The following is a 115,343-nucleotide window of genomic DNA, read 5'->3' on the forward strand; positions in this document are numbered from 1 at the left end:
TGATAATGGTGATTTTACGTTCACGATAACGGCATCAAATGGTCAGCAACAGGTAACATCGACCGCTCAGATCGTTGTTGAGGATGTAAATAAAGCCCCAACGTGGACGCCTTTTGCACTTCAAACCATGACGGCTGGTAATTCGATGGATATTACAGCGACAGCAAGTGATGAAGATAACGATCCGCTGACTTACAGCCTTTCAAATGCTCCAGCATGGTTAATGATTGATAGTAAAACAGGTGTGATCACTGCCACTCCTGACATCAAGCTGGTGGGAGATTTTACCGCAACTGTAACAGCCAGTGATGGTAAGCTTTCTGCTGATACCACACTTAAAATCCATGTTAATAAAGGGCAGTTTGAGATCACAACCCATGTAAATGGCATTGGTACGATTAGCCCTGAAAAAATGACGGTTGTTGCTGGTGATAATGGTGAATTTACCATTAAGTTTGACTCGAAAAACAAGCTAAAAAGTATTACTGGCTGTGATGGCTCACTGGTTGATAATAAATACCTTGTGAGTGATGTGCATGCCGATTGCCAGATCCAAGTTAACTATGAAGATGTAGGTTATATTCCACCTCTTGCATTTAATACCAATAATTACCCAAGCGATCTTGATGGTAACTTAGAAGCGACCGTGTTATTTGCACAGAACCATGTGATCCCATCAGAAAACCATAAAGCAGATATTGTGCATCTGCATAATGAGAATGGTAGTGAGATTACTCATACACCAGCGGAGTCGACTCAGCACCTGATTGGTGAACGTAGTGCTTTAGTGATGTTTAAAGCGAAAGATGCTGATTTTGATGAAACCTTACTGGTGAAGGTGGAAGGTTATGACGCTAATGGTTCGAAGCTCGGTACATTAGTATTGGATCGCCCATATAAGATCCCGCCTATTTCGGGTGTGAATTCTCAAGCGGATTTAACTAAGGTCAATTTTAATCTTGATCCTTCAAAGCTAACGGCAATTGATACAGCAAAAGTTGCAGATGAAGGTGAAAAAGGCGATACAACATATTTAGACCAGCAACTTATTGAAAGTAAAAACGGTGTTTTACTTCATTCAGATTCTTGGTTGCGTTTGCACCAATTATTGCTTGATTTTAATCCAAAGTTTGATGGTAAATATCTGATTGTAAAAGCTGATAGCCCGTATACAACTGATGTGCGATATGCCAATAGTATTTCCAAAGGTGAGCGTAATGCTTATATGGCGATCAATATTGGTCAAACTGTTGTGTTTTATAACATCGGTGGTCAGTGGTTTACTGCTGGAGATTTAGCTATCTCTAAAGTGACCTATGGACACGGTTACTGGACGGCAAAAATTCCAGCATCATGGATGCATTACGGTTTACGCTTGGATTTTTCTCATGATGGTAAGACGGGAACGCTAGATAATATCAACGTGGGTGCGCCGACGGTGTTGTACATGAACACGATTGATATTGGTATGTTGACTCAACGTCACGACAGTATGGAATTTGCCAAAGATCTTCAGCTGCCACGTGAGTATTATCAAACATTATCGGTTAGTCGTCTTGTTGTCAGTCGTTATCAAGGTATCACCTTTGATGAAATCATGATGCCAAATGGTCAGCTTTATAAGGATTACTCACCAGGTATTGGTGGTTGGCAAGAAGGTGATATGCGAAGTGATATTGCAAAGTCACTGATTTCTATCGGTATTGATAGTGCGAACTATGGTATTAATGCTTCTGCAGGCCCAGAGCAAGATGCTCATTCAGATCTTGCACTTATGTTAACTGTACATACGTCGATTGGTCGTTATCTTAAGAAAAGAGAAGGTGACAAAATTGTTGAAGGACCATGGAATCAAGATCATGGTGGTTCAGGTGGCGGCGGTATTGTTACCTTAACGGGTACTGTCGGTAATGAAATGAGCCACGAAGCGGGTCATGGTATCGAATTAGGTCATAGCGAAGGTTTTGATATGAGTATTCATCACCCCGCAGATCAGCAAGATTCCACATGGGGATGGGATAGCGATAAGAATGTATTTATCCCTAACTTCTATAAGAATCCATCGAATAAGCCGTCGTGTATTGGTGATCCGAAGAAAAACCCCGGCGAGAAAATTATTTGTGTTCAGCCATGGCATGGTTTCCAGTTTGGTACTGATGCGATGTATGGCGGTGAAGGCAGTATGTATCCGGATAATCGCTATACCATGTATACCCCATTCTCAAGCACAAAGATGCAGCGAGTAATGGAACACCGGATGGTATTTTCTGAGAGTTCACCGACTGGCTATTTAAAGTGGAATGATGCGACTCATCAAATGGAACCATTTAGCTATAAAGTCGCAGTACGAGATATGCTAGTGATTGGTGGCAATGTCTTAGAAGGTGAAACTGATGATGCTGCTTATATTGCCAAGAAATTTGAGACTGCGAATGCGATCACAGTGGTTTCGAGAAATAATGATTGGTCAGGGGATATAACTATCCCAAATGCGGCGGATGTTCCACAAGGTCGTGTTGTTATTATTAATCATGATGCGCTGTGGAATACCAACTTCCATATTAATGGTGAAACGATTTTTAACCCGAAAAATTTGACCTATCGCTCTGATGGTAGGACTTGGGTTCGCGATGATAGTTTTTCGACGACAGTTGAAAAGAAACCTGAGAAATTCGGTGTGCCAGTTACAACATTAGTGGGTTATTACGATCCGGAGGAAAAGCTAACAAGCTATATATATCCGGCATTGCATGGCTCTCGTGGTTATACCTATACAGATGATAGCGAATATATTCAGTCGAACAGTTGTCACTTAGATGTTGAATTAGAAGGTGGGCAAATAAAGCAATATTGGCTACCTATTCATCGACTATCAAGCAGTGTTATGAATAAGTTTCATGTCAATATTGCTGAGTCTGATAACCCTGTTAATGCAACGGTAGTGTGTGGTGATAAAACATTAGCAAGTAAGCCTATATCTAAGCCTAAGGCTGGGTTAATTCAATCAGTCAGTGGCTCGCCGTTAACAGATACAATTAGTTAATATAAAAAGGGATATAAATAATATTTATATCCCTTTTTTTAGCGACTACATTTTGCTGTTATATTTCTTTTTAAAATGTTATTGGAATATAATATACTTTTATTTTATGGCAGTTTTCTTTTGATGGTTTTTTTTGAATGCTTCCGGTATTGCAGAAGCCTGCTTTTCTATCTTTTTAAGATTATAAACTCTCTTTAATTTCAATTTATTAAATTTAACCTTTGCACCCAACTGACTATTGATAATTGTATCAAGTGAGATATAGCCATATAAAGCTTTGGTATATTTAAGACGTTGAATAAATCGAGCTTCAAGTGAATATTTATTATTCATTCTTTTTTATAGTTTGTAAGTTATTTTCGATGAGCTCCCTCATATTGTATCTTTATTTTTTAATAATATAAAATTAAAAGTTAACTGCAATCAAAGTTCACACTTTTATCATAAATATAGATTTATATAATATTGCTTGATAGTGTCACTTATTTATAAATTAAATTGGATTTTTATGTTTTTAATTTTATTTATAAATTACTTAAGTTTGATTATTTCCAGCTGTTTTATCCATTATTTATTTTTTATATTGTGACGTCATGAAAATATAAAACGTGATTTTTAATAAGTTTTTTTAATTTACTCTATTTAGAGTTAAAACTCTATTAAATGATGTTTTTTAAATGATTTTATTATTAAATAATTGATTTTTAAATTTTTATTTTTTCAGTTGTTAATTTTAATTTTTCGATTAAATATTTTTGTCATAAGGATGAAAATATTTCCTAGTGTTTATCCTTATGTTTAATAAGGTTTTTTATACTCTCCTCTGTGTCAAAATATTGACGGTTTGTTTTTTTAACGTATCTTTTATGGCTCAGCTTAAGCGTATTTTCATACGTTCAATATAAAAATAAAAAGATATTTATGTTATTTAAAAAAACGCTACTTTCATCGCTCATTCTCTTAAGTCTTTCTGCTTACGCGGATACAAGTACAGATACGGATATTGCTACATCATCGTCAAATACGGAGTCGTCTGATAGCCATACTGATAATAAAAAATCTATTATTGATGTCACACCATCAACAACGTCTTCTCGTTTATCAGAAAAGAGTGATACAGCGACAGATTCTACTCCTTTAGTGAGAGTAGCCAGTGAGCTAACCACTTGTATTAATGAGCCTTTGAGTGTGCAGGTTGTTGCTAAAGATCCAAAAGGTAAAACATTACATTATGGTTTATCTAACCGTCCTGATTGGTTGCATATTGATCCTGATACCGGTGTAATTTCAGGTACCCCTACAAACGATGACGATCTTGGTAAAATGCGCGTGAATGTGCGTGTATACAACGGGACAGAAGTTGCATCCAAGTGGGTTACAGTAATAGTGGTTAATAGCAAGATGGCTCCCACGGTTACCGTTCCGACTTCGTTAACTGGCGAAGTAGGTAAAGCATTGAGCTATCAGGTATCAGCGAAAGATCCACAAGGTAAAAAATTACATTATAGTTTATCGAACCGTCCTGATTGGTTGAATATTGATTCCGATACTGGTGTGATTTCTGGTACGCCAGGGCCTAAGGATATTGGTCAAATGCGCGTGGATGTGCGTGTATATAACGGTACAGACATTGTATCCAAGTGGGTTACAGTGAAAGTGACTAAGGGCAGTATGACTCCCATCGTTACCGTTCCTGCCACGATAACTGGCGAAGTGGACAAAGCATTGAGATATCAGATATCTGCGAAAGATCCACAAGGTAAAACATTACATTACACGTTATCGAACCGACCTGATTGGTTGGAGATTGATTCCGATACCGGTTTGATCTCAGGTACGCCAGGGCCTAATGATATTGGTCAAATACGAGTGAATGTACGTGTCTTCAACGGTACAGAAGTTGTATCGAAGTGGGTAACGGTCATTATTACGGCCAACAAAAATAAAGCACCTGTTTGGATATCCTTACCAGAACAAACGTTAACTGCGGGTGATATAACTGAAATTACTGTTAAAGCTGTGGATGAAAATAAAGATGTACTCACATACAGTCTTAAAAATGCACCGAAATGGTTAACGATAGACAGCAAAACGGGTGTGATCATCGCGACGCCCGATGCGAATGTTAGAGGTGATTTTTCCGTATTGGTTGCGGTAAGCGATGGTAAGTCATCATCAGCAGCAGTACTTCACCTTCATGTCAAAGAAGATAAAATTGAGATTACCACGATTGTGAATGGTAGCGGTCAAATAACGCCTGCAAAGATGACGATGGTTGAAGGGGGGAGTGGTGCATTTACGATTAAGTTTGATTCTAAAAATAAACTGAAAAGTATTACGGGCTGTGATGGCACATTAGAGGACAACAAATACCTAGTTAATAATGTTTCTGCTGATTGCCAGATTAAAGTGAACTTTGAAAGTGTGGGTTATATTCCACCCATTGCCTTTAATACCAATGATTTCCCAAGTGATTTGGAAGGAAGTTTAGAAGCAACAGTATTGTTTGCTCAAAACCATGTGATCCCGTCAAAAAATCATAAACCAAACCTTGTGCATTTGCATCATAAAGATGGCAAAGAGGTTACTCATACACCAGAGGAGTCAACTCAGCATCTAATTGGTGAGCGTACGGCTTTAGTGATGTTTAAGGCTAAAGATAAAAAGTTTGATGAAACCTTACCTGTTAAAGTGGAAGGTTATGATGCAGATGGTAATAAATTAGGCTCCTTGGTACTTAATCGTCCTTATCAATTGCCACCAATTTCAGGTGTCGTTGATCCTAAACTCCGCAAAAAAATAAAAGTTGATCCAACACTCAAAGAAGAAGATTTAAAGACAGTTGATATAAATAAAGTTGGTGATGACGGTAGTTATCTTGCTGAGCAGTTAGCGGATGCTAAGCATGGTGTTTATATTGGTCTTTGGGATGGTCATTGGCAGCCACAAATTGTCCTTAAAAAGGATAAAGCCTTAGACGGTAAGATTGTTATGTTCAAGTCTGATGCTGGCTATCCTTCAAATGTTATTACTGGGTACAAAGTTCCGCTTAATTATGGTCAGACACGGACGTTTGTCAATCATGATGGTGCTTGGTATGACACACGAAATGTGACGGGAGAACTCACAAAAGTTACGTATGGGCATGGCTATTGGACGGCAAAAATTCCAGCATCATGGATGCATTATGGTTTACGTTTAGATTTCACTCATGGTGATCAGACTGGTACGTTAGATAACATTAATGTTGGTGCGCCAACTGTTCTATATATGAATACCATTGATCTTGGTATGTTGACTAAGCGTCCAGATAGAATGGAATTTGCGAAAGACCCTAATTTACCTCGTGAATTTTACCAAACATTGCCAGTGAGCCGCTTTGTTTTAAGTCGTTATCAAGGCATGACCCTAAATGAAGTCATGATGCCTGACGGTACGCTATATACCGATGCATCAGCAACAGATGGTGGTGTATATACTGGTGATATGCGAGGAAATATTGCTAAGTCACTTATTTCTATTGGTATTGATAGTGCTAACTTTGGTATTAATGCTACTGATGGCCCTGGACAAGATTCTCATCCAGATCTTTCTTTAATGCTAACGACACATACGGCGGTGGGTAATTACAAAAATGGTGTTCAATCTCACGGTCTTTCTGGTGGCGGCGGTATTGTTACGCTAGAAGCCACGGTTGGTAATGAAATGAGTCACGAAGCGGGTCATGGTATAGAACTTAGCTATAGTGAAGGCTATGATATGAGTATTCAGCACCCTGCCGATCAACAAGATTCGACGTGGGGATGGGATAGTGATAAAAATGTATTTATCCCTAATTTCTATAGTGATCACTCGAATAAACCGTCGTGCATTGGTAATCCAAAGGAAAATCCAGGAGAAGAGGTTATTTGTGTCAAGCCATGGCATGGCTTTCAATTTGGCTTTGATGCTATGTATGGCGGAGAAGGCAGTATGTACCCTGACAACCGTTATACCATGTATACCCCATACTCTAGTACGAAAATGCAGCGAGTAATGGAAGGTCGTATGGTGTTTTCTAAAGAATCACCAACGGGTTACTTAAAGTGGAATAATACTACCCATAAAATGGAACCATTTAGCTATGCTCACCCAATTGCGGATATTGCTAATGCAAATATTGGTTTGTTGTCTCAGATAAATGGTTTAGAGTATGTAACGAAGCTTTTTGAACATGCTGATATTGTTGACATTACAACAGATAATTCACATTGGACGAATGCTATTCCAATTCCTGTTGCCTCTAATGTACCTAGTGGTAGCGTGATTCGTTTAACCTCCTTTGCCGATCGCAATTCTTTCTATACCATAAATGGAAAGCCAATTCTGTTCCTTGGTGGCACGCATAAAATGTACCGTTCAAATGGTTCTAGCTGGGATGAAATTGATCATGTTGAGACATCTATTACAAAGAAACCAGAACAATTTGGGGTACCTGTAACAACATTAGTCGGTTATTACGATCCACAAGAGAAATTGACAAGCTATATCTATCCGGCATTACACGGTTCTAGCGGTTATACATATGCCGATGATAGTAAATATATTCAGTCGAACAGTTGTCACTTAGACGTTGAATTAGGCGATGGTAGTACGAAGAAGTTTTGGTTAACTGCTCGTCGTTTATCTGACAAGTATATGAATAAGTTTCATGTCAATATTGCTGAGTCCGATCATCCGCTGAATGCAACGGTAGTGTGTGGTGATAAAACATTAGCAAGTAAGCCTATATCTAAGCCTAAGGCTGGGTTAATTCAATTAGTCAGTGGCTCGCCGTTAACAGATACAATTAGTTAATATAAAAAGGGATATAAATATTATTTATATCCCTTTTTTTAACTAAAATTCGTGCTTTTATTTTTAGTTTGAATATTTATTTTTTTATTTGATGGTTTATTTTGAATGATTTCGGTATTCTAGAAGTCTGCTTTTCTATTTTTTTTTGATGCTATAAAATAGCTTTAATTTCACTGGATTAAGTTTAATATTGGCATCTGATTGACTGTTGATGATAGCATCAAGTGATATATAGCTGAATAAATCATTGGTATATTTAAGTCGTTGAATAAAGCGAGATTCAAGTGAATGTTTTTTATTCATTCTATTTTTATAAATGTGTAAGGTATTTATGATGAGTGCTATCATATTGTAGCTTTATTTTTAAATAATATAAATTTAAAAATCCGTTGTAATCAAAGTTCGCATTTTTATTAAAAGTGGATGCTTATATTTACTTTTAAATTTGAATTAATATTCAGGTGAAATTTTAAAATATTGATTTTATATATCATGATTGAAGCCAATATTATTCCATCTCAAATTCGTAAAAAGTGTAGTATTTATACCCAAGTAGCTTCAAGATGCTCGCTATTCCGCTTCGTTGCCTTCCTTGAATTCAACTCAGTGACCTCGCTCTGAATCAGGCATCTTGAAGTCACTTGGGTATATATAAACATGAGGAGTAAGCAATTCTGGCTGATGAGTAGCCAAACATTACCTGCTATTTATAGGTGGTGATCCAAGTTTTCGTCACTGTATGGTGTTTTAACCGAGCTCATTGATAAGTGATCGTAAATCAGTGCTGTAGCTTTTTTTTACTATCAATGTTCCGATAATCGGTATCCCAGATTAGTGCGTGGATGAGCTGATGATAAATTTTCAGCTAAAAACCAGTATCGAAGCTCGAGGTTGGTTTAATGTAAACAGTCAACAGCTCCCTGTTAACTAAATAAATTAGCTAGTAATAACAACGACAACGATAAAGTTGTTGAATTAGTGTTAAATAAAAACGGTTAATAATAATTAACGATCTTTATTGGAATCTTAGGTTTTGATTTTGAAATTTCATGGTTTTAAATATGGACCAAAAAATATCGCACTAGCACTATGATTAATAATGCTTTTTTATTCATGTTTTGTATTGTTAATTGAAATATGGCTTTTCTGAAATTTTTAACCGATCAAAGTTAATATCGCTTTTGTCTTTTTGTTTATAAAACCAAATATAACTTTATAAAATACAGAGTGTGTTTTTCAAATAATCGAATGGTGTTTTTAATAAAATGTTAATTATTATGTGTTGCTAATAATAATCTAATGTTACTTTTTTATTGCTGCTGGTCAAAATATTGACGGCTTATGTTTTTATGTTATTTTTCTGCCATCAAAAAAGTCTGCCTTGATAGAAATATAATAATGAAAGCTATAAACCTGAAAGAAAGTATCACCCTGCAAAATATCAGTGGTGAAGCCTTTGTGCTCAAAAGCGATGGGAGCCTCGCTCCACTTCACGCTGGTATGAATATTAATACGGGAACCATTATCGTACTTACTGATAATGGGACAATTTCTGCTATTGATAAAACGGGCGCGCCTGCTGAGTTGTCTTATGAATTAATTCAAAATATTCAGTTACCTACATCTTATGAGCATATCTTCTCTGTAACTGATGAAAATGCAATTGATAATGAAAGTATTCACATTGCGGAACAAACAACTGCAGCGATTGATGATCTTCAAAAAATACATGATGCAATTTTAAATGGCATCGACCCAACCAAAGTACAACAAGCGACTGCTGCGGGTAATGAAAACTCGTCTAACTGGGGTGTTGTCACTATTGATTATGATAATGACAAGATGCTGGCAGAAGCTGGCTTTGACACTGCATATCAACCAGGAACTGTCGAGTACCCTGAGGATTATAGTGGTCTCAATGAGCATCTGAGCATTGAGGCATCTATTACTATTGATTCAATTTCTCAGGATGACGTAGTAACAGCCGCTGAATCGAATGCAATGCAAACCATCACAGGTACTGTCGGTGGTGATGTTAAAGCTGGTGATATCGTCACGGTGACACTTGATGGTAAAGAGATCGGTAAAGCGACTGTTGTGAATAACAATGGCAAGCTTGAATGGTCATTAGATGTTGATGGTAAAACATTATTGCAAGCAGGTGTCGATACTGTATCTGCAACGGTTACAGCAACTGATGATGTAGGTAATAGCGCAACAGCTAACACGACGCACGATTACACTGTTGATATTCAAGCAAGCATCACTATTGATCCGATCACGGGTGATAACGTGATCACCCAGCAAGAAGGTCATGAGCCAACACTGCCAATCACAGGTACTGTCGGCAAAGATGTACTGCCTGGTGATACCGTGACTGTGACGATTAATGGTAATGAATACACCACAACGGTTCAGCCAGATATGTCATGGACAGTGAATGTCACTGGCGATGATATTTTGCATGCTGACAAAGCTACCGCATCGGTTACGACCAATTACGGTACCAACCATGAAGCGACAGCAACAGACACGGAAAGCTATGAAGTAACGATTGAAGCGAAAGTAACGATTGAAACGATTGCTGGTGATGGCGTTGTTAACCAAGAAGAAAGTGAAGGCAAAGTACCAGTAATCGGTACGGTAGGCGGTGACGTTAAAGAAGGCGACACCGTTACTATTACTGTTAATGGTAAAGATTACACCACCACAGTTGGTAAAGATGGTTCATGGACTGTTGATGTTGATGGTAGCGATCTGGTTGAAAACGGTGATAACCCAATTCACGCCACAGTAACAACGTGTGACGGTGCAGGTCACTGTGCAACTGCTGATAATGATAAAGGCTATGATATCGATACGGATATTAATGCCGCTATTACAATTACCGTTATTGCAGAAGACGATGTTATTAACGAAGCAGAAGCTGAAGGTAAAGTGTCGATCTCAGGTACTGTTGGTGGCGATGTTAAAGAGGGTGATACCGTTACTTTAACGTTGGATGGCAAAGAAATTGGTACAGCGACAGTAGAAAAAGATGCTAACGGTAAGCTTGTTTGGACTGCGACTAATATTGACGGTAAGACATTAGCAGATGCAGATCTTAACCAAGTGACGGCAAGTGTTACTGCTACAGATGATGCGGGTAATAGTAAAACAGCAACTACCACACATGATTATAAAGAAGCTGTTTTGGATGTAACGGTAGATATCACCTCTGTTGCTGAAGATAACGTACTGAACGCAGACGAATCGACGTCAACAGTAGCGATTAAAGGTACTGTGGGCGGCGATGCGAAAGCCAGTGACATGGTTACTGTTACGCTTGACGGTAAAGAGTTAGGCACTGCAACAGTTGTTGCAGGTGCAAACGGCAAACTGGAGTGGACGCTAGAGGTTGATGGTTCAACACTGGCGGGTGCAACAGTAAATGAAGTGGAAGCGACAATTACTATCTCTGATGACTATGGAAATACTGCAACCGCGGAAGATAAACAAGATTACCTAGAAAAAGATCTGACGGTATCTGTTGATATCACGTCTGTTGCTGAAGATAACGTACTGAACGCAGACGAATCGACATCAACAGTAGCGATTAAAGGTACTGTGGGCGGCGATGCGAAAGCCGGTGACATGGTTACTGTTACCCTTGACGGTAAAGAGTTAGGCTCAGCGAAAGTTGTGGTGGGTGAAAACGGTAAACTGGAATGGACGCTAGAGGTTGATGGTTCAACACTGGCAGGTGCAAAAGTAAATGAAGTTGAAGCAACCATTACTATCTCTGATGAGTTTGGTAACACCGCGTCAGATGAAGATAAGCAAGATTACCTAGAAAAAGATCTGACAGTCTCTGTTGATATCACGTCTGTTGCTGAAGATAACGTACTGAACGCAGACGAATCGACGTCAACAGTAGCGATTAAAGGTACTGTGGGCGGCGATGCGAAAGTCGGTGACATGGTTACTGTTACGCTTGACGGTAAAGAGTTAGGCACAGCAGAAGTTGTGGTGGGTGAAAACGGTAAACTGGAGTGGACGCTAGAGGTTGAGGGTTCAACATTGGCGGGCGCAACAGTGAATGAAGTTGAAGCGACCATTACTATCTCTGATGATTATGGCAATACTGCAACCGCGGAAGATAAGCAAGATTACCTAGAAAAAGATCTTAAGGCTGAGATCACCATTACTTCTATCGCTGGTGACAATGCTTTAAACGCAACCGAGGTTAAACCGGGCACCATGGTTGAGATCAAGGGTACGGTCGGCGGTGATGTGAAAGCATGCGATACTGTTGTTGTTACTGTGGATGGTGTTAAGCACGAAGTAACCGTAAATGACGACCTAGAATGGACACTTGAGATTGATGGTAGTGTGCTTGCGGGTGCTAAAAAGCCAGTAGTTACTGCTGATGTAGTTATCAAAGATAAATACGGCAATACGGCTAGTGCGACCGATAAAGATGATTACATCATTCCTACGTTAGATGTGACAATTACCATTGACTCAGTCAATGGCGGGGAGCCTATTACAGGTGAGGAGCATGATGCAAATACACCGATTAAAGTTACAGGCTCTGTCGGTGGTAATGCGAAAGAAGGCGATACTGTTACATTACATATTGGTAAAAATACAGTAGAAACTACTGTTATCGTGCTTGAGAATGGTGAACTAGGTTACATTGTTGATGTGCCTGCCGGAATGTTTGAGCCAGATAGTAACGACGGCTTTAGTGGTGATATTACAGCAGATATTACGATCAATGATAAATATGGTAATACCGCATCAGCGAATGATGAGAAGGACTTTGATACGATTGGTTCTGTGATCACGGGTGGTACATCTGGCGATAATCTTCATGGTACGGGATACAACGATTTAATCATTGGTGATGTTTATATTGAATCTAAAAACGTAAACGTCAATCTAGTGCTTGATATTTCGGGCTCTATGTCAATGAGAGAGGTAAATCCGGAAAATATCCATCTAGACAATGGTCATACATCCGGTCAATTAACTCTCGTTGATAAAGATGGTGAAGAAACTCATGTAGAATTTAATTCTATTGACCATCTTAGTTCGCTCTTAGGTTACTATTATGGCTCTCCATTAGGATTCTCTGTTTATGATCCTAAGTTCACGTTAACGTTCCCAGATGGTACAACCCAGACGATTAATGATGTTTACAAAGATATAGGTGTTGTTTCACGTATTGATAGTGCTAAAGAATCGATTAATCATATTGTTGAGAACTATGGTGAGACGTTAAATCATGAGCAACTAAGTAACCTTAAGTTCTCATTGATCACCTTTGCATCTCAAGTTGATGGCGTAAAAGAGTTCCATTGGGATTTTGGGAAGAATACGTTAGTAACAAGTGATGGACAAACTATTGCGGATTACTTGGTTGGGGTAGAGCCATTAACGGGTCCTCTAAGTCAAACAGATTACGATACGTCTCTTGTTGCGGCATTAAATGGTTTCACTAACACTGATACGTCAAACATTGTTTACTTTGTAACCGATGGTATGGATACAATCGGTACTAATGGTCAACAATTTAATAAAGACTGGGTAGTTAGCCAAACGGGTGGCAATATTGATAAATATAAGCCAACGATTGTCCCTGTTGCGATAGGTGGCACTATTAATAATACACCTGAAGCGCATGATATTTTAAACCAAATAGCTTCGCTCGGTCAGGGGTATAAGCCTGATAATAGTGGGCATAGCCAAGTCATTATTTCGACTAATACTGATCAACTTGATGATGCGATCAACAACTCGTTTGATAATATTATTAGTGGTAATGACACGATCCATGGTGGCAAAGGTAATGACTTTATTGTTGGTGATACATTAAACAATGATTGGTTAGTACAGCAATATGGTTCAGGTCATACACATATGGCTGATCTTATTGATAGCGGTGTAACCTTAAGCGAAGTCTTATTTACAGTTGCTGCTAAAGAGCAAGGTGTTGATATTGATAAACTAACCACTAAAGATGTTTATCAGTTTGTGATTAAACATCAAGATACGTTAGTGATTGAAGGTGATAACCCAAGTAACGGCTTAGATAAAATCTTTGGTGATGAAGGCCAAGATATCTTATTCGGTTCGGGTAACAACGATATTCTAACGGGTGGCACTGGTGACGACTTAATGTTTGGTCAAAATGGTAACGACATATTAGTTTCTGATTCTGGCTCAGATATTTTGTTTGGGGGTAATGGTAACGATATCTTCAAACTTGATGTATTAGCAACAGATGAGAAAACGGTCACATCTATTCAAGACTTTGAAAAAGGCGACAGCATTAACATTGAGTCTATTTTGGATGCTAACTTGTCTCTTGATGATTTACTGTCACATGTTTCATCTGCTGAAGTGGATGGTAAAGATGTGAATATTGTGTTTGATGATAAACATAAAGTTGAGCTTAAAGACATTAAAAATGTTTATAGCGAGCTTGGTACATCAACATCAGAGATTGTGACACAGCTGTTTAATAATGATGTGTTTACTAATCATCATTAATTGTTAATGTTTTGTTTGAATGTACCTTGGCGACAATAAGGTGATACTCTAAATAAAGCAGATTAAGGCTAAGTGCATTGCATTTAGCCTTTTTTGTAGATTGTGAAAATGAGCGTAATTACTACCGAAATACAGTTAGTATAAAATCATCTTTAGCATTGCTAGTTATTCTATGAATATTTTTATTTTTCTTAAAAAGATGTGATTAGATAAATATTAGTTAATGTGAAAATCATTTGAATGGAAAATAATATAATCAAGTGATAGTTAAACTCTTTATAGGTTATTTTTAATGCTATGTATCTCATGATGATAAAGATAGCATCAGTATTGATTATATAAAGATTAATTAATTCAACATCTTCAACGTGTAATGTCTTCTTTGTATCTATGCTAATAGAGAAATAGTGAGTGATAGAGGTATTCAAAAAGGAAAGAGTAATAATGAATGCCAAGGAAAATATCTGTTTTTCTGAGATTCTACGATAATTTTTATGCTTTCTTATTCTGCTTTTTAGGTCTTCGGTAGTTTTCTTCATATTAGATTAAATACCTTATTAATTAATATGAGCTGAGAAGGTGAAAGCGAAAGAGAAATAAAATAAGTGGTAAGATAAACTGACCACTGTTATTTAATTATTTATTACCGTTGTAAGCGTGTGGTGATGAGTATTTCCATAAATGGTTCCAGTATTCATTTAATAGCTCATCAACAAAATCACCTTCCATTAAGTTATTGAATTCTGAAAGGTTACCTGGGTAAAGGTTATCTGAACCGACAATACATACTTCATCATCAACAATCATGATTTTGGCATGGTTACCCGGCGCACTACCTACACGATCATAGAAGTAACCGCTGGCATTAATCGTGGCATAGAATGGGTGACCAATAATGCCATCATGTGGTGGCTCTTCTGATAATGGTGCTTGTTTTAATGTTGCAGTGCGACCTTCAGGCGGCAGCTTTGGTCATTTATACGTTTTACCTTCAATAAAATCACCATCAGGGATCTTATCTGTGAAAGTAAATGGTGCTACATATAGCCGTGTTAGTGCTTCGGCACGTTGACCGTCACTGTCATCGAATAGTTCATCAGTATCAACATCGTGAGTCATGTAATACTCTAATAAACCATATGTACGTACAGCACCTGAGCCAAAAGAGTACTGATCACCTAATGCACCAGCACCTGCATCAAGAGGTGAAACCACTAATTGCACTTCAAGCTCTTTATTTTTTAGCAGTGCTTCAATGATCCATTGCGCAACTGAGTGATCGCGCCAGTCTTTCTTCCATGCACTAATGATGTCTTGTTGTGACATACGAAGCACTTTCTTAGCGTTTAAGATCAGGTTCTTCTTCATTAGCTCAGAGCCAATTTTGAAATCTGTGCTGCGGTTCGGGCCTGTCCAGTATTTACCTACAGTCAGTATGCGGTCAGCACTTTTATATTTTTCTAGTTGCTCATAACTGTTGTAAACAATACGGTCTTCAAACACTGGTGTGTTTAGATCAGATACCGAACGCAGATCAAAATCTTTAATCGCAAAAACAGGGGGTAGTGGATCTAAGCTTGGGATCTTAGGATCAACACCCGGTTGCGTTTGAGTTTCATGCACTTGAAGTAGCTTTTCTTGCTGATCACGCATGTAATCAAGCACATTACCGTTATCTAATGGGTCTGATGGGAAGTCAGGCTCTGAATCACGATTTACCCATGTCATGGTATCGATATCAAAGGATTCTTTCGTTAATAAGAAAGTATCTGCAACCCACATCTTATTGAGATATAGGTGTGAGCCATAACTTACATCGCCATGATATACCGCTGATACATCGTGAACAGGAGGGTAACTTCTGAATAAGTCCATATTCAAGTTATGAGTACCAGACAGTGATTCTACACCGTCAACCGCAATGATTTTTGAGTGGTTCCATGTCATTTTTGTGCCGTAGCTTGATACAAGTTCAGGCGGTAGGAACTTCTTCTGTAGTGATTGCTGAGTACCTGCAACACGTTCGTAAAAACGACCAACGATAAATTCAGGCATAACCTCCCAATACTTAGAACGCTCTTCAACAAGGCGCTTTAAAGCATCTTGGAAATCAACCAAGTTTTCAGGCTTATAAACAGGATAAAGCGGTGTTTGACCAAACAGGAAGCGGAACTGCGTTGGTTCTGTGCGTCCCATTTTTGTTGATAGCGCGGTATCAATTGCACCTAAAATTGGCTTACCCCAGTCTGGATCTGGACAGTTCAGTGATGATAGATCACAGCGGTAGCGGGCTTTTTGGATGATCTCAACCACAGCACGCTCAAATTCAGCTTGGCGCTCATAAGCGCGAGGCATAATTTCTGGGCCAAAAGGTAAGCCCCATACATTCGGTGTATCTAGCAAACGAACATAGTTATTTTCACTGTCGTGATAAAACAGATCGTTTTTCACAAGTTCGTTTTTTACAGCATCAATTTTGCTCATAGTACTTCTCTAATATTTTCAATTTTTATAGTGGTCTGAGTTGCGGTATGGCTTATAAGAACTTCCAATCCACCCAGCCTTTACCTTGACGTTCTGACGTCACTGGGTAAATCAGCTTATAAGGTGGGTTACCGACAACATCTTCCATGTAATATGAGTTCATTGGGTTGTAGCCGCTGATTGATGAAATACGACGAACATATGGGCGATTTGGTAATTGACTATTACGTGTAGGGCCGCCACCCATGTAATCAAATTCACGGTGGAACATATGAATATGTTTACGTAGCGCGAGAACGTCTTCTTCAACAGCACAAGGTACTGAGAAATTTGAACCCCATTGGGTTAAATAACCGCGAGCCATCTTGTAAATAAGTTCACATACAGGTGCAACGTTAGCACTGTCTTTTTTCGGATCATAAGCGCCATCTGAGGTTGTGTTACCTGCTACAGTGCCATGTCGACCACGGCAAGCATAGAGCTCATAGCCGTGTGGTTGAGGCGTTTTATCATCAGGTGCTAATGGATCTTTTTGTTGAGCGTCGTCAGCTAATACACTCCAGACATGTTCACGTTTAATCCAATTTGCCCAAGATTGATCATGGAGTGTGATTTCGTTGCTTTCACCGCGCATACGGCCATTTGGACGAGGAACAACGGCTTGGAAAGTGTGATCGTATGATTTGACGTTGTTACACATATCCCATGCATACACACCGACATAATTTACAACATTTGGTGGTAGCTGAGTGAGCAAGCCGTACCATTCTCCGGGACCTGGTACTGGTTCGATAGCAAAGATATTAACGGGTGTATTGCGCACCTTTTCATCGCCATAAGCATATAAAAACCATGCGGCGATAATTGCTTCACATGCACCACGGCTGTGACCGATAAGGTTAATCGTATCGGCTTTACTTGCGGCAGCAATGTTTGCACCATGAAGAGCAAGCGCTGGCATTGAGCTGCCACGTGCAGCTTCTACCATTGACTTTTGGTCACCTGAAATATAGCTACTGATATCAGATAATAAAGATGCCGGAGCCTTTAAGGGACCATTAACCATGAGGCGGCTATAGTTTGAGTTTTGTGAGCCCCAATCATTTTGTCCCACTCCGCGTACACTTTTACCAAATCCATCCAGTTCTTTAATGATGCGTACTGGAATATAACCCGTAGATGGAAGATAAATATTTTTATCACTATCACTACGTGTTACTTCGCCTTCATCACGAGTACAACTGGTACCACAGAATGAAACGGTAATAGCGTTCGAGTCTTCTGACATTGAAAAGCTAGGTAATGCTGATACTGGTGAACTTAAAAACAGACCAGCAGAGCCTAGTAATCCTGACTTTATGAATTGACGTCTTTTTAATTGCATGAAATATCTTATTGAGCTTATTAGTATTTATAAGAAGCCAGTTCGGCGTAATTATTGTTATATGCCGAATCTGGCTCTTTTTTTTATAAAATGCAGTTGTTGAGCGCCTACATTTTTTTATATGACGATTGCGGGTATTGCACGTTATTGGATAGATAACATTACAACCGTCATTTTTTTGACGGATGGTATAGATGACATTTCTGATTGTAAACAAGTAAAATTATTCATATTTCATATGATTTAATGTGCGGTATATTTTTATCCATAATTTTTATGTGTGTATGTATTTGTGCTGATTATGGATTTATTGCAAAGATAAAAGGAAACTTGAAAGTGTTATTTATTGCTAAGTCTTTTAATATAAAAGATGAAATATACGGGCCAAAAGAAGTGTTTTATATACATTAATTAAAGGTGGTAATTTATCGCTTGTATATATTTTCTGTTCTATATATTTACTTCATTAATAATATAATTGTTATACAAATTAAAATTTATTGATAAAGTTATTTTGTTTTTTTATAAAATCGATTTTTTAAATTTACTTGAGTGATTATTGTGCGAATGAATTTATAAAACTTTTATTATTCGCAAAACTTTTGATAACACTTGCTATAACACAAGTTATAAAAATGAAAACAATATCGATATTTAGGTGAATGTTGATCAAAAATCATGCGGAGAATAGAGAATAGAGAATAGAGAATAGAGAATAGAGGATAGAGAATAGGCAGCTACAAATTTGGCATATCTTGTAGCTGCTAGTGTAAAAGGGGAGATTTAATACAGCTTATTGAGTTTATCTTGTAGCTTAGTCAGCTGCTTTTTAAGTCGATTCACTTCTTGTAGCTTTCTGTGTACATCATTAGGGCGATTGTTAAGCTCTTCAATTTCATCCAACTTTTCGCGGCGTTCACGAGAAGAAAGGTTGTCGTAAATCAAACTGTTTTTTAAGTCTTTTAATCTGTCTTTTTGGTGTTCAACTTCGTATTTTTCACTACGTAGTTCTTGCTCTGCTTGATTAAGTTCTTGTTTCAGCTGGTAAAGCTCCTGCCCATGGTGGTATCCCGTTAAGAAAGCGGAAGCCGTCTTTGCTGGACAAACACCTTGGTACTCCTTACCCCGAGAGCCAACGTAAAAGCCCTTACTTTTAGTACAGTAGCTGATTAGGCCTTTTTGATAACCTGCTTGATACTGAGTAAAGTCAGCGTGAACATTGTATTCCGAACATGCGGAACTGCGCTCAGTAAATTGTGATGATGCAGCACCTTGTGAACCATCAACATAACCAAGTGCATTCCAGTTGGCTGTCTCACATTCTTGTTGATTCATTACCGAACAAGCCGTCAATGTTGAGCATAGAAGGAGTGTTGCTGTTAGAGTTTTTATCGTCATGGCTAACTTGTTATCAGAAATAAAGGCAATACTTTATAGGTATCATTATTGAAAATAAAGCTGGATACCTTCTTTGATATAGAAATAAATGCAGTATGTTTTATATTGAAAGCCAGTATAGCATCGAACAATAAACGACCGATAATTTATCGTAAATGTAGAAAATGGCGCGAGCATAAGCCCTTAGCTGTTATAACAGTAAAGGCTTTTTTGTCGGAAATGGTGTGGCTACTACACCTGAGTTGATGTGTATTCTTTTGTCTAACAATCGCCAATTAACTAATAAAGAAAGATCGCGAGGAAAATGCGGTTAGTTAATGATCGTAGTTATAGACGGAAAAGTTCGATGCGTAGATGTTGCTCATCTTCATAAGCAATAACAGATTGGAAGCCTGCACTCTTTTCAATAATGGCAGAGAAGCGATCTTTTAACGCTTCATCACCAATGAATAAGATTTGAGTTGATTTGATCATCAAACCATCTTCATCAAAGCTTGAGGTTAAATCTTCATCGACGACACAGACTAATACTTTGCCAAAGCGTGCATTGAGATCAATGGCGTGAGCAAGGGAGTATTGTGCCTTGGTGTGCAGCTCTGTTTCGATTTCTTGGATCAGGGCTATGAATTGATAGAGATCCGTTGAACTGTTTTGTACTAAGCGTTCACGTTCTTGATTTAGGGTTCCTTCTAAATCAGCGTTGAGCTTACGTCCGATTTGCACCCATTGTTTGGTGTTTTTCTTTACTAATCGATATTGATTAGCTTTCACGATCGGCTTTAGATATTGAACCAGTACATTATTTTTTTCTGCGAGGCTTAGGCGTTGATCTAGCTTTTTGAACGCTAAGTGCAATAAAGCGTTCGTACTGATGTCTAATAATAGTTGGGAATGGTTCATTCGCGTACCGAGTTGGAACAGGTATTAAAAATATGATCGCACTATTACTGATGTAAAAGTGTTGCTCATGGTTATGAACAATTTTGCTAAGCGACTAATACTAACATGTTTATAGAAAGAGTGGCAGAGGCAATCAGAAAGCTTATCAATATTAGATGTTTGCTATCTATTTATTTAAGGAATATCTCACTCTTTAGTTCGTATTATTTGCGATAAAGAGCGAGATAAATCAATACTAATGCTTAGTGCACAAACGTGGTTTTTTCTGTCTGGCTGGTGGCGGTAATGTCACCAGCAGGATTTAGCAAATGCGGTAAGATTTTCGGTAGATTCAATTCAATGTCTTTATCTTCTACTGGGTTAATAACCTTATTGTACCAACCGAGTAAACCTAATACGGCATACCCAATGGCATCGTCGCTGTCACGATGTTCTAAGATGATTTGTAGAAAACGTAGGATAGCTTTATCAGTGGTTTTTGCTTGCTCTAACGTTGCGTTATATACCGCTGTTGATTCGTCGATTAATCCTTCGTATTCCGTTTCAATCGATACTTTGAAAGAGCCGCCGTCTACTGTAATTTTCATGTTCTAAACGTACCTGTTATTGCGAATGTCGGCATCTTATCTTATTCATGAGCGGCTTTTGTTACGCTATCTCAATAAATATGCGCGATAGGCAACAATACTTATCATTTATCTAGATAGGTAACATAAGCGACTTGCGCTGGGATCTGATGTTGTTCAAAAAATGCCAACCAGCGAAGTTGATGGTTTTGTAATTTATCGCCAGGGCCTTTGACTTCTACCCATTGATAACTCGTGTCGTTAAACATGATCAAATCAGGCATACCTGAGCGGTGGTGGCGTAAGTCTTTCAGTAATCGGCGAAACATAGCTACTAATTGGCTCGGTGGTATATGGCTTAACGCTAATGTAAGTGCTTGCTGACTAAATTGCTCCCAATGTACCCAGTAGTTAGTGATCCCTTGTTTCTGCTCAAAGTGTTGTTGCCAACCGTCAAAGTGACCTTGTTCAATTGTTTGTAGCCGTTCATCTATCAAGTCTTGTCGTTTGAGGTAAAACTCTTCACTAAACATATCCAGTGGCGCTAATTGATAAGGGTTAATAAAGCTGCCTTTGATGGGAGCAAAGATAATATCCCACATTGCTAGCCCAAAAAGACTGTTGAGAAATTGGTTCTCAAGATAGAACACCGTCCAGCCTTGGGATTCAAAATAACCAGCGCTACAGTGTTCCACTCGCTGTTGTTTAGGATTGGCGAGTTGGAGCAGCAATGCCTTTGGAGTAAACGTTTCGGGAGCAGTGAAAACTTGGTTAACTGATTTAGCGAGCTTTTTCTCTAGTCGGATACTGACTTCGTATTCTTCTTCATTTCGTGGATGACGCTGAATATTTTTCACTAAGTCATAGGCTGCTTGGTATTGCTGTTGCGCCATAAGAATACGTGCTTGTCGCTCGCGGCTTGGTGTACGTTCGCTTTGACGAAATAGCGCGAGTGCGGAGTTATATTGCTGGTTACGCTCTAGATCTCGCGCTATATGATTGATCAGTTTTTGGCGTTTGTTTTCTAGTGGTACCCATGCTGATTTATTAGGTAAGGATTGCGAAAGAGTCGCAATTGCAGTGTAGTCTTTTGCGTCATGGGCGTGCCAATATAAGTCAGATAATTGAGTTAGAGCTAACCATTGATCAACCTGTTCTACGGTATGAAACAGCTGAGTACTGGCATCAATGGGGTAGCTTTCAAACTTATGTAGTCCTAAATCACTTAATACAAATTGGCTGAGATCTTGATGACTATTACCAAAAAACAGCAGTAGAAATTTAGCCAGTAGTACTTGTTGTTGCACCATAACGACTGGCTCATTAATAACACTAAGTAAGTATTCGCTATCATCATATTGCTCAATTTTCATGATGATTTCATTTTTCTTATCTGTTTTGCTAACAAGTTCTGGTAATAAGGTGAGTAATTCTGGCTTGGTATAGAGACTAAAAATGTCAGTCAGGGTAATAACGTGCTGCTTATATAATTGAGAGATGTCAGCACTGATCATGCCATGCTGAATCAACTGATCTTTTGCTTGTTCAATATTTGTGATTTCAGCGTATTTCAATTTATTGAAACGAAATAATACCCCTTTACGTGATAGTAAGCGGATCAATAGCATTTGTGCATTGGTTGAAAGCAGATAAAAAGAGTGCAACCAGCGTTTTTCATCAGCACTTAATAATGACGAATGGTATTGCGATACGGTTTTAAGTAACGCGTTAAAGTTGTGAAGGTAGTAATCTTGTTCGAGTTCGATGGCTGCCATATTACCGCACTGTGTGATGGGCTATGTTTATCTGAAAACCGAGTCAGTATAAACATAGCTGTCTTTATACCCAAGTGACTTAGAGATAGGAAAGCGATTAGAATAGATTAAGTCCAAATGCACTCTTTACATCTTGTAATACAAGTTGCGTTTCTTGATTGGCTTTTTCGGTGCCTTTTTTTAGCACTTCGACTAAATATGCTTTATCACTTAAGTATTCCTCGCGACGCTGACGAATAGGTGTGATTAAGTCTTGTAAGCACGCCTCTAAGATTTTCTTGGTTGTACCGTCGCCTAAACCGCCACGTTGGTAATGCTCTTTTAGCTCTGCAACATAGTTTTGATCTGGGTGGAAAGCATCAAGGTAAGTAAACACCACATTCCCTTCAATGGTACCCGGATCTTCAACGCGTAGGTGATTTGGGTCGGTGTACATTGATTTCACCGCTTGGCTAATTTGCTTACTGTCAGCACCTAACGTGATGGCATTTCCCATGGATTTAGACATTTTATTTTTACCGTCAGTACTCGGTAGGCGTGCCACATTACTCAATAGTGCTTGGCATTCGACCAATATCTCTTTACCTGCAATATGGTTAATTTTACGAACGATTTCGTTGGTTTGCTCCAACATCGGTAATTGATCATCACCGACAGGGATCAAGTTAGCTTTAAACGCTGTTATATCGGCTGCTTGCGAGATTGGGTAAGTTAAAAAGCCAGCAGGAATCGAACGACCAAATGCTTTTGATTGGATTTCATTTTTAACGGTTGGATTACGTTCAAGACGAGAAATCGACACCAAGTTTGAGTAGTACATTGTTAGTTCGGCTAACGCTGGCAGTGATGATTGTAAACAAATCGTGGTTAAGTTGGGATCGATACCGACTGCGAGATAATCAGCGACCACGTTTAAAATATTCGATGCGACCTTCTGAGGGTTATGTCCGTTATCTGTCAGTCCCTGCATATCAGCGACAAGGATGGTTTGTTGGTACTGATGTTGTAACTGAATACGCTGTTGAAGGGAACCCACATAGTGACCAAGGTGAAGTGGCCCTGTTGCGCGATCGCCAGTAAGAATAACGTTAGTGTGTTGAGTCGATGTTGTCATAGTGCTCTCCAAAAAATAATTGTTGCTACCGGAGAGGGATGAAACGAGATCTTGTCTGTTCATGGCAAACCTTCCGGCAGCGTATGAACATAAAAATAAGGTGTGTTAGTTCAGCGCCGCTCTAGTAAGAGCGCCACCAACAAAATGAGGAGTGAGGTGTACTTAATCGTAATTTCATAATAAAAACAATATTCCTTTCATCTTTTTATATCAAGCATTTTATGCTTGATTTCGTTTATTAAAATTGAAAACTAAGCCCCGATTTATTGAACATACGTTATCGTTCAAAAGGTATAAAATGCAGCTAATAAAAATTAATTAGAGGTATAAGTCATGTCTTTTAAGTTTACATATTTCTTTTTTCTAATTTTTGCATCGGTTCTTTGGATTGGTATTCCACTACTTGCTGTGTCAGTTTAATAAGTTGATATTCACCTTATTTGTGGTTAATTATGCTTAAATTTTTGACAATTGACCGTTCATAACAATATATCTAGATAGCCAGCAATATTTCGTCGTACCTTAATAAAATCTTATGAAATCATGTTTTTATATTCAAAAGTTATGACTTTTTATTCCGTTTTGGCTTTCTAGTTTAAACGCTGTATCAGATATTCCTCTCATTTATACAGATAAAAATAGTAGTTTGTGTAAGATATAACCCATTAACACTGCTATTTTTTGTAAGAAATATGCGTTAATCCTTGTCTGTCTTTCTCCTTATTTTTCCCCTTTATATCATCTAAATGTAATAACTTGCTCCTTACTTTGTTTTTATCTGATTGTTTTAAAATGAATTTTATTGATTTAACAATTGGTGGTGATTCGTGTCTTATAGCTGTTTTAGTTATATGAAAAGCCAGTTTCATAATTATATAGTGGGGGTTTATTCATTATCAGGATGTTGTTATGTTAAAAGTGTAATCACAATGTGAAAAATAAATAATAAATTGAATGTTATGCATTCAAACAAGGATGTTGTATGAAAAAATATTTAATGACTGCTGCGATGCTAGGAGCATCAAGCAGCGCGTTTGCAAGTACGCTTGACGATAAGATCAACGAAGTCGTTGCGCCTATTGTTAATCCTTTTGTTGGGATGATTTTCTCTTCTATTCCTCTACCATTTACTGATGTACAAGCACCATGGATTGTTCTTTGGTTAGTGGTTGCTGCCGTCTTCTTTACCGCTTACATGGGCTTTATTAATATCCGTGGTTTTAAGCATGCGGTTAAAATTGTAAAAGGCGATTATGCTGATCCTAAAGACAGCGGTGATGTTACTCCGTTCCAAGCCCTTTCTACTGCGCTGTCAGGTACTGTTGGTCTAGGTAATATTGCAGGTGTGGCTGTTGCTATTACGATTGGTGGTGCAGGTGCCACATTCTGGATGATCCTTGCGGGTCTTCTAGGTATGTCGACTAAGTTCGTAGAGTGTTCACTTGCTGTTAAATACCGTACTTATAACCCTGATGGCACGGTTTCGGGTGGTCCTATGTACTACCTAAGTCAAGGTTTGGAGAAGCGTGGTAATGCCGCATTTGGTCGTACGCTTGCAGTACTATTCTCTATCTTTGCCATTGGTGGTGCGCTAGGTGGCGGTAACATGTTCCAAGCAAACCAAGCTTATAAGCAGGTTGTCGGTGTTACTGGTGGTGATCTGTCGTTCTTTGCAGATAAAGGCTGGTTGTTCGGTTTACTACTAGCGGTATTGGTTGCATTCGTTATCATTGGCGGCATTAAGTCGATTGCGAAAGTTACGGCGAAAGTTGTTCCTTTTATGGCGATTATCTACGTTGGTGCTGCGCTTGTTATTCTTGCGATGAACTACAGCTTAATTGATGATGCTTTTGCTGAAATTATCAATGGTGCATTTACTGGTGAGGGTATTACTGGTGGTGTGATTGGTGTGTTAATCCAAGGCTTTAAACGTGCTGCATTCTCGAATGAAGCGGGTGTGGGTTCGGCGGCGATTGCTCACTCAGCAGTTAAAACCAAAGAGCCAATTTCTGAAGGTTATGTATCACTACTAGAACCATTTATCGATACAGTTGTGATTTGTACCATGACTGCTCTAGTTATCATCATCACAGGTCAACTTAACTCTGGTCTTGCGGGTGTAGAGCTTACGTCAGCAGCGTTTGGTAGTTCAATCTCTTGGTTCCCACTAGTGCTTGCTGTAGCGGTTGTACTGTTTGCTTTCTCAACCATGATCTCTTGGTCTTACTACGGTCTAAAAGCATGGACATACCTATTCGGTGAGAGCAAAAAAGCGGAAATGGCGTTTAAACTGATGTTCTGTACGTTCGTCGTGATTGGTGCATCAATGAACCTAGGTCCGGTTATCGACTTCTCTGATGCGATGATCTTCTCAATGGCACTGGTTAACATTGTTGGTCTATACATCATGGCACCAGAAGTAAAACGTGATTTGAAAGATTATCTACTGCGTTTGAAAAAAGGTGAGATAAAAGAACAAGGTAAAGAGGCAGCGAAGTTAGCAAAACAATAAATAGCTAGCTGTTAGACAACAAAATGCCGAGCGATATGCTCGGCATTTTTGTTTGTGCGCCGAGCATGGTGTCAACCTAAGAGGTGAAAGTCCTTTACGCGCCTTGTCGAGCGAGAAGCGTTAGTCTATGCAAGGGTGTCCATCGTGAGGTGGAACCTGAAGGAAGCAAATGGCAAAACATAGCTTTGACGAACAGAAACCTGATAGTAGGCATAATCAACTTGGGTAACCTAGCAATAGATAGAACAGCCCAAAGTCTCGAACAGAAGTGTGATTATGTAAATCAGGCAGAGCTATGGGAAAGGGTGACATCTTACCTTGGGAGGTCTTATCGATTGTCTCCGTGACTAGGCTAGCAGTGATGCTAGACGAAGATTGATAAGAAGTCAGCAGAGGGCATAGTACCTACGCAGTAGGGAAGGCCTGAACCAAGGTTTTAGATAAAACGGTAACAAATTCTCAGTGTGTGCGGAGTTTCAGTAAAGAGTAGAGTCCCTACAGCTACGTTATGAATATGCGGTGAAGTCGGAAATGGAACTGCAACTAACGAAGAGAGACAAGACACAGTGGCGTTGAAGTTAGATAGTTCATCTAGGCCAACAAATGTTGGTATACCTTGGAACCGCCGTATGCGACCCACGCTTGTACGGTGGTGTGAGAGGACGGAGGCCGCGAGGCCTCCTCCTACTCGATTAGATGGAGTTACTTACATGGAGTGAATGTTAACTGATAGCCTGACGTAGTTGACGAAGCAGGAATATAAGTTAAGTAACAGTTATCACGATTCATTTTATAGCCAATGAATTGACCTTTGTCGTTTTTGGCTTCTTCTGCAAATTGCTTAAATGTTATGCGGTTCTCACCTGTATGATTTGTGATACGCCAATCAGTATTAAAGTTTTCAATAAGATTTTTTAATGTACCGCTATCATTTAGAGGATAGCCATAAGCAAATACACAGTCATGACCTGGTTTACTTGAACAGCCAGGAATGTTCAAATCTGCAGCATATACACCAGCTCCATCTGAACTGCCTTTGTTACGAGTTGCAACATAGGCTTCATTTTCAAGTCCAGCAACGGCAAGTTTGGAGTAGGTTGTACCAAAAGCAGATTTTAAAGAACCTTCTAATCCTTTCAATGAAGCATCTCTAGCATCATTTTGTAAATTCATAAATTTAGGCGCAGCAACAACAGCTAGAATACCTAATATCACGATCACAACGACTAATTCTATTAAGGTAAAACCATTTTTTTTCATAAGGAATAACTCATGCACTAATCGAATAAATTGGTTTTTTTGTTTGAATTTTATGTCTAATTATTATTAATGCAAGGTTATTATTGATAATTTAGTTGTTTAAGATGAGTTTTTATTCTCTTTTGGATGGCTTAGTTAATAATATAGTGAGTGATTATTTTTTAACTTGTTAGAAATACATAAGAAATAGTGCCAATATCGGTTTGAACGTATAGCTTATTATATGTGGTTGATGTAAATCTGCGGAAGTAGATTGTCAGCATGCCCATTAGCTGATAGTGTCGCACCCCTTACGCATGCTGAGAGTTCAGTATGCTGATCTTCTAAAAACATGCTACCTAGTGTGTTAGACGTATACAGGACATTATTGTGAGCCAGACTGCTTTTTCTACGTTAAACCTAAATCCTGATTTGCTCAGTAACTTAACGTCATTAGGTTATGACGCAATGACGCCAATTCAGGCGCAAAGCTTGCCTTTGATCCTTGAAGGTAAAGACGTTATCGCACAAGGTAAAACAGGTTCAGGTAAAACAGCGGCATTTGGTTTAGGATTACTGCAAAACTTACGTGTGAAGCGTTTCCGTGTGCAAACCTTAGTGCTATGTCCTACTCGTGAATTAGCAGATCAGGTAGCGAAAGAAATTCGTCGTCTTGCACGTGCTATTCATAATATCAAAGTGCTAACACTATGTGGTGGTATGCCATTTGGCCCACAAATTGGCTCACTTGAACATGGTGCCCACATTATCGTAGGTACACCGGGTCGTGTTGAAGAGCATATTCGTAAAGGCTTCTTATGTTTAGATGAGCTTAATACGCTTGTACTGGATGAAGCTGACCGCATGCTTGAAATGGGTTTCCAAGATTCATTAGATGCAATCATTGAAGGCGCACCGCGTGATCGTCAAACACTACTATTTAGTGCGACATACCCAGATCAAATCGCCTCTATTGCGAAGCGTATTATGCGCAATCCGGTACAAGTAAAAGTAGAGTCTAACCACGATAACAGCAGCATCTCTCAGCATTTCTATAAAGTAGATAATAATGAAGAGCGTATGCGTGCAGTACGTTTATTGTTAAGCCAACACCGTCCTGAATCTTGTGTTGTGTTCTGTAACACCAAGCGTGAAGCACAAGAGATCTCTGATGATTTAGAAGCTTACGGTTTTAGCTCTATTGCCCTACACGGTGATTTGGAGCAGCGTGAACGTGACCGTACTTTAGTGCTGTTTGCTAACAAGAGTCGCTCAATCTTAGTGGCAACCGATGTGGCAGCTCGTGGTTTGGATATTGATAACCTTGATGCGGTGATTAACTACCATCTTGCACGTGATACTGAAGTGCACGTTCACCGTATTGGTCGTACAGGCCGTGCAGGTAGCAAAGGGATTGCATGTTCACTGTTTAGCGATAAAGAGCATTACAAAGTCGCGTTACTTGAAGATTACCTTGATCGCCCAATTGAAGGTGAAATGCTACCGCCTGATCATTTGTTAGATCAGCCAACATTCCGTCCTGCGATGATCACACTAATGATTGATGGTGGTAAAAAGCAGAAAGTACGCCCTGGTGATATTTTAGGTGCGCTTACTGGTGAAAACGGTATTGCAGGTAGCGATGTAGGCAAGATCAACGTGTTTGATTTCTGTGCTTATGTTGCTGTGAAGCGTGAAGTTGCCCGTGCTGCATTGAAGAAGTTAGAAAATGGTCGTATTAAAGGCCGTAATTTCCGTGCTCGTCAATTACGATAACTAATTATCTATCGATCATAAAAAGAAAAGCCGATAGCGATATCGGCTTTTTTGTCTCTGCTCGTAACTGATACTGCTTACTCTGACTCTTTATAAGAAGTAGTGTTGGTAGTGAGAGTAAATATACTCACTCAAATAGTAAGACAGTTTGAATGAGTGCTCATCAATACATAAGGTGCAATCACGTTCGTCGTCATCAACAGAATTTAAGGCAATCGCAATCGTCTTCCATAATTCTAATTCGCGATTACGGGGTATATCAGCAACGAGTTTTTCATCGCTGTTTAAGTTAATAGTTAAAATAGCCATACTACATCGCACTAGAATAAAAGTGGGCGAGAATATGTATAATTATGCATTTTAATAATAACTATGCATTCCTTATTGTATTAATATCTCAAAATTACGCATTTTAATCTGTATTTTTGAATATTTATTATAAATGGGCAGATTAAGCTCATGAAGACTTTGAGCCTGCGATTAGAGCTGTTAAAGAAGATGAGATGATAGAAGAAAAGCCGATGTAATATCGGCTTTTGTAATAAAGGCTGAATAATATCATTTATGGATTCAGGAAAAGCTTATAAAAAATAATGTTGGTACTGAGCATAAATAGTTTCGCCTAGGTATTGGGGCACTTTAAAAGAGTGGTCATCAATACTTAAAAAACTGTAGATGTCATCTGCTTCATCCTCTTCTTTTAAAGAAATTGCGACCATCTTCCAAAGTTGCAGTTCATGAGTTGGAGGGATGTTAGCAATGAACTTTTCATTAGCAGTTAATGTAATATTTAATGTAGCCATACTGATATCCTTATAATTTTCTTGTGCATGAAGAATAGTGAAAAGATGCTTACAGGCAATTATTTATGCTTACAGCGTTATTGGGATCTCATTTTTTACTTTTAGTTGTTTATTTCGAAGAAACTTATTTGCGTAAAAATGACAGCAAATAGTCTCGTCTCTTTATCCTTGTCTTTGAAATCCTCATTTTTGTCATCTCTTTGTTCTAAAAATGAGCAATAAAACGATATGATTGAACTCAGGGCTTGTTTGTTAGTCTGATGGTGGCAAAGAAAAGCTTTTAACTAGATTAGGCATTATCAAATGTCGGGATCTATATTCGTATTATTTTAAGTTCACGCAATTGTGTGATTTGTATTAAGCAATAGAGTATGACTTCATGCATGAAGAAATGATTGGCTTAACCATTGCTGGCCTAGGAGTTTTAGGGCTGAGTTGTCAATGGTTAGCATGGCGAATGAAATTGCCTGCGATTTTATTATTACTAATGGCGGGATTGATCATTGGTCCTGCTACAGGGCTATTTAATCCCAATATTTTATTTGGTGATTTACTGTTTCCTTTAATTTCATTATCCGTTGCGGTCATTCTATTTGAAGGTAGTTTGACACTTAATTTTGATGAAATTAAGAATGTTCGTCGAAATGTAAAAAGCATTGTGACTGTTGGTGCGATCATCACCTGGATGATCACCAGTGCGGCCACCCACTATTTATTGGACTTTAGTTGGTCATTGGCATTGCTGTTTGGCTCGATGACAGTTGTAACAGGTCCAACGGTAATTGTGCCGTTACTACGAACGGTTAGACCACAAGCAAAGCTCGCGAATATTCTGCGCTGGGAGGGGATTCTAATTGACCCAATCGGTGCGATTTTCGTAGTGATTGTATATGAATTTATTGTTTCAAGCAGTACGGTACACAGTCTTGAAGTCTTTGGCTTGATGTTGCTGGTGGGTCTTGTTATCGGTGGTGTTGCAGGTTGGTTGCTTGCACATGTCTTACGTCGCCACTTATTGCCGGAATACTTACAGCCATTTGCGGTATTAGCTCTAGTGCTTGGCGTGTTTGCTGGCTCTAATGCGCTTGAATCTGAAGCGGGTTTATTGGCAGTAACAGTAATGGGTATGTGGTTAGCAAATGCTAAGGGTGTGAATATCCAGCATATTCTGCACTTTAAGGAAAACCTCACCATTTTATTGATATCTGGTTTGTTCTTGATTTTGGCATCGCGTATTCAAGTGGCTGATTTCCATGCTTTAGGCTGGGGCGCATTAACGCTGTTTGCTGTGATCCAACTAGTATCTCGTCCAGTGTCTATTTTCGTTTCAACCATGTTTAGTCAGTTGGAAGTTAAAGAGAAATTATTCCTCGCCTGGGTGGCGCCTAGAGGTATTGTTGCGGCAGCTATTTCTGCGTTATTTGCATTAAAACTGTCAAAAGATGGCGTGGAAGGTGCTGATCTTCTTGTGCCATTAACCTTTATGGTGATTATTGGAACGGTTGTTTTACAAAGCTTAACTGCACGCCCAATGGCGAAACTGTTAGGTGTTGCAGAGCCATCACCGAAAGGCTTCCTTGTTGTTGGTGCTAACGATGTGGCGCGTAATATTGCATTGGCACTACAGAAATATGATTGTCGTGTCGTGCTAACCGATTCTAACTGGGATTACATTCGCTCTGCACGTATGGCAGGGCTGGAAACCTATTACGGCAATGCGGTATCAAGCCATGCTGATGAATATCTCGATGTGATTGGTATTGGTCATTTGTTAGCAATCACACCTGATAAACACTTTAACGCTGTGGCTGCGATGCACTTTGAAAGTGACTTTGGTAGCCGTAATGTGTTTCGTTTAAATGGGCGTCGCCATAATAGTGGCTTAGAGAAGCACTCAGCGTCGCAAGCACATAATGGTGCAGCGTTGTTTGGTGAAGATATCAGTTATAAGAAGCTGGCAAGTTTGATTAACCAAGGTGGGGAGATTAAGCATACTAAGCTAAGTGATAACTTTACGTTAGAAGACTATTACGCTCAGTATAAATCGAGTCAATTGATCCCAATGTTTGCAGTGGATCCGAAAGGTTATATTTATACTTACACAGTAAATGATGAGTTTGTTGTGAAAGCAGGATGGACGATTGTTTCATTAATTAAAGAAGTGAAAGCGCAAGAAGACGCAAAAACAGATGCTTAGAAAGCGCTCTCACTGAGTAAAATAGAAAGGCACGTTAACCGCTGTCTCTTATACACAAATCCCTAAGCCAATGCTTGGGGATTTTTTGAACTAATTTTATGTTTCATGATCTGATCATCTAAGCAATGATAAGGATGATTATGATGACCTATATAGAACCAACGCTTTGGGCTCAAAAACAATTCGGTCAAGCCGATCTTAATGACCCAAGACGCACTCAAAGACTCGTTGCTCTAGCTACCTCTCTGGCTGAACAACCTGGTGTCCCTATCTCAAAACTCATCATCTCCCCAGCCGATATGGAAGGGGCTTATCGCTTTATTCGTAATGACCAAATCAAAGCAGAAGATATTGCAGAAGCTGGATTCTATGTCACAGCACAAGAAGCTTTAGAGCAACAAACACTGCTTGCATTGGAAGATACCACTTCTCTAAGTTACTCACATCACAGCATACAAGATACACTCGGGCATTCCAATCAAGGTAATCGACACCGAGCAATGTTCGTTCATTCAACATTGCTTTTTGCTCCCGAAACTCACACTGTGGTTGGTTTAATCGAACAACAACGCTGGACCCGAGATATTGAAAAACGTGGTCAAAGACACCAGCACGCAACTCGACCATACAAAGAAAAAGAAAGTTATAAATGGGAACAAGCATCTCGCCATGTTGCAGAGCGACTAGGCGAGAAAATGTCAGAGGTTATTTCTGTATGTGATAGAGAAGCCGATTTATTCGAGTACCTCACTTACAAGCACGAGCAACAACAACGATTTATCGTTCGCTCAATGCAAAGTCGCTGTATCGAGGAGCATGATAATCGTCTTTATGACTACGCTTCCAAGTTGTTATCAGCAGGAAGCAAAGAGCTAAAAATACCGCAAAAAGGCGGTCGTAAGTCCCGCACGGCTCATCTAGACATCAAATATGCTCCCGTGACACTTAAGTCTCCCGCCAATAAAAAAGAGTTCGATAATATCTCTCTCTACTATGTTGGATGTATAGAGCAAGGTGAGAGTGACGACAAGCTCGCATGGCATTTACTGACATCAGAGCCTGTAACGAACAAAGAGGAAGCACTTAACATCGTCAGTTATTATGAGCGTCGTTGGCTGATAGAAGATTTTCACAAGGTTTGGAAAAGTGAAGGCACGCAAGTTGAACAACTGAGAATGCAAAGTAAAGATAACTTAGAAAGGCTCAGTGTTATTTTGGCATTTATTGCTACTCGTTTACTCCAGTTAAGATTTATGAACGAATCTAAAGAGTTATCTAGTAGCTGTTGTGAACGGGTGTTAAAAGGTAAAGCGTGGAAGCTTATGTGGTTAAAATTAGAGAAGAAAAAAATGCCCAAAGAAGCACCAAATATATCGTGGGCTTACAAAAGTATTGCACGGTTAGGTGGTTGGAAAGATACCAAGCGGACGGGTCGCGCTTCTGTAAAGACATTATGGCAAGGATGGTTTAGGTTACAAACCATCCTTGAAGGATATGAACTAGCTAAGTCTCTTGAACACAATGACTTGTGATCAAGAGACAGCGTTAACCGTGCCTTTTTTTATATCTGTTGTGTTACTATCTCGCGCTTAGTTAAACAGAATATAATTGGTTTATCGTGAAACAAAAAATAAAAATGTTTATAAAAAATAAGCATTTACTCTTCGATCTCGCAATTTCCCTTTTGCTGGTTATATTAACCACCACAGCAATGGGCGCTAATCATTGTAATTATCTGTTAACCATTGTGGTCTATTTTGTTGGCTTTGTGATTGCTGCGGGATATAAGCGTGTTAAATATTGGCTGCTTGTGCCACTACTTATTATTTGCTGGCTATATTTACCTGTCGGCATGATATATGGTTCACCGAATATTGGCTCTGTTGCTTCATTATTTGATACCAATAAACAAGAAGCGTGGGAGTTTATTACTAATCTTCCATCCGATGTTATTCCATGGTCAGTGAGTTTATTTGTTTTAATTGTTATTTTTTCTTTTAAAAAGACATCTTACCAATTAAAACATGATATCCCATTACTCATTGCTGTGGCGTTGCTGTATTTCTCGCCATACCATCATTTCTTTGTTCGTGGGTATAAATCCGTCACTGATTACTTTGTTCAAGAGCAGGCATTAGAAGCCGCTTTTTCTCATAAAGTGAATGTAGATATTGAGCAAGTATCACCAAAATATCAGAACTATGTGTTAGTGATTGGCGAGAGTATGCGTCGTGATTATATGTCGCTTTATGGCTACCCAACTCAAACGACCCCATACTTAGATAAAGCTAATGGCTTGTTTGTAAATGGTTATATTTCAACGGCACCGAATACAACGACGTCATTGCCACGTACATTATCGTTAAGCCAAGGGCTGACATTTGAGCCGAACATCAACCTGATTAATTTAGCCAACAGTGCAGGTTTTAAAACCTATTGGTTATCTAACCAAGGCAAAATGGGGCGCTATGATACGCCTATTTCAGAGTTCGCAATACTAAGTAATGAAACGCATTTTTTGAAAAATGGCAGCTTTAATGGCTCGATTAATTATCAAGATTCCGACTTATTGCCCGTATTTAAACAAGCATTGTCAGAGAAAACGCCTGAACATAAATTAATAGTGGTGCACTTGATGGGATCACATGCGAAATTTTGCCACCGTATTAAACGTGATCAATTTAATTTAAAAGATAAGCAGCTATCTTGTTATTTATCGACCTACCGTGAATTTGATCAATTAATGAAAAATATGGTGGGAATACTAAATAATAGCCATCAATCGTATTCATTATTATATTTTTCTGATCATGGTTTAAGTGATAGTCATAGCAAAGGACAGCCTGTTTATTTAGTACATGGATCCGATCATAAATCTAATTATGAAGTGCCATTTTTTATCTTATCTAGTGATAACCATGAGCATAAACTGCTTAATAAACCTGTAAGTGCTTACCACTTTTTATCGCTATTTTCAGATTGGACTGGGATCTCTTCGAAAAAGGTGACACCGCTATCCATCGATCAAATTAACGATAAAAACATTAAGGTATTTAACTATAACAAGATGGTTAATTTTAATGATTTAGCCTCTGATCCTGCGGTAAAAATATCAAGCTAATTTAGTGAGATAAGTGATAACAAAAAAGGCAGAGTACGTATTGTGCTCTGCCTTTTTTATTGAGTGTTTGTTATTGAGATACTGAATATAGCGCTTATAGCGAGACAAAAAACAAGATCAGCACAGGGACTAATAAACTTAAAATAAAGCCACTAACAATGGCGACAGGCACACAACGAATACCGCCTGAGCTTTGGATCACAGGTAGGGTAAAGTCCATCGCTGTTGCGCCAGCATAACCTATTGCAGTGTTAGGATAGCGTTGAATTAACAGTGGTATTAATACTAGCGCTAACATCTCTCTCAGTAACTCATTGAGCAATGCTGCACCACCCAATATGCTGCCTAAGCTATCACCAATTAAGATGCCTGCCAGTGAATACCAGCCAAAACCTGACGCCATGGCTAAACCGTGGTTGATAGGTAAACCGAGCAGTAGTGCAGCGATAACGCCACCACAAAAAGACGTCACAATCATCACTAATGCAATGGTCGCGCCTTTCTTATTTAACACGATTTGCTTAAGTGTCATGCCACTGTTACGTAGTTGAATACCAATAAAGAACAGTAAGAGTAACAAAATAATCTCACTGGCTTGTGATACCCATGACAGATCGAAATTAAGTAACAACCCTACCAACAAACCGCCAGCCACGACCAACACTAATTTAAGTGATTCAGCCATCATATGCAGGATAGGTAATTTATGTTGCTTATGATCGGATGCGGTTGGCATTAAGCGATCGATCATTGGCAAAACGAGTAGATTACAAGTACTGATACAGCTAAAAAAGGTCAGTGTGTAGAGCAAAATTTGGTTGAGGTTTTGGCTTAGATTATCGAGCCCCGCAAGGCTTAGTCCCATCAATGCCAATATCAATAAAACTAAACGGCTGGTTTGAACATTAATAAAATGGAGGATCTTCTTACTATGAACGGGTATGAGGTAACCAATCACAAGCGGTAAAAAGATCAGTAAAAATCCTGAGAACATAGTATTCCTAGTTAATGGGGTTATTGGGTAGGAAAGGGATCATAGCGTGTTATCAATAACTTGTAGGAGCAAAAAGCACCAAGAGATCGTTACAGATTGTAAAAATCCAACAGAGTTTTACTAAATTATTGGTGCAATATTAAGCTATTTTTCATTAAACACGCAATTAAATATGATGGTGTATTAACCGCTATGGTTTGTTTGTAAACGATTTAAGCACATAGAGTCGCGTAATCACTGGGTGAGTCTTTGGGTTTTATCTTGTTGATTTTAAATGGTTATTTTATATTTTAGATTTAATTTGAATCAGATCACTAAATAAAGGCGTAATAAGCCATTATTTGCTATCACATTCACAAACTGAATTATTTGATGTGATCAACTTAAAGTTAAGGGATTTATCTGGTTTTTTTTAGTAAATCTTTAACTAATACTTTGTCACAGTTAAAGAGCAAGAAGAAATGAATAACGTGTGTTTTCTACTTCAATCAAGTAATCCACAGGGGCATTCATTGAGCAATAAACGTTTTTTATTTAGCTAAAAATGTAAACGTTTCCACTTTGAGGTTTAAAAACTTAGGTGAGAAATGCGAATAAAAAATTAAATAAATCCAATAAATCAAGGCCTTACTCTGTATCCTACACCACAAGTAAGCGCTGTAGTTGCCATTATTAACGTGCTTTATAGCGGAGATTCTTATGTCTGACTCCAAACGTAATACCATAGGTAAATTCGGCTTATTGTCGATGACCTTTGCTGCGGTCTATAGCTTTAATAACGTCATCAATAACAATATTGAAATTGGTTTATCTTCATCGCCAATGTTCTTTATTGCGACTCTGTTCTACTTTGTGCCTTTCTGTTTGATCATCGCAGAATTTGTATCTCTTAATAAAAACTCTGAAGCTGGGGTTTATGCGTGGGTGAAAAGCTCACTGGGTGGTCGCTGGGCATTTATGGCAGCGTACACATACTGGTTTGTAAACTTATTCTTCTTTACCTCTTTATTACCACGCGTTATTGCCTACGCTTCTTATGCCTTCTTAGGTTATGAGTACATTTTCACCCCAACCACAACGACGATTTTAAGTATTGGTCTGTTTGCATTTGCCACTTATGTTTCGACGAACGGCGCAAAGATGTTAGGTCCAATTACCTCTGTAACATCATCGTTCATGTTGTTCTTAACCTTGTCTTACATGTGTCTTGCTGGTGCTGCTGTGATGGGCGGTATTCAACCTACCGATCCAATCACGGTAGAAGCATTAACACCACAAATTAACTGGGCGTTCTTTGGTGTAACAGCTTGGATCTTCATGGCAGCAGGTGGTGCTGAATCAGTGTCGGTTTACGTTAATGACGTAAAAGGCGGTCATAAGTCGTTCGTGAAAGTGATTATCTTCGCAGGTCTCTTTATCGGTGTACTTTACTCAGTATCATCAATTTTGATCAACGTGTTCGTTGAGCGTGAAGCACTGAAGTTTACTGGCGGCTCAGTACAAGTATTTGAAGGTATGGCTACTTACTTTGGCTTACCTGAAATGTGGGTTAACCGTTTTGTTGGTGTGGTGTCATTCACTGCCATGTTTGGCTCTCTACTGATGTGGACTGCAACATAGGTGAAAATCTTCTTCTCTGAAATTCCAAAAGGCATTTTCGGTGAGAAAACAGTCGAGCTGAATGAAAACGGTGTACCAGCACGTGCAGCATGGGCGCAGTTCTTCATCGTTATTCCACTACTTATCGTGCCTATGCTGGGTTCTGACACAGTTCAAGATCTAATGAGTACCGTGATCAACATGACAGCAGCGGCTTCAATGTTACCACCACTGTTTATCATGCTAGCTTACCTAAACCTACGCTTGAAATTAGATCACCTTGAGCGCGACTTTAAGTTTGGCTCACGCATGACAGGTATTGCGATGGTGTCAGTACTTATTGCTATCTTCACTGTGGGTTTCTTAGCATCAACCTTCCCAACTGGTGCAGATATCATGACGATTATCTTTTACAACGTGGGTGGTATTGTGATTTTCCTTAGCTATGCATGGTGGAAATACAGTAAGTATGAAAAATCATTAACAGCTGATGAGCGTCAATTAGAAGCGAAAGCGGCAGTACAGCAAGCGTAAAATAACCAGCAATAATAAGCTTTAATAACAGCCACTGATGTTTGTCAGTGGCTGTTTTGTTTTAGGTTATTTTTAGAATAATAAAGTCTTTCTAATGTCACAAAGCCAACAAATAAAGTGTGATCAAGCAATGTAATAGCAGCATATTTGATTGTTTGTGTAAGCGTTTTCATTACACTGTTTCTATTAATTACTAATCTGTTAGATAAGAGAAAAGCAAATGGAAATAGTTTCATACGGTGACTTCGCAAAATTAGATATTCGTGTCGGTAAGATCATTGAAGTGGCACGTCATAGCAATGCTGATAAGCTTTACATCGTGCAAATTGATGTTGGTGAGAAAACGCTACAAACCGTGACCAGCCTAGTGCCTTACTACACAGAAGAGGAGCTAATGGGCAAACAAGTGGTGGTGCTATGTAATTTAGCAAAAGCGAAAATGCGTGGTGAAACCTCAGAATGTATGCTGCTTTGTGCTGAAACAGACGATGAATCAGAAAGCGTACTATTAACGCCTGAACGTTTAATGCCTGCAGGTGTGAAGATTGTTTAATGCTTGAGTGGCTACAGAAGATATACGTTGACAGCCTGTAGCCACATTTGCAAATAGAAATATCACTAATGCTTGGAAATTCATTGCGTTGTAACGGTTCACACGGTTAAATGAGCGCAGTTAAAAAAAGAGAGCAATTATGGCAACCATCAAGGATGTCGCTCGTGAAGCTGGGGTGTCGATTGCCACTGTCTCGCGGGTGATCAACAAGTCTCCAAAAGCAAGTAAACAGTCTATTGAAGCGGTGACTAACGCAATGAAACAGTTAGGTTATCGCCCCAATGCGGCAGCCAAAGCGTTAGTGCGACAAAATACCGATACCATAGGTGTATTAGTGGGGGATGTATCAGATCCTTTCTTTGGCACTTTGGTTAAAGCTGTCGATGTTGTCGCTCATCATCATGGTAAGCATATTCTGATCGGTAATGGTTATCACAATGCTGACGATGAACGACGTGCCATTGAACATTTGATCAATAGTCGTTGCGATGCGTTAGTGATCCACGCTAAAGCACTCACTGATGAAGAGCTGATTAACTATGCCAATGAAGTGAAAGGCTTAGTGATCATTAACCGCCATATCCCTTCTATTGCTGAGCGTAGTATCTCGCTTGATAACCATAAAGGTGCGTATTTAGCGACCGAATATTTGATCCGTCACGGTCATAGTCATATTGCGTGTATCGCTTCTAACCATGATATTGAAGATGCCAATGAACGTGTACAAGGCTATTTAGATGCGTTAGCGGATAATAATATTAGTTTATCAGCAAGCTATATTGAAAAAGCGACTCCAGATAGTGATGGTGGCGAAACAGCGATGATAAATCTGATCACCAAATCATTACCGATGACAGCGTTGGTGGCTTATAACGATTATATGGCTGCGGGCGCATTAGCAGTGTTACAAGAAAACGGTATTCAATCACCGCAGAAGATGTCGCTGGTGGGGTTTGATGATGGCTTAATTGCCCGTTATACCACTCCAGGGTTAACAACGGTTCGTTACCCGATTCAGATGATGGCAGAAAAGGCCGCTAATCTCGCATTAGCTTTGGCTGATGAGCAGGGTGTTGATACTGAAGCGATGCGTTTCTCACCCACTTTAGTGCGTCGAGGCTCCGTCGAGCGATTAGCATCTGAGTAGTATTGAATTGATATAACAAAGCCGACATCATGTCGGCTTTGTTGTTTTAGGTGATTATGGTTTATCACTTTTGGCGATTAGCTGACTAAAAGCCTTTAAATCCATTGGTTTATAGAACAGAAAGCCTTGGAAGTATCGGATCCCTAATATTTTTAGTATGTTTTTTTGAATATCCGTTTCGACCCCTTCAGCCACTAACTCTAAATTCAGCTTTTTAGCTAAAAAGACAATACTTTCAATAAGGTGTGTTGATTTCTCTTTGCTATCATCAAGGTTGTCAATAAAGCATTTATCTATCTTCAGGTAATCAAATTTATACTCTGTTAGATAGTGAGGTGCTGAAAACCCTGTCCCATAATCATCTATCGCAAATTCAACCCCATGTTGGCGATAAACCAGCATTTTTTCCGGTGTATCTTTGCGGATAAAAGGGGTTGATTCTGTAAATTCCAACACTAAACGGCAATGTTGAGCGAGGCGTTTACTTAATGCATAGACCTTAGGTTCAAACAGGCATAACTCAGTTAAATTAAAGCTTAGCTTGAACTCTTTAGTGTTATTGAGCACATTACTATTATGTATTTGAGCCAGTAGAGAGCAAGTTAACAAAGGTGTGAGTTTTTCTTGTTCAATGTATGGAATGAACAAATACGGCGCTACAAGTTCACCTTTGTTTGTTATCCAACGAGCCAAAATTTCAGCACCAATGATATGTCCATCGCGATCAACAATAGGTTGAAGGTAAGGCTTTATTCTATGATGACGAATTTGGTACTTTATGAACTCTTGCTTGATCTTCTTTGATAGTAAATAACATGAAATCAATAAGATAATCACGATAGCAATGATGTAACCCAATTTGTAAATCATAAACACTTTAATCGCTGCAAGGTGATTTACATCGATATTGAGTGTGATAGTTTCTGGGTTAAATTGGTTGTTAATACTACGTATATTATTTTTTATAACCTTATTGTCCGTTGCTAAAATAATACTACCGAAATCAATATACCCATCACCTATTCTATCTATCACATCTAAAGTGAGTGGCTTAAAGTAGATACGAATGTATGTCTTATCATTAAGCTGAAGTTGATAATAAATGATCGGTTTTTTGGTTAGTGCACTTTTGGGCTTTACATAAAAGCCTGGTTCTAAAGCTTTCTCTACTTTTCTATCGCGAATACCATAAGTGCTGTAGACAAAATAGCCGTCATGGATCACTGCAATGCTACTAATACTTTTATGTTTGGCGACAACTTTTGTCAGTGCTGTTTGCTGACTTTTGTTAGGTATAGCTAATGTTGAGAACTGCTTTTTAAATGCGATCTCTTTTTCTTCTATTACTCTTAACTCTTCTAATGAAATTTGTCGTTCTTCGATCAGAAAGGTGTTGATAAAGTTGTAATACATAAAGGTAAAAATAACGCCCAGAACACCAAAGCCAATGAGTGAACTAAGAGTTATTGAAATAGGTTTTATAGATTTTATATTCATTTAACAACAACCTGATTACGACCATTATTTTTGGCTGTATAAAGTGCTTTATCAGCAACTTTTATCGATTCATCTAACGTCATATTATGTGCAATCGTACAGCCGATAGAGATGGTGAAATTAATATCAAGCTCTGTTTGAGCTTCGATAGCTTTTCTTAATTGTTCTGCTTTTCTAAGTGCTGCATCAGGTTCACTAATATTTAAGATAAGTACGAACTCTTCTCCGCCCCAGCGATAAAGTTGCTCTGATTTACGAATATTACGTTTAATGATTGCTGCTGTTGCGCTGATAACTTGATCACCTACATCATGACCATAGGTATCATTAATTTTTTTAAAATGGTCAATATCAAAAATAAAAACCGACTTATTGCTAATCAGTTTATTCTTAAATTTATTTTCGCCATAATCTCGACGAAAACACTTTGTCATATTGTCTAATCGAATTAAGTTCATAACATTTGATGATAACCTGTATAATAAAAATAAAGTTACAGTCATCAAAAAGGAAATCAATAAACTAAATTTTATGACATCAATATAGTTAAGATAAATGGGTAGTATTTCGCCATTATTAAGGTATTTTAGCTTTTTATCTTTAAGCCTTTTATGATATGTGTCTTTTTCAGTACTATAGAGTGTCCATTGCGATTTATTAAACTCAGATACCCAGTTTTTCAAAATCCCACACTTTACATCTAAGATCAGTAATGCAGACATGTTATTCTTTATATAAATTGGAAGAATAATTGAGCGAATATGCTCATGAGAGAACTTTTCTTTATAGGGTAGTGTTAACTTTAATCTTGTTGATTTTAAGTACTCTTCATAAGTTTTAGGTATATTATTTCTTTTTGCGATTTCGCCTAATAGATCAAGATTATATTCATAGAGGTCTTTAATATGAGCAACACGCAAAGGTAGACAATATAGAATATCTTTGTGATCTTTATCGATAACAGCTAACGTCCAGTAGTCATCATTGACTAAGTCTTTTAATTTTATAGATAACAAATTCAGTTGCTCAGAAAATTTTCTGATCTCTTTAGGTTCTGGATTAACAATGCCTACACTATTAAAGTGATGAATGCCTTTTTCGATAAATACATTTTCACTGTTAATATAATATTGAGTAAAACTATGTAGTTCATCATAGATTAGGTTCACCTTACTACGGATGTAAAAGGAGAGCTCTTTTTGTTTAATTTCATTAAAGGTCATAATAGTATGAAATGTCGCAACAAATAGAATCATATTCATGAGGATAAGTTTCAGTGCTAATGTGTGTTTTTTTAAAAACATCATAGATACATACTCTTGTTACGTCCTTGATATTTGGACTGATACAGCGCAATGTCAGCACGGTATATAGCCTGAAAAATTGACTCTTCTCGCTTTTGTTCTGTTACACCCAGTGAAATCGTTACTCTAGAGCCATCTTGTAATGTGTAATCAAGATTAGTTCTGATTGATTCCGCTTTATTTAATAATGCTTTTTTTGACAACTTTGGTAATACAATTAAAAATTCTTCCCCCCCCCAACGGAAAACACGTGTGCTATTACTATTTAATTGATTCAGATTTTTTGCTAGGTACTTAATGACCTTATCACCTTCATCATGTCCATATTGATCGTTAATGCGTTTGAAGTGATCAATATCAAGTAGGATAAGTGACTTATTACTTTTGTTTTTGTAGTAAAAATCAAAAATATTACGGCGATAACATCCCGTCATTGAGTCTTTAATAATTAATGATAGTAATGATTTTTTAATAAAAACGGATAAATGAATAATTAACTCAATAACAAATGCTAGCGATAGCGAAATTGATAAAATCTTACTCCAGTTTAGCCCTATTACCTTATTTGATAACTTATTTTTGGTGTATGGGATGGTAATATATCGAGTGAAAAAATTATGCTGATTACGTCTTTCATATTGCGTTAAGTTTTCCGCATTGTAATTTTTAATATAGTTTTCCATATGACCAAACTTAAGATCAATCATAAGGATCGCCTGCAACTTCTTCTCAACATAGACAGGCATAATAATACTTCTTAGATGATCGTTAGAATATCTCTCTATATAATCATGAGTGATGGTAATATTGTGAACTGTAGAATATTTTTTATTTATCTTTACTTTTTCAATAGCGACATCGAAAAGGTTAAACTTTTTCGTCTAGATCTACGTATTCAGGATAAAAGGGTAGAAAGAATGAAGCTGTTGGTGTGACAACCGATAAGGTTTTTATCTTATCTTTATCTATAAAAGACGTAAGATCTTTATATAATAAATTGATATATTTATTGAGATTAGGTACGTCGCTTTTTTCAGATACTATAAATCCGCCTTGCGACAGGTCGTAATCACGATGTTTTTCACCTGATAATGTATATATACCCGGCTCTTTATTCTCGACTTCTGTGTTTAAATAGTGTTGATAAAACTCGTTACTGGCAGAAATAATTCGGTCGTAATGGTTTTTAATATCATACTCAATCATATTAATATGTACGTAGTTGTACAAGATCATGCAAAGCACAAAAATGATATTTAATGATAAGAAACGAATGATACTTTTCTTCATGGAAGTTAATACCAAATTTTACTTTCTCTAATTTATAAAATTACTTGAATTATAGGTTTGAGGCATGAATTATCAAATTATCCAATCTAGCTGGATATACAATTAAGTATCTATTTATCAATTACTTACTGTTTTGTGTTGTATTCCTTTACACTTTATTACAAAACATAGAAAGTATTAAAAAAAGATTATGTTAAGAATTGTTTATTCTATGTGGTGTTTAATTACACGTTGTTTTATTTTTGTTTCTCTAATGTTTGATTGAATAAAAAAAGACCTTAAAACAAATTTAAGGTCTTGGGGTTTTAGTTAATAACTAAATTGATATGTCGTTTTGTAGTTGTATTGCTCTTGGGGGGAGAGGTAACAACTGGGTTGTTCCCATTCAGGATGGTTAGGGGAATCGGGTAAAAACTGGGTTTCTAATGCCAATCCTGCGTAATCTTGATACGGGTTACCGTCTTTGGCTGGGGTACCTGCTAACCAATTTCCGCCATATAGTTGCACTGCAGGTTTATTGGTTTTTACCGTCATGTTGACTTTGCTATCAGGGGAAATTACTTCAGCAATAATCTCATCAGGCTTTCTTGCTGGGTTTAGCACAAAGCTATGATCGTAACCTTTAGCTTGTTGCTGCTGTTCATCTACCAGTAAGTCCTTACTTAGTGTTTTACTTGTTCGGAAATCAAAGCTGGTATTTTCAACCGATTGTGGCTTATCGAGCGGTATACCAAGGCTATTAGTCGGTAAATAGTAGTCAGCATTAATACGCACTGTATGTGAGCGATTATCACCGTCCCATGTCGCTCCTTGCAGATTAAAGTAACCGTGATTGGTTAAATTAACTGGTGTAGTTTTATCACTGTCAGCAAGGTAGTGAATGGTCACTTCGTTGTTATCGGTTAGGGTATAACGCACAGTAACATTCAGTGTACCGGGAAAGCCCTGATCGCCATCTTCAGAGACTAAGCTAAATAAAACGCTATCTTGGAGTTGCTCTACTATCTGCCAACGGCGTTGATTAAAGCCATTTTCACCACCGTGAAGACAATTACCGTTTTGATTGGTCGATACTTGGTATACCTTCCCATCAATACTAAAGCGACCATTGGCTATACGGTTAGCGTAACGACCGACAGTCACACCCATGTAGCTTTGTTGGGCATAAAAATCAGCAAGATTATCGACGCCTAGTAACACTTCACGTTGTTCGCTGTCGTTTAATGGCAGGCAACAACTTAACCAAGTAGCACCAATGTCCATTAGCACGATACGCATTCCATGGCTATTAGTGAGTTCAATGACATTCGCTGGCTTATTATCATGGGCGAGCTGCTGAGTCATAGCGTGCATGAGTGGGCTTTGCATTGGTGCTCCTTACCTGTTAATTGAATGAATTAAGCAATCTTGCCTGCGCCATTTTTAGCTTGGCAGACGTAAATTGACTCTTTTAGCCCTGTTGCTGCTTGGTATTTTGCTTCAACGGCTGCTTTTACATCATCCACTAATGTTGGTGGCACGAGTGCGACAATACAGCCACCAAAGCCGCCGACGTTGTTATAAACGATAACCAGTTATATCGTTGTAAAGAAGGACCAACCACAGCTTGGTGTTCAGGCGCTGCATGGGCGTATGAGCCGGGTAAAGGAACGGCATGGTTTGATGCTTGGAAAGCGATTTCGGAAGATGAAGTTGAACCGACCCCAAATCCGACACCAGACCCAACTCCAGATCCTGAGCCGACATCGAATCCCGATCCCACTCCAAACCCTGATGGCTATACAGTGATGCAAGCACAGCTTGACGCTAAAGAAGCAGAGCTAACTAGTGATCCGTTATTAGAACAAGTTAAGAAGTCAATTCGTACGCGTGATAATACGATTGTTGAATCTATTATGCCGGGTGCTAGTAACAACCCAGAAAACGTTAAGCGTGTAGAACACCTCATCGATGCCCATACTTGGGAATACTTATTCCCTAAACGTGCACCTGAATACACTTATCGTCATTTTCTGCAAGCGGTGGGTAAATTCCCTGCATTTTGTGGTGAGTATAACGATGGCCGAGATTCTGATGCGATCTGTCGTAAATCATTGGCAACAATTTTCGCTCACTTTGCCCAAGAGACGGGAGGACATACAGCGCACTGGGATGTACCGGAATGGCGTCAAGCCTTAGTTTATGTTCGTGAAATGGGCTGGGATGAAAACATGCGAGGGGGATATAACGGTGAATGAAATCCAGATATTTGGCAAGGTAAGCGTTGGCTTTGTGGTACGTTTGAAAATGGTGAACTCAAATCATACTTTGGCCGTGGTGCGAAACAGTTAAGTTATAACTACAACTATGGTCCGTTTTCTGAAGCTATGTTTGGTACGGTGAGAACCTTGCTTGATAAGCCTGAAATGGTGGCGGATACATGGCTAAACTTAGCTTCTGCACTATTGTTCTTTGTCTACCCTCAACCACCAAAACCTTCCATGTTGCATGTTATTGATGGTACTTGGCAGCCTAATGAGCAAGACAAAAAAGATGGTTTAGTGCCGGGCTTCGGAGTGACAACGCAGATCATCAATGGTGGTGTGGAATGTGGTGGGGCAAAGGAAATTCAGCAATCTTTAAATCGTATTGATTACTACGAAAACTTTACGCATTTCCTTCATGTACCGATTGCACCTGATGAAGTACTGGGTTGTAAAAATATGAAGCAATTCTCTGAAGCAGGGGCGACACTGACGTACTGGGAGCAAGACTGGAGTTGGTCATCAGAAACGCCAGATGGAAAATCGTATGCTTGTAAGCTGGTCGGTTACCAAACACCTTATTCAGCACTAAAACAAGGTGACTACACCTTGTGTGTAAAAGAGCATTTCCCTGATATTAATATTGTTGACTAATGGCGATAAACATTCGACAAATAATACGATAAAAAACAGGTTAAATAGCTAAATGTTAATTTTAAACGAACTCATTTTTACATTGAGTTCGTTTTTTTTAAAGGAAAATTGGCGCTTATATTCGCTCTTATAATGGCAGTAAGCAGCGATTTTTTACTTTCCAATGCTAGTTTTCAATAGGTTAAGTGTGACTCTTGTCACTCTTTTTTAAATAAATATAAGGTTAAAATGAAAACTTATTCGCATTAATTAATCTAATGCTAATTTGGTGTTTTTCTCGTTTTTAAATTAAGTCTGCCTGATTATAATTCCCCACATAGCAACAAGGTCGAAGCTTATAAAACATGACTTTGTGTGCTGTTTTAACTTTCTTAATACTTAATTTTCTGAGGAATTAACCATGTCTACAATCATGAATAAAATTATCAAACTATACGTACCTGTTTTCTCACCAATGTACAAAAGCAACAACATGGTGAAATAATTTGATAGGACTATTAGTAAATAACAATACTTAAAGGGCTTTGAAGATGAATTCAAAGCCCTTTTTATATTAATTATTTATTCAATGCGTTGGCGATGTCACGCCAGTCTGCAATTTTGAAGTTTTGATTTTGATCGTCATACGAGGCATCAACGTTATAGCCATCTTGAACAAGGAATAATCCTTTCGGGAAACGATCACTAATAGTGGCAGAAACAGCATGAATACCATCGGTTTCACTTGCACCATCTAAGCCATTATCATCATCGGCGGTGAGTGCAAAGCTGCCTTTGTATTGGTAGTTATTATCAAGATCGTAAACAGCATAAGTGTGGTTACCTTGGCTTGATACAATCAGTTCATTCACCGTACCATCGTTGTAAATTGTTAGCCCTTCTGCGTCTGCAACAATCTGTTTGCCATCTATTTCAATAATGAACTTTCCGTCAGTTGAACCTGCTTCATCTGCGGTAAATGCCCAAATCCCCGCATCTTCTTCACCGACATAGAGAGTATCGGAGGTCGGGTCAACGACACATCCTTCAGGTTGGCTACTTACTTGCAGTTTACGCACAAGTGCACCTTCAATGCCATTATCCGTAATATCTAAGCGCCATTGTTCAATGTTGCCACTCTTACCGTTAATGAACACATAGTTAGCGCCAGTAGATGATTGATAGGTACATAAACCGTACACTTCATTAAGCTCGGAGCGTAGTTGAGCCACTTCGTTGTGAGCATTATCACCAATAGCATTAAGCGCTACGATTGGTTCATTACCATCTGTAGCAGCTTGAATTTTGTATAGGGCAATAGTATTAAATTCACGGTTGCTGGCAGCCGCAAGAGAATAAGTTGCGCCACTTGGTGTCGTTACAGCTTGGATGATATCGACATTGTTTGGCTCTCCTTCATCAAGGTATTGCAGCTCTTTACCATCAAGATCGTAAGCGACCAGTCCACCTTGTTTATTGGTACCAATAATCAAGCTTTTGTTAGGTTCTGCTTCGTTTAACCAAAATGCAGGATCATCTGCCGCATCACCATCATCATCGACAGGTGCTGTTTCGCCAACGACTTTCACCAAAGCAATACCCGTTGCTGCAAGGTTAGCTGAACTAAGTGTTTCATTAATTGGAGATTGAGCAAAAGAAGGGGCACTATTTAAGGTGCTATAACTTAGTTTTTCATACACTGGCTTATCGGCTTCTGAGTTACCGACCCAAATCCCGTTATTGGCTACAGCAAGAGATTTAATCTCATCGACACCGTCTAGTTGGATGTTTGCTTTCAACGACCAGTCATCACGGTTATATAGCATCATACCTTTACCTTCATCACCCATAACGAGGTAGCCTTTACCGTCAGAAAGGTAGAGTAAATCTAATGCTTCAATTTCTTGCAAATTACCTAAAGGCGCAATGCTATCAACAATTTGACGAGAGTTTATATCTTCTGGATCGGCGCCGTATGCCCAAATACCTAAGTCTTGCTCTGCGATATACAGCGTAGACGTTTCATCATCCACAATACATGCGCTGAGTTCACCGCCTACTTCCAGTTCACGAACCGCGATAGGCAACGCATTATCGTCAGCTAAAACACTTTTGATTTCACCATCTTGGTATTTCAGCTTGTATTGCACCGCCACCCCATCATCAGTCACGCCCGTTAAGAGCAATGCACCGTTAGTGGTGTTTTTATGTAAACAGACACCTTCAGCGGCATAATCTGCTGTAAGCGTGCCAATATCATTAAGAACAACACCGTCTTTATTGCTCACGCTATAAAAACCGATGCTGTTATCTTCTGGTAAAGCAACGGCGAGTAAATCAATACTGTCACCGTTATCGGCTTTAATACCGTAGCGTATATCTGCGCCAGTGACTTCAATGTTTTCTAAGCGTTCAACTTCATCGCCTGCTGGGTTATAGACCGCCAACCCATCACCTTCTAAGGTGACAAAAAGTAAGCTCTTTGTTTCATCTTCACTATTTAGCCAGTAAGCCCCATCACCAATATCGTCATAACTTGTTTTTGCTGTTGTTGATGTAGCGAGTGATTCGGTTTCTACCACATCAGACTTTGGTATTTCTGTTTCAACATAAACGGTTTCAGTTTTATCGCTATTACATCCTGTTAGCAGTGATAAAGCGATGATTGAGCTTAATAATGAACGACGCATTTTTCCTCTCCATGTGTGTAAGTCAGGAGGGAAGCTAAGCCAGTACTATTACAAAAAAGTGACTGTTAATTTTCTTTATTGATTAATATCAATGCTTTAGGTGTATTTGTGTTAAGGCGTGAGCTGTTTGGACTAGAAGCAATATCAGGCTACTTCTCAATATTAATATCAATAGGCTGTCATATTTGTATGGGAGGATAGATCACTTGAGCTTTTCGGACTTTTCTCATTACAACAATTAAAATAGATATTGATTACTATGCATACCTTCACAATAAGATCCTTTTTTACCCGTTTTAATTATCAGTTATTTGATGTGCTTTATGGTATACGTGCGCACTATCGGTGGCTTGTTTTATTAGTTTTAGCGTTACTGAGTCTGATTGTGTTTAATATTACAAACGGCACGATTAAGAGCCATGAGCAAGTTAATTGGTTAGATGTTGTAGGGGAGGGCTCGTCGGCAATCATGGTATTCGTGTGGCTGGTGGTGATTCTATCCACTCGATCACCAGGGAAAATTACCAACTATTTTGCGATGGGGTTTACCTGTATTTTTTTAGCGTTAACCCAAGACGTTATTGATGAGTTTATTCGTTTAAAAAATTACACCATGATTGGAAATACCATGGAGTACATGATCCTTGGGCTTGCTATCGTAACTTATGCATTTTGCTTGTGGCGTAAAGAGCTTACGGTGGTAAAAAATTATTTGATGCAACGTCAACAGTTAAATGCGCGAACGCCGCTCCATCCTGAAAATTATCGCCTCCCAGAGCTGAGTTATTTACACAGAGCACTGACAGCGCAATACACAGAGTCTACCAAACAAAATGATAGTTATTTGATAGCGATTAACTTACAAAACAGTTATCAACTTTTACCTCAACTTTCACCTCAAGAAGCAGAAAGACTAAGAGTCTCGATCTCTGAATTGTTGTTAATTGCATCTCGCCATAATGATTTAGTGTGCCAAGTTGCAGGGCATCACTACCTTATTTTACTGGACGGCTTAAATAAGAAAGATGCAGTAATATATACCCGCTATGTTGAGCAGTTACTCAGCACTTACCAATTTTATTTAGATTCTAATATTAATATTGAGATGCAATGGCAAATAGCTATTGTTGAAGTAAAACAGTCCACTTACTCATTACAGTCATTATATAAACAGATAGATGAAGCGATAAACCTTTCAACTAAACCTCAAGTTTATAAAGGTAGCGCATGAAAGGGCATCATGCAGTGATGGCACCATGGTTGGAATGCCACGATAAAACAATTCCTGCAAGGCAACACATTGCGTTATTACTGGATTTACTCAGTAGCCGTGGTGTTAACATGCACTACGTATTACGGCATACAGGGATTTTTTATGATGATTTAATTGCGCGGGATTTACAGGTAAGCCCCGTACAATTCTCTCGTTTAATTAGTAATGTAGCGAAGTTAGAGCAGTTTCCTGAATTGAGCTTTCTGCTTGGTCAGCAATTGATCCCGAGTGTATTTCCTACTACTAGCCATATATTGATCCATGCCCCGACTGTAAACACCTTGATGAATAATATAGCGCTTTACTCTGAGAGCTATTTCCCTTTATCTAAACTCACCACACAATTTGATGATTCGGGCGTTTATGTTTTCGTCGAAGATCCTTATGGGATTGAGGCTTCATTGAGCTCCCGAGATCGTATTACTTATTTTCGTTGGCTAACAGAGTATGTATTTACTTCGGTTATATCCCTAGTTAATTGGCGAGCTGATACCAAATTATCTTGGTCTGTTATGGTGGATTGGTTATGCCCACAATGGCAAGAGCATTATCATATGTATTGGGGAAAGGTAAATTTTAATCAACCGATGATTGCCCTGCATTTACCCAAGCAGTATCTAGATGTAACTTTGAAAGATAGCTCTTCAACGTTGTATAAAGTGGCACGAAAGATCACACCTATCCCAAGTTGTGGTTTATTAAGTCATATTCGAAATGTGTTTCGTCAAAACCTTGTTCAAGTGCCTTCGTTAAATGAGCTATCTGAAATGATGTTAATGAGTCCTGCGACTCTAAAACGTCGATTAAAAGCACATAATCATACTTACCGTTCATTATTGGGCGAGGTTAACCAGCAGCATGCGTTATATTTACAACAGATAAAGCAATGGGATGATCACCAGATCGCTCAAGAAATGCAATTTTTTGATGTAAGCAATTATCGCCGTGCAATTCGGCGTTGGAAGACAAGTTAAACAATCAATTTATATATAATGCTTAATAATATAGATGACGGTGTATGACTTTCACGACCAAGTAAATATAAGCATTTATCAATAATCACCAATATTGGTAATTAAGATTTCATTAGCAATTGAAATAATCATTTTAAAAAGTGAGTTTGTTTTTTATAAATTAAATATCTTTTTGATATCCAATTAAAAAATAAAACAGAGAAAAGTTAGCTCTTATTTAATGCTCTTATATTTAATGATAATAAATCGTCACTAATTAATTAATACTGCTTCTCTTAGATATATTCGAACTATTAAAAATAAAGAAATGTTATAACATAACAATCCTGAGTGATTCACTCAGGATTAATAATGTCATGATTAGGAATAGATCGATGAAAAAGAAGTCTTCATTTGTAGCATTGATGACAACGCTGTGCGTCTTGTTTTCAGTATCAAAAGCAATGGCTGCAGAAGCGCCAATTGATGTAACGGTAAGTATTGCCCCACAAAAGTATTTTGTTAAAGAAATTGGCGGTAATAACGTTGATGTCAATGTAATGGTACCAGCAGGAGCTGAGCCAGATGATTACGAGCCAACACCAAACCAAGTTGTATTACTTAACAAGAGTAAGCTTTACTTTTCTATCGGTGTGCCATTTGAAAAAAGCTGGTTAAACAAATTTAAAAGCTCAGCAAAAGATCTAACGATTGTTGATACCCAGCAAGGTATTGAGCGTATGCCAATGGCTTATAATGACGATGGTGAGCGTATTCCTGCAACATCAGGCATTAAAGACCCACACATTTGGTTATCACCAGCACTTGTGCGCATTCAAGCAATGAACATTCGTGATGCATTAATTAAGGTTGATCCTCAGCATCAGCAAGAATATCGCGAAAATTACCTGAAGTTCTCTAAAAAGATCAATCAAATTGATGATGCTCTCATTGCTATTACGGCGAAGATCCCAGCAGCACACAATCAATTCATGACTTATCATCCAGCGTGGGGTTACTTCGCGACAGATTACGGCTTACGTCAGCTTCCTATCCAAGATGAAGGTAAAGAAGCCAGTGCTCAACGTCTAAAATCACTGATTGATACAGCAAAGAAACAGCACATTAAAGTTATCTTTATTGAGCCGCAATTCTCGAAAGAACAAGCAAAAGTTATTGCTAATGCAATTGGCGGCAAAGTGGTAGCAATTAACCCACTTGCAGAAGATTGGGGTAATAACTTGCTAACTGTTGCGAACGCGTTTGAATCTAACGTGAATCACTAAGAGTTAATAAATGAAAAAGATTGTAGATGTACAGAATGTCAGTTTTGCTTATAAGAACCATCAAGCATTAATTGACATAAACTTCGAGCTTTACGAAGGTCAACGTTGTGCATTACTTGGACCCAATGGCGGTGGTAAAACGACATTAGTCAAACTACTACTGGGTATATTATCGGGTTATCAGGGCAATCTAGCACTGTTTGGCGACCATCCCGGTCGCCATCCAGCGCTTATTGGGTATGTTCCTCAACAATATAAATTGAATCCAATATTACCTGTCACCGTAAAAGATGTTGTATTAATGGGGGCAAATGCTGCGCAGCTAAAAGATAAGAAATTGCTGTCAGCCTTATTAACCCAAGCATTACAACAAATGCATATCGAGCATATAGAAAATACGCTGTTTAAAGATCTTTCAGGCGGACAGCGTCAACGTGTGTTAGTAGCTAGAGCGTTAATTGCTCAACCTAAGCTATTAATACTTGATGAGCCAACCAGTAATGTTGATCCAAGCATGACGGCACAATTTTTTGCCTTGCTATCAGCGCTGCCCAAAGATGTTGCGGTATTGGTGGTAAGTCATGACATGAGTATTTTAGAGTATCAGATTGATGTGATTTTAGGGCTAAACCAAACCATGAAAGTGCAGCAGAGTAAGGCATTAACGTCTGATATGTTGCAACACTTATACGGCGTGAACAGCCATTTTATTAAAGATCTTGTTCAGTCAACCACATCCAATAACGAACCAAGTCCTGCTTTAGTATGATTGAGCTCTTACAATATAACTTTATTCAACATGCATTAATTGCAGCAGTGCTTGTTAGCATTGTTGCAAGCATTATTGGCGTATTAGTCGTAACCAATCGATTAGTCTTTCTCTCTGGTGGTATTGTTCACACGGCATACGGTGGTGTGGGGTTAGCTTTCTATGCAGGTACAGCGGTAATGCCAACAACCTTGGTATTTACTTCTATTAATGCTTTGTTATTAGGGGCGCTAAGTCAGCGTAAACTAGAGCAGTTAGATATTTTTATCGGTCTGATTTGGTCGTTAGGCATGGCAATCGGCATCATCTTAATGGCGTTAACACCGGGATATGGCGCAGACTTAAGCAGTTACCTGTTTGGTAGTATTCTCACCGTTCCAGTATCGACGCTATACCTAATGGGGGGCAGTGTTCTGATCATTGGTGCTTACACGATTTATAACTATCGTTCGCTAGTCTTGATGTCTTTTGATGCTGATTTTGCGCAGAGTAAAGGCGTAAAAGTAAAACGCATGTACTTATCATTATTAGTGCTGGTGGCAATTGCTAGCGTGATCTTAGTGAAAGTGGTGGGTATTGTATTGGTGATGGCGCTGCTAACTATGCCTGCGTATATGGCGGCTCAATATACAAAATCCATGTTATCCATGATGTGCCACAGTATTTTATGGTGTCTTGGCTTTACGTTAACGGGGTTGATTTTCTCTTACCAGATGAATCTACCGTCAGGGGCAACCATTGTTGTTACCGCGTCTATTTGTTTAGCGTTGCAACTGGGGCTTAGAGAAACCCTGAAATTCTTCAAAAAAGGCGCAGTTCAAGCTGCTTAATGGTACAGTAAGTAGAAGCACTCCTTCTGCTTGCTGCCTCTTCTATTTAGTGACTACTCTCTTCCTGTTATTCCCACGTGACCAACACTTTTTACATCCGTTGATAGGCAGGTTTTCTGCTTTATTTCACTGAAAATGCTACAAAATGTAACGACTAAGTATTTGTAATCAGTATTCAGCTGTTATTTTTAATTTCTTTTGGTTATTAGTCATCTGCTGATTTGATCTTCTTCGCGTCAAAAAAGTATCGTTGGTTATCAAAAAACAATATTTTTCTGAAAGCAGGTCTAAATTTTGAACGCTGTTCTATATTGGTGTCGCCAAAAAAATAACGAGTGAATGCCATAAATTTGAATAGGGAGGAATACTAGCTTCAGGGGAAGATAATAACTTTCTGTTACATCTCGAAAAGTTGAAATTATACAAGCTCCGTTATGCTCCACGCATCTTAGGCACTCTGATTAAAGATACACGCCTATCCAATGTCGATTTATGAGTAATAAAATGAAAAAAACATCTCTATTTGCATTGAGTGCAGTGGCACTGTCTTGCGCAATTAGCTTTACCGCTCACGCTGGCGATGAAATGGTTAACCCAGAAGGTGGCGTTGTTGTAGGTTACTGGCATAACTGGGCTGATGGACAAGGTTATAAAATGGGTAACGCACCAGCAATGACACTAAAAGACATTAACCCAATGTATAACGTGGTTGATGTGTCTTTCATGAAAGTTTATGACGTTGCTGCAGGGCGTATTCCTACTTTCCATTTAGATCCTGCTACAGGTCTAACAGAGCAACAATTCATCGAGCAAATCAAACAGCTTAACGATCAAGGTCGTGCAGTGCTGCTTGCGCTAGGTGGTGCAGACGCGCACGTTGAAATGAAAAAAGGCGACGAGCAAGCTTTTGCTGATGAAATCATTCGTCTAACGGATCTATACGGTTTCGATGGTCTAGATATCGACCTAGAACAAGCAGCGATTGATGCAGCTGATAACCAAACGGTTATTCCAGCAGCCCTACGCATGGTTAAAGATCACTACCGTGCCCAAGGTAAAAACTTCCTAATTACCATGGCACCAGAATTCCCATACCTAACGGCATCTGGTAAATACATTCCTTACATCACAGGTCTTGAAGGTTACTACGACTGGATCAACAACCAAGGTGGTGACGGCGTTTACGTTGAGGGCATTGGCTGGATTGCACAAAGTAAAGATGAGCTAAAAGAAGAGTTTATCTACTACATGTCTGATTCATTGATCAACGGTACCCGTGGCTTCACTAAGATCCCACACGACAAGCTAGTATTTGGTATTCCAACCAACATCGATGCGGCAGCAACAGGTTACGTGCAAGATCCACAAGACTTGTTTGATGCATTCAAACGCCTTGAAGCGCAATCTCAGCCACTACGTGGTGTGATGACATGGTCTATCAACTGGGATATCGGTACAAACGCTGCAGGTCAAGCGTACAACAGCAGCTTCATTAACACTTACGGCCCGTTCATTCACAGCCAAGTGCCACCTGTTGTTCAACCGGGTAAACCTGTGATCACTGGCTTAACCGATGCCCGTGTTCAACACCGTTCTAACTTTGATCCAATGGCTGGCGTAACAGCAACCGATAAAGAAGACGGCACACTAACATCGGCAATTAACGTGTCAGGCTCTGTAGATACACAACGTGTAGGCGAGTACGTACTAACTTACTCTGTATCAGATTCAGACAACAATGAAACTGTATCACCACGTAAAGTAACCGTATTCAGCGCATTACCAACTTTATCTGGTGTAGCAAATGCAGTAGTGAAAATGGGTGAAAGCTTCGATCCAATGGCTGGCGTATCAGCATCGGATGCAGAAGATGGTGATCTAACAGCAAACATTACAGTATCTGGCACAGTAAACACAGCAGTTGCTGGTCAATACGAGCTTGTTTACTCAATCACAGACAGCGCAAACCAAACAGTAACAGTGAAGCGTACTGTGGTGGTTAATGATGGCTCTATCGTGTGTACTAACCCGTGGAAAGCCGATGCAACTTATGTTGAAGGTGATGTAGTAAGCCATAACGGTAAGAACTGGCAAGCTGGCTGGTGGACACAAGGTGACGAACCAGGCACAACAGGTGAGTGGGGCGTTTGGCGTGAAGCGGGCGACAGCGACTGTGGCGGCGTTGTACCACCACAACCAGAAGCGGATTTCACAGCATCTCTAGCTGGCGTAAACAGCACGTATAAGATCACTAACGGTACAGCTACACTGAATCTGAATTACACAGCGAACAAAGCAAGCTCTGTACAGATTGATGTGATTGACGCAATGGGCTACCCAGTAAACGGCGGTAACTTCACTGCTGACTTTACAGGTAACAGCGCAATTAAACTGGTACTTGATAACGTAGCGGAAGGTAAACACTCACTACGTATGATTGCAGAATCAAAAGGTGAGCAAGTGGAATCTCGTCACCACTTCACACTAGAAGAGCAAGGTACGGTTGAGCCGCCAGTAACCGATGTTCCAGCTTATGAAGCGGGTAAAGCGTACCAAGCGGGCGATCAAGTATTAGGCACAGACGGTAACGTATACCAATGTAAACCATGGCCTTACACTGGCTGGTGTGCAAGTGCTTCATACGCACCAGGTTCAAGCCAATACTGGGCTGATGCATGGGATAAGCTATAAAGCACCATTAGCTAAATAAAAGAAAGCCAGCATGTTAAGTGCTGGCTTTTTTTTATTTGAAAGAGCTGTTTAAATAAAGGCGTATTTTAGGAATTAGCAATTATCGAATTAGGATTTAACAAATATCATTGTGCAATATGATCAGTATAAACACTGGTATCTGAAAGTGAGAATAAATGACTAACAATATTATTTACAGTAACCAGCTTTTTATTCCCTAAGTTCATTTTCTTTACATTTATCTTCATTAAATAATTTTCCTATATAATCAATATTTTGAGTGATTTTCATTGTACTTATATTAAACTCCATGGATTCTTTTTCGTTATTACACTCATTATTGAAAGAGCTCCTCCTAGCGTCAGATAAAAATTCACTTTTACCTGTTCCTTTTGGATCTATCGCTAATACATCGAAACGATCTGTAACGTATTGAGGAGTTCTATTTTCATAGATCATATTGGTAGCCGCTTCGACAGCTTCAGCGCCTGGACTACCGAAGTTGACGACTAAAAAGCCTATTCTACTTTTCTTATCTTTAGCTCTGTGGATCATAGCATTGAGTTTTATTTTCTCTGATGAAATATCGTCATAATCATTTGGAACATAAAAAGTGACTTCCTCAAAATCTTTATCTTTTTGAGTGGTTGCACAACCTGAGACTATGAATAATAAAAATAATACGCTCTTTTTCATTAGTTATATTTACCCTTGTCTACCTCACATATAACGCTACTAAAGAGTGGTATAAAAATTTTAACTTTCAAATTTAAATTATGATGTTTTTAATTATTGTAGTTTTTTATAAAAATGGAATATTTTTAATTTAATCCGATTTTATTACGTGTTCCATCTATTAAAGCTCATGTTTCAACAGCAGGATAATACAGAAAAGAGTAAAGTGAAATATTGTAAGTTTATTAAAATATTTCATCGGGTAAATAATTAGATAAAAACAAAAGCCAGCATATAATGTACTGGCTTTTAAATTAAAAAGAGTTTTAAGTAAAAGATTGATTTATGTATTTTCAATTATATAATTAGGATTTAACAAATATTTTTCTGTAATATAATCAACATAATCATCGGCATATGAAAATGAGAATCCATGACTAACAATATTATTTACGGTAATCAATTTTTTATTCCCTAAGTACATTTTGTCTACTTTTATAGCCTCTTCGTAAGGGGTTACACTATCTAATTTTCCACCGATTATTAATATAGGGACTCTGTTGTTAACTTTTGATATATAAGGTAGGGGATCTCTCTTTGCTTTCCATCCCAAACACATATTGTAATAAGCGTTATAAGCTAATGAACCAAACAAGGAAGATTTTCGCTCAAATAAAGATAGCGAATTCTCTATCTCTGAATCTAATAGAGGTTTATTTTCATCGGAACAATTTATAGTTCCTATAGATGCACGTGCAATTGCTGCTGCAAGAGATGAATCACTAGAATCGTTTGAATCACTAGATTCAATTTCTTGTATTTTTACAATGTAATCATAAAATATTTCTGTTTTCAAAAAAGATATCAAGGAAGGTTTTATATTACTCCAGTCATCATCGTTCGTTGATATAATAGTTGCAAGTAATTTGTCAAAATTATCTTGATCGATTTTATAGCCATCTTTTGTTGTATAAATCTCATGTTCTTTTATTTTGTTATTAATATTTTTGATTAACTCTATTTCTGATTTTGATAACCTGTGATACATGATTCTTTCATAGGAAAATGGCATTGTCATAGACTCCTCTATAGCATTTCCATGCTCTATTGATGTTGGTGAGTCTAATACTACCCCTCTAATATTTTGGGGATATAAAAAGGAATATAATTGTCCTATTTTTGTACCGTAGGAATATCCTAAGAAGGTTATTTTCTCTTCATTTAATGATTTTCTTATATAATCAATATCTTGAGTAAATTTCATTGTGCTTATATTAAAACCCACGGACTCTTTTTCGCTATCACATTCACTATTGAAAGAGCACCTTGTAAGGTCAGATATAAATTCACTTTTTCCTGTTCCTCTCGGATCTATCGCTAATATATCGAAACGATCTATAATGGATTGTGGAAAACTTTTTTCAGAGATCATTTTGGAAGCCGATTCGACAGCTTCACCGCCAGGCCCACCGAAGTTAAGAACTAACAAACCTATTCTATTTTTCTTATCTTTAGCTCTGTGGATCATCGCATTGAGTTTTATTTTCCCTGATGACATATTGTTATAATCTTTTGGAACATAAAAAATCATTTCCTCAAAGTCTTTGTCTTTTGGCGTGGCTGCACAATAGGTTAAGATTAATAATAAAAATACTACGATTTTATCCATTATTATGTTTACCTTCACATGAAACACCTTCATATCATGGTATGAAAATTAGTAATTACAAATTTAATTTTACTAATTTTTATTATTTATCATGAGAATAAGATAACTATAATAAACGTGCATTTTATATGATTCTTTATCGATGCATTTGTAGATTTAAGAAGATGAGTAGCGATAAAGAATATTTCAATCGTTTGAATAATAAAATAGTAGTTTGATTTGCTTTGATACAAATAATTATATTTAATTTTTATACATCATATAGTTAACATGTTTTTATCGTGATTTTATATTTACTAATAGGGAGTAATGAGATCTCTATCAATTTTTTAAAGGTATAATACTTTCGTATAATAGTTCTTTTGGCAATCATAATGTTAACTTTTAGCTGCAAATGGCGCTCTTGATTGAGCTTATTTGTGAATTATAAAAATTAGATAATTAAGGACTAAAAAATGAAAGATAAATTACAAGCAGCCATGTCAGTGAAGCTAAAAGGTTTAAAAACTGAAGAGCAATCACCACGATTAGTGCGCTCTAATGCTGATTTTGAGTCAAACTCAGATGTAGAAAGCAAAAAGAAATAACGGATTAAGATATTAAAAAAACTCATCTTTTGATGAGTGTTTTTCAAACATTAGGCACATAAAGATGAATAATATGCAATGCTTGAAAGCTTCAATGTTAATCCATCGGATGAATATAGAGAATGCATTGAGAAATATTTAACGGCGGATCTTTCTTTTACTTCTGAATTAATGGAAGGGCTAGCGAAGACAATCTTTAGAAGTAAAAAGATGATGGCTTATTGCCTGCTTCATAACTCAATTGATGAGGCAAAAGGTGCAGCAAGGCTTCGTTTAATGGCAAATCGTTATGCAGATGACGAATTGAAACAAAAAATGCTAAGGCATTATAACGATGAAATGAATCACTCCAAAATGTTTGCCAGCCTTATCCCTTTGACAGGTTATGAAGCTGAGGTTGATAACAATGGCGTCGAAGAAGAATTAACAAAAATATTAGACTTTGATGATGATATTAAAACGTTTATTTTTAGAGTTCATTCCATCGAAGTGCGTTCTTGGCGACTGTTATTACTCCATCTTAAAATCATCGAAGAAAGTAATAAACAATATATGAAAGACATGCAGCCAACCATACAAAATATCCTTGAAGATGAAATGAGGCATGTTTCTTATACCGCGCAATATGTTAGCCAATGGCTACATCAAGATCCTTATTTATCTCAATCCTTTATAAACTGTATTACTCATACGAACAGAGAAACATGGGAAGATTTATCGGCCATGTCTAATTTCATGCGTGATAACGTTTTTCAATTAATGCAAGAAGCCGAGGTATAAAATGAACGCTTGGAGGCACCATTTATTTTCACGCTCACCAATATCTATGCTCATCATTATTGGTATTGCATCGGTGATTGCCAATACTGGATGGCGAGTGGTGATGAACAACTTTGCTGTTGATACGGTGGGTATGACGGGGGCAAATATTGGTGTCCTTCAAAGTATCCGAGAAATTCCCGGTTTACTGTCATTTACTGTCATGTTCTTACTAATGTTAATGTCAGAGCAGCGAGTCGCCATTCTTTCACTTTGTTTACTGGGGATCGGGGTGGCGATAACGGGCTATTTACCCTCGATTTATGGTTTTTATTTCACGACGGTTCTAATGTCTATCGGCTTTCATTATTTAGAGGCAGTCAATCGCTCCCTTTCAACTCAAGTCTTAGAAACGGAAAGCTTCGGACAATCAATGGGAATGATACGGGAAGCTTCTTCATTCATTGGCCTAGCCACCTTTATTGCCATTATTCTTGCGATACAGTTTTTTGACGCATCAGCCAAAACCATCTTCTTTTTCTGTGGGCTAACTTGTGCAGCCTTAGCGGTATATTTACTTTCTTTTGCCCATTTTAAAGAACATAAAGTCGAGCAGAAAAATAACATCATTTTAAGAAAAGAGTATTCGGTCTATTACCTGCTAACGTTTCTTGGTGGGGCAAGAAGACAGATCTTTGTTGCCTTTGCTGGTTTATTAATGGTGCAAAAGTTTCATTATTCCATCACAATGATGGCAGTGCTATTTATGATCTCAAGTTTGGCGACAACCCTTACCGTTGCATCTATAGGGAGGTTTATTGATCGAATCGGAGAGAAAAGAGCATTGATGATTGAGTATGTGGCATTAGCAGTGGTTTTTACATCGTATGCTTTTGTTGAGAATCATTATCTCGCAGGTGGGTTATACATTCTCGATAGTATTTTATTTAGCTTCACCATTGCACTTGCAACATACTTTAAGAAAACCATTCGCAGTGATGAAATCGCCTCATCTTCCAGTGTCTCATTTACGATTAACCATATTGCAGCGGTGTTTTTACCTTTCTTATTAGGTTTATTGTGGGTATCAAATTACCAAATCGTATTTTTCTGTGGTGCTATTATTTCCTGCATGAGCTTAATGGTGGCATTCACCATTAAATCTGAGCCATTAAATAGTCAAACAATAAAACAGGTTTGAAGGGCGTTTAGCTAAGTATTAATGAACCAAAGCCAGCGTGTGCTGGCTTTGGAGATGTTATTTAGCAATAAGTCTATTTATGCGAGCTGGAAGTACTTAACTCATTATTGAACAGGAACGAGCTTAAAGTTTGCTCTATTCAATCTGGAGGTATTAGGAAAAGTTACAATGTCATGTCCAACTTTATAATATTCCGGATATGCTCCTGCTGTATAGTTAATCCTTTTAAAGAACGTATTTCTTTTCTAATTCACAGAGGATATACAAACTTTATGGACTTTTATGAGTTATAACACATTAGCCCCTACTCTATATTGGAAGCAATTTTGTTATGCAGATAACATGCGGTAAATAAACCCCACATACCAATAATACCAACGTTTTGTCATAGTACTTTTTTAACGGAGGCACTATGAATCAAGCACAAAAACGCGACCACTGGATATACATCATAGATCGACAGAAGCAAAGTCAACTATCTATCAAGCAGTAACTATAAAACCTTCTTTTACTGGTCTAAACGTTTGTGTTCCCCTAATGCCGTCCATGCCTGTATCCATCGAATTTGATGGATCCACATCATTCAACTACTGAAGCAGTTGTACTGTTCTTTACCAACGGTTTTTGGCTTTATTATCACAGTTTGGAGAAAGGGATCTTCAGGTGGCATCGCCCCGAACTTTAGGAAGTATCATTATTAGCAAACACAACTTCACTGGTTACTCTCAGGGTTAGCACTCGAGAACGACAAAGAGCATACACCTTTAAATGGCAGTAGTGTGACGCATGATGTTAGTGAATCTATGACGCTAATTACGGAGTATTCACAATCAACACGAGAAAAAACATTTGAAATAAAAGAAATATCAGCAGAATTTAAAACACAGTCTGAACTTATGGATACAGTGATAAAACAGTAATCTCCTTCAGGTAAGATAGCTCGAATCTATTTGTAACTACCGTATCTACACATATACCTTATTTATAAATTGAAATTTAATATAAATTATTAAAAATTCACATTTTTAACTTTTTTACCATTGGTTTAATTAACAAAAAAAACTGAAATTAAAGTTTAAAATATTGTTTTTAAACGTTTTTAATTGTGAAAGATGTTAAGTTTAGATTTTTTGTTAACATTATAGCTGTAGATATATTCTTAACTTTTCCAATTTCTAATAAAGTAATTTACGAAATGAATCATCAATTGATTCATTAGGTTTATAACTTAAAAAGGGAATATGTTTATGCTACCTATAGTAGATAATGTTCGTCATGAACTTGGTGTTAAAAAATTAGAGCAAATGGGTACTAATGCGAAAAATTGTATAATGAAAGATCTTGTCAATATTTCTCCAGATATGGCTCGCTACGCTGTAGAGTCAACATGCGGTGATATTTACTCTCGCCCTGGATTAACTCATAAAAATAGAGAAATGATAGCAATAGCAGCTCTAACAACTTTAGGCTTCGCTTTACCTCAACTTAAAATTCATATTGAAGCGGCACTTGAAAGTGGCTGTACACGTAATGAAATCGAAGAAATTATAATCCAAATGTCTGTGTACATTGGATGGCAAGCGGCATTTAATGCGATGGGAGCTGCTAATGAAGTTTTTGAAAATTATTTTTCTTGATGGAAGAAATTAATAAGAGCTATAAAAATGGATATCATAACAAAACAGAGCACAAAGCCGCTACACAACTTAGAACAAGATTTAGTAATTGAAGCACAAGGAATTACAGCTGAAGATCTTTATTTGTTAGCAACGAAAAAAATTGCAGCAATAAAAATAGTAAATTACTACCCTATAGATCTCTGCAATCAAATAATAACTAAAATTATGAGTGAAAATGAACCAGGACACTTTGAAAAAGCAAAACATGTTCAAAGAATTGGTATGCCTCATTTTGATATTGTTGATGCTCACTCCTTCAATAAATACCATGAAACAGCATTACAAAATATAAGAAAACTACGCAATATACACGCCCCTTACCTGTCACCAATAGATAAATTTCGCCTTGAACTGGACGAATCATAGGCAGCAGGAGCAAATATCGAAAGCCTGTACGGAAAAAAATGTTTTGTTGGTTTATGCCGCATTATAAATGGTATTTCAGGTTCAGTATTAGAGCCACATATAGACAAGTTAAGCAGAGACTCTAATGATTCATATGCGGCACATAGCCTTGAAAGCCAATTAGCTGCAAATATTTATATAGCAACACCTGATGTAGGTGGAGAGGTGGAGATTTGGCTAAAAGAACCAGAAATTGAAGTCTATGAAAAAGAATTAGAAAAAACTCAGAGTTATCATGTAAACAGAGACATACTAGGTCAACCTGATGCCGTAATCTCCCCAAAAGTAGGTGACTTACTTATTTTTAATTCACGATGTTTTCATGCTGTAAGAGAAAGCTCTGGCGGTATTCGCAGTAGTATCGCTGCTTTTGTTGGTTACCGTGGCATAAACCATTCCTTAAGTTTATGGAGTTGATAGTCTAATGAGTACTGGAAAAATAGAACAAATTTCTGTTGTTGGTGCAGGCATACTGGGGCACAGTATAGCCCAAAGATTCGCATCAGAAGGATTTAATGTTAATTTATATGACTCTTCAAAAGTAAATTTACTAAAAGCAAAAAATAATATTTTTAATAACTTAATAAGCTTATCTAAATCTAATTTACTAAAATCAACACCAACATCAATTTTTAAAAAAATTAATTTTTTTGAAGGGCTCAGTAGAGCAGTTGCAGATTCAAACCTTGTAATAGAAGCGGTTACTGAAGATTTAGAATTAAAAAAGATAGTATTACAACAAATTGAAAGTGCTGTTTGCGATGAATGTATTATTGCTAGTAATAGTTCATCTATAATTCCAAGTGAATATAACTCAGAGTTAAAAATAAAATCTAGAGTATTAGGTACACATTTTTTTAACCCACCACATCTATTGCCATTAGTCGAGCTAATTTATAGTCATTGTACAAGTAACTATGTAAAGTCAGAAATGGAATCATTATTTACAAATATGGGAATGCATCCTATCGTAGTATATAAAGAAAGTCCTGGATTTATTGGAAATCGACTACAATTTGCATTATTAAAAGAAGCAATTTCAATAGTACAAGAAGGTATATCAACGCCTCAAGATATTGATATTGTGGTGAAATATGGATTTGGTCGTCGTTTATCAATTATGGGGCCTTTCGAAGTTTTCGATTATGGCGGTTGGGACACTATAGAGGCAGTATATCCTAATATAATAGGAGATCCTGTTCCTCAAGAAATACTCGAAAAAGTATCCCAAGGAAAACTTGGTGTTAAAACGGGTGAAGGGTTCTATAAATGGGATCCGATAAATCTTAATAAGAAGCAAAAACTCATTAATGATGTATATACCTACCTTGAAAAAAAGGTAAGTAAACAATGATCATAAATAATGAAAAAAATGATAGTTCAGAAAACTTTTTTAATACAACATTACTTATATCTAATAAATCATTATTCCCTGCTGTTAAATACCTTAAAAAAAGGTTTAACATTTTGTATAACGATGAAATAGAAAAAAACAACGTATTACCAAGTGTCACTGGACTATTAAGTAGTGGATATGACCTAGTAGATAAATCATTCTTAGACAGATTACCAAACCTTAAAGTAATTTCTCATTTCGCTAGTGGATTAGATTCGATAGATGTAGATGAAGTTAAAAAAAGAAATATTGTAGTATTAAACACACCAAATGCAGTGGTTAACGATACAGCAGATCTTGCAATGGCATTCATTCTCAATTTATCTCGACGTTTTTTTATAAATCATCGATTTGTTGAAAATGGTTTATGGAGGAAGCATGTATATCCGCTAAGCCATAGTGTAACTAATAAGTGTGTTGGAATTGTTGGTTTGGGTAAGATTGGTAAGGCAATAGCCAAAAGATGTTCAGCATTCAATATGAATATTCATTATTGGGGACGAACAAACCAGAAAATTAGTAATTATACCTTTCATAATAACCTATCTGAAATGAGTAAAAAAGTTGATTTTTTAGTCATTAGCTGTGCTGGAAATGAGCAAACAAAGGGAATTATAGATGAAAATATTTTAGCTAATTTACAGTCAACAGCTTACGTTATTAATGTAGCTAGAGGTTTTATTATTAAACAAGATGCTCTAATAATAAGTTTACAAAACAATCAAATAGCAGGAGCTGGCTTAGACGTTTTCGAAGATGAACCAAATGTTCCTCATGTATTTTTTCAGATGAAAAATGTTCTCCTGCAGCCACATGCAGGATCTGCAACGGAAGAAACACGTAATATTATGTTTCACCAAGTCTCAAAACATTTAATTAATTTTTACAGTACACATTGATTATAAAAAGGTATTAGGATGGATATTTCAAATAAAGTTATCTTAATCACTGGAGGAAATGGTGGCATTGGTTGGGCTTTAGCTAAGTCACTATGTACCAAAGGAGCTAAAAAAATATATGTTACGTATTTAAATGATGGTGATATAAATATAGATTCGATAATAGGAGCAACAGTTATAGAACCATTAAAACTAGACGTCACAAAAAAAGAACAAGTTAAAAATATTGCACTAAAATGTGCAGATGCAGATATAGTAATAAATAATGCTGGTGTAGAATACGCAACGTCATTTACTGATGCTAATACACTAGAAGCCGCAGAGCTTGAAATGAAAGTAAATTACCATGGTACACACTATGTTTCGTATTACTTTTTACCCTATTTAAGACAAAAGCCTAAAGCGTTATTAATTAATATACTTTCGATTGGTGGATTCGTTTTAGTCAATAAATTAGGAACCTATTGTGCTTCTAAAGCTGCAACACACTTTTTAACTAAAGGACTTCGACAAGATTGTAAAAACTCGAATGTAACAGTTATGGGTGTTTACCCTGGTTATGTCGATACTGATATGACAACAAATTTGAATGTAGAAAAAGTAACACCTGACTCTATTGCAGAATCAATTATACTTGGCATTGAAAATGATTCAGAAATTGTTTTCCCTGATATTATGTCTAATAATTTAAAAGATACTGTTTTCTGGGACAATGCTATTTTCGAAACATTAACAAGTTAATATTTTAGTGAGTACATAGTATTTATATAAATATGTACTCACTTTAAATGTTTTTAATGCTTTGATTAAATGATATTAAATTTTATATATCTAAAAATTGCGGTTATATTTTCGCATTGATAGTAGACTTATCAGTTGACTTTCATACTTCTTTCCAATTGATATTGTATGTATAGTTCCTTTTATATCGAGCAACAATTGATGATTACTTTTATCTGTTGATAAAGAAATATCACCGAAGCTGAAAAGATGCTGTTTAACCACCATGCAAGAGCGATTGACTCGAATAAACTCTAGTTCAAAAGAGTTCTCTAACTCAGCTAAAGAACATCGAAGACGATCATTTTTCCCATCAATAAAATGAATGATAGTATAAGGATGATAATAAGAGGCTATTATTAACTTATCATTCGTTGGAAAAGAGCGTTTATTTTTTAAAACTATATTTTTAACATTGTTTATCTTTTGTATCATTATTTTATTTTGATTTTCAAGATCTTTTATTATAACCTCATTTGTTTTTTTATTGATTAAAAATAATGTTGAAGTTAATAATAACAAAATTTCTAAAAAAAATAAAAAATCAGCAAAGGATGAATTTAAATAAAATTTCGATAGTATGTTTTTTTCATTAGCAGAAATATACCACATTAAAATACCAAAATTTTTATCATTAAAAGTAATATTACTTGATCCTGATGCATTTTTAACAATAAAATTATTTCCAATATATCTAATTGAATTATATTCTGCACACGAAATTATCGAATTATCCTGTTTTTTAGAAAAACTATTAACATTAAGAGATAAGCATATGAATAGATTTGGATATATTTCGTTATAATATTTAACAATACTATCTAAACTTTCTTTTAAATCTTCAATATTATCAGTGTAAATATTATCCTGGAATTCATGTGATACGATGAGTTTAGAAATCAGGTTATTTAAATTATTTTTTTCCTCGATGAAGTTAAATTTCTTATTTTTAGAAAGGAAATAAATTGATGAATTAATTAAAATAAATAGTATTACAGAAGTAATAATAAATAAACGGTGTTGATATATATTTTTCATTATAAGAAATCACTTCCAACAAAATAAAGGTTGAACACCTGTTTCATATTGTATTAAGAATCATCTAATAGGACCTTTGCCTACCTTATTATTATTTTTAAACTACATAGGTATGAGAGACTCCACCAAGCAGAAGTTAATGACTAAGGTTAATATCTTTATCATTTACGTCTAAGTTATCTACTTATGTACATTGATCTTAACAATTGACAACGTTTAATTACATCTCTATAGGGTATATATTTGATTAGAGTCACATTTTTTGGTGAGTTAAAACTACTTAAAAAGATTATTATATTCTTAGAACACAACATAGCTAACCAGAGAACGGTTTAAGTCATCGCCATTAATTTTGATTTTTGAGTTTTCGTGATGTTAAGTGCTGACTTTTTTGTTTGATTCTTTATTGGTGCATCTGTAGTGGTTAAGAATATTAGCAGCTACAACCCTTACCGTTGCATCTATAGGGCGGTTTATTGATCGTATCGGAGAAAAAAGGGCATTGATGATTGAGTATGTGGCAGTAGCAGTGGTTTTTACATCGTATGCTTTTGTTGAGAATCATTATCTCGCAGGTGGGTTATATATTCTCGATAGCATTTTATTTAGCTTCACTATTGCACTTGCTACCTATTTTAAGAAAACCATTCGCAGTGATGAGATCGCCTCATCTTCCAGTGTCTCTTTTACGATTAAGCATATTGCGGCAGTGTTTTTATCTTTCCTATTAGGTTTATTGTGGGTATCCAATTATCAAATCGTGTTTTTCTGCGGTGTTGCTATTTCTTGCATGAGCTTAATGGTGGCATTCACCATTAAATATGAGCCTTTAAAAGGGGCAAACAATAAAACAGGTTTGAGAGGTGTTTAGATGAATATTCATGGACTAAAGCCAGCATGTGCTGGCTTTGGGGAAGGGAAAGGTAGATTAAATTTTATTAATTTCTGAATTAAGTCGTCCAAATAGAGGTGATAATTGTCTACGAATAGAAGAACTATTCATTTTTTTTGCAGCTGAATATCCATATGTTATAAAATTTCTTTTACCTAAGTGAGAATATCGACTATATAATTTACGTTTAAAAATCAATCTTTCTTCTTCTTGGTTAGCTCTTCTTATCTTGTTATATTTTATCATTGTATTTTTAGCTAATCTTACCCCTTTATGCATTCTGCTGGAATATATTGCTAAAGATGATGAGCGTATATATATTTCTTTACCATCAAAAATGAAGCCTAAATATTGTAAAGGCTTATCTGATTTTAATTTATTATCTTTAAATTGAAAATTTCTAATTTCTGTTTTCTTTTTATTTAATTCTAACTTTAGGTTCTCTATTTCAATGGATGCTGTTTGTTCAACTATATTTTTATATTCAGTAGGGATGATGAAAAGAATATCATCACAGTAACGAAAATACTTACCACCGAATTGAGTTATAAAAGAGTTCATCTTCAAATCAAAATCAAACATATAAATGTTTGATAGCATAGCACTTAAAGGCGTCCCTTGAGGTATGCCAAATGAGTCTTTATGTACCTTTATAAGTTTATATTTTCTTACGATCCCTCTGAAATCATGAGGTTCACAAATTCTACGTCTTTTTTTGTTTGGATTATTTAACGATATTCCTAGAGCCTTATATAAGTCTTCTTTTTTTACTTTAGAATATTTAGTTATTGATTTGAAAATATTGTAATGATCATTAGGAAGTCGTTTAACATCAAGTAAATTACACCATTTTAATTTAAGTGTCTCATGATCTAAAGTGTCAAAAAATTTAGTAATATCTAAGGCAACAGCACTACATTCACCTAATTTCTTAATTTCGTTAAATGCATTTAAAGAGAAATCGATATTACTTTTACCGAGTGTTCTAAAAGCAAGTATTGAGTCACTTAGCCCATTTTCTTTTATCATTTTTTCATATTTATAGTTTAAAATTTTAGAGTAGTAAGAATATATATGACTATCAATATGAGCAGGATATGAAATCGGTCTTGGTTTAGGTTCTAATACCATAATATTTTTAGTTATGGGATTTTTGGTGATCTTATTAATTACGATATCGTAATTAATAAGAGGATAAAAAGCATGTTTTGCAACAACTTCCGAGTCTGTAACTATTTTAGATGCTTTTTTGGAGTTTATAGGTAAATCGAAATGTATATATTTACGAGGTTTAAACCAATCTTTAATTAGAATTTTCATTGTTACCTTAGAGGGGCAAAACCGAAGGAGCTAGGACTGCGGCGCTCCATCTGAAAAATCAGAGCGCTCCTTCGGATATTAACAGGTGCAGAGACCGTCATTCGTAGCCTTAAAAACTACCAATAGCCGCGGTATGTTCAATATCGAATATGCTATCACTGTAACAGTAACACTGGAGGTATCTATGAAGACACTCATCTATGCATTGCTGTCATTCTGCACAACAAGCTTGTTGGACAGGTTTGACAGCTTGTTAAGCACTTTTTAATCAATTGCTTACGCAAATATTAAAAGCGATTCTAGTTTCTTTAATAACTATAATGATGTCAATAAAATTAAACATAATGGCAAGGTTTTTTATCTTCACGTTGTATAAATAGTATTAATATTTGTTATTGGTATAAATTCATCTGTAAGTTGTTACTGAATATAAGTGATTAATAAATAAATGTTTAATTTATTTGTTGAGCACTCGTTATTCTCTTTATTTCGTAAGTTACACTTTCACAGCTGCGATTTATATCACGCTCTTTTGTCTAACTTTTTAGATATTGGTTTAATTTTTAAAGCTATTTGCTTTCAAGCTACTTTGAAAGCGTCATTTAACGTATAAATTACTGTTATTAAAGTTAATATCACCTAATAACGGGTTATGAGAGAGCCTTGTATGACAGCTAAAATTTCGACCTCACAGCTTGCGAAAGCGAGAGGTCTTGCAGCAAAAGCGCTATTTAATCAATTAGCCGATGCAGGCTATATCACCCGAGATAACGATGAATGGCATTTAACAGAAGTGGGTAAAAACGCCCAAGGTGAATACAAACAATCACCTAAGTTTGGGCAATACATTGTCTGGCCTGATTCGTTAGAGATCGTTGAACAACCAGAGTTTGATGGTAAGAAGCTATCAGCGACCCAAATTAGCACTCATTTCAATTTAACATCTCAGAAAATAAACCAAATTTTAGATGAGCTAGGTTGGATCAATAAAGCGGTTAAAGGTTGGAAAGTCAGTAACTCAGGGCTTCGTCTTGGTGGGGTACAAAAAGAAGACTTTAGAACTGGCGTACCTTATGTGATGTGGGATGAAAGCGTGCTTAAAAACAGCAGCTTAATTCACTCGGTTAACGAGATCACAGGAGCAAATGCCGAAGCGAAAAGCACTGATAATTCAGTTTCGAATTTCCGTCAGAAGTTTGAAGCCAAACACCGCGCCGCAGATGGGCATTATGTTCGCTCGAAAGCTGAAATGCTGATTGATAACTGGCTGTATATGGCTGGTATCGTTCATGCCTATGAGCGTAAGTTGCCGATTGAAGAAGATCTGTACTGTGATTTCTATTTACCGACAGGCAAGGTATATATCGAATTTTGGGGCTTGGAAGATGATCCTAAATACGCCGATAGAAAAAAAGTGAAGCAAGATCTGTATGCTAAATACGGTTTTAATTTGATTGAATTAAACGATGACGATGTGCAGAACCTTGATGATGTGTTGCCTCGTATGTTGCTTAAATTCGACATTAAGGCGTATTAATCGCTTATTGTCTTGAAACACACTGCTTTGAAATAAATCCTGAAATGAAAAAGCGATAGTGCCTTAATGTGCTATCGCTTTTTTACTATTTACTACGTCACCAAATACTTTCCATTTCTCAAAAACGCGGCTTAGTCCCTTTGGCTTGGTTGTTTTATGAGCGTTTTATTTCTTGTTAATAAAAACGTCATGATCACCTTATATGTTTAAAGCGTGATTATGTTCTTACTAAGTATATCTAATTGGTTGAATATTCCATTTTTTAACACTAATTAAACCTCTATCACAGAAATTTAAATTTAAGTCCATACAATTCAGCGAGTTTCGTTTGTGAGTGAAAATGCTCGTTTTTAACAATATATGGATAACAATGAGGCTCTGATGTTTGGAATATTCAAACCGAAGGCGCATATCGCACCTTTATCAAGCGGTAAAGTTGATAGCACTTATTCTCGTCTGCGGTGGCAATTATTTTTCGGTATTTTCATAGGTTACGCAGGTTATTACCTTGTACGTAAGAACTTTAGTTTGGCGATGCCTTATTTGATTGAGGAAGGCTTCAGTCGCGGAGAGCTAGGTGTTGCTTTGGCTGCCGTTTCTATCGCGTATGGTTTATCCAAATTTTTAATGGGGAATGTGTCAGACCGCTCGAACCCAAGATACTTCTTAAGTGCTGGTCTTGTCATGTCGTCGCTCGTTATGCTCTGTTTTGGCTTTATGCCATGGGCGACAGGTAGTGTGGCAGCTATGTTTATCTTGTTGTTCTTAAATGGTTGGTTCCAAGGGATGGGGTGGCCTGCCTGTGGACGTACCATGGTGCATTGGTGGTCACGTAAAGAACGTGGCGAAATTGTCTCGGTTTGGAACGTGGCCCACAACGTGGGTGGTGGCTTAATTGGCCCACTGTTTATTCTTGGTCTTTGGGCATTTAATGACGACTGGCGTACCGCTTTTTATGTACCCGCTTTCTTTGCTTTGCTAGTTGCATTTTTTGTTTGGTTAACAGTGCGTGATACACCGCAATCATGTGGTTTGCCGCCGATTGAAGAATACAAAGATGATTACCCTGATGGGTACGATAAGTCGTTTGAAACGGAAATGACGGCGAAAGAAATCTTCTTTAAATATATTTTTAACAACAAGTTACTGTGGTCAATTGCGATTGCCAATGCCTTTGTTTATCTGATCCGTTATGGGGTTTTAGATTGGGCTCCGGTGTACTTGAAAGAAGCGAAAGATTTTTCTGTCGATAAAACATCATGGGCTTATTTCCTATACGAGTGGGCAGGTATTCCGGGCACCTTATTGTGTGGCTGGATCTCCGATAAGTTATTTAAAGGACGTCGTGCTCCTGCTGGCATTTTATTTATGGTGTTGGTAACGCTGGCGGTGTTGGTTTACTGGTTTAACCCGGCAGGTAATCCAACGATTGATATGTTAGCGCTGATCGCTATCGGCTTCTTAATTTATGGTCCAGTTATGTTAATCGGTTTGTATGCGCTAGAGCTGGCACCGAAGAAAGCAGCAGGGACAGCTGCAGGTTTAACTGGTCTATTTGGTTACCTTGGTGGCGCAGTTGCCGCCAATGCCATTCTTGGTTACACCGTTGATCTTTATGGTTGGGATGGTGGTTTCATTATCTTAGTGGGTTCATGTGTGACATCTATTGTTTGTCTCGTCTATGCACTATTAGGTGAGCGAGCTATTCATGAACGTAAAGCGAAAGAAAAGGCTGTAATAGCACAATAAGTATATAGAGGGGTTAGTTTGCCCCTCATTTTTTATCAAGGATATAGGATGAAAAAAATCTCAGTAGGCTTAACTTTTTTGGCCCTTAGTATCTCGGCAGGTGCTATCGCTAAACCGCTTGTTATTGCGCACCGTGGCGCATCGGGTTATTTACCTGAACACACGCTTGAAGCGAAAACGCTCGCATATGCTATGAAACCTGATTTTATTGAGCAGGATGTGGTGATGACGAAAGATGATCAATTAGTGGTATTGCATGATCACTATTTAGATCGCGTCACTGATGTGGCAGAACGTTTTCCTGATCGTGCGCGTAAAGATGGACGTTATTACGCTATAGATTTTACGCTTGCTGAAATTAAATCGCTTAAGGTAACGGAAGGGTTTAATGTCAATGATAAAGGCGATAAAGTCGCTGGTTTCCCGCAACGATTCCCAATGTGGAAGTCACAATTTACGGTTCCTACTTTTGCGGAAGAAATTGAATTAATCCAAGGTTTAAATAAGACGCTAGGCTACGATATTGGTATTTACCCTGAGATCAAAGCGCCTTGGTTCCATCGTCATGAAGGCAAAGACATTTCGAAAGCGGTACTGAAAGTGCTAAAACAATACGGCTATACCACTAAAAACGACAAGGTATATCTGCAATGTTTTGATGCCAATGAGTTAAAACGTATCAATGATATCTTGATGCCTGAAATGGCAATGGATTTAAAACTGATCCAATTGATGGCTTACACGGATTGGAACGAAACCATGGTATATAACGGCGATAAAGCAACACCGTATAGCTATGATTGGATGTTCAAACCTGATGGTATGGCGAAAGTTGCGCAATATGCGGAAGGGATTGGCCCTTGGAAGCCAATGTTAGTGGATGATAAATCGACCAAAACGAACATCATTATCAAACCATTAATGGCACAAGCGAAAGCGGCTGGTTTAAAAGTGCATCCTTATACTTTCCGTGCTGATGAAGGCCGTATTCCGTCATATGCAGAGAACTTCGATGGCATGTTAGATGTTTTCTATAATCAGGTAAAAGTCGATGGTGTCTTTACTGATTTTCCTGATAAAGCGGTAACGTTTCTTAACAAAGATCATAAGCACTAGTTAACTATTGAGCCCTCTCGGTGACGATAGATCACCGAGAGGGCTTGTTATTACCGCACTTCAATTCCACTCTTTTGTTATCGTATCGCCTTTACTTTTCTCTCACCATCGAAACGTTTCGCTAATTGAACTGTGAGCCACATTTCATTTTTCTTTCGATCTTTACGTTCAAAACCGATCACTCTCACATCTTGTTGAACAGGGGATAGTCAAAAAATCTTGTCGGATTATTATGCTATCGAAACGTTTCGATGGTGTTTTCTAAAACGGTAATTTTTTACCTATTAGCCGATGCCTTTAGTAAGAAAACGTATAACCGAAAGGTCAATAACATGAAAAAAAGTACCCTTATTCACTCTGAACTGTCTTACTTAGTTGCCACCTTAGGGCATACCGATGAAATCACTATTTGTGATGCAGGTTTGCCTATTCCTGCTCAGGTTCAACGTATTGATTTAGCGTTAACTCATGGCGTACCGAGCTTTTTAGATACGGTGCGTGTGATGCTCTCAGAAATGCAAATTGAAGGGGTGATCATGGCAGAGGAATTTGCCCAAGTGAGTCCTGAACATCACCAAGCGCTACTGGCTGAACTTGAGCAAGAAAAAGCGCTAACAGGTAAAACCATAAACATTGGTTATATAAGCCATGAGCAATTTAAACAGCGTACTAAGCAAAGCCGAGCTGTGGTGAGAACCGATGAATGTACCCCTTACGCCAATGTGATTTTCCAATCGGGTGTGGTGTTTTAAGCCGTTGTCGATGTTGTAAAAGCGTTATGTAAATTCCCCCTAATTTTGCAATACAGAGTATCACTCAGCGATGGGTGATCGGTTATGGAAGATAGATCAATGTTTATTAAAAATAACACCATCCAACATTCGGATGGTTACTTAAATAAAACACCGTTATTCCAGTTCTTGTTATTGTCATCGGTTTTTGCGTTGTGGTCTGCTGCCGCTGCGCTGAATGATGTGTTGATCACCCAATTTAAATCGATTTTCGATTTGTCTAATTTTGCATCAGCACTTGTTCAATCTGCATTTTATGGTGCGTACTTTTTAGTGGCTATACCAGCCTCTATGGTAGTAAAGAAAACATCGTATAAGTTAGCGATTTTATTAGGTTTAGCCCTGTATATTTTCGGTTGTTTGATGTTCTTCCCTGCATCACATGCCGGTACTTATACCATGTTCCTTGCTGCCATTTTCTGTATTGCAATTGGTTTATCTTTCCTTGAAACCTCGTGTAATACCTATTCTGCAATGATCGGTGAGCCTGAACGTGCCACTTTGCGTTTGAACGTATCGCACACCATTAATGCAATGGGTTACATCATTGGTTTGCTATTAGGTAAGCACTTAATTTTCCAAGAAGGTGTCGATGTTGGGCACATGATGGACACGTTAACAGGGCCAGAGTTGGCTGCATTTAAAGAGCAATTGCTGCAACAAACGCTTGAGCCATACAAATGGTTAGTGGGCATCATTGCAACCGTTGCGATTTTAATTGCCATCACTGAATACCCGAACTGTAAAGCTGAAAGCGACAGTAAAGATAATCAACCATCATTTGGCGAAACCTTATCCTACCTTGCTGGCAACGTGCGTTTCTTCAAAGGTATTGCGACTCAGTTTGCTTATGTGGGTATGCAAGTGGCTGTGTGGTCGTTCACTATTCGCCTTGCGCTAGAGCTTGATCCAAATATGATTGAGCACGATGCAGCAAACTACTTACTGTACTCTTTCATTATGTACTTCCTTGGTAAGTTATTAGCTAACTACTTGTTTACTAAAACATCGCAAGAAAACGTGTTAATGGGTTACTCAGCTATTGGTTTTGCTTGCTTAATGTACGTGACCTTTATTCCTAGCTTTACTGCAGTATGGGTAGCCGTCGGTACTTCAGCATTGTTCGCACCTTGTTGGGCGACGATTTTCGCTTCAACACTGCAATCGGTTGATACTCGCTACACAGAAACAGCAGGTGGTTTTGTGGTGATGTCTATCATCGGTGGTGCAGCTATTCCGGTATTACAAGGTTTAGTGGCAGATAACATTGGTATGCAAAGCTCGTTCATCGTAAGCGCAGTGTGTTTTGCGGTGGTGTTCTTCTACTTCTTTAGTGAGAAGAAAGCAAAGCAAGCATTTACTTACTCTGTGGCTAAGGCGTAATAGGATTGTATGACCATTCTTTCATGATGTGAGTTATCTAAGAATGGTCATGTTTCATTGAGGTTATTATGTTTACTCTTCCTCTTTATAAAGAGCAGTTTTCTAAAACGAAAACCCGTGTTGCCCAATCTGAGCATTTCGATATTCATACGTTTATTTATAACTCAGGTGTTCATGCGGTTGAAATTCAGAACAGTAAAGGTCGTTTAGTGATTTTGCCTTTTATGGGGCAAATGATTTGGGATGCGGAGTTCTTAGGTACAGATCTTTGCATGAAGAATATGTTCTCTGAACCTAAACCAGCTAAAACCATTGTTGAAACCTACGGCTGTTTTGCTTTCCATGCTGGTATGCTGCGCATGGGTTGCCCAACACCACAAGATGATCACGTTCTACACGGTGAAATGCCATGTGCTGTAATGGATTCAGCATGGCTTGAAATCAGTGAAGAGATGGTTGCGGTAAAGGGACGTTATGAATACGTGATGGGCTTTGGCGATCATTATTTGGCAACACCATCGGTGACGTTAGCCAAAGATGCCAGCGTGTTTGATATTCAAATGGTGGTGAAGAACTTAGCCACGGTAGCCATGCCGCTGCAATACATGTGTCATATCAATGCCACTTACATCGAAAATGCGCAAATGAGCCAGAATATCCCTGATAATGCATTCATTTTACGTGAAAGTATTCCAGCGCACGTTCAGCCGAATGCACAGTGGCTCGCTTATAATGAGCAACTAAAAGCCTCGCCACCGATTGCGGTATTAGATAAACCAGCCATGCACGATCCTGAAATTGTCTACTTGATGGATGATATCGACCAATATACCGATCGTGCGGTGTTTAAGATGGCGTTTGAAGATAAGTGCTTTATTACTGAGTTTGATACCAAAGACTTTAATCACGCAACACGCTGGATCTTGTGCAATGGCGATCAGCAAGTGAACGCTTACGCACTGCCTGCGACTTGTCGTCCTGAAGGTTTCTTAGCGGCGAAAGAAAAAGGCACTTTGCAATATTTAGCACCAAATGAAACCCGCACCTTTACGGTTCGTACGGGCATTACCCAAGCTTAAAATTTTGTCTGCGTGTTAATTTCCCCTATGGTTAGTGCGCAGACGAGATGCCTTTGACGTTTTCTAATTGAAGAAATTAAAGTCATCTTATTTATAACAATGAATGTAAAAGGCTCGATAGAGCTGAGGATAACGATATGAGCAAGTTAGTGGTTTTAGGTAGTGTGAATGCGGATCATGTTCTTCAAGTGCCTTCATTTCCTCGTCCGGGGGAAACGTTGCATGGTCGCAACTACCAAGTTATCCCTGGTGGTAAAGGGGCAAACCAAGCAGTGGCTGCGGCACGCTTACATGCTGATATCGGTTTTATTGCCTGCGTGGGTGATGATGCGTTTGGTATGTTTATGCGTGGTAATTTCGTCAAAGATGGTATTGATACCCGTGGTTTAAAAACCGAGAAAGGTTGCCCAACGGGTATTGCGATGATCCAAGTTTCTGACAGTGGTGAAAATAGCATTTGTTTATCTCCTGAAGCTAACGAACGTTTAACCGCAGAAGCCATTGAAGCAGATCTTGATATGATCCGAGATGCTGAATATTTGTTAATGCAGCTTGAAACGCCAATGTGTGGTATCGAAAAAGCAGCAAAAGTTGCGAAATCAGCCAATACCAAGGTGATTTTAAATCCTGCCCCAGCTCGTGAACTGTCAGATGCGTTATTAGCTTGTGTTGATGTGATCACCCCAAATGAAACCGAAGCGGAAGTGCTAACGGGCGTGACAGTAACCGATAACCAATCGGCACAAAAAGCAGCTGATATTCTTCACACTAAAGGTATTGATACCGTGATGATCACCTTAGGTGCAAAAGGTGTGTGGTTAAGCCGCATGGGTAAGGGCGATATCATTTCAGGTTTTCGTGTCGAAGCAACAGATACCACAGCTGCTGGCGATACCTTCAATGGTGCGTTAGTAACTGGTTTATTAGAAGGATTGTCTTTAGAATCAGCGATTAAGTTTGCTCATGCTGCTGCTGCAATCTCAGTGACTCGCTTTGGTGCGCAAACGTCTATTCCAACGCGTGAAGAAGTCGATGCTTTTTTAGCGCAACACGCTTAACTAGGAGAAATAACATGGCTACGATGAAAGATGTCGCAAAACTGGCAGGAGTTTCTACCTCGACAGTGAGCCATGTTATTAATAAGACCCGTTTTGTCAGTGAAGAAATTTCAGAGCGGGTCAACAAAGCTGCCAAAGAGCTTAATTACTACGCGCCTTCAGCCTTGGCGCGTAGCTTCAAAGTTAACCGTACAAAAACCATTGGTATGTTAGTGACAACCTCTACCAACCCTTTCTTTGGTGAAGTAGTAAAAGGTGTTGAACGCAGTTGTTACCAACAGGGCTATAGCTTGATTTTGTGTAATACCGAAGGTGATCACCAGCGTATGCACGAATCAATCAATACCTTGCTGCAAAAGCGGGTTGATGGTTTGATCTTAATGTGTGCCACGCTTGAAGGTGAGCATTTCGATATTTTCGAGCACTATGCCGATATTCCCGTAGTAGTCATGGATTGGGGTCCAATGCAGTTCACTAGCGATAAAATTCAAGATAATTCGCTACGTGGTGGCTATATGGCGGCAAAATACTTAATTGACGCTGGACATAGCGAGATTGGTTGTATCACAGGTCCATTAGATCGGATCCAAGCTGAGATGCGTTACAACGGTTATTTACAAGCCATGGATGAAGCAGGCTTTAGCGTGGAACCATCATGGGTAGTGGAAGCGGATTTTGAATGTGAAGGTGGCTATAACGCTTTTACTCAATTGCATGCTAATGGCACATTACCGAGTGCTTTAGTTGTTGCCAATGATATGATGGCTATGGGCGTGATCAATGCTGCGAATGAGCTTGGTATTCAGATCCCTGAGCAGCTTTCTATTATTGGTTACGATGATATTCATATTGCCAAGTTTATGTCGCCATCGCTAACGACTATTCACCAACCTAAATACCGTTTAGGGCAAGCGGCGGTCGAGACGTTATTAACACGTTTAGATGAGCCAGAAACTGCCCCTCGAATCATTGAACTCGAACCAACCTTAGTTGAGCGCAACAGTGTGAAATCATTACGCTCATAGTAATAATCACTAAACAGCTTTGACGCTAAATAGTTGTGAAAGGGTATCTAATACCATTTGAATACGCGCGGTATGAACAATATCTGCGTGTGTAACCAGCCAGATCTCGTAGTTTGAATTAAAGTCTTTTTCAGGAAAAATCGGTACGAGATTATCAATATCTGCCATAAATTTTGGTAAGAAACCAATCCCTACACCATTTTTAATCGATGTTCTTAATAGCAAGCTACTGTCTGCAAGCAGTGCGATTTTTGCCTTATCGATAGCTAAACCGAACAGTTTATCTGGAGATTTCTCCACCATAGGAGCATGAACGATCAGATCTAAACCTGCCAACGAGTCGGATGTTTTTGGATAACCATGTTGATGTAAGTATTCACTACTTGAATAGAGCCCCATTGGTGAGGTTAAAAGCAATTTTGTTACCAATCCCGGTGTATCTGGGCGAATGTTTCTGATCGCAATATCAATATTGTGTTGCGTCATATCGCGCAGTGCAGTGGTGACATCGAGTTTGATGCGAATTTCAGGCGCAGATGTTCTCAGTTGTTTAATGGCATTAATAATAAAATCAATCGCAATGGAATCAGTGGTCGAAAGAGTAATATCGCCTTTTAACTGCTGATCGAAGCCTTTAACTTTGTTTTGTAAGGTGAGCGCAGCTTGCTCCATTTCTATCGCAGCTAAGAACGCTTGATAACCTGCTGGTGTAAACTCGTAACCTTTATTGCTTCTTATGAACAACTGACATTTAAGTGAGTTCTCTAAAATCGCAATGCGCCTGCCAACGGTAGCTTGATCAACATATAGTTGTTGTGCGGCTTTACGTAGTGTCTTTTCTCGTCCTAATGCGAGTAAGTATTGTGTATCGTCCCAGTTCATAGCGTGCTGCAGATTTGTTGGTATATAGAGAGATTATCGCAGCATTTTTAAACCTCTACTTGATTTATTATTCCCTCGGTCAAACAAAACTGCTTAATAAAATCAGTGAGATCAGATAAGAGCTCACTTTATTTTGTTTTGCGTTTATTTTTTTGTATTCGAGGTTTGGATGAAAAGCATTATTGGTACATGGGATTTATTGTCTTTTAAACACACAGTAATAGAGACAGGTGTCGAGTCCGATATTATGGGAGATACACCTTGTGGGCGGATTATTTTTACTAGTGACGGCTTTGTGAGTGTGTTTATTTCAAAACAAGGTCGAGCAGATTTTAATAAAGACAATGAAAAGCTCTATAAAACCATGATGGCGTATATGGGTAAATATACCTTAGATGGTGATAAGTGTAACTTTTATATTGATAGAACATGGGATCCTGATTGGATGGACATAACACTGCAACGTCAAATTGCTTTTGATGGTGACACATTAATTATTACGACACTGCCACAAATAGGTATTGATGGGAAATTAAGCACAGCAAAATTAACGTGGAAGAAAAGTGAATAATCAACCTAATTATTCATATCGAGAGTGGAAATAATAATGAAAGTTTTATTGTACAATCAAAAGAAAATCGCTTTGTTTTTAATAATATCTATCTCATTTTTAATGGGTATCGCGATTGATATTTATGTACCCTCGTTACCTGAGATATCATCTTACTACCATACATCAATAAAATTCGCTGAACTGAGTATCTCGCTATACTTGCTTGGGTATGGCTTAGGGCAAATCGTGCTTGGTATTTTGTCTGATACTTTTGGGCGTAAACGGATCTTTATATTCTCATCGTTACTCTTTTTAGTGGCGAGTGTACTGTGTACCGCAGTGAATGGTGTTTTTGAGTTCAATAGCTTACGCTTTATTCAAGGTGTGGCTATCGCTGGGTTAGCTTCAGGGATGCGAGCAATCATTGTTGATTTGTTCTCAGGGTTAGAGCTGAAGAAAATGGCGAATTATTTTGCCTTAAGTTGGGCGCTGGGGCCGATTGTCGCACCGTTTATTGGTGCTAATTTATCCCATTATTTAGGCTGGAAAGCGAATTTCTATTTATTTTCTGTCTATGTGCTTGTTATTTTATTTGTGTGCACGGCATTATTTAAAGAATCAAACAAAAGCTTAGTACCATTAAAGATAAGTCATATTAAAAATAGTTTTGTTGAAATGATTTCACATAAGACATTTTTATTATTAAGTATTGTCTATGGCCTAAGCTATAGCTCTGTTTTGATTTTTAACACGGCTGGTCCTTATTTATTAGAAGTCACCATGAAATACACCATATTAGAATATGGTTATATCGCGATGCTGCTAGGGTGTGGTTATTTTATAGGCACTATTATAAACCGTATGTTAATTGTTCACTATAATAATGAAAATATTCTCAAGGTAGGAGTAACGCTAGCAATTATTACAGCATTGGTAATGCTAGGGATGGTGAATTTTTATCATAATCTTTATGTGATCATTATACCGTTATTACTGATGTTTTTATTTGTCGGTTTGATTGTGCCAAATTCGATCGCAATAACCATGACTATATTTCCTGAAAAGGCAGGATTTGCGACCTCATTATGCGGCACGATTGTCGGTATTATCGTGTTTGCGGTGACATCTCTCATTAGTGGTATCAACATGTCATCAGCGACATTAGCCTTGAGCTATGTGGCGGTGTTCTTGATTGTTTATGGACTAAAAATGTGGGTGTTCGCCAGTAAAAATTTAGCAATTAAGTAGTGTTGATGAAATGGTAAGAGTAAAAAGTACACACGCTATGGGATTAATCTTCTTAGCGAATGTTTGAGATATTATCGATAACTATAATCGTAAATATCAGCTATACCTTTTTGTTAAAAGCATGTTTAATGCCTGTGGAAAATAAAAACAATAAGGATAAAATATGAACAAGGCAAAAACGTTACTCTTCACCGCTCTAGCTTTTGGTTTATCTCACCAAGCGTTAGCACAAGATCTCACGGTTAAAATGACCGATCTACAAACAGGTAAGCCTGTTGGTACGATTGAACTAAGCCAAAATAAATACGGAGTAGTATTTACACCTGAACTGGCAGATTTAACACCGGGGATGCATGGCTTCCATATTCATCAAAATGGTAGCTGTGCTTCATCAGAAAAAGACGGCAAAGTTGTTTTAGGTGGCGCTGCTGGTGGACATTACGATCCTGAGCACACAAATAAACACGGTTTCCCATGGACTGATGATAATCATAAAGGTGATCTGCCAGCACTGTTTGTGAGTGCAAATGGTTTAGCAACTAACCCTGTTTTAGCGCCACGTTTAACGTTGAAAGAACTAAAAGGTCACGCAATTATGATCCATGCTGGTGGTGATAATCACTCTGATATGCCAAAAGCATTAGGTGGCGGCGGCGCACGTGTGGCGTGTGGTGTGATCCAATAATTTAGTGAGAACCAGCAGCGAATTTGTCGCTGTTGGTTTTATTTTAATCAGATTAAGTTTTTTAGAAACAGCCAGTTAATTGTAAAATATGTAAAAATGTGAAATTCAGGGTGAATTTGAAATCTTCTCTTAATAACCTTTCACAAACTGTGGTCTTCATCAAATTTATAAAGTTCACAATAGCGTAACTTCTCGCTCGCATTCGGTCTTTGAGTGTCTATTGCTTATATGGATATGCGAGTATCATGAAACTAAAGAAAACAACCCTTGCCGTAATTGTGGCATCTAGCATCGGTATTGGCTGGCTGACGCTAGGGGGGACACAAGTCATCCTTGATAAAACATCTAGCACTGAGTTCTGCCTTTCTTGCCATTCAATGGAAACCCCATACAAAGAGTATTTAGGCTCTGTTCACTTTAGTAATGCTAAAGGGATCCGTGCTGAATGTTCTGATTGCCATATTCCACAAGAACCAATGGAATATTTGTGGACCAAGATCCGCGCCACCAAAGATGTTTATCATGAGTTTGTGACAGGTAAGATTGATACCGACGAGAAGTATGAGCAGCATCGTGCAGCGATGGCGGAAACCGTATGGGAACAAATGCGCGGTAATGATTCTGCTACTTGCCGTAGTTGTCATGATGAAGATGCCATGGAAACCTATGAGCAGTCGGAAGAAGCGCAGAAAATGCACTTATATGCGGCTGAAAACGATCAAACCTGTATTGATTGTCATAAGGGCGTTGCACACCTTCCACCTGAAGCAAAAATGGATTCAACCGCGCTTGATCACTTGTTAGATGAAGCGAAAACAACCCCTGTAGATGCAAAAGTGGTGTACCCAGTACAAACCATTGCTATGGGGGATTTAGGTTCGATTAACCCAGCGACACCACTTAAAAACCTAAAAGATGAAGGCGGAAAACGCCAAGTCGAATTATCAGGTTATCAAATGCAAGGTGCTGAGCAAGTGCTGTACATGGGCGAAGGTCAACGTGCCATTATTGCAACCTTAACTAAAGATGGTGAATCTGCACTGAAAGCTGGCGAATTTAAAGCGGATGCTTATGGTAACCAATGGCGTCCAGTATCGCTTGTGGCAACTATTGAAGCGCCAGTGCTTGATAGCCAACAACCGCTTTGGAATTACGCAGAGCAGCTAGATAACGTGTTCTGTTCAACCTGTCACGCTAAGATCCCTGCCAACCACTTTACCGTAAACGCATGGCCCTCTATTGCTAAAGGCATGGGCGATCGTACGTCTATTTCAGCAGAAGATCTTGAGATCTTAACGAAGTTCTTCCAGTACAACGCGAAAGATGTGGTAGGTCACTAAGCATGAATAAGGAAATTACCATGATGTCATTATCTCGCCGCCACTTTTTAAAAGGCGCGACTGCTTCTGTTGGGGCATTGACGATTGCTAAGGCGATGCCTGTTTGTGCAACGACCACCGAGCCACAAGGAAAAGCGGTGTTATCGGCAGCTCACTGGGGCGCAATGCTGATTGAAGTGCAAGATGGCAAGATTGTGTCATCGAAAGGTGCATTGCCCGCAACGGTTGAAAACAGCTTACAAACCACTGCAAAAGATTATGTTCACACTAAAGCACGTGTGAAATACCCAATGGTACGTAAAGGGTATTTAGACAATCCAATAGCACCACAAGGTAAACGTGGCAGTGATGAGTTTGTGCGTGTGAGCTGGGATCAAGCGTTAGATTTGATCCACAACCAACACATGCGCATTCGTCAAACTTATGGTCCTGAATCCGTCTTTGCTGGTGCTTATGGTTGGCGTTCAAGTGGTGTATTACATAAAGCACAAACTTTATTGCAGCGTTATATGAGTATGGCGGGTGGTTACTCGGGTCATATGGGTGACTACTCAACAGGTGCAGCACAGGTGATCATGCCGCACGTGGTGGGCTCGATTGAAGTGTATGAGCAGCAAACCACTTATCCTGTGGTGTTAGAAACCAGTGATGTGGTGGTGTTATGGGGCTTGAATCCGCTTAATACCTTAAAGATCGCGTGGAGTGCGACTGATGGGGCGGGTCTTGAGTTTTTCCACCAATTGAAAAAATCGAATAAGACCATTATTGCTATCGATCCGATGCGCTCTGAAACCATTGAGTTCTTTGGTGATCGCGCAGAGTGGATTGCACCGCACCCAAGTACTGATGTGGCAATGATGTTAGGTATTGCTTACGCATTGGTGGAAAGTGGTCAGTACGATAAAGCTTTCTTGGATAAATACACCACGGGTTATGACAAGTTTGAAGATTACCTATTAGGCAAATCAGACGGTATTGCTAAAACGCCACAATGGGCATCAACTATCTGTGGTGTTCCTGCCAAACAGCTAACGATTTTAGCCAATATCTTCAGTAAAAATCGCACTATGCTAATGGCGGGTTGGGGTATTCAACGTCAGCAATACGGTGAACAACGTCACTGGATGTTAGTAACGTTAGCGGCAATGTTGGGGCAAATCGGTTTGCCGGGTGGTGGTTTTGGTTTCTCTTATCACTATTCAAACGGCGGTAACCCAACGCGTGATGCTGGTGTATTACCTGCGATTTCTGCAGCCATTGATGGTGCTTCTTCTGCGGGTAATGACTGGGCAGTATCTGGCGCAATTAATAGTTTCCCTGTCGCGCGTATTGTTGAAGCGTTAGAAAATCCAGGTCAAGCTTATCAGCATAATGGTCATGAAAAAGTATTTCCTAAGATCAAAATGATCTGGTGGGCAGGCGGTGCGAACTTTACGCACCACCAAGATACCAACCGTTTAATTAATGCATGGCAAAAACCTGAATTGATTGTGATTTCAGAACCGTATTGGACGGCGGCAGCAAAACACGCAGATATCGTGTTGCCGATTACGACCTCGTTTGAGCGTAATGATTTAACCATGACGGGTGATTACAGCAATCAACACTTAGTACCGATGAAGCAAGTAGTGGAGCCACAGTTTGAAGCTCGTAATGATTTTGATGTGTTTGCCGATATGGCAGAGCGCTTAAAAGCGGGCGGTCGCGGGGTTTATACCGAAAATAAAACCGAGATGGAATGGCTAAACGGTTTCTACAAAGAAGCTCAAGCGATTGGTCGTCAAAACCGTGTTGCAATGCCGAACTTTGCTTATTTCTGGAAACAAAACCAGCTGCTTGAAATGAAATACAACGCGCAAAACGCCAAGTTTGTTCGTTATCAAGCTTTCCGTGAAAATCCAATTATGAATCCACTAGGTACACCAAGTGGTAAAATTGAGATCTTCTCGAAAACCATTGAAGGTTATAACTATGCGGATTGTCCTCCTCATCCAACTTGGCTAGCACCAACGGAGTGGGTAGGTAACGCGAAAGATGGCGAATTACAGTTAATGACATCCCATGCAGCTCACCGTCTTCATAGCCAGTTGAACTATGCCGAGCTTCGTAAAGAATATGCGATTGCAGATCGTGAGCCGATCTCAATTCACCCTGAAGATGCTAAGCAACGCGGCATCAAGCAAGGTGATTTAGTACGCGCTTATAACCATCGTGGTCAAGTGCTAGTAGGTGCTTACATTACTGATGGTATTAAGCAAGGCTCGGTTTGTATTCACGAAGGCGCATGGCCTGATTTAGATCCAGTTACAGGGATTTGTAAAAACGGTGGTTGTAATGTGCTGACTGGCGATATTCCGACGTCTCGTTTAGCTAATGGTTGTGCAGGTAACTCGTCTGTAGTGAAAATTGAGAAATACACAGGGCCTGTGTTACCACTTACTGCATTTGATGAACCTGCGATAGCGTAAATTATTCTCGTCACCATCAAAAAACATAAGCCGCAAGCATTGTTTGCGGCTTAATTATTGATAAAAACTTTAGAAAATCGGTCAATATCTTTTAGATACTGGATTGCAAATGATCTTTGATAAAACTTATTTGATCAAGATCGTTAAAATATCGATAAAATGCAATTAAAAGCAAAATTACACTATAATCATATGGAAGAAATTTTAGTAGATAAGGATATTGAGTATGTTCAAATTGTGGAAGTCCAAAGAAACAGATAGGTCAGCGTCAGGCTCAGCCTCCATTGCTAAGCAGCGTCTATTAGGTGAACTTCGTACCAACTGCATTCCTTATAATGTCCAAATGATGAAAGATGAACTAGCTAAGCTTTTATCTCAATGGTCAGATATTAAGGAAAATAAGATCGAGATCGTTAAAATATCTGAATCGACTTCTTTATTAAAAATAAAGTGTCGTTGTTCATAGTTTAATCTCTTTCTCGGATGTAATAGCTCTCTCTTTTCCGCTTTTTTCTAAAGCCTTACTTTTTTGCGTCTAAATTATCCTAAAGCCTTCATCGTCTCTTTAGTTCTTTCGCTCACTTTTTAGCAATATTACGCTCGATTTCTTAATAAATTTCATTGTTTTAGCTTTTTTGTTCGTTCTATGACATAACTTTGTTATCTCTACCTGAAATGTAGTCAATAATTGTTACTGATACGGTTAATTGTTTGTATTATTTGTGTAACTGTAAAAACGTAATGGGGTTGCGAAAAGTATGTTGGGAAGGACTCTACTTAAACACCGCCGAATAAGTATTAAATCGATTGTGATTTCTCTTTTTGTTTTGGTGACCTTAATCACGTCGTCTATCGCGATAGGTCTTCAGTACTATCACAGTAAAGATATGGCGCGAGAGCAAGCTAGAACTAAGTATGAGATGATGGCTGAATCAGTATCTGATGCAGTGACAGATGTGAGTGATGATGCGATTATCACTGTGAAATATCTATCGCACTTGGGAACCATTCTTCATTCGCCATCAAAAGATGTCATATTAAGTATTTTTACGAATGTTTTAAAAGATAATCCTAGCTTTTACAGTGCTTTTATTGGAACAGATAAGAACTATGCATATATTGTCATTAACTTGGATTCTATCTCTGATGTTAGACGCAAAAATAATGCATTAAAGCAAGATCGTTGGCTGGTGATAGAGCGTAGTGCTGATTCAGATGGAATTAAACAGTACGATTATTTTTATGATGCTGATTTTAACTTAAGAAAAAAAATACAACGTAAAGCTCTTTATGCACCGACATTGCGTTCTTGGTATAAAAATGCGATGCAAGACTCCGTTTTCCGCAGTGAGCCTTATTTATTCTTACCTGAAGAAGTTACGGGTATTAGTTACTCTACAGTAGTGCCTACTGATAAAGGAAAGGTTGTTGTCGGTGTCGATTTTAAGCTTTCGCATTTTAATAAACTCTTACAGGAAAATAATGTTAGCGATGGAAGCCACAACTTCCTTTATTTGCCATCAGGGGAGTTAGTGGCAAGTAGCGAACCTTCTTTTGGTCAATTACCTCTTCCACCCTCTAAGCCTTTAGTATTAACCCCAGAAGAACAGAAATTGATTGATGATACTCGTATATTACGAGTATCAAATAAAGATAACTGGGCACCAATAGATTTTACCATCTCAGGCCGTCCTGCTGGATTGATCCCCGATTTACTTTATATGGTGAGTCAATCGACTGGACTTGAGTTTGATTTTTTTAATGGTGTGGGATCAAAAGGCTTACGAAATGCATATAGTAATGGTGTATTAGATATCCTAACTGCTGTACCTGATGTTCCAACTAACCAAAATTTGGGCGCTTTTAGTCAACCTTTATTCAAATCCCCCTTTGCGATTGCGGTTGCCGATAATCAGAACTACGAGAGCTTACAAGATCTGAATGGTAAACGATTAGCATTACTGAGTAACTGGTCAATTATCTCGCTGATTAAAGAAAAATATCCTCTAATTGATATTGTGACGTACTCACATGTTGATCAAGCTTTAAGAGCGGTTAGTAAGGGAGAAGTTGATGCATTTATTGATGCGCAAGCAGTGCTAAGTTATGTCTCAGAACAGTTTATGATTAACGATCTGTCGTATCATGCTTTAAATATTGAGAATGACTTAACCTTATCATTAGTATTACCACCTGAGAAAAAAGCGCTTTTAAATATTATTAATCGTGCCATTGCATCATTAACGCCTCTGCAGAAACAATATTTGCAACAGAAATGGTTAGGCACTAATGCGGAAGTGAATCGTACTGGTGTTGTTCCTTATGTAGAGTTAATCGACTTTGCTGCTGATGAGGCATATCAGAATCAACTGATTGAGATGAATAGTGATGATGATGACTTTTTTTATTATGTACGCGATGTTCGACGTGGTGGACATGATCAAATCTTTTTCGCTTCGATAGTACCTAAATCATCGGTTTACGCCGCCAGTGAAGAAAAAATTCGCACATCTATTTATGGTTCGGCTCTGTTATTGCTCGTATTACTGCCATTAGCAGGACTCTGTGCTAAACCGATCGTTAGACCTATATTGCAGCTTCGAGAAGAAAATAAAAAAGTGAAGCAGCATCGATATGATGATGTTTCTGTGATTCCAAGTCGTATTAAAGAAATTCATGAGCTTTCAGCATCGACTTATAAGGTTGCGGAGTCACTTAAAGAGCATGAAAAACGGCAGGAAGAATTTGTAGAGTCATTCATTCAACTTATTGCTCAAGCTATCGATGATAAATCGCCTTATACCGCAGGGCATTGTAACCGCGTACCTGAGATTGCATTGATGTTTGCAGATGAAGTGGAGAAATCACAGCAAGGGCAATTTGCAGAATTTCGTTTTAATAATGATGCCGAGCGTCGAGAGTTTAGGATCGCGGCATGGCTTCATGATTGCGGCAAAATCACCACACCTGAACATATCGTTGATAAGGGCACCAAGCTTGAGGCCAATTACAACCGTATCCATGAAGTGAGAATGCGTTTTGAAGTGCTATGGCGAGATGCAGAAGTGGATTATTACCAGCACATTATTGATAATCCTGAAGATCAGAAGCAAGCGATTGAAACTTTGAATGAAACTCAAAAGCAGCTTCAGGAAGATTTTGCGTTCATAGCCAATGCCAATGTTGGTGGTGAGTTCATGAGTGATGATCATATTGCACGTATTCGTGAAATTGCCGATAAAACATGGTTGCGTCATTTTGATGATCATTTAGGTCTATCGCCATTAGAAGAGCTTAAAGCATCGGCGAAATCTGAAACCTTGCCTGTTGAAGAGCATTTATTGTCGGATAAGCCAGAGCACCGTATTGAACGTATTAATGAGCTCCATTTTGATCCGGCATTTGGTATCAAAGTGCAAGTGCCAGAACTTCAGTACAATTTGGGTGAGATTTATAACCTGACCATTAAGCGAGGCACATTAACCCCTGAAGATCGCTTTAAGATCAATGAACATATGATCAGTACGATTAAGATGTTGGAAAGCTTGCCATTCCCGGATGATTTAGCCCGAGTACCGCGTTATGCCTCGACACACCATGAGACGATGAAAGGAACAGGTTATCCTCGTCGATTATCTGCTGAGGATTTAAGTATTCCTGAACGTATATTGGTGATTGCTGATATCTTTGAAGCACTAACAGCGGCAGATCGCCCATACAAGAAAGCCAAGCCGTTAAGTCTCGCGATTGATATCTTGCATAAAATGGCGCTGGATGAACACATTGATATGGAATTGTTTAAGCTGTTTTTATCAAGTGGTGTCTATAAGCAATACGCTGAGAAGTACTTACCAGCAAAGCAGATTGATAAGGTAGATATTGCTAAGTATCTCACTCCTCAAAATAAAGAAGCATCATCAGTATAATTTCTCATAAGCTCGCAATAACATTGCGAGCTTATTTTTAACACTACATTTACTTATGTAATATTTGAGCAAATGCCTATTTTTTGTGTGATGTGGCGCAATAAAATAGAAGTGAGTGTTTTAAAATATAAAAGTTAGTTTTTATTTTTGATACTTATCTGTGGTTGCAATTTAAATATAGGGGATTAGATTTTAACACGTAATAGAAATAACCACTTTAACTGTATGATAATTATATTATTAATAATCATAACCACTCTTTAATTAGTCATAATTATATATATTCTTTTTTATATGTTTTGATTCATTGAACAGCTAATTAAAAATATCTTTTATATTTTTACTCCGGTCTGTGTTTATATAGCCGCACCTTTAATACTTATATTGGTCGACAGACTATAAGCATTGTTGATTTTAACATGAATCAAAATTTAGATATTCAATGTCAAAAGACTATCCAAAACTATATTGATGACACTTCATTAAGGAAAGAAGTGTCAAGCCGCTTTTTCTTATCAATGACAAAGGTTCAATGGCGAATTTGGTTGTTGGCAACGTTTGGAAAGTTTTTTGAAGGAATGATTGTGTTCATGATGGGGCTAACGTTACCCCTGATCACACTACAGTTTCATTTAACGGAATTTCAAAAAGGTACATTAAGCTCTTCAATACTTTTTGGTATTTTAATTGGTGCTAGTGCGCTGGGTGGATTGTCGGATCTATATGGTCGCAAGAAGATGTTCATTGTTGAGATGGCATTACTCTCGCTCTGCTTGGTTGGCATGGCATCTAGCCAGTCTTATGCCATGATTTTATTGTTTAACTTTGGTATAGGTTTGGCGTTAGGGTGTGATTACCCAACCGCACACTTGATGATATCGGAGAGCATTCCGACTAAAAACCGAGGCAAACTGGTACTCGGCGCATTTGCGTTTCAATCTATTGGTGTGCTGATGGGCATACTAACAGGTATCGTGGTGTTGAGTTATGTTGATGATATTAATGCTTGGCGTTTAATGTATATTTTGGCATTGGTGCCCTCTTTAGCGATCACTGTTGCACGTTTCTTTATTCCAGAAAGTGCGCACTGGTTAATGTCGAAAAGACGTGAAAAAGAGGCTGAAAAGTCTCTCAAGCGTTTGTTAAATCGAGATCCTAAATCAGTGATGCCGTTGTCACCAGTGCGATATCTCGAAGAAGAGGAAGCACATACTTGGCTTGGCGGTTATAAGAAACTGTTTAAAGAAAAGTACCGTGCAAAAACGATCTTAGCTTCTGTTCCTTGGTTTATTCAGGACTTAGGCACGTATGGTATCGGTATTTTTACCCCGGTAATTTTAGCCTCAGTTTTGGATCCGCATGTCGCAGTAGCGGGTCAAGATGCACTACACAGCACGATTGCTCATATTATTTATTCGGCAAAAGGGACGGCGTTAATTGATTCATTACTGATTGTTGGTGTGATTTGCGCCATCATTTACTCTGAATCCATTGGTCGTATGAAGCTGCAAATCTACGGTTTTATTGGCTGTGCGGTAGGTTTAGCCTTTGCTGCGGTATCGATTAAGTTGCAGGGTGACTATCAATTATATGTGTTGTTCTTAGGTTTTATGCTGTTTAACTTTATGAACAACTTAGGTCCGAATGCACAGACTTATTTGATTTCAGGTGAAGTATTCCCCGTTAAAATTCGTGCGAAAGGGGCTGGTTTTGCAGCATCTATTGCTAAGTTAGGTGCAATTTTAACCGCCTTTTTATTCCCGATCTTAATGCATGAAATCGGCGTATTTAACTTACTGTTGAGCTTAGTGGTGACATCAGTACTCGGTGCTTGGGTAACATACAAATACCGTTTTGAAACATCAGGTAAGAATATTGAGAATATTTAATTCGTTTCTTAACGAGTAAGAATATTGAAAATATAACTATTGAAAAAAGAGCGTAAGTATTTCACTTACGCTCTTTTTTTATTTCTAGAAAATCCATTTGAACATTGTATAATATATTTAGTACTGGAAAATTGGCACGAAATTTATTGTATTTCAACTATTCAGTTTGTTATTTAAATAAACAAAATTTATATTTTCTTTATATCACTGACTTCAATTATTACCCTTTCTTTATATTTGCCTTGTTACCCTGCGTGCTTCCTATTTCTTACGAGGTACTGTGCCACCCAATAATGGGATGTACATAAAAATTAGTAATGCAAAATCAAAAGCAGTCTTTATTGGTACTCACGTGCCTGTCTATTGGGATTGTGTATGGTGATATTGGAACCAGCCCACTGTATGCCTTCAAAGCAATGTTTGAAGGGCCACACTCAATAGCCATTAACCAAGCGAACGTTTTTGGCATTCTTTCACTCGTTTTCTGGACCTTTATTATTACGGTCTCCATAAAGTACTTAGCGTTAGTAACACGGGCTTCCAATAAAGGGGAAGGTGGGGTACTGACACTGACATCATTAGCGCATAACGTTGCTCCGCTTCACTTGAAGAAAGGCATTTTATTTTTGGGCATGTTGGCGGCAGGTTTCTTCTTTGGTGAAGCCATTATTACGCCAGCGATGTCGGTGCTATCTGCGGTTGAAGGGATCACGGTGATTAATAGTCGCTTTGAGCCGATGATCTTACCGATTGCAGTCACTATTATCTGCGGCTTATTTGCGATTCAAAAATACGGCTCAGGCAAAATAGGACGCTTATTTGCGCCTGTGATGTTGCTGTGGTTTGCCACCATTGGCTTATTGGGGGTGTTGAGCATTATTAAAAACCCCACCGTGCTGTATGCGCTCAATCCTCAATATGCCTTCACCTTTATTATCAATCACGGTGCCGCGACCTTGTTTACCTTAGGTGTGGTGGTATTAGCTGTGACCAGTGTTGAAGCTTTGTATGCTGATATGGGGCATTTCGGGATCAAGCCGATTCGCTTGGCATGGTTCTTTATTGTGATGCCGTGTTTGGTGCTCAATTATTATGGGCAAGGTGCGCTGGTGTTGTCACAAACTGGTGATATTGATAACCCATTCTTTATGTTAGCACCTGAGATGTTACGTCTGCCGTTAGTGATTTTAGCGACGTTTGCCACCATTATTGCTTCACAAGCTGTGATTTCAGGGATTTTCTCATTGACTCGCCAAGCGGTGAATTTGGGCTTTTTACCACCAGTACAAATTCATCACACCTCGCATCAATCGCAAGGTCAGATCTATGTGCCATTGGCTAACTTTTTATTGTTTGTGTTGGTTATTACCGTGGTGATCACCTTTGGTAGCTCGGCACGATTAGCGGCAGCGTATGGGATAGCTGTAACGGCAACCATGTTGATTTCATCACTGTTTATTATCGTGGTGGCGCGTTATTTGTGGCAATGGAAGCTAGTTGTTGTGATCCAATATGCGGTTTTGATGCTGCTTTATGATTCATTGCTGTTTATCTCAACATCGTTGAAGTTTTCTGATGGTGGTTGGCTACCCTTAACCATAGGCACGATTGTGTTTCTATTAATGGTGACTTGGTATTTAGAACGAGAGCGAATTAGTCAATTAACCAAACAGCCATTATCTGTTGAGGCGATGGTTAACGAGCTTGAGCAAAAAGATTGGCCGAGAGCATCAGGCACTGCGGTGTATTTAACTCGTAATGAAGATCATGTGCCTGCATCGCTGGTCAATAACTTGAAATACAACGAAACCTTGCATGAGCGTAATGTGTTGTTGACGTTTAAGTACCCTGAACAGCCAAGAGTGCATCCGTTAAAACGTTTGGAAGTACGGCAGATCTCTCCCTCGTTTTGGCAGATGATCGCTTATGTTGGGTACCAAGAATCACTGGATATTGATCAAATATTCACAGCCTGTAACTGCAAAGGATTTACGTTACATGAAGTTGATACGGTGTTCTTCATGTCGTCTGAACGAATGAAATTAAAACCTAGTACAGTGTGGCATGATTTAAAGGCTCGACTGTTTATATTGTTAAGTCGCAATGCGCTGCGTACCTCTGAGCGATTGCATGTACCGCAAGATCGTTTGATTGAGATTGGGGTGCACATGGAGATTTGATCTTGCGTTAATCTTAAGCTCTGCATCTAAGCGACAAATCAAAAGGGCTTTGCTGTTTTCCTTATATTGAGGATAACAGTAGAAGCTCTTTTTCCTTTATCGAGGTATACCTAAAGCGTATTATCTCGGTTTGGTTGCAATACAAATAGCGAACCCCATGTTTAGCCGTATAAATTGGAATGATCTGAATAAAACTGCTGTCTTGCTGGTGCTTTATATCTTCGTCACTTACCTTGGAGTAACGTTTCGTGATGTGATCATTGAAACAGATACAGCCATGTTGTTGTTGTTACTCAATATTGTCAGTGGTTTTTGGCTAAGACAAAAGTTAGCGTATGTGATCACCGCGATCAGTATTGTGGCATTTCACTTTTTTGTCTTACCGGAGCATAACTCATTCAAATTTCAAAATTATCAGCACATCATTACCTTTACAGTGATGGCATTCAGCGGTGTGTTCGCCGTCAAAATCACTCAATCGCAGCAGCGTGAAATCAATAAAAATAAGCAGTTAAAATCTGAGTTAAAAAGTAATTACGAATTAGCCTCTGAGCTGGCGTCGCTCAATGAAAGCCAAGCCATTGCTCAATCAGCCATTGCCCATTTAGAACGTCATGGGCAGTTTAAAGCTCAGATCTGGTTGTTCTCGCCTCAACTCTTTTGCTTAGCCTCTCATCATGGTTTGCAAGCTGACGACTTTTATTCTGCTGTTGATCATTTCAAACAAACTGGGCAATCGTTGAGTCAAATGTTATCGAACAAAGTGACCTTGCATTCGTTAAATGGTGAGTCAGGCTTGTTCGGTGTATTGGTTATCGAAACCGAGCAAGGGCAGTTGTTTAATCCGATTCTGACAACGCTGCTCAGTTTGTCATTAGCGCGTTCAGAAGCGAATAACGCATTAACTCAAGTTAAAGAAGCTAATCAATTAGAGCAAATGCGAAACACCTTATTAGCGGCTGTTTCTCATGATTTAAAAACCCCATTAGGCTCCATTATTGGTACTGCCACGACGTTGAGCGATCCTAATATTTGTTTGCCTGCGGATACCCAAAAGGAGCTGTTGCAGTCGATTGCAGAAGAAGGTTATAGCTTAAATCGCAGCCTAACGAAGTTATTAGATATTAGTCGGTATAGTATTAAAACCTTGGTTCCGAAGCGTGATTGGGTAGAACCTGAAGAGATCATCGGCAGTGCGACTAAACGGGTAGAGCAGTTGGTGAAGTTTCATCCGATCAAGTTAACTGGGGAGACCATGTTGGTTTCACTTGATTACGCCTTGATTGAACAGATCATGGCAAACCTTATTGAAAACGCCGCCAAATATAGTCCGATTGGAGCGGCTATTGATATCTCAACAGGGTATCACGACGGTTGTTTTCTATTTGATATTGCTGATCGAGGTTGTGGCGTAGCCCCTGAAGATACTCAACGTATTTTTGAACGTTTTTATCGCTCAGAGCACACCAAAGTAAAAGGAACAGGATTAGGGTTGGGCATTTGTAAGTTGATCGTATCAGCCCATAACGGCACGATTAACGTTACCTCTCGTGCTGGTGGTGGTAGTATTTTTAGTGTTGCCATTCCTTGCGATAAATATGATTTAGCAGACATTTATGAATAGTGATATCAAGATATTAGTCATTGAAGATGAAGCGCCCATTCGTCGCTTTTTAGATATTCTTACTACAGGGCATGGTTATAGTGTCAAAACTGTTGAGACAGCCCAAGAAGGGTTAAAGCAAATAGTTAGCTGGTCGCCACATCTGGTGCTACTGGATTTGGGCTTACCGGATGCTGATGGGTTAGATTTCACTAAAGAGTTAAGAATATGGACAGAGACGCCGATCATTGTGATTTCTGCCCGTGACAAAGAAGCGGATAAAGTCCAAGCATTAGATGCAGGGGCGAATGATTATTTAACTAAACCCTTTGGTAGTGAAGAGTTACTGGCACGTATTCGTGTGGCGTTGCGTTTACATTCCCACAATACCGCAAATGATGTGGTCAAATATCGTTTTGGTGACGTGGTATTAGATTTAGCCATGCAAACCGTGACTCATCATGGTGAAAGCATCAAGCTAACGCCTAAAGAATATAAGATCCTTACTCTACTGGCGAAGAACATGGGCAAGGTTTTAACACATAAGCAGATCTTAAAAGAAGTGTGGGGTGGTAACTATACCGAGCATGCACATTATGTGCGTATTCACATAGCCCAGCTTCGCCACAAAATTGAATCTTCACCAGCACAACCTAAATACATTATTACCGAAAATGGGGTCGGATATCGGCTAATTGCTGATGATTAAAGCCAGTTAAAACAAAGAGAACGTAGCATCTTTATAAAAAATTTATACTGTACCTAGCATTTCTTACATAAACCTTAGAACAAACTTTATACCATCTCATAAGGTTATAGTTATGAGGATGTTATATGTTATTTGGTATTGAAATGTTGCTGGCAGTAGTCTTTTTTATTGTGATGGTCACACGTAATGGTTATTTAAAACCAACTTGGCAGCAGTTGGTGACACTGGGTCTGCAGATTGCGTCTGTGTGGTGTTTGATCCACTTATTTATCTCCCATGTTTATCCTGAGTTTGTTTTTGCAAAAGACGTGATTAGCGTGTTTTTCTCAGCGGTTTTTGTTTTCGCAGCACTGAAAGATCGTTATGAGTCTGATGTGTACCGTAGTCACCATCAACAAACTGCGACGAAATAAAGGGGCATATCATGGGTGAGATCAGCGTTGGTAAGCTGCTTATTGTCGGTTTAATTTTCGTTTTATTGTTTGGCACCAAGAAACTAAGAACTCTAGGCAGTGATTTGGGTTATGCGTTAAAAGGCTTTCAGAATGCGGTAAAAGATGAGCCAACCAAAGCCGCCGCTGCTATTGAGAAAGAAACCGAAGAAACAATACGTTAATGAATGATTTGCAAAAAATACAATATTATTTTGCCTCTCTATTTATCTAGCTGAAATGCGCTATGGCGAACATAGGATCAGTTTGGAGGCATGGCTTATGAAACGCGGATTAATTATTGATAATAATTTAACAGTGAATAAAGAAGCGATTTTACGAGTAGAGTTTGATAGCGCATTTATTATGTTGTTTTTTGCTGATCAAAGCGTGATTAACATTTGCTTAAAGCAAGATGATTTACATTTCTCTTCCGATAATTCTTATTATCTGGATGAGGCTGAATTTAGTCGTGTTCAGACAGAAATACAGGCTTTTTTAGATAGTGAAATCTGATGTAAATGTTAAGTTCGAGTTTATAGCGCTGAGATTTTGTACAACAAAATTCATTGATTGCACAAGATTGCTGGGTGATGCTTCAAATTATCGGATTGTGAGTAAAACTTGAACATACAGTTTTTGTAGGGCTTTACAATCGAAACTGTGATCGCTATCATACACCGCACTTACGGAGAGATGGCTGAGTGGTTGAAAGCATAGGTCTTGAAAACAAGCATACGTTAATAGCGTATCTAGGGTTCAAATCCCTATCTCTCCGCCATATTTCATTGTTGAGTTTAGGCTTGGCAATATCACGAATTAATGTGCCGACTTAGCTCAGTAGGTAGAGCAACTGACTTGTAATCAGTAGGTCACCAGTTCGACTCCGGTAGTCGGCACCATTATTTCGGTGGGGTTCCCGAGTGGCTAAAGGGAGCAGATTGTAAATCTGCTAGCACTGCCTTCGAAGGTTCGAATCCTTCCCCCACCACCATTACAATTCCTCCTTAGTTCAGTCGGTAGAACGGCGGACTGTTAATCCGTATGTCGCTGGTTCAAGTCCAGCAGGAGGAGCCAAATAGAAAAGCCCGCAAGCAATTGCGGGCTTTTTTTGTAGATCAGCAACTAAAACCATCGAATAGAAAACAAAAATCACTATTCAGACCATTCCATGGGTAATATTCCTATTTGGGGAATAAGGCGGTTGGTTCATCCTGAACAAATCCTTTCAACAACCTGCGGAAGCTGTGCCATCCATAGTTATGTGGCTACCATCCCTATATCAGCCTACTGAGGTTGTCCCCTCCGTGGGGAATTCCGTTGTCTTCAACCGTGGAAACATCATAACGTAGTGAATCTATTGCTGCAGTTGCATAAATACAGAATTTAGAGTGTTTTCAATATCTTTTTGTTTTTTCATTTGCCGATGGGTTGCTTTTGTCTTATTTGAATTGAAATACTCTATCGCCATTAAAATAAATGTGATTTAAATCATATGGTTATGTCTTTGTTTTTATTTTGAAACGGTATTGATAGTTGTTTGTTTTAATGCTGATTTGCTGCTTTATTGTGGCGTTTGTGCTGATTAAATAGCTTAAATATTAATAAGTTGTTTGATTTTGTTGATATATGTTTTGCTAATTTTCTATTATTAAATAATATGCATTTGATCGGATTAAATATCATTAATTAATAGAGAGGTAACATGCACGACTTAATGACAGTCGCAGTCACTGTGTTTATGGGCTTTTTCGCAATGATGAACCCGTTTGCAAACACGGCAGTATTTGTAGGAATGACGGGGGGAATGCCTGCAAAGCAAGTACGAGCGATTGCCTTTAAAGCCCTTGTTACGGCATTTTGTATTATTACTGCCTTCTGTTTTTTAGGAAAAGGGATCTTTAGTGTCTTTGGTATTACCTTACCAGCACTACGTTTAGCTGGTGGTATCTTAGTGTTTCTAGTGGGTTATCATATGTTGCAAGGTAACAGCTCTAAGATGCACTCCAGTAAAGAAGATGGCAATACCGATATTGCGATATCACCATTAGCACTGCCTATTCTTGCAGGCCCTGGCACCATTGCTACAGCCATGAACTACTCAGCAGCAGGCGGTATGCTCCACATTTTAATTACCGTTTCCGCATTCGCTCTGTTATGTGTGATCACATTCTTTTGCTTTATTTATGGTCCTAAAATGATCGAGAAAATTGGTGAGAGTGGGATCAGTATAATTACCCGTTTAATGGGGTTAATTTTAACAGTGATTGGTATGCAGATGGGGATCCAAGGCGTTCACGATACGATCGTATTATTTAGCGCTAAGTGATTAAACAGATAAGTTTATGGTGCGGATGAACAGGCGAGCGTCTGATATCTAAACCAAGTATTGAAGCTGAGTGGCATTAGCCCTCAGCTTTTTTATTGCGTTGCTGATGAAATTATCGTTGACCTTCCTCTTAGTGTAACCTTTATGCTTACCTACCTTGATTGGCACTAATAGAGAAAACGCGATGAGTTGTTGTAATAAAGCCCCTAAAGGTGGCGCTTCACTGGGAATGTTAATTAAGTTTATTGCTGCGATATTTTTACTATTACTTGTGCTTTCGTTGTTTCAGTAATACTTAACCATTGCGATGATTATGTGCGTGGGCATAAATCGACCCACCTTCTTTGAGTAATTCAACCACTTCTGATGTGATCTCAGGGGAAATGGCTGGGCATCCCCAACTGCGGCCTAACATACCGATTTCATTGATCACATTAGGTTCTGCGTAGCTAGCACCATGCAATACGATAGCGCGTCTACGTGCATTGGAATTACTTGGGCTCATGCCATCTAAACGTAGGGAAATACCATATTTACCGTAATAGACCTCACCGACACGATAGGTTCCCAAACTGGTTTGACGGCTATTGATCGTATTTGAAAATTCTGTGGCATATAACGTGCCGCTGTTAATGCCATGAGCAACAAAAGTGCGATGGAGTAATGCGCGTTTTTCGATATCAATAATTAAAAATCGCCTGGCATCGGAAGGTTGAGAATAATCGATGATAGACATGATAGGTTTGTTGGCAACGCGGAGATGTTCACGATAGGCATTAAGGAAAATATCAAAATCGACGTAATTTTGTAGTTTGGCATGATCGTAAACTTTCCATGCGTGCGTCGCCCTGAGTGCTAGTGCATCGTGGTTGCCAAATAGAAAAATTGCAATGATTAAGTATCTGATTTTAAGAAGGAAAAAAGGTGAAAATATCATAACTCCCTCCTGCTTTGCTCGTGTATATCTGCTCTGTGATGGCCCTTAACAAGAAAGCTATGAATATTTTATGCCAACTATTTAAAAGGCAAGACAGTATTTTAACTTATGAACTGAAGGGTAAGGCTGGCTTGTGTTAGCAAAAGGATCGTCATTCATAGAATAAGATAAAAAGGCAACCAACAATGTAATGCTAGTTGCATTGATCGCATTTTGCGAATGATTTAGCAAATTACCCCTTAGCATGTGCGTAAATTGAGCCGCCTTCTTTTAATAAATTTACTACCTTAGCAGCTAATTGCATTGGGATAGCGGGGCAGCCCCAACTGCGTCCTAACATGCCTAATTTTTTGATCGTGGCAGGTTCTGCATATTTTGCACCATGTAAAACAATGGCGCGTTTTCTGGCGTTTGAATTAGATGGGCTCATGCCATCAAGACGAAGTGAAATACCATATTTACCGTGATAGGCCTCAGCGACACGAAACGTGCCTAAGCTGGTTTGTTTGCTATCGACAATATTAGAAAATTTGGTGGCGTAGAGATCGCCGCTGTTGATACCGTGAGAAACGAAAGTGTGATGAAGCAGTTTTTTCTCTTCGGTATTTATGATGAAAAAGCGACGGCGATCGGAAGGTTTACTGTAGTCAATGATCGACATAATTGGTTTATCTGCAACGCGCATATGTTCTTTATATGCGGTGAGAAAAACATCGTACTTTAAGTGTTTTCCTAATTTGGTTTTGTCATAAATGATTTTTGCTTGCTGGTTGATGGTGTGTGCCGCGTAACTGGCATGACTCACACTGAGCAGCATGATGATCAAACTTGTCATCCATACCTTCATGATTGCTTCCTGCAAAAGATTATCGTGTGGTAGTTAGTCTGCAGTTTGCAAATAAATGAAATAAACCAAGCGTTATTGTTTTTGGACTCAATAGTGTAAAAAAACACTTTTGTTAATAATTTTTGATGCAAATATGAATCATTTTAACTGTGTATCCGGTTTTGATTGGCTGTTTTTTGACAGTAGTAAGTGAAAATCGTGGCGTTCGCGGTGACGACCATGGTTTTAGTTTTCCTGATTGTGGCATGCTGGAAAAGAAAGTGTTGATAGACGATTTGAATATAGAGGAAGCAATAATGGTGATTCAACCTGAAATTCAAGGTGTTGTAGCACGAACAGCACATCCTTATGGGTGCCAACAAGCTGTGCAAGAGCAAATTAAATTTGTCCAATCTGCCATACCTATAACGCATGGCCCCAAACGCGTGTTGATTTTAGGGGCTTCCTCGGGTTTTGGCTTAGCTTCTCGTATTGCTCTGACCTTTGGTGGTGCCCAGGCGGCAACATTGGGTGTTTCTTTTGAGCGTGGTCCTAGTGCGAAAGGTGTGGGTACTGCAGGCTGGTACAATAATATTTACTTTAAGCAAGCTGCCGAGCAACAAGGCTATATCGCACAAAACATTGTCGGTGATGCGTTTTCACCGCAAGTACGCCAGCAAGTAGCGCAGATGATCCGTGATGAGTTTGATGGTCAAATAGATTTGGTGATTTATAGCTTAGCAACAGGTGTAAGACCAAATCCTGAAAATGGCGAAATGTGGCGTTCTTGCTTAAAAACGGTTGGTGAAAACTTCTCTGGCTTCAGTGTTGATTTAGAAAAAGAGACTTTAGTACCCGCTGAGTTAACTGCTGCAAATGAAGATGAAATTCTGGCAACGACTAAAGTCATGGGCGGTGAAGATTGGCAAGAATGGATAGATTTTCTCTTAGCCGAAGATTTACTCGCAACAGGCGCTAAAACGTTAGCCTATTCGTATATTGGCCCTGAATCGACGTATCCCATTTACCATCACGGGACATTAGGTTTTGCAAAGCAACATTTGCATCAAACGGCTAAGGCATTAAATCATCAATTGTCCCAACGTATTAATGGGCAAGCGAATGTTGCGGTGTGTAAAGCGTTAGTGACTAAAGCTAGTGTGTTTATTCCGACATTTTCGCCTTACATACTGTGTTTATTTAAAGTCATGAAACAATTGGGTTTGCATGAAGACTGTATTGAGCAAATGCAGCGCTTATTTGCCGATAAGGTTTATCCATCTCAATGCGATGATAAGTTAGAACTTGCTGATGAAAATGGTTTGATCCGAATGGATGACTGGGAGTTAAAACCTGAAGTCCAACAGCAAGTAGATGGATTAATGGCACAAATGAATGTCGATAATTTCAAACAAGTGGGAGATTATGCGGGATACAAATCGGCTTTTTTAGCACTTAATGGTTTTGGATACTCGACAGTTGATTATACTCAGTCCATTGACCTTGATGCTTTGTCTCGTCTGACTCCCTAGTAACGATTATAGGGCTATACTAAGGATGTAATATGCGCCAGTTAACTGCCTCGTTAGAACAATGGTTAAAGACGTTTAACTTATTGATGGATGGTGCCATTGCCAGTGGTATGCCATTAACGGTTGCAACGGCTCGTGAGGGGCTAGCAACCATTACCCGTGAGCTGGTGACAGATATTCCAGACATTGCGCTGGTTAAAGATACCGTAATTGCTGAGCGTATCCCTGTGCGAATTTACCATCCTCAGCCAGAGCAAGCTTTACCTGTATTGTTGTTCTTTCATGGTGGTGGGCATATGGCTGGCAGTGTGGATGTGTATGATCCAATTTGTCGTAAACTGGCATTACACAGTGAGCATATTGTGGTCTCGGTCGAATACCGTTTAGCACCTGAGCATCCTTATCCCGCTGCCATTGATGATGGGTATTTGGTTTTACAATCGCTGTTACAAGCCTTGGTTCGAAGCGAACTTAACTTTATTCCTCAATTGTCTATTGCTGGTGACTCTGCTGGTGGCGCATTATGTGCCACCTTAGCCCGTATGGCGCAGTTTGATGATGGTATCGAGATCGCGAAGCAAGTGTTGATATACCCAAGCCTTGATTACACCTTAAGCTTTCCTTCTGTGAATCAAAATGGGGTGGGTTATTTACTTCAACAGTCACGAATGGATTGGTATTTTTCTAATTACTTCCAACATAACGAAGATCGCCGTCAAGCCTCACCTGTATGGGGGCCGTATAGTATGGCATTGCCAGAAACCTTGATGATCACAGCGGAGTTCTGCCCGTTAAAAGATGAAGGTAAAGCGTATGTCGAAGCGCTAAGAAAGCAAGAGGTGAACGTTGAACATGTCCATTTTGAGCAGATGATCCATGCGTTTTTGAATATGGAAAATATAACGAAAAAAGAGTGTGAACAGGCGTATAAAGCGATAGCGACGTTCTTAAAAAAATAAAAGCCGTAACGATGAATTACGGCTTAATACTCGATATGGTTGTGTTGTTCATTTTATTCAAATAAAGACTCAAGTAGTGCATATAAACCGCTTAGTAAATCCATCTAACACCTTCCGTAGTTAAAAATAGGCAACAACAAATTAGGCGAAATGCCACTCTGTTGCCTTTATCCAGAATAGATTTATTCGCTTCTTAGTCAATATTTGTTAGCTGGAATATCTCCGATAGTGAACATTGATCACGATATTCTTTAGCCTTGCGTTATAACCGATACTTGCCCTGATCATACCTTCACTACACTTAACATTAAGGTGCTTGTAATCATTTTAAAATGGGTAAGTAGCTATGCTGAAAACGTTTTTCGAAAGTGGTTTGGCTGTGCTTTATTCGGTGTCTTTTTGCCTATTGTTAGCTGCATGTAATGATAGTAGCCATCAAACCATCGCTGATAATGCAGAAGGTTTTCCTGAGCTTTCTCAACTTGTCGCGTTTTCATCTAATGCTAATAGCTCGCACCTTGCTTGTGCTCAACATTATCGCGAGAGTTGTTTACTTGAACAATTTCCACCATTGGGTGTTGAGAAAAATACACCACTGACGATCAGTGATATCGAACAGCGTCTGTTTGTTTCACACCCTTGGATGTCAGAGAGTTTTTTATCTGTGTTATCCACATTGCCATCGTCATTGTTACCGCTATTTCGCTCAGTGAGTGCGATTGTGATTGCAGATGATATACGTCCGTCGTTTTATAGCGCTAATACCGCGACAATTTATATTGATCCGCGTTACCTGTGGCGAGATGAAGAGGAATGGCTAACAATCGTACCCAAAAATGATTTTCGTGATCAGTTCCAAGCCAATGTTTCTTTTCTTGCTGTTCGCCAAAACGTAGACAGTGCAGGCATCCCTGTTCAGTGGTTCAGCGATACTTTTTCCGCTCGTAATACCACTCGTACAATAGAACAATTACAACCTGCATTGTTTCGTTTATTGGTTCATGAGTTAGCTCATGCTAATGATCTTTTGCCACCGTCAGTATTTTCATCGTTATCACCTAAACGCACGATTTATCAAAATATCACTGCGACAACACCTTTAAATCAATCTCTTTATGAGCAATTGCCGTTACACGATGCACTGCTGTTTAATGTGGCAGATGTGTTATATCAAGGCGCATCGCCTAGTGATGCTGTTAGCGAGTTAACCGCTGTTCAAGCGGGCGCACACTTTGAAACGGAAGGAGCGAGTGATCTGTATAGTTATTCCAATCGAAGAGAAGATCTTGCGATGTTATTTCAGTCTTACATGATGCATGAACATTGGGGTCTACAAGATCAATTTTTGTTTTTATCGCAAAACGAACAAATGACAGAGGGCTGTGAGCGTTATAGCGTGGAGTGGGGGCAAACTGGGCGGATGTTTGATCCTTTAGTTTATGAACGAATGATTTTAGTCGCAGAAGCATTACTAGAGATAGAGTTATCATTAAGATTTACTGTTGTGCTTGAAGCAACGCCAATCCCACCGGGGACATCATGGTGTGAGATCATCAACAGCATAAAAGACTAATCGCAAAGAAACCCTGATATAGATGCTTCTTTAAGTCACTTGGGTATATAAGAAAGCACTATTTAAATCGGCGCTCTAAATCGAGTAATTTTTGTTTGATATTACAACCGCCAGCGTAACCTCCTAAATCGCCACTTTTGGTGATCACGCGATGGCAAGGAACGACAATCGATAAGCTATTTTTACCATTAGCACTGCCAACTGCACGACAAGCTTTCGGATTATCAATTGCATCCGCTAATTGCTGGTAATGCCAAGTTTCACCATAAGGAATGGTAGTTAATGCTTGCCATACTTGATGTTGAAATGCGGTGCCTTGAAAAGCGATGGGAAGTGAAAATTGCTGGCGTTGACTAACAAAGTATTCTGTTAATTGTTGTTCACACAATCGCAAAATGGGATGTTCAGGGTTAAGTGTTGCCTTATGAAGAGAGGGGATGTGGTGGCTTTCAAACCACACCGCTAATAGTGCAGTATCGTTTGCAGTAATAGTGATTTTCCCAAATGGGCTATCGATGAGTTTGAAAAAGATATCCATATCGCCAGATCCAATAATGGTGTGGATGATGCCGCCATTATGAGCAAGATTGGCGAGTTATTCAAATCAGCGAGAGAGCAGGAGAAAGCCGCTAACCCAGAGCGATGACTGCAAGGTTAGCGGGGTAAAGAGTTACTTAGCGTGTTGCTTTAAGTAATCTAATGCGCCTTTAATTGCCGCCACTTGTGCCATGTTACATTCTTCTTCTGTAACACGTGGGCTATCTGGGTAAACCTCTGTTGTCGACGTATAAGCAGCGTCTGTCACGCTAGCACACAAACCTAACGCTTTTAGCGGGTAGTTAATTACGCCTTCTTGAGTGATTGGCTCACCAATAATATTACCATTGTCATCTGGTGGTGCAATATGAGTGACATGACGAACTTCATCAATGATGGCTGTTTGGAACCCATCTTGTGGGTTTTCAGTATCACCCACTACATAGAAACCATCTGGCACACTGTCTTCAATGTATTCTTTACCATCACGTGCAGCTAAGGCTGGGCGGAACTCTGATTCATCCGTATCAGTGGTTTCATGCAGATCAATGTGTGCCAAGAAAGAGGTTTTCTGATCTTGTACTAACTGCATTAATGCTGCTGATTCTTCTGCTGGGCTGTTAGGTACAAATGAGCGGTTTGGATCGACAGCATTTGGATTCCAACGGTTGATAGTTTCATAACCCCAAGGGCTCACACAAGGTGCCATAAGAATATTGAAATCACTGCTGTAGTTGTCTGCTTCTAACGCCATAAATGCTAATGCGCCATGAACACCACTGGTCTCGTAACCGTGAATACCACCTGTGACTAATACCGTTGGTTTATTCTCATCCCAGTTACGGGTTTTGATAGAAAAAAGCGGGTATTTTTCAGGAGCGTAAGACAGTGCTCCGTATTGAGTGATATCGAATTTATCTTTTAAGGCATCGATTTTCGTCACGACTTGCTCAAGATAAGAGCGCTTAATGGTTGTTTCTGCTAACCATTGTGCTTTTTCTTCGCTTCCCCACGGTGTTTCAGCTTTACCGATATGGTAGGTAGATGAATTATTCATGGCGGTACCTATTTATAAATTTATTATGAGTATAGGTAGAGAGTATCAGGTGGGGAAATTAAGGTAAATGCTTGTGGGTTATATAAACCTTAGCCATAACGACTGGTTATAGTGCAGTGAACCAGTTTAATATTTCAACAGTGTTTATATATGCATTATGGTAAATATTAAGTTGCAATAAAGCACTATTGTCATACAAATCAAAAGGGATATAGTGATTTCGTTGTTACAAATTATCTATTTTGGAGAAGACGATGAGTACTATCTTGAATGAATCACAAATTGAAGATGCCAAACAACACCTTACTCGTCCTCTAGCCACACCTACAGATTTAAGTGTAGACGCGACTAAAGAGATCAGTGGTGCACTAACAGCGATCCTTGCTGATGTTTTTGCTATTTATATGAAAACCAAAAACTTCCATTGGCATATGAGCGGTGCACATTTCCGCGATTATCACTTAATGCTTGATGAGCAGAGCGTTCAATTGTTCGCGATGACAGATGATATTGCCGAACGTGTTCGTAAAATTGGTGGTAAAACACTACGTTCTATCGGTGAAATTTCACGAATGCAGCGTATTTTAGATAATGATGCTGACTACGTTGAACCAGCTGATATGCTTGCAGAGCTTTGCGAAGACAATAAACAATTAGCAGCAGAACTTCGTGCCGCACATACTTTATGTGATGACTGTGGTGACTATTCTTCAGTGAGTATGATTGATGATTGGATTGATCAAACCGAGCGTCGTGTTTGGTTCCTTTATGAATCATACCGTCATTGATCGGTGAAACTAACAGTATTAAATATGCTATGAGTAAAGCTTCTCTTGATTAGAGAAGCTTTTTTTATGCCTATTTTTAGCAAGATGCGTGTAAGTGATGATATAAATTTACAATAACTAAACGAAAGTTATTATAAATCATTAGGTTATTGTCGTGTAAAAGTTGGTTTAGTTATTGCTAATACTCATTTATCACTGTGGGAGAAATAAATGAGTATTGTTGCAGGTGTTATTTCAGATCGCTGGAGCCAAGACTTTTTACTCATCAAAAAAGAGATCGCTCAGCACCTATCACGTAATCCAACAGATGTTCGTCATGAGTATTTTGATAATCATTTATATCTATGCCGTGTGGCGATTGATTGTCATAGAGAGGCGAATTGGGCTGAAAATCATTTACGTTTTGCGATGGTCTTAGGGCATACCTTAATGTCGCCATCACTAACGCAAGATGTGAATTGTTTACTGCAACATAATCCAGAGAATTACCCCCAACTATTGGCAGATGCTCAAGGTACTTATTGCGTATTAAATTATAATAAACAACAACATATTGTTAATGTGTTTGCTGACACTTTGGCGATTAGTCCATTTTATTATATGCAATATAAAGGTGGGGTGATTTTTAGTTCGTGTTTACGCTTATTTGATAAGTTAAGCGTTAAATTAACGACTAATTTAGCGGGTGTAACAGAATATGCAGTGGTGGGTTATCCATTAGGAAATAAAACACATTACAACGAAGTACACTCATTATCGCCAGGTGAAAAGCTAACATTTACGACCAAAGGAATACAACGTAGTCGCTATTTCCGATGGGCAGATATGCCTTTTAATTGTCTGGAAGACGGTCATGGGATCTTGCAGTTGGATCGCGCTTTTAAACAAGCCGTTGATTTGTGCTTAGGTGATGATATTCATGCAGTTAGTACGTTATCGGGAGGACTAGATTCGCGTGTTATCGTCGCCGAACTTTTAAAACGAGGCGTACAACTTGAATGTTTAAATTTTTCTTATCAACGATCGCAAGATGAAGTCTATGCTGAAGCTTTCGCACAGCTCCATGATTTTCCACTCCATATAGTGAATGTTAGAGACACTCAAGAGCAAAGTATTGAACAAAGGCTCGGGTGTTATTGGCGAGCAACACAATATCCATTTTATCAACAAGTCGAACGTCCAAGGTTAGTGTGGTCAGGAAATGGTGGCAGTGTATGCCTTGGTATGGTGTTTTGTGATGATGAAATATTGTCGGCTTGCTTTAAAGATGATCCGGTATCGGTAGCAAAAGCATATTTGAAACATCAACATGCTTATATTCCTAAACGGATGGTAAAAGATGGAGAAATGCTCCAGCATCAATTAGAGCAAAATATTGTGGCGTGCTTAGAGCAATATTCACATTTGCCATTGGAAAAAGCCTTCCAGCTATTTTTATGGGAAAACGATCAGCATCAACACATAGCACCAGCACTAGAAGATCTCGATAAATTTAGATTGGACTTTCATTTACCGTTTTACAGTAAAGCCGTGTTAAGTGTTATGTTTGCTTTGCCTGTCTCGTCGGCAGTTAAGCATCAACTCTATATGAAGTGGCTTAATCATACTTATTCTGAAGCGTTAGTAACGCCTTGGCAGACTTATCCGGGGCATTTGACTTGCCCTTTAAAAGATCATCGTTTATCTGCACTTAGCAAATGGCAATTAACTGAGAATGTGAAGAATAAACTTAATCTAGTCAATATTGGGGTGAAAACATTATTTGATGCTAAAGGTGACTTTTATCATCGACATTATTTAGGGGCGAATTGTTTATTGACGGCACTAGGCTTACATAGTGGTGAGTCTACTCTTAATGTCGTAAAGCGCATGAACAAGGTGTTAAAGCCTCATCATTAGTAATCCGGATCAGAGTTGGCTAGAATACGCAGCCTAATTATCGACGGTTATGAGTTCTGCGTTATATGCGATTTTTAAAATTATCTGTTCATCCTGAGTTGGAAAATATTGATTTTGAAACGACGAAGCTAAGTATTTTTCAGCGAGATGCGGCACGTGCCATTGTGTTAAATGGTGAAGATATTTTGATGCTTTACACAGAGCGCTACCATGATTATACCTTGCCAGGTGGTGGCATTGATGCTAGTGAAGATAAAGTACAAGGGCTCATTCGCGAGCTTGAAGAAGAAACCGGTGCAAAGAATATTCGTGATATCAAGCCATTTGGTCAATACGATGAATATCGTCCTTGGTACAAATCTGAACACGATATTGTGTATATGAAATCATACTGTTACGTCTGTACTATTGATAAAGAACTGGGTGCGACACGTTTTGAAGATTACGAAATCAAAAATGGTATGAAACCTGTGTGGATCAATATTTTTGATGCAATTGCACATAATGAAGCAACGATTAAGCATTCAGAGAAAAAAGGGATGTCGATAGAACGTGAAACGTTTTTACTGAAGCTTATTGCGAAAGAATTACTGACAGTTAATGCATAAAAAACGGAGGCGATTAGCCTCCGTTTTTATTTAATAATCTTTGATTTATTTTACTTTTTTGAAAGTAACAGTATGGCGATCTGAGCTAATGATCAGTGTGTTTTGGTTAACAAGGTAATCAGAAGGACCTGTTAGCATTTTCTTAACGAAACCATCTACTGTCGCTTGTTCGTTCTGAATACACATTTTACGTGTTGATGCTAATTTCTTAGTTAGTAAATCGTTACTTGTTAACGTTAGCTTACCAGTTAGGGTGTTACAGCCTTGATAAGTCACATTGAAGTTCTGATCAATCACTAATTCAGGCTTAGCTGGTAGCGCATCAACCGACTGAGTATGGCCGTCAATAGCACTTACTGCCCATGTACTAGGAAGTGCTGCAACATCTTTAGGGGTTGTGCTACAGCCAGTTAACAGTGAAGTCAGTAAAAAAGTACCAAAAAAAATCTTTTTCATTATATTTCTCGTGTCGTACAGCAAGAAAAGCGCGTTAGATATAGATTATGACGACGATGAAACAGACAACGGTCAATGGTCTGATATGCAAAGGGTAACGCAGTGATGTTTTGTGTCTTGCTAACTAAAAAAGTCATATGAACAGTAAAGCTCAGCAGGTGGTGAAGTGTGACAAATAACAATAAAAATGTAAACGGCATCCTTTTTTTATTTGTATATTTTTGTGTATTCATAAAAATGTGAATACGCTAAAGGGTAGATAATAAAGGATGATGAATTAATGCAGAGCATCACATTGAGCTCACCCGCAGGAGAGCGACAAATCACACCGTCAAAAATTGTATGTGTTGGGCGAAACTACGTTGAGCACATACACGAACTGGGCAATGAAATCCTGTCTCATTTAGTATTGTTCGTAAAGCCGAACTCTGCAATATCCAATGCGCTTAATACATATCATGGACAAGCTCCTTTACATTATGAAGCCGAAATCTGTTTGATGTACCAACAAGGGCAGTTTATTGCAGCGGGTGTAGGTTTAGATCTCACCAAGCGAGAATTACAAAGTGAGCTGAAACAAAAAGGATTACCGTGGGAGCGTGCAAAAGCGTTTGATGGATCAGTATTGTTTAGTGACTTTGTACCGCTAGCGAATATCAATGACATTGAATTTGAATTGGTTTTCGAACAACAGCAGCAGGTGTTACAACGTGGAACCACAGCGCAAATGATCACAAAACCTGCTGAGATATTAAAAGAAATCCAATCGTTTATGACCCTTGAAGATGGCGATATCGTGATGACCGGAACACCTAAAGGGGTCGGTATGCTTAGCGCTGGTGCGCAATATACTGCTAGTTTATATATGGATAACCAACGCGTTGTTTCAGAATCTTGGCTTGCCTTAGATTAACGGTACAGTCTTCTTCTTTACAAAAAACTCGCATATTTTCAGCCAAGCATTGCTACAATGTTTGGCTGTTTTTCAAAGTGAATAGAATCATGTTTCAACAAGAGCACGTGATCAAATTGGCTAATATGAAAATGCCATTTGGTAAGTATGCAGGTCGGGTGTTGATTGACTTACCTGAAGAATATTTATTGTGGTTTCAGAAAAAAGGCTTTCCAGAGGGAGAGCTAGGCACATTAATGGCGTTGGCCTTAGAGTTTAAAATTGAGGGGTTAGAAAGCGTTATCCGCCCATTACGACGTGATTAATGCTTTCCTTTAGACGTAAAAGAAATCGATATGAAAAAAATATTATTATCCGTTATGGCTGTGTTAGGTTTTTCTGCTCTTTCAGGTTGTGCGCAGCACTATGCCAATATCAGTGATATTCCTTTTGTTGATCCTAATTTTAAACGTTGCGTGATCCTGCAAGGTAAAGCTTATAGCGAGCAAATTACCGAGTTAAAATGCGAAGGTCAGCATATTTCACAAATCAAAGAACTAAGTAACTTTAAAAATTTAAAGCAGTTAGATTTATCTCGTAATCAACTAACCAAGCTTGATGTGAGTGATAATCCACATTTAGAAGTGCTGAGCCTTGAGCATAACTTATTGAATAAGTTGAAAGTGAAAAGTAACAGGCAATTAAAAGTGCTAAATGTCAGTTTTAATCGCTTAACTGATTTAGATGTTAGAAAGAATAAAGAACTAACGTATTTAAATTATGAGGGTAATCCATTGAGTAACGTAGATATTCACCAAAATCCTCAACTCGTGGAGCCATTTTCAAAAATATTCATTAGTAATGGACCAAGCAAGTAAGCGACGTTATAAGGAAAATCATCATGCTAAAAGGTATTCATCATGTTGCGATCATTTGTTCTGACTATACCCGTTCAAAGCACTTTTATACTCAGATCTTGAAACTGACAGTGATCAATGAAACCTATCGTGAGCAACGCCAGTCATACAAGTTGGATTTACGTTTGCCTGATGATAGCCAGTTAGAATTGTTCTCTTTTCCTGATGCACCAGCGAGGCCAAGTTACCCTGAAGCGCAAGGGTTACGACATTTGGCTTTTGTGGTTGAAGATATCCATAGTGTGGTCGATTATTTAGTCGCGCAAGGCGTTGAAGTGGAAGACATTCGTATTGATGAACTTACAGGTAAAGCGTTTACCTTTTTCAGTGATCCTGATGGTTTACCGTTAGAGTTATACGCTCAAGCATAATAAAAGTATCCGTCTTATCTTTAAGAAGTGTTTGATTTTAACTAACAAATATATGCCTATGAGTGTATATTGTGTTGGTTGATAATTAAACGTTGGGAAGGGAAGGATGCGCAGAATTATATTTAATCAGAAAGGTGGTGTGGGTAAATCTAGTATTACCGTGAACTTAGCAGCGATCAGTGCGGCTCAAGGTCATAAGACATTGGTGATTGATCTTGATGTGCAAGGGAACAGTAGTCATTACTTAGGTTATGACATTAACCAGAAAAGTGACAAAACCATCGCAGATCTTTTAAATCAAACTGCATCTTGGTTCTCAATGGCATCGCCAACATTGGATTACCCTCAACCTACCCGTTATGACAATTTGTTCATCATTCCTTCTAGCCCCAAATTGGATAAATTAGAGTCAGAATTAGAACGTCGCTACAAAATCTATAAGCTTCGTGAAGCCTTGGATGAATTAGAAAAAGAATATGAACATATTTATATTGATACGCCGCCTAACTTAAACTTCTATACCAAGTCTGGCTTAATTGCTGCCCATAAATTATTGATCCCTTTTGACTGTGACAGTTTCTCCCAACAAGCGTTAATCAATTTAATGGATAATTTAGCTGAGCTGCGAGATGATCATAATCGTGATTTGTCGTTGGAAGGCATTGTGGTGAATATGTTTAACGCGCAAGCCAACTTCCCACGTCAAATAATTGAAAGTGTGAAAGAGTTAGGCTTTCCT

At 38.5% G+C, this 115,343-nt stretch carries 89 protein-coding genes, 4 tRNA genes and 3 pseudogenes (2 of these 96 only partly in view); 66 read left to right on the plus strand and 30 right to left on the minus strand.

What is annotated here, in order from left to right:
• Positions 1–3,043: the 3' portion of a M66 family metalloprotease gene (locus Q7674_RS01135; protein WP_305422300.1), read on the plus strand. The gene continues 869 nt to the left of window position 1, outside the view; only the last 3,043 of its 3,912 coding nucleotides appear in the window; its start codon lies beyond the left edge, outside the window; its stop codon occupies positions 3,041–3,043.
• A 99-nt stretch (positions 3,044–3,142) separates the two neighbouring features.
• On the opposite strand, the gene Q7674_RS01140 is transcribed toward Q7674_RS01135, so the two are convergent.
• Complete coding sequence (locus tag Q7674_RS01140; RefSeq protein ID WP_045066443.1) at positions 3,143–3,376, minus strand: hypothetical protein; 234 nt, start codon at positions 3,374–3,376, stop codon at positions 3,143–3,145.
• A gap of 588 nt (positions 3,377–3,964) precedes the next feature.
• Between Q7674_RS01140 and Q7674_RS01145 the strand changes: the two genes are divergently transcribed.
• Both Q7674_RS01145 and Q7674_RS01150 read left to right on the plus strand, forming a co-directional pair.
• A complete protein-coding gene (locus tag Q7674_RS01145; protein ID WP_305422302.1) occupies positions 3,965–7,879 on the plus strand; it encodes a M66 family metalloprotease in 3,915 nt (1,304 codons plus the stop codon).
• Positions 7,880–9,277: 1,398 nt separating this feature from the next.
• The gene (locus tag Q7674_RS01150) at positions 9,278–14,416 is read left to right on the plus strand and encodes a retention module-containing protein (protein ID WP_305422304.1); all 5,139 of its coding nucleotides are present in this window, start codon (positions 9,278–9,280) and stop codon (positions 14,414–14,416) included.
• Positions 14,417–15,052: 636 nt separating this feature from the next.
• Here Q7674_RS01150 and Q7674_RS21940 read toward each other — a convergent pair.
• The 8 genes from Q7674_RS21940 to trpS form a co-directional block, all read right to left on the minus strand.
• Positions 15,053–15,223: a hypothetical protein gene (locus Q7674_RS21940; protein ID WP_501039686.1), complete on the minus strand. Its 171-nt coding sequence runs from the start codon at positions 15,221–15,223 to the stop codon at positions 15,053–15,055.
• 165 nt (positions 15,224–15,388) lie between these two features.
• Entirely contained in the window at positions 15,389–16,900 is a 1,512-nt protein-coding gene (locus Q7674_RS01160) for a phospholipase D-like domain-containing protein (protein ID WP_305422306.1), read from the minus strand.
• 52 nt (positions 16,901–16,952) lie between these two features.
• The gene (locus Q7674_RS01165) at positions 16,953–18,284 is read right to left on the minus strand and encodes a hypothetical protein (RefSeq protein ID WP_045066194.1); all 1,332 of its coding nucleotides are present in this window, start codon (positions 18,282–18,284) and stop codon (positions 16,953–16,955) included.
• Positions 18,285–19,067: 783 nt separating this feature from the next.
• Positions 19,068–19,682: a DUF2799 domain-containing protein gene (locus Q7674_RS01170; RefSeq protein ID WP_045066196.1), complete on the minus strand. Its 615-nt coding sequence runs from the start codon at positions 19,680–19,682 to the stop codon at positions 19,068–19,070.
• A gap of 327 nt (positions 19,683–20,009) precedes the next feature.
• Entirely contained in the window at positions 20,010–20,582 is a 573-nt protein-coding gene (locus tag Q7674_RS01175; protein ID WP_045066198.1) for a DUF2913 family protein, read from the minus strand.
• Positions 20,583–20,824: 242 nt separating this feature from the next.
• Positions 20,825–21,169 (minus strand): hypothetical protein, encoded by a 345-nt coding sequence (locus tag Q7674_RS01180; protein ID WP_008988665.1) that lies wholly within the window; start codon positions 21,167–21,169, stop codon positions 20,825–20,827.
• Between the two features lie 104 nt (positions 21,170–21,273).
• The gene (locus tag Q7674_RS01185; RefSeq protein ID WP_045066199.1) at positions 21,274–22,923 is read right to left on the minus strand and encodes a VRR-NUC domain-containing protein; all 1,650 of its coding nucleotides are present in this window, start codon (positions 22,921–22,923) and stop codon (positions 21,274–21,276) included.
• A 97-nt stretch (positions 22,924–23,020) separates the two neighbouring features.
• Positions 23,021–24,037, minus strand: coding sequence for a tryptophan--tRNA ligase (gene trpS / locus Q7674_RS01190; protein ID WP_045066201.1), 1,017 nt, complete (start codon positions 24,035–24,037; stop codon positions 23,021–23,023).
• A gap of 982 nt (positions 24,038–25,019) precedes the next feature.
• Here trpS and Q7674_RS01195 point away from each other — a divergent pair.
• Positions 25,020–26,549, plus strand: coding sequence for an alanine/glycine:cation symporter family protein (locus tag Q7674_RS01195; RefSeq protein WP_045066204.1), 1,530 nt, complete (start codon positions 25,020–25,022; stop codon positions 26,547–26,549).
• A gap of 702 nt (positions 26,550–27,251) precedes the next feature.
• Here the strand turns inward: Q7674_RS01195 and Q7674_RS01200 are convergent.
• Positions 27,252–27,809, minus strand: coding sequence for a prepilin-type N-terminal cleavage/methylation domain-containing protein (locus Q7674_RS01200; protein WP_023934841.1), 558 nt, complete (start codon positions 27,807–27,809; stop codon positions 27,252–27,254).
• Between the two features lie 369 nt (positions 27,810–28,178).
• On the opposite strand from Q7674_RS01200, the gene dbpA reads away from it, so the two are divergent.
• Positions 28,179–29,564: an ATP-dependent RNA helicase DbpA gene (dbpA, locus tag Q7674_RS01205; protein ID WP_045066462.1), complete on the plus strand. Its 1,386-nt coding sequence runs from the start codon at positions 28,179–28,181 to the stop codon at positions 29,562–29,564.
• Positions 29,565–29,654: 90 nt separating this feature from the next.
• On the opposite strand, the gene Q7674_RS01210 is transcribed toward dbpA, so the two are convergent.
• Together Q7674_RS01210 and Q7674_RS01215 are read right to left on the minus strand one after the other, a co-directional pair.
• Positions 29,655–29,873: a hypothetical protein gene (locus Q7674_RS01210; protein ID WP_008988671.1), complete on the minus strand. Its 219-nt coding sequence runs from the start codon at positions 29,871–29,873 to the stop codon at positions 29,655–29,657.
• Between the two features lie 272 nt (positions 29,874–30,145).
• Positions 30,146–30,367 carry a hypothetical protein gene (locus Q7674_RS01215; RefSeq protein WP_008988672.1) on the minus strand — a complete coding sequence of 74 codons (222 nt, stop codon included), beginning with the start codon at positions 30,365–30,367 and terminating at the stop codon, positions 30,146–30,148.
• A 379-nt stretch (positions 30,368–30,746) separates the two neighbouring features.
• On the opposite strand from Q7674_RS01215, the gene Q7674_RS01220 reads away from it, so the two are divergent.
• The 3 genes from Q7674_RS01220 (at position 30,747) to Q7674_RS01230 (ending at position 35,685) form a co-directional block, all read left to right on the plus strand.
• A complete protein-coding gene (locus Q7674_RS01220; protein ID WP_023934838.1) occupies positions 30,747–32,564 on the plus strand; it encodes a cation:proton antiporter in 1,818 nt (605 codons plus the stop codon).
• Between the two features lie 143 nt (positions 32,565–32,707).
• Positions 32,708–34,096, plus strand: coding sequence for an IS4 family transposase (locus Q7674_RS01225; protein ID WP_305422566.1), 1,389 nt, complete (start codon positions 32,708–32,710; stop codon positions 34,094–34,096).
• 104 nt (positions 34,097–34,200) lie between these two features.
• Positions 34,201–35,685, plus strand: a complete 1,485-nt coding sequence (locus Q7674_RS01230; RefSeq protein ID WP_045066336.1) for a phosphoethanolamine transferase — start codon at positions 34,201–34,203, stop codon at positions 35,683–35,685.
• A 94-nt stretch (positions 35,686–35,779) separates the two neighbouring features.
• Here Q7674_RS01230 and Q7674_RS01235 read toward each other — a convergent pair whose 3' ends face one another.
• A complete protein-coding gene (locus Q7674_RS01235) occupies positions 35,780–36,679 on the minus strand; it encodes a LysO family transporter (RefSeq protein ID WP_045066338.1) in 900 nt (299 codons plus the stop codon).
• Positions 36,680–37,378: 699 nt separating this feature from the next.
• On the opposite strand from Q7674_RS01235, the pseudogene Q7674_RS01240 reads away from it, so the two are divergent.
• The 3 genes and pseudogenes from Q7674_RS01240 to Q7674_RS01250 all read left to right on the plus strand — a co-directional run bounded on the left by Q7674_RS01240 (position 37,379) and on the right by Q7674_RS01250 (position 40,512).
• Positions 37,379–38,812 (plus strand): annotated as a pseudogene (locus Q7674_RS01240) (amino acid permease).
• A 220-nt stretch (positions 38,813–39,032) separates the two neighbouring features.
• A complete protein-coding gene (locus Q7674_RS01245) occupies positions 39,033–39,365 on the plus strand; it encodes a tRNA-binding protein (RefSeq protein ID WP_045066341.1) in 333 nt (110 codons plus the stop codon).
• Positions 39,366–39,504: 139 nt separating this feature from the next.
• Entirely contained in the window at positions 39,505–40,512 is a 1,008-nt protein-coding gene (locus Q7674_RS01250; RefSeq protein ID WP_045066343.1) for a substrate-binding domain-containing protein, read from the plus strand.
• Positions 40,513–40,566: 54 nt separating this feature from the next.
• Here the strand turns inward: Q7674_RS01250 and Q7674_RS01255 are convergent, their stop codons facing one another.
• The 6 genes and pseudogenes from Q7674_RS01255 to Q7674_RS01280 all read right to left on the minus strand — a co-directional run.
• Entirely contained in the window at positions 40,567–42,009 is a 1,443-nt protein-coding gene (locus Q7674_RS01255) for an EAL domain-containing protein (protein WP_045066345.1), read from the minus strand.
• Complete coding sequence (locus Q7674_RS01260; RefSeq protein WP_052679917.1) at positions 42,006–43,316, minus strand: GGDEF domain-containing protein; 1,311 nt, start codon at positions 43,314–43,316, stop codon at positions 42,006–42,008. The genes Q7674_RS01255 and Q7674_RS01260 overlap by 4 nt, the downstream gene beginning before the upstream one ends.
• Positions 43,313–44,059 carry a GGDEF domain-containing protein gene (locus Q7674_RS01265; RefSeq protein ID WP_305422315.1) on the minus strand — a complete coding sequence of 249 codons (747 nt, stop codon included), beginning with the start codon at positions 44,057–44,059 and terminating at the stop codon, positions 43,313–43,315. Before Q7674_RS01265 ends, Q7674_RS01260 begins: the two co-directional genes overlap by 4 nt.
• A 121-nt stretch (positions 44,060–44,180) precedes the next feature.
• Entirely contained in the window at positions 44,181–44,603 is a 423-nt protein-coding gene (locus Q7674_RS01270) for a hypothetical protein (protein ID WP_305422317.1), read from the minus strand.
• A 309-nt stretch (positions 44,604–44,912) separates the two neighbouring features.
• Positions 44,913–45,971: a galactose-1-epimerase gene (gene galM, locus Q7674_RS01275; RefSeq protein ID WP_107229719.1), complete on the minus strand. Its 1,059-nt coding sequence runs from the start codon at positions 45,969–45,971 to the stop codon at positions 44,913–44,915.
• Positions 45,972–46,000: 29 nt separating this feature from the next.
• Positions 46,001–46,153: pseudogene (locus Q7674_RS01280) on the minus strand (galactokinase); the annotation flags it as partial.
• Between Q7674_RS01280 and Q7674_RS21900 the strand changes: the two are divergent.
• Positions 46,145–47,500 (plus strand): annotated as a pseudogene (locus Q7674_RS21900) (chitinase); the annotation flags it as partial. The pseudogenes Q7674_RS01280 and Q7674_RS21900 overlap by 9 nt on opposite strands.
• A gap of 557 nt (positions 47,501–48,057) precedes the next feature.
• Here the strand turns inward: Q7674_RS21900 and Q7674_RS01295 are convergent.
• Positions 48,058–50,169 (minus strand): phytase, encoded by a 2,112-nt coding sequence (locus Q7674_RS01295; protein WP_305422319.1) that lies wholly within the window; start codon positions 50,167–50,169, stop codon positions 48,058–48,060.
• A 385-nt stretch (positions 50,170–50,554) separates the two neighbouring features.
• Here Q7674_RS01295 and Q7674_RS01300 point away from each other — a divergent pair, with 385 nt between their 5' ends.
• From Q7674_RS01300 to Q7674_RS01325, 6 genes are all read left to right on the plus strand, one after another.
• Positions 50,555–51,400 (plus strand): diguanylate cyclase domain-containing protein, encoded by an 846-nt coding sequence (locus Q7674_RS01300; protein WP_162184328.1) that lies wholly within the window; start codon positions 50,555–50,557, stop codon positions 51,398–51,400.
• A complete protein-coding gene (locus Q7674_RS01305; protein ID WP_045064855.1) occupies positions 51,397–52,416 on the plus strand; it encodes an AraC family transcriptional regulator ligand-binding domain-containing protein in 1,020 nt (339 codons plus the stop codon). Before Q7674_RS01300 ends, Q7674_RS01305 begins: the two co-directional genes overlap by 4 nt.
• A gap of 374 nt (positions 52,417–52,790) precedes the next feature.
• The gene (locus Q7674_RS01310) at positions 52,791–53,681 is read left to right on the plus strand and encodes a metal ABC transporter solute-binding protein, Zn/Mn family (RefSeq protein WP_023934820.1); all 891 of its coding nucleotides are present in this window, start codon (positions 52,791–52,793) and stop codon (positions 53,679–53,681) included.
• A 10-nt stretch (positions 53,682–53,691) separates the two neighbouring features.
• On the plus strand, positions 53,692–54,450 hold the full coding sequence (locus tag Q7674_RS01315; protein WP_005363886.1) for a metal ABC transporter ATP-binding protein: 759 nt from the start codon (positions 53,692–53,694) through the stop codon (positions 54,448–54,450).
• Complete coding sequence (locus Q7674_RS01320) at positions 54,447–55,280, plus strand: metal ABC transporter permease (RefSeq protein ID WP_305422323.1); 834 nt, start codon at positions 54,447–54,449, stop codon at positions 55,278–55,280. Before Q7674_RS01315 ends, Q7674_RS01320 begins: the two co-directional genes overlap by 4 nt.
• A 504-nt stretch (positions 55,281–55,784) precedes the next feature.
• Complete coding sequence (locus Q7674_RS01325; RefSeq protein WP_045064861.1) at positions 55,785–57,971, plus strand: immunoglobulin-like domain-containing protein; 2,187 nt, start codon at positions 55,785–55,787, stop codon at positions 57,969–57,971.
• A 210-nt stretch (positions 57,972–58,181) separates the two neighbouring features.
• Here the strand turns inward: Q7674_RS01325 and Q7674_RS01330 are convergent, their stop codons facing one another.
• Together Q7674_RS01330 and Q7674_RS01335 are read right to left on the minus strand one after the other, a co-directional pair.
• The gene (locus Q7674_RS01330; RefSeq protein WP_045064863.1) at positions 58,182–58,667 is read right to left on the minus strand and encodes a hypothetical protein; all 486 of its coding nucleotides are present in this window, start codon (positions 58,665–58,667) and stop codon (positions 58,182–58,184) included.
• 322 nt (positions 58,668–58,989) lie between these two features.
• Positions 58,990–60,315 (minus strand): alpha/beta fold hydrolase, encoded by a 1,326-nt coding sequence (locus tag Q7674_RS01335; protein WP_305422324.1) that lies wholly within the window; start codon positions 60,313–60,315, stop codon positions 58,990–58,992.
• A gap of 455 nt (positions 60,316–60,770) precedes the next feature.
• Here Q7674_RS01335 and Q7674_RS01340 point away from each other — a divergent pair, with 455 nt between their 5' ends.
• From Q7674_RS01340 to Q7674_RS01380, 9 genes are all read left to right on the plus strand, one after another.
• On the plus strand, positions 60,771–60,902 hold the full coding sequence (locus Q7674_RS01340) for a hypothetical protein (RefSeq protein WP_272898484.1): 132 nt from the start codon (positions 60,771–60,773) through the stop codon (positions 60,900–60,902).
• Between the two features lie 78 nt (positions 60,903–60,980).
• On the plus strand, positions 60,981–61,682 hold the full coding sequence (locus Q7674_RS01345; RefSeq protein ID WP_045064869.1) for a hypothetical protein: 702 nt from the start codon (positions 60,981–60,983) through the stop codon (positions 61,680–61,682).
• Position 61,683: 1 nt separating this feature from the next.
• Entirely contained in the window at positions 61,684–62,862 is a 1,179-nt protein-coding gene (locus tag Q7674_RS01350) for an MFS transporter (protein ID WP_080892231.1), read from the plus strand.
• Between the two features lie 1,247 nt (positions 62,863–64,109).
• Positions 64,110–64,499: a carboxymuconolactone decarboxylase family protein gene (locus Q7674_RS01355; protein ID WP_305422328.1), complete on the plus strand. Its 390-nt coding sequence runs from the start codon at positions 64,110–64,112 to the stop codon at positions 64,497–64,499.
• A gap of 27 nt (positions 64,500–64,526) precedes the next feature.
• The gene (locus tag Q7674_RS01360) at positions 64,527–64,907 is read left to right on the plus strand and encodes a hypothetical protein (protein ID WP_305422330.1); all 381 of its coding nucleotides are present in this window, start codon (positions 64,527–64,529) and stop codon (positions 64,905–64,907) included.
• A gap of 72 nt (positions 64,908–64,979) precedes the next feature.
• Positions 64,980–65,363, plus strand: coding sequence for a 2OG-Fe(II) oxygenase (locus Q7674_RS01365; RefSeq protein ID WP_305422592.1), 384 nt, complete (start codon positions 64,980–64,982; stop codon positions 65,361–65,363).
• A gap of 7 nt (positions 65,364–65,370) precedes the next feature.
• The gene (locus Q7674_RS01370; protein WP_045064875.1) at positions 65,371–66,300 is read left to right on the plus strand and encodes a 3-hydroxyacyl-CoA dehydrogenase family protein; all 930 of its coding nucleotides are present in this window, start codon (positions 65,371–65,373) and stop codon (positions 66,298–66,300) included.
• On the plus strand, positions 66,297–67,241 hold the full coding sequence (locus Q7674_RS01375; RefSeq protein ID WP_045064877.1) for an NAD(P)-dependent oxidoreductase: 945 nt from the start codon (positions 66,297–66,299) through the stop codon (positions 67,239–67,241). Before Q7674_RS01370 ends, Q7674_RS01375 begins: the two co-directional genes overlap by 4 nt.
• 18 nt (positions 67,242–67,259) lie before the next feature.
• Positions 67,260–67,982 carry an SDR family NAD(P)-dependent oxidoreductase gene (locus Q7674_RS01380; protein ID WP_045064879.1) on the plus strand — a complete coding sequence of 241 codons (723 nt, stop codon included), beginning with the start codon at positions 67,260–67,262 and terminating at the stop codon, positions 67,980–67,982.
• A gap of 90 nt (positions 67,983–68,072) precedes the next feature.
• Here Q7674_RS01380 and Q7674_RS01385 read toward each other — a convergent pair whose 3' ends face one another.
• Positions 68,073–69,059 carry a hypothetical protein gene (locus Q7674_RS01385; protein WP_045064881.1) on the minus strand — a complete coding sequence of 329 codons (987 nt, stop codon included), beginning with the start codon at positions 69,057–69,059 and terminating at the stop codon, positions 68,073–68,075.
• Positions 69,060–69,564: 505 nt separating this feature from the next.
• Between Q7674_RS01385 and Q7674_RS01390 the strand changes: the two genes are divergently transcribed.
• Entirely contained in the window at positions 69,565–69,930 is a 366-nt protein-coding gene (locus Q7674_RS01390; RefSeq protein ID WP_052671843.1) for a hypothetical protein, read from the plus strand.
• A 57-nt stretch (positions 69,931–69,987) separates the two neighbouring features.
• Here Q7674_RS01390 and drt2 read toward each other — a convergent pair whose 3' ends face one another.
• On the minus strand, positions 69,988–71,271 hold the full coding sequence (gene drt2, locus Q7674_RS01395; RefSeq protein WP_045064882.1) for an antiviral reverse transcriptase Drt2: 1,284 nt from the start codon (positions 71,269–71,271) through the stop codon (positions 69,988–69,990).
• 667 nt (positions 71,272–71,938) lie between these two features.
• On the opposite strand from drt2, the gene Q7674_RS01400 reads away from it, so the two are divergent.
• The 8 genes from Q7674_RS01400 to Q7674_RS01435 all read left to right on the plus strand — a co-directional run bounded on the left by Q7674_RS01400 (position 71,939) and on the right by Q7674_RS01435 (position 81,009).
• The gene (locus tag Q7674_RS01400; protein WP_107229612.1) at positions 71,939–72,808 is read left to right on the plus strand and encodes a glycerol kinase; all 870 of its coding nucleotides are present in this window, start codon (positions 71,939–71,941) and stop codon (positions 72,806–72,808) included.
• Positions 72,809–73,189: 381 nt separating this feature from the next.
• Positions 73,190–74,557, plus strand: a complete 1,368-nt coding sequence (gene glpT / locus Q7674_RS01405) for a glycerol-3-phosphate transporter (protein ID WP_023934806.1) — start codon at positions 73,190–73,192, stop codon at positions 74,555–74,557.
• Between the two features lie 48 nt (positions 74,558–74,605).
• Positions 74,606–75,673, plus strand: coding sequence for a glycerophosphodiester phosphodiesterase (glpQ, locus tag Q7674_RS01410; protein WP_045064884.1), 1,068 nt, complete (start codon positions 74,606–74,608; stop codon positions 75,671–75,673).
• A gap of 332 nt (positions 75,674–76,005) precedes the next feature.
• Positions 76,006–76,425, plus strand: coding sequence for a D-ribose pyranase (rbsD, locus tag Q7674_RS01415; RefSeq protein ID WP_305422335.1), 420 nt, complete (start codon positions 76,006–76,008; stop codon positions 76,423–76,425).
• A 99-nt stretch (positions 76,426–76,524) separates the two neighbouring features.
• Entirely contained in the window at positions 76,525–77,847 is a 1,323-nt protein-coding gene (gene fucP / locus Q7674_RS01420; RefSeq protein ID WP_023934803.1) for an L-fucose:H+ symporter permease, read from the plus strand.
• 68 nt (positions 77,848–77,915) lie between these two features.
• Entirely contained in the window at positions 77,916–78,926 is a 1,011-nt protein-coding gene (locus Q7674_RS01425; RefSeq protein ID WP_045064888.1) for an aldose 1-epimerase family protein, read from the plus strand.
• A 137-nt stretch (positions 78,927–79,063) separates the two neighbouring features.
• Positions 79,064–79,984, plus strand: a complete 921-nt coding sequence (rbsK, locus tag Q7674_RS01430) for a ribokinase (RefSeq protein ID WP_045064890.1) — start codon at positions 79,064–79,066, stop codon at positions 79,982–79,984.
• A gap of 14 nt (positions 79,985–79,998) precedes the next feature.
• Positions 79,999–81,009, plus strand: coding sequence for a substrate-binding domain-containing protein (locus tag Q7674_RS01435; protein WP_023934800.1), 1,011 nt, complete (start codon positions 79,999–80,001; stop codon positions 81,007–81,009).
• A gap of 9 nt (positions 81,010–81,018) precedes the next feature.
• On the opposite strand, the gene Q7674_RS01440 is transcribed toward Q7674_RS01435, so the two are convergent.
• Positions 81,019–81,891, minus strand: a complete 873-nt coding sequence (locus Q7674_RS01440) for a LysR family transcriptional regulator (RefSeq protein WP_008988781.1) — start codon at positions 81,889–81,891, stop codon at positions 81,019–81,021.
• A gap of 169 nt (positions 81,892–82,060) precedes the next feature.
• Between Q7674_RS01440 and Q7674_RS01445 the strand changes: the two genes are divergently transcribed.
• From Q7674_RS01445 to Q7674_RS01535, 19 genes are all read left to right on the plus strand, one after another.
• Positions 82,061–82,462 (plus strand): lipocalin-like domain-containing protein, encoded by a 402-nt coding sequence (locus Q7674_RS01445; RefSeq protein WP_023934799.1) that lies wholly within the window; start codon positions 82,061–82,063, stop codon positions 82,460–82,462.
• A 36-nt stretch (positions 82,463–82,498) separates the two neighbouring features.
• Complete coding sequence (locus Q7674_RS01450) at positions 82,499–83,692, plus strand: MFS transporter (protein ID WP_023934798.1); 1,194 nt, start codon at positions 82,499–82,501, stop codon at positions 83,690–83,692.
• A gap of 163 nt (positions 83,693–83,855) precedes the next feature.
• Positions 83,856–84,377 (plus strand): superoxide dismutase family protein, encoded by a 522-nt coding sequence (gene sodC / locus Q7674_RS01455; RefSeq protein WP_023934797.1) that lies wholly within the window; start codon positions 83,856–83,858, stop codon positions 84,375–84,377.
• Positions 84,378–84,622: 245 nt separating this feature from the next.
• Positions 84,623–85,717: a NapC/NirT family cytochrome c gene (locus tag Q7674_RS01460; protein WP_045064892.1), complete on the plus strand. Its 1,095-nt coding sequence runs from the start codon at positions 84,623–84,625 to the stop codon at positions 85,715–85,717.
• Positions 85,718–85,737: 20 nt separating this feature from the next.
• On the plus strand, positions 85,738–88,185 hold the full coding sequence (locus Q7674_RS01465; protein ID WP_045064894.1) for a molybdopterin guanine dinucleotide-containing S/N-oxide reductase: 2,448 nt from the start codon (positions 85,738–85,740) through the stop codon (positions 88,183–88,185).
• Between the two features lie 226 nt (positions 88,186–88,411).
• Entirely contained in the window at positions 88,412–88,651 is a 240-nt protein-coding gene (locus Q7674_RS01470) for a cell division topological specificity factor MinE (RefSeq protein ID WP_045064895.1), read from the plus strand.
• A 292-nt stretch (positions 88,652–88,943) separates the two neighbouring features.
• Entirely contained in the window at positions 88,944–92,111 is a 3,168-nt protein-coding gene (locus Q7674_RS01475) for an HD domain-containing phosphohydrolase (protein WP_045064896.1), read from the plus strand.
• Positions 92,112–92,530: 419 nt separating this feature from the next.
• On the plus strand, positions 92,531–94,000 hold the full coding sequence (locus Q7674_RS01480) for an MFS transporter (protein WP_045064898.1): 1,470 nt from the start codon (positions 92,531–92,533) through the stop codon (positions 93,998–94,000).
• Positions 94,001–94,317: 317 nt separating this feature from the next.
• Positions 94,318–96,180, plus strand: coding sequence for a potassium transporter Kup (locus Q7674_RS01485; protein ID WP_305422343.1), 1,863 nt, complete (start codon positions 94,318–94,320; stop codon positions 96,178–96,180).
• Positions 96,181–96,337: 157 nt separating this feature from the next.
• Entirely contained in the window at positions 96,338–97,804 is a 1,467-nt protein-coding gene (locus tag Q7674_RS01490) for an ATP-binding protein (protein ID WP_305422346.1), read from the plus strand.
• A complete protein-coding gene (locus Q7674_RS01495; RefSeq protein ID WP_045064903.1) occupies positions 97,797–98,492 on the plus strand; it encodes a response regulator in 696 nt (231 codons plus the stop codon). Before Q7674_RS01490 ends, Q7674_RS01495 begins: the two co-directional genes overlap by 8 nt.
• Positions 98,493–98,617: 125 nt before the next feature.
• Positions 98,618–98,905, plus strand: a complete 288-nt coding sequence (locus tag Q7674_RS01500; protein ID WP_045064905.1) for a hypothetical protein — start codon at positions 98,618–98,620, stop codon at positions 98,903–98,905.
• Between the two features lie 11 nt (positions 98,906–98,916).
• On the plus strand, positions 98,917–99,108 hold the full coding sequence (gene tatA / locus Q7674_RS01505; RefSeq protein WP_045064907.1) for a twin-arginine translocase TatA/TatE family subunit: 192 nt from the start codon (positions 98,917–98,919) through the stop codon (positions 99,106–99,108).
• Between the two features lie 97 nt (positions 99,109–99,205).
• Positions 99,206–99,439 carry a hypothetical protein gene (locus tag Q7674_RS01510; protein WP_023934785.1) on the plus strand — a complete coding sequence of 78 codons (234 nt, stop codon included), beginning with the start codon at positions 99,206–99,208 and terminating at the stop codon, positions 99,437–99,439.
• Positions 99,440–99,613: 174 nt separating this feature from the next.
• Positions 99,614–99,704: transfer RNA gene (locus Q7674_RS01515), tRNA-Ser, on the plus strand.
• Between the two features lie 45 nt (positions 99,705–99,749).
• Positions 99,750–99,825 (plus strand) — tRNA-Thr (locus Q7674_RS01520).
• Between the two features lie 7 nt (positions 99,826–99,832).
• A tRNA-Tyr gene (locus Q7674_RS01525) sits at positions 99,833–99,917 on the plus strand.
• 7 nt (positions 99,918–99,924) lie between these two features.
• Positions 99,925–100,000 (plus strand) — tRNA-Asn (locus Q7674_RS01530).
• 628 nt (positions 100,001–100,628) lie between these two features.
• Positions 100,629–101,252, plus strand: a complete 624-nt coding sequence (locus Q7674_RS01535) for a MarC family protein (protein ID WP_023934782.1) — start codon at positions 100,629–100,631, stop codon at positions 101,250–101,252.
• 295 nt (positions 101,253–101,547) lie between these two features.
• Here Q7674_RS01535 and Q7674_RS01540 read toward each other — a convergent pair whose 3' ends face one another.
• Both Q7674_RS01540 and Q7674_RS01545 read right to left on the minus strand, forming a co-directional pair.
• The gene (locus tag Q7674_RS01540) at positions 101,548–102,189 is read right to left on the minus strand and encodes a murein L,D-transpeptidase catalytic domain family protein (protein ID WP_052679880.1); all 642 of its coding nucleotides are present in this window, start codon (positions 102,187–102,189) and stop codon (positions 101,548–101,550) included.
• A gap of 232 nt (positions 102,190–102,421) precedes the next feature.
• Positions 102,422–103,036 carry a murein L,D-transpeptidase catalytic domain family protein gene (locus tag Q7674_RS01545; protein WP_023934498.1) on the minus strand — a complete coding sequence of 205 codons (615 nt, stop codon included), beginning with the start codon at positions 103,034–103,036 and terminating at the stop codon, positions 102,422–102,424.
• Between the two features lie 296 nt (positions 103,037–103,332).
• On the opposite strand from Q7674_RS01545, the gene fabV reads away from it, so the two are divergent.
• The 3 genes from fabV to Q7674_RS01560 all read left to right on the plus strand — a co-directional run bounded on the left by fabV (position 103,333) and on the right by Q7674_RS01560 (position 107,079).
• Positions 103,333–104,547: an enoyl-ACP reductase FabV gene (gene fabV / locus Q7674_RS01550; RefSeq protein ID WP_305422595.1), complete on the plus strand. Its 1,215-nt coding sequence runs from the start codon at positions 103,333–103,335 to the stop codon at positions 104,545–104,547.
• Positions 104,548–104,579: 32 nt separating this feature from the next.
• Positions 104,580–105,506, plus strand: a complete 927-nt coding sequence (locus Q7674_RS01555; RefSeq protein WP_045064155.1) for an alpha/beta hydrolase — start codon at positions 104,580–104,582, stop codon at positions 105,504–105,506.
• Positions 105,507–105,852: 346 nt separating this feature from the next.
• On the plus strand, positions 105,853–107,079 hold the full coding sequence (locus Q7674_RS01560; protein ID WP_045064153.1) for a hypothetical protein: 1,227 nt from the start codon (positions 105,853–105,855) through the stop codon (positions 107,077–107,079).
• Between the two features lie 58 nt (positions 107,080–107,137).
• Here the strand turns inward: Q7674_RS01560 and Q7674_RS01565 are convergent, their stop codons facing one another.
• Both Q7674_RS01565 and Q7674_RS01570 read right to left on the minus strand, forming a co-directional pair.
• Positions 107,138–107,617 (minus strand): methylated-DNA--[protein]-cysteine S-methyltransferase, encoded by a 480-nt coding sequence (locus Q7674_RS01565; RefSeq protein ID WP_305422354.1) that lies wholly within the window; start codon positions 107,615–107,617, stop codon positions 107,138–107,140.
• Positions 107,618–107,749: 132 nt separating this feature from the next.
• Positions 107,750–108,673 (minus strand): M14 family metallopeptidase, encoded by a 924-nt coding sequence (locus Q7674_RS01570; protein WP_045064151.1) that lies wholly within the window; start codon positions 108,671–108,673, stop codon positions 107,750–107,752.
• A gap of 254 nt (positions 108,674–108,927) precedes the next feature.
• Between Q7674_RS01570 and Q7674_RS01575 the strand changes: the two genes are divergently transcribed.
• From Q7674_RS01575 to Q7674_RS01585, 3 genes are all read left to right on the plus strand, one after another.
• Positions 108,928–109,461 (plus strand): Dps family protein, encoded by a 534-nt coding sequence (locus Q7674_RS01575; RefSeq protein WP_008988803.1) that lies wholly within the window; start codon positions 108,928–108,930, stop codon positions 109,459–109,461.
• 210 nt (positions 109,462–109,671) lie between these two features.
• The gene (locus Q7674_RS01580; RefSeq protein ID WP_305422357.1) at positions 109,672–111,360 is read left to right on the plus strand and encodes an asparagine synthase-related protein; all 1,689 of its coding nucleotides are present in this window, start codon (positions 109,672–109,674) and stop codon (positions 111,358–111,360) included.
• 65 nt (positions 111,361–111,425) lie between these two features.
• Positions 111,426–111,968 (plus strand): NUDIX domain-containing protein, encoded by a 543-nt coding sequence (locus Q7674_RS01585; protein WP_305422359.1) that lies wholly within the window; start codon positions 111,426–111,428, stop codon positions 111,966–111,968.
• A gap of 45 nt (positions 111,969–112,013) precedes the next feature.
• On the opposite strand, the gene Q7674_RS01590 is transcribed toward Q7674_RS01585, so the two are convergent.
• Positions 112,014–112,424 (minus strand): META domain-containing protein, encoded by a 411-nt coding sequence (locus tag Q7674_RS01590; RefSeq protein WP_305422361.1) that lies wholly within the window; start codon positions 112,422–112,424, stop codon positions 112,014–112,016.
• Positions 112,425–112,704: 280 nt separating this feature from the next.
• On the opposite strand from Q7674_RS01590, the gene Q7674_RS01595 reads away from it, so the two are divergent.
• The 5 genes from Q7674_RS01595 to Q7674_RS01615 all read left to right on the plus strand — a co-directional run.
• The gene (locus tag Q7674_RS01595; RefSeq protein WP_045064150.1) at positions 112,705–113,337 is read left to right on the plus strand and encodes a fumarylacetoacetate hydrolase family protein; all 633 of its coding nucleotides are present in this window, start codon (positions 112,705–112,707) and stop codon (positions 113,335–113,337) included.
• 89 nt (positions 113,338–113,426) lie between these two features.
• A complete protein-coding gene (locus Q7674_RS01600) occupies positions 113,427–113,642 on the plus strand; it encodes a DUF3820 family protein (RefSeq protein WP_008988808.1) in 216 nt (71 codons plus the stop codon).
• 30 nt (positions 113,643–113,672) lie between these two features.
• On the plus strand, positions 113,673–114,194 hold the full coding sequence (locus tag Q7674_RS01605) for a leucine-rich repeat domain-containing protein (RefSeq protein WP_045064149.1): 522 nt from the start codon (positions 113,673–113,675) through the stop codon (positions 114,192–114,194).
• Between the two features lie 23 nt (positions 114,195–114,217).
• Positions 114,218–114,604 carry an SMU1112c/YaeR family gloxylase I-like metalloprotein gene (gene gloA2 / locus Q7674_RS01610; protein WP_045064148.1) on the plus strand — a complete coding sequence of 129 codons (387 nt, stop codon included), beginning with the start codon at positions 114,218–114,220 and terminating at the stop codon, positions 114,602–114,604.
• 106 nt (positions 114,605–114,710) lie between these two features.
• A protein-coding gene (locus tag Q7674_RS01615) for a ParA family protein (protein WP_045064146.1) crosses the window boundary here: on the plus strand, positions 114,711–115,343 show its 5' portion. It continues 156 nt past the right edge of the window; 633 of the gene's 789 nt are visible here — the first part of the coding sequence; its start codon is at positions 114,711–114,713; the stop codon falls past the right edge of the window.

The organism is Photobacterium leiognathi (assembly GCF_030685535.1).
Classification (GTDB): Bacteria; Pseudomonadota; Gammaproteobacteria; order Enterobacterales; family Vibrionaceae; genus Photobacterium; species Photobacterium leiognathi.

Excerpts from the sequence above, each read along its gene's own strand:
- trpS (WP_045066201.1), bottom strand. The coding sequence starts at position 24,037 with ATGACAACATCGACTCAACACACTAACGTTATTCTTACTGGCGATCGC.
- Q7674_RS01305 (WP_045064855.1), top strand. The coding sequence starts at position 51,397 with ATGAAAGGGCATCATGCAGTGATGGCACCATGGTTGGAATGCCACGAT.
- Q7674_RS01245 (WP_045066341.1), top strand. The coding sequence starts at position 39,033 with ATGGAAATAGTTTCATACGGTGACTTCGCAAAATTAGATATTCGTGTC.
- Q7674_RS01165 (WP_045066194.1), bottom strand. The coding sequence starts at position 18,284 with ATGCAATTAAAAAGACGTCAATTCATAAAGTCAGGATTACTAGGCTCT.
- Q7674_RS01535 (WP_023934782.1), top strand. The coding sequence starts at position 100,629 with ATGCACGACTTAATGACAGTCGCAGTCACTGTGTTTATGGGCTTTTTC.
- Q7674_RS01440 (WP_008988781.1), bottom strand. The coding sequence starts at position 81,891 with ATGAACTGGGACGATACACAATACTTACTCGCATTAGGACGAGAAAAG.
- Q7674_RS01375 (WP_045064877.1), top strand. The coding sequence starts at position 66,297 with ATGATCATAAATAATGAAAAAAATGATAGTTCAGAAAACTTTTTTAAT.
- Q7674_RS01485 (WP_305422343.1), top strand. The coding sequence starts at position 94,318 with ATGCAAAATCAAAAGCAGTCTTTATTGGTACTCACGTGCCTGTCTATT.
- Q7674_RS01495 (WP_045064903.1), top strand. The coding sequence starts at position 97,797 with ATGAATAGTGATATCAAGATATTAGTCATTGAAGATGAAGCGCCCATT.
- glpT (WP_023934806.1), top strand. The coding sequence starts at position 73,190 with ATGTTTGGAATATTCAAACCGAAGGCGCATATCGCACCTTTATCAAGC.
- Q7674_RS01490 (WP_305422346.1), top strand. The coding sequence starts at position 96,338 with ATGTTTAGCCGTATAAATTGGAATGATCTGAATAAAACTGCTGTCTTG.
- Q7674_RS01380 (WP_045064879.1), top strand. The coding sequence starts at position 67,260 with ATGGATATTTCAAATAAAGTTATCTTAATCACTGGAGGAAATGGTGGC.
- Q7674_RS01340 (WP_272898484.1), top strand. The coding sequence starts at position 60,771 with ATGAAAGATAAATTACAAGCAGCCATGTCAGTGAAGCTAAAAGGTTTA.
- Q7674_RS01260 (WP_052679917.1), bottom strand. The coding sequence starts at position 43,316 with ATGATGTTTTTAAAAAAACACACATTAGCACTGAAACTTATCCTCATG.
- Q7674_RS01150 (WP_305422304.1), top strand. The coding sequence starts at position 9,278 with ATGAAAGCTATAAACCTGAAAGAAAGTATCACCCTGCAAAATATCAGT.
- Q7674_RS01250 (WP_045066343.1), top strand. The coding sequence starts at position 39,505 with ATGGCAACCATCAAGGATGTCGCTCGTGAAGCTGGGGTGTCGATTGCC.
- Q7674_RS01600 (WP_008988808.1), top strand. The coding sequence starts at position 113,427 with ATGTTTCAACAAGAGCACGTGATCAAATTGGCTAATATGAAAATGCCA.
- Q7674_RS01195 (WP_045066204.1), top strand. The coding sequence starts at position 25,020 with ATGAAAAAATATTTAATGACTGCTGCGATGCTAGGAGCATCAAGCAGC.
- Q7674_RS01570 (WP_045064151.1), bottom strand. The coding sequence starts at position 108,673 with ATGAATAATTCATCTACCTACCATATCGGTAAAGCTGAAACACCGTGG.
- Q7674_RS01480 (WP_045064898.1), top strand. The coding sequence starts at position 92,531 with ATGAATCAAAATTTAGATATTCAATGTCAAAAGACTATCCAAAACTAT.
- Q7674_RS01500 (WP_045064905.1), top strand. The coding sequence starts at position 98,618 with ATGTTATTTGGTATTGAAATGTTGCTGGCAGTAGTCTTTTTTATTGTG.
- Q7674_RS01465 (WP_045064894.1), top strand. The coding sequence starts at position 85,738 with ATGATGTCATTATCTCGCCGCCACTTTTTAAAAGGCGCGACTGCTTCT.
- Q7674_RS01540 (WP_052679880.1), bottom strand. The coding sequence starts at position 102,189 with ATGATATTTTCACCTTTTTTCCTTCTTAAAATCAGATACTTAATCATT.
- Q7674_RS01230 (WP_045066336.1), top strand. The coding sequence starts at position 34,201 with ATGTTTATAAAAAATAAGCATTTACTCTTCGATCTCGCAATTTCCCTT.
- Q7674_RS01325 (WP_045064861.1), top strand. The coding sequence starts at position 55,785 with ATGAAAAAAACATCTCTATTTGCATTGAGTGCAGTGGCACTGTCTTGC.
- Q7674_RS01580 (WP_305422357.1), top strand. The coding sequence starts at position 109,672 with ATGAGTATTGTTGCAGGTGTTATTTCAGATCGCTGGAGCCAAGACTTT.
- sodC (WP_023934797.1), top strand. The coding sequence starts at position 83,856 with ATGAACAAGGCAAAAACGTTACTCTTCACCGCTCTAGCTTTTGGTTTA.
- Q7674_RS01400 (WP_107229612.1), top strand. The coding sequence starts at position 71,939 with ATGACAGCTAAAATTTCGACCTCACAGCTTGCGAAAGCGAGAGGTCTT.
- Q7674_RS01565 (WP_305422354.1), bottom strand. The coding sequence starts at position 107,617 with ATGGATATCTTTTTCAAACTCATCGATAGCCCATTTGGGAAAATCACT.
- Q7674_RS01140 (WP_045066443.1), bottom strand. The coding sequence starts at position 3,376 with ATGAATAATAAATATTCACTTGAAGCTCGATTTATTCAACGTCTTAAA.
- Q7674_RS01160 (WP_305422306.1), bottom strand. The coding sequence starts at position 16,900 with ATGAGCAAAATTGATGCTGTAAAAAACGAACTTGTGAAAAACGATCTG.
- Q7674_RS01560 (WP_045064153.1), top strand. The coding sequence starts at position 105,853 with ATGCTGAAAACGTTTTTCGAAAGTGGTTTGGCTGTGCTTTATTCGGTG.
- Q7674_RS01350 (WP_080892231.1), top strand. The coding sequence starts at position 61,684 with ATGAACGCTTGGAGGCACCATTTATTTTCACGCTCACCAATATCTATG.
- Q7674_RS01585 (WP_305422359.1), top strand. The coding sequence starts at position 111,426 with ATGCGATTTTTAAAATTATCTGTTCATCCTGAGTTGGAAAATATTGAT.
- Q7674_RS01215 (WP_008988672.1), bottom strand. The coding sequence starts at position 30,367 with ATGGCTACATTAAATATTACATTAACTGCTAATGAAAAGTTCATTGCT.
- Q7674_RS01335 (WP_305422324.1), bottom strand. The coding sequence starts at position 60,315 with ATGGATAAAATCGTAGTATTTTTATTATTAATCTTAACCTATTGTGCA.
- Q7674_RS01265 (WP_305422315.1), bottom strand. The coding sequence starts at position 44,059 with ATGCCTGTCTATGTTGAGAAGAAGTTGCAGGCGATCCTTATGATTGAT.
- Q7674_RS01435 (WP_023934800.1), top strand. The coding sequence starts at position 79,999 with ATGGCTACGATGAAAGATGTCGCAAAACTGGCAGGAGTTTCTACCTCG.
- Q7674_RS01595 (WP_045064150.1), top strand. The coding sequence starts at position 112,705 with ATGCAGAGCATCACATTGAGCTCACCCGCAGGAGAGCGACAAATCACA.
- Q7674_RS01225 (WP_305422566.1), top strand. The coding sequence starts at position 32,708 with ATGACCTATATAGAACCAACGCTTTGGGCTCAAAAACAATTCGGTCAA.
- Q7674_RS21940 (WP_501039686.1), bottom strand. The coding sequence starts at position 15,223 with ATGATTGTTGATGATGAAGTATGTATTGTCGGTTCAGATAACCTTTAC.
- galM (WP_107229719.1), bottom strand. The coding sequence starts at position 45,971 with ATGCAAAGCCCACTCATGCACGCTATGACTCAGCAGCTCGCCCATGAT.
- Q7674_RS01445 (WP_023934799.1), top strand. The coding sequence starts at position 82,061 with ATGAAAAGCATTATTGGTACATGGGATTTATTGTCTTTTAAACACACA.
- Q7674_RS01185 (WP_045066199.1), bottom strand. The coding sequence starts at position 22,923 with ATGGCAGCCATCGAACTCGAACAAGATTACTACCTTCACAACTTTAAC.
- Q7674_RS01450 (WP_023934798.1), top strand. The coding sequence starts at position 82,499 with ATGAAAGTTTTATTGTACAATCAAAAGAAAATCGCTTTGTTTTTAATA.
- Q7674_RS01270 (WP_305422317.1), bottom strand. The coding sequence starts at position 44,603 with ATGAAGAAAAGTATCATTCGTTTCTTATCATTAAATATCATTTTTGTG.
- Q7674_RS01235 (WP_045066338.1), bottom strand. The coding sequence starts at position 36,679 with ATGTTCTCAGGATTTTTACTGATCTTTTTACCGCTTGTGATTGGTTAC.
- Q7674_RS01220 (WP_023934838.1), top strand. The coding sequence starts at position 30,747 with ATGCATGAAGAAATGATTGGCTTAACCATTGCTGGCCTAGGAGTTTTA.
- Q7674_RS01425 (WP_045064888.1), top strand. The coding sequence starts at position 77,916 with ATGTTTACTCTTCCTCTTTATAAAGAGCAGTTTTCTAAAACGAAAACC.
- Q7674_RS01605 (WP_045064149.1), top strand. The coding sequence starts at position 113,673 with ATGAAAAAAATATTATTATCCGTTATGGCTGTGTTAGGTTTTTCTGCT.
- Q7674_RS01175 (WP_045066198.1), bottom strand. The coding sequence starts at position 20,582 with ATGAACCATTCCCAACTATTATTAGACATCAGTACGAACGCTTTATTG.
- Q7674_RS01555 (WP_045064155.1), top strand. The coding sequence starts at position 104,580 with ATGCGCCAGTTAACTGCCTCGTTAGAACAATGGTTAAAGACGTTTAAC.
- Q7674_RS01320 (WP_305422323.1), top strand. The coding sequence starts at position 54,447 with ATGATTGAGCTCTTACAATATAACTTTATTCAACATGCATTAATTGCA.
- rbsD (WP_305422335.1), top strand. The coding sequence starts at position 76,006 with ATGAAAAAAAGTACCCTTATTCACTCTGAACTGTCTTACTTAGTTGCC.
- Q7674_RS01510 (WP_023934785.1), top strand. The coding sequence starts at position 99,206 with ATGAAACGCGGATTAATTATTGATAATAATTTAACAGTGAATAAAGAA.
- Q7674_RS01470 (WP_045064895.1), top strand. The coding sequence starts at position 88,412 with ATGTTCAAATTGTGGAAGTCCAAAGAAACAGATAGGTCAGCGTCAGGC.
- Q7674_RS01545 (WP_023934498.1), bottom strand. The coding sequence starts at position 103,036 with ATGAAGGTATGGATGACAAGTTTGATCATCATGCTGCTCAGTGTGAGT.
- Q7674_RS01345 (WP_045064869.1), top strand. The coding sequence starts at position 60,981 with ATGCTTGAAAGCTTCAATGTTAATCCATCGGATGAATATAGAGAATGC.
- Q7674_RS01330 (WP_045064863.1), bottom strand. The coding sequence starts at position 58,667 with ATGAAAAAGAGCGTATTATTTTTATTATTCATAGTCTCAGGTTGTGCA.
- Q7674_RS01180 (WP_008988665.1), bottom strand. The coding sequence starts at position 21,169 with ATGAAAATTACAGTAGACGGCGGCTCTTTCAAAGTATCGATTGAAACG.
- Q7674_RS01475 (WP_045064896.1), top strand. The coding sequence starts at position 88,944 with ATGTTGGGAAGGACTCTACTTAAACACCGCCGAATAAGTATTAAATCG.
- Q7674_RS01315 (WP_005363886.1), top strand. The coding sequence starts at position 53,692 with ATGAAAAAGATTGTAGATGTACAGAATGTCAGTTTTGCTTATAAGAAC.
- glpQ (WP_045064884.1), top strand. The coding sequence starts at position 74,606 with ATGAAAAAAATCTCAGTAGGCTTAACTTTTTTGGCCCTTAGTATCTCG.
- Q7674_RS01210 (WP_008988671.1), bottom strand. The coding sequence starts at position 29,873 with ATGGCTATTTTAACTATTAACTTAAACAGCGATGAAAAACTCGTTGCT.
- Q7674_RS01360 (WP_305422330.1), top strand. The coding sequence starts at position 64,527 with ATGGATATCATAACAAAACAGAGCACAAAGCCGCTACACAACTTAGAA.
- Q7674_RS01145 (WP_305422302.1), top strand. The coding sequence starts at position 3,965 with ATGTTATTTAAAAAAACGCTACTTTCATCGCTCATTCTCTTAAGTCTT.
- Q7674_RS01575 (WP_008988803.1), top strand. The coding sequence starts at position 108,928 with ATGAGTACTATCTTGAATGAATCACAAATTGAAGATGCCAAACAACAC.
- Q7674_RS01295 (WP_305422319.1), bottom strand. The coding sequence starts at position 50,169 with ATGCGTCGTTCATTATTAAGCTCAATCATCGCTTTATCACTGCTAACA.
- Q7674_RS01310 (WP_023934820.1), top strand. The coding sequence starts at position 52,791 with ATGAAAAAGAAGTCTTCATTTGTAGCATTGATGACAACGCTGTGCGTC.
- gloA2 (WP_045064148.1), top strand. The coding sequence starts at position 114,218 with ATGCTAAAAGGTATTCATCATGTTGCGATCATTTGTTCTGACTATACC.
- Q7674_RS01255 (WP_045066345.1), bottom strand. The coding sequence starts at position 42,009 with ATGAATATAAAATCTATAAAACCTATTTCAATAACTCTTAGTTCACTC.
- Q7674_RS01390 (WP_052671843.1), top strand. The coding sequence starts at position 69,565 with ATGATTGAGTATGTGGCAGTAGCAGTGGTTTTTACATCGTATGCTTTT.
- Q7674_RS01590 (WP_305422361.1), bottom strand. The coding sequence starts at position 112,424 with ATGAAAAAGATTTTTTTTGGTACTTTTTTACTGACTTCACTGTTAACT.
- Q7674_RS01170 (WP_045066196.1), bottom strand. The coding sequence starts at position 19,682 with ATGACGATAAAAACTCTAACAGCAACACTCCTTCTATGCTCAACATTG.
- Q7674_RS01385 (WP_045064881.1), bottom strand. The coding sequence starts at position 69,059 with ATGAAAAATATATATCAACACCGTTTATTTATTATTACTTCTGTAATA.
- Q7674_RS01370 (WP_045064875.1), top strand. The coding sequence starts at position 65,371 with ATGAGTACTGGAAAAATAGAACAAATTTCTGTTGTTGGTGCAGGCATA.
- Q7674_RS01355 (WP_305422328.1), top strand. The coding sequence starts at position 64,110 with ATGCTACCTATAGTAGATAATGTTCGTCATGAACTTGGTGTTAAAAAA.
- Q7674_RS01460 (WP_045064892.1), top strand. The coding sequence starts at position 84,623 with ATGAAACTAAAGAAAACAACCCTTGCCGTAATTGTGGCATCTAGCATC.
- Q7674_RS01200 (WP_023934841.1), bottom strand. The coding sequence starts at position 27,809 with ATGAAAAAAAATGGTTTTACCTTAATAGAATTAGTCGTTGTGATCGTG.
- fucP (WP_023934803.1), top strand. The coding sequence starts at position 76,525 with ATGTTTATTAAAAATAACACCATCCAACATTCGGATGGTTACTTAAAT.
- rbsK (WP_045064890.1), top strand. The coding sequence starts at position 79,064 with ATGAGCAAGTTAGTGGTTTTAGGTAGTGTGAATGCGGATCATGTTCTT.
- fabV (WP_305422595.1), top strand. The coding sequence starts at position 103,333 with ATGGTGATTCAACCTGAAATTCAAGGTGTTGTAGCACGAACAGCACAT.
- tatA (WP_045064907.1), top strand. The coding sequence starts at position 98,917 with ATGGGTGAGATCAGCGTTGGTAAGCTGCTTATTGTCGGTTTAATTTTC.
- drt2 (WP_045064882.1), bottom strand. The coding sequence starts at position 71,271 with ATGAAAATTCTAATTAAAGATTGGTTTAAACCTCGTAAATATATACAT.